This is a genomic window from Pseudomonas sp. BS-2016 (assembly GCF_001806145.1).
GTDB classification, from domain to species: domain Bacteria; phylum Pseudomonadota; class Gammaproteobacteria; order Pseudomonadales; family Pseudomonadaceae; genus Aquipseudomonas; species Aquipseudomonas lundensis.
Window position 1 is genome coordinate 1 of sequence record NZ_MLCT01000032.1, and the last position, 114,086, is coordinate 114,086.

Here is a 114,086-nt window from a genome sequence, read left to right on the forward strand (position 1 = left end):
AATTCAGCGGAAAAGATACGGCGTTGTTTGGTCATCTGACACCTCGATATGGCGAGCATTCTCGCTTAAATGGGTGTCCGGTTTCATTAGACCACTACACCCCCAACCTATACCCCAATGGCAAATACTGGCGGTACCGCAACCCCATCACCGGCCTGATGACCAGCATCAACCGCCCCCTTGAAGACGCGATCAAGCTGGCCAGGGCTGCAAACGCAAAGCTGGCTCCTGTAATGGCAGGTGACGGTGAACTGCTCATGATCCTGACAGGCGATCGCCCGCCCACAATACGCAACCTGGTGGAGCGCTTTGAGGCTGAATGGCTGAAAGATCGCGGTTATGCTGCCCGCACTCTTGTAGAGATCCAATTCAAGCTTGAGCGCTACCGGCAGGACTTGGGAGATCAACTGATCGGCCAGCTCGATGTGCTTACCGTCGCGGAGTACCTGGACGGGTTTAGCAATAACGCCTACACCAAGCACCGCAGTTTGTTGATCCAGATTTTTGCCTTCGCCGTGGCCAAGGTTTGGCTGAGCGCAATGTGGCCGAGCTGACGCTGATCAAAAAGAAAGCAGAGAAGAAGCGCCAACGTCACACACTGGCGGGCCTGATGACGATTGTGGACGCGGGCACCACGCCAATCTGGTTGAAGCGCGCTTTCCGCCTGGCGCTGGCCAGTCTGCAGCGGCGTGACGATATCGTTTCGTGGCTCAAATCTGCGGTAGACCTTGAGAACAACACGATCAAGGTTTCGCCCGGAAAGACCCAGGGCTATGACAAACCCATTCACTTGCAGATCAAAATGGGCCAAGCCCTACGAGAAGTTGTGAGCGAGTGCATGCGCTCCCCTGTGGCTTCGCCCTACCTGATTCATTACAGGCCCAAGTCGAGAAAGCGCGAGCAGATAGCCGCCAAGGATCACTGGACCTCGGTCACTCCCAACTATCTAAGCAACGAGTTCAGCAAGGCCCGGGACGCGGCGCATGCGTATGACCATATTACGGCCACCGAACGACCCACCTCTCACGAGATACGCGCTTTGGGTGCCTGGCTATATGAGCAGCAGAACTTCCCGCAGGAATACATCCAGGCGCTGATGGGTCACGCGCACGCGAAGATGACTAAACACTATCAGGATGGGCATGAAGAAAAGAAAATCGAGTACGTCGAAGTAAGCGTCGGATTAACTTTGTAGTAACACCCCCCTACTTCAGGGGGGTACCGTTACGGTCAGCTTCCATTTTTTTCAAACTTTTTTCATCGAGATGATCGAACATTGTCCCAAGATTTTTTTTAATCAAAAACAGTGACAACATCAAGAAGCAAACTGCAACAACGACAAGAAAGAAACATATCATCACTGCAGGTATATTCTTAAATAGTCCTATTGTAAGCTGCGCTATTGAAGCAATAAAGCAAAATGCAATTGTGTAAAAAATAATATTGCTTAATCGACGAAGAGGATAAAACAAGGTGTCATACTTAGCAGCACCGTTCAGCATAAGGCCATCGAGCCATTTCTCCTCATACGCCGCAGAGTCGTACACTTCCTTTTTCATATTGACTATAATGAAAGTCTTGGCTGACATTAAAAACCCGCCTAACGCTAGAAAGCCGGTAAAAAAACTTCCTCGCAGATTACTAGCATAAAACTCATATATTCTTCGAGTAGTTCCGGGCGACAACCAAATAAAGTCAGCCAAACTAGTGGGCCTAGTAGCCAGCAAGACAACAGCCACATATAAAACTATTGTTATAACAAAAGCCGTAGGTATAACCCACCGCTCCTTCAGGTTAATTCGCAACTTCTTTTGAGAAGACATGAGCGTACTCCTTTTCGCACTTATCCATAAGTGCTTTAATCAGATCACATTTCTTCACGTCAGTCGAATCAAACGTGGCTAGCCCTTTCATGAAAATGTCGTATGGCATTTCGCCGAAATTAACGGGGACATCCATGAGCTTTACGGAAAAAGACTCATCTTCATCATCAAGAACCTCGACTCTTCCGCTCCTATCCTTGACCGCCGACATCATGTCCTGAATCCCTTTGATGATCAAATGGGAGTCTACCGTACTGTCAAAACTAACGTGATGACGAACCTTGGATACCATACCAAGAAGTGGAAAATCGTCACTAGCAAGAGCTTCAACCGATGCGACCTCATACTTAAACGAGCGGATTTCTTTATATTTGGCCAGTACCTCTTCGATATCCCTAGCCTGTACTAACATCTCAAAAGCTAAGCCGTGAAAAAAGCGACTATTAACTGCTTTCTCTTGCTTCGCAGGAGCCTTTTCAGGCAATTTCGCAAGCTCAACTTTTCTTTTAGCCTCAAGATCTCTCCGATATTGGGATGTAATCATTGAGGCGAAATTTGGGAGCGTACAAGCACCATAATGATACTGGTACATACCAAATCCATTAAGTTTATTTATAACCCAAAAATTAAACTCTGCAATTTTCTCAAGGTCCGCCAAATCCGAGATTTTAACTTTAACCTGACCTTGATCGTCAACTAGCGAAGCATAGCTTCTCTGATCCTTTAGAGTAATAACGACACCGCAAAAAAAATCATCACTTTGGTCTATGATAATACGGCGAACGTTCCCGGACTTCATGGAAAATTCTATACTCTTACCAATCAGTGCACTCAGGAAATTAGAAAGCGGTATATCACTTTTCGAGGTAGAAAAAGAAAATCCAAAGTTTTTTGATACGTACATCCGAATTCACTTCCTTATGACACTAATGTGACTGACAAACGCTAGGTGTTGGCAGCGATAAAGTAATATTGCAGCACGTTTGAGATCAAATACCAAAATGCCATTATAGCCATCTTGCGAAAGAAACTGAACTGGATGTACCCACAGCAGCACCAGTTATCCACCATCTTTTGCAAATCGCAGACAACAAAAAAGGGCCCACCTTTCGGTGAGCCCTTCTAGACCGCCCAGCAGAGCGGATTTTGTTTGGTAGGCGCGATTGGACTCGAACCAACGACCCCCACCATGTCAAGGTGGTGCTCTAACCAACTGAGCTACGTGCCTGCTGTGGGGTCGCATTCTATAGATTTACGGAGGTGTGTCAACACCTTTTTTGCAGGTAACTCTATGAATTGTCGAATTTTTTATTTGAAGCGCAAAAATACGCGCCTCCGGGTAGCTGGCGGGGGGATTTCAACTCAGGTAGCATCGACCGCACTCGTAAAAAATATAAAACAGAGGTTGCAGAATGGCGAACACTCCTTATCCCCAGTCGTATTACGCGGCGTCGGCCAACCCGGCACCTGAACGCCCTGCCCTGCAAGGCGAGGTCGAAACGGATGTTTGTGTGATTGGTGCCGGGTATACCGGGTTATCGAGTGCGCTGTTTTTGCTGGAGAACGGTTTCAAGGTCACGGTGCTGGAGGCAGCCAAAGTGGGGTTTGGCGCTTCCGGTCGTAATGGCGGGCAAATCGTTAACAGTTATAGCCGCGATATTGATGTGATTGAGCGCTCAGTCGGCGCCAAGCAAGCCCAGTTGTTAGGTCAGATGGCATTTGAAGGCGGCAAAATTATTCGTGATCGCGTCGCCACGTATCAGATTCAATGCGACCTCAAAGACGGCGGGGTCTTCGCTGCGATTACCAGTAAGCAAATGGGTCATCTAGAAGCCCAGAAGAAACTCTGGGAGCGCTATGGCAATAATCAGCTGGAACTCCTGGATCAGCGCCGGATACGCGAAGTCGTCGCGTGCGACCAATATCAGGGCGGCTTACTGGACATGAGCGGTGGCCATATCCACCCGCTCAATCTGGCACTGGGTGAAGCAGCAGCGGTTGAATCACTGGGCGGCATTGTCTATGAGCAATCGCCTGCCGTGCGCATTGAGCGCGGCGCCAACCCGGTGGTGCATACCCCGCAAGGCAAAGTCAGGGCCAAGTTCATCATCGTGGCCGGTAATGCCTACCTGGGCAATCTGGTGCCAGAACTGGCTGCCAAGTCGATGCCGTGCGGCACTCAAGTCATTACCACAGAACCCCTTGTGGACGATGTGGCCAAGACGCTGTTGCCTCAGGATTACTGCGTCGAAGATTGCAATTATTTGCTGGACTACTATCGCTTGTCCGGTGACAAGCGCCTGATCTTCGGCGGCGGCGTGGTGTATGGGGCTCGTGACCCGGCGAATATTGAAGCGATCATCCGGCCAAAAATGCTCAAGGCATTCCCGCAATTAAAAGACGTCAAGATTGACTACGCCTGGACCGGTAACTTCCTGCTGACGCTGTCCCGCCTCCCGCAGGTAGGACGCATTGGTGACAACATTTATTACTCGCAGGGCTGCAGCGGTCATGGCGTGACCTACACCCACCTTGCGGGAAAAGTGCTGGCCGAAGCCTTGCGCGGTCAGGCCGAGCGCTTCGATGCGTTCGCCGGTCTGCCCCACTACCCGTTCCCGGGCGGTCAATTGCTACGCACTCCGCTGACAGCGCTAGGTGCCTGGTACTACAGCCTGCGCGACAAATTGGGCTTCTGATCGGACGCTTAATCGAAAACGGCGCTCTCGGCGCCGTTTTTTTATTCCTGACTACTGTTGCGCTTCCAGCGTTTGTATCGCTTTGGCGCTTGCCTGCTCTTGTCCGGCACGTGCCAGCGCCTCGGCAGCCTTTAGCCAACGCGCTTTGTCGACCTGGGCAGGCAACTGACCAGGTGAAAGTATCAGCACCGCCCAGCTCCCCTCCTCCTTCCAGGCCGACTCAAAGGCGTTGAAGCTCATCGGGCGCCGCCTTTCCATGCCGGCACGCAACAGTACAGTCTGTTTGTGACGGTCATACCCCACCACCATGGCGTAGCGAGGCGTGGACCAGACAACCCCATCGGCGATGCGGACCATGACCGGATAGCCCGCCGCCACCTGCGTCAGCACAGCTGACAGCAAGGGGACCAGCGGATATACCATCAACCCGTACTGCTCGGCCAATGCTTGCATATTGCCTTGCAAGGCCTGCTCTGCTTGCGGCAACTTCAGAGGCTTGGTCAACAGGCCAGGCGTGGTGCCGATCCGCTGTTCATTGAACATGCTGGCCAAGACGTGCGGCCCGCTTTGATGCGCATTGCCGCGGAAAAATGGCACGCCGTTGAGTTCAACCCGCTCTGGCAGCTGGCGAACCTCAGGTCGCTGAACGCTGGCACAACTCGCCACAGACAAGAACATAACCGCCGCCCAGACAATTCGCGCCACTCTCATACCCTTCATTCCCTGCATGCACCCTCGCCTTGAATGGTTCCAGACTGTCAGCCCGGCATGGGTGCCGATCTTAAGGCTCGCGCGAGATCAGGTATAGCCTTAGTACCCAGTAAACCGCGTGATTTAGAGCCAATCAGTTGAACATCCACGACCTTTGGTCAATAGCTTGAAACACACCAGCGGCTAGACTGTCACTTGTCATGTGTGTATGCCCCATTGAGGCAAAGGAGGCACTGATGAGCCCGGCATTAACTCTTTTTCTACTGTTCAGTGGCTGGTTGGCGGTCGCCGCCGCCATGCTGTGGGGTGTGATGCGTATCAGCCGTCGTCACCATCATCCGCAACCCCGCGTTGAGCCCAAAAAAGTACTGGGCGCCAAGCCCGCCATCAAAGCAGCAAGCGTCCATTAACAAAAAACCGCTCACCCTGTGAAAGTGAACGGTTTTTTTGCGCATCGTCAGCGATTACTTCTGCAACGCCGCCTGGCGTTTTTCCCGGACTCTTCGAGCCAGTATATTGAGTGTTTCAACTGTGGCCGAGAACGCCATGGCCGCATACACGTAGCCTTTAGGCACATGGGCGCCAAAGCCTTCTGCAATCAGCGTCATACCAATCATGATCAAGAAGGCCAGCGCCAGCATGACCACGGTCGGATTTTCGTTGATGAACTTGGCCAAAGGCTCCGATGCCAGCAACATCACCAACACCGCCACCACGACGGCAATGACCATGATCGGCAAATGCTCGGTCATCCCCACGGCGGTAATGATGCTGTCAATCGAGAACACCAGGTCCAGCATTAAAATCTGCCCGATCGCGGCAGCGAACCCCAATGAGACGCCCGATGGCGTGCTCTGGGTCTCACCTTGGGCGTGCGGACTCATGCTGTGATGGATCTCACTGGTGGCTTTCCACACCAGGAACAGGCCGCCCGCAATCAGGATCATGTCCTTCCACGAGAAGGCCTTGCCTAAAACCTCGAACACCGGCGTGGTCAGTTGCACGATGTAAGCAATGGTGCCCAGCAAGCCCAGGCGCAGGATCAACGCCATGCCGATACCGATTCGGCGGGCCTTGGTGCGATATTGCTCAGGCAATTTGTTGGTGAGGATCGAGATGAAGATCAAATTATCGATCCCCAGCACGATCTCCATCACGATCAGCGTGGCCAGTGCGATCCAGGCAGTTGGGCTGGCAGCCAGTTGTAAAAGGTAATCCATAGGTGCGTTCGGACTCAGATGTAGGGCGAATTAAATGGCTTGCGAGGAATCTTTATTGTCTTTGGGTGCTGCGTCCGGCTCAGCGGGCTTATACCCGGTCGCCTCATTGAGCGCCTGTTCTGCGGCTTTATGCGTATCGTCGATGGCCTGCTTGGCGCTCTCGGCCGTTTTACTGAGCATCTGCTGCGCGGCTTTCTCGGCCTGATCGCAACCGCTCATCAATAAAACCGCTGTCGCAAGCAGTGTAGCAACGCCCCGTTTTCTCATCGTCATCTTGCCTTTCCTCTCTCAATCATTGGTCACGGCCAGCGCACGCGAATAACGCGAGAGTCTAGACAGACCAACAGTTCAGTAAAATTCGTTTTTTTAAGGCGTATACTTCGCTTTTTACGAAGTGTTACTGGGCTAATGCTGAATTATCGACAGCTGCACTACTTTTGGGTGGTTGCTAAAACCGGCAGCATTGTGCGCGCCTGTGAGCAACTCAACCTCACCCCTCAGACCATCAGCGGCCAAATCAGCCTGCTTGAGCAAACTTATGGCCTGCCTTTGTTTAGACGGGTCGGCCGACAACTGGAATTGACCGAAACCGGCCGACAGGTACTGCCCTATGCTGAACAGATGTTTCAGCTGGGCAGTGAGTTGGAATGCATGCTGCGCATGTCACCCAAGGAGCAACAGATTTTGTTCCGCGTGGGGGTGGCGGATGTCGTGCCCAAATCGATTGTGTACCGGCTGATTGCGCCAACCATGGCGCTGGAGGCGCCGATCCGCATCACGTGTCGCGAAGACAAACTGGATCGTTTGCTCGCGGACCTGGCGATTCAGCGGCTGGATCTGGTGATTTCCGACAGCCCCATGCCTTCACACCTCGACATTAAAGGCTTGAGTCAGAAGCTGGGTGAATGTGGCATCAGTTTTTTTGCCACAGCCCTGCTGGCCAAAGACTATTCGCACAATTTCCCCCACTGCCTGCAGGGCGCCCCGCTGCTGATTCCGGGCCCCGAAACCGTGTTGCGCAGCCGGCTGTTGCGCTGGCTGGCTGAACAACACATTCAGCCGCGCATCGTCGGCGAATTTGACGACAGCGCCCTGATGCAAGCCTTCGGACAGTCGGGTACGGGCGTGTTTATCGCCCCCAGCGTGATCGCGGATGAAGTGATCCGCCAGTTTGACGTGGAACTGATCGGCCAGACCCACGCCGTGACCGAATCGTTTTACGCCATCACTGTGGAACGCAAGATCAAGCACCCCGGTATCGTTGCGATTACCGAAGGTGCGCGACGCGAGCTATTCACCGATCTTGGCGATTAGGGTCTGTACGCACTGTTTTCAACGCTGCATCAGCGATGCGCACATCCATTTTGTACAGCGCCTAGGCGCAAATCTCGCGCTTTTTAGAGGTCATGAGCATCAAAGCGAGCAGGATCGACACCACAATAAAGCCCGCGGCCGCGAAACCAAGGCTGCCCAGGCCGTAGTGGTCGATAACCCGGCCGCCAACCATGGCGCCCAGCCCGATGCCCAGGTTCGCCCCTGCGATGTTCAGCGAGGCCGCAAAGGCCGGGGCATGGGGCGCCACTTTCATCAGGCGCACATGGCTGACCAGAAACAGCGCAGCTTGCGTCACGCCCCAGACACCCATGGCCGCCGCCAGCCCCAGCGTGGAATGAATGCTCGGCACCAGCGCCACCATGCCGCCAATCATGAAGGCACAGAACACCATCGAGGCGATCAGCGGATGACGATCCACCATGCGACCGCCCAACGAATTGCCAATCAGCCCGACCGCACCGAACCCCATGAGACACCAGCCCACCAACGTGCCATCAAAGCCTGCCAGGCGCTCGAGAATATCCGCCAGATAGGTGTAGGCGGTGAACATGCCGCTGAACACCAGGACCGACAAGACAACGTGACCGATCATCAATGGGCTGCGCAGCATGGCGAATTGAGAGCGCAACGTGACGGCGGCTTTAACCACCCGCGTTGAAGGCAGGTAAATCCACAACAGCAAAGCCTTGGCCAGCGCCACCACCGCAAGGATGCCGAACGCACTGCGCCATCCCCACGCATCCGATATCAACGTGCCTACCGGAATGCCGAACACCGTCGCGCACACAATACCGAAACCGATTTTAGCGATCGCACGCCCCGCATAGTCAGGGCCCACGATGTCTACCGCCGTTTCACTGGCCAGCGCCCAAAACACCGGCAAACCCAAGGCAGGCAACAGACGCGCAAATGCCATCACCCAAATAGTCGGCGCCAATGCGGCCACCGTGTTGGCAAAGGCGAACATCAACAAAATGCCTATAAACAGACGTTTACGCTCGAACCTGGCGAAATAGGCGGTCAAAAAAGGGCCGAGCGCCGCCACCGTAAAGGCGAACAACGTCACCAGCAGCCCGGCCTGGGACACGCTGACATCAAGGTCCCGCGCAATAGAGGGCAGCAAGCCGACGATGATGAACTCGGTCGTAAGCACGGTAAAACCGGCCGCAGACAGCAGCAGGATGGGCAACAGCATGGATAACTCCAGAGACGGCAAGGCCAGCGAAAGCCAAGTGGCCCGCTGATTTGAATAAGAGTGGATGGCGCAATGGTAACAGAATGATTCGCAGCACGCGTCGGCCGAATCCACGGCCCTGACACAGGTTCAGCTGTGACAGATTGCCCTTGAGCAGGAAAGTTCCCGCAGCCCTATGATAAAGTCCGCGCCCCGCCATGGTTTTAGTCACACAGACGTATCCAATAGACACGGCTATTATCTGCTGCGCACTTTTAGCCCCCTGAGATCTGTGGGAAACATCTGACATTTTTGTTCGCACACGATCATTGATTGCGGCACCCACAACAACTAGAGAGTCCCCTATGACTGACGCTTCACCTTCCCTGCTGCACCGGCTCAAACGCACCAGCCTGGTGACCCAGATCGTGATCGGCCTGATTGCCGGGATTCTGCTGGCCTGGCTCGCCCCGTCGGCGGCGCTGACCGTAGGCTTTATCGGCAAGATTTTTGTCAGCGCCTTGAAAGCGGTAGCCCCCATTCTGGTGTTTGTGCTGGTCATGGCTTCGATTGCCAACCACAAGCATGGTCAGGAAACCCACATCCGCCCCATCCTTGTGCTGTATCTGTTTGGCACGTTTGCAGCTGCGGTCGTCGCTGTGGTCGCCAGCATGCTGTTCCCGTCCAATCTGGTGCTATCTACCCACGACGTGGCTATTTCTGCACCTGGCGGCATCAACGAAGTCTTGCAAAGCTTGTTGTTGAGTGTCGTAGACAACCCGGTCAGTGCCCTGATGAACGCCAACTTCATCGGTATCCTGGCGTGGGCCATTGGCATGGGGATTGCGATTCGTCATGCCGGCGAAACCACCCGCACCGTGCTCAATGACCTGTCCAACGGTGTCACCCTGATCGTGCGCGTGGTGATCCGTTTCGCACCGCTGGGCATCTTCGGGCTGGTGGCCTCAACCCTGGCTTCTTCGGGGTTTAATGCCCTGCTGGGCTATTTGCACCTGCTCGTCGTGCTGATCGGCTGCATGCTGTTTGTGGCGTTGGTGGTCAATCCGCTGATCGTGTTCTGGAAGCTGCGCCGCAACCCGTTCCCACTGGTGTTTCTGTGCCTGCGTGAAAGCGGTATCACTGCCTTTTTCACCCGCAGTTCGGCCGCCAATATCCCGGTCAACATGGCCTTGAGCGAGAAACTGGGCCTGCACGAAGACACCTATTCCGTGTCGATCCCGCTGGGCGCCACCATCAACATGGCCGGTGCGGCCATCACCATTACCGTGTTGAGCCTGGCCGCCGTGCACACACTGGGCATCCAAGTCGACCTGCCTACAGCCATATTGCTGAGTGTGGTAGCGGCTGTTTGCGCCTGTGGCGCATCGGGCGTAGCAGGCGGTTCGTTGTTGCTGATCCCGCTGGCGTGCAGCCTGTTTGGCATTCCCAGTGAAATCGCCATGCAGGTCGTCGCCGTGGGCTTCATCATCGGCATCCTGCAGGATTCAGCCGAAACCGCCCTCAACTCGTCCACCGATGTGCTGTTTACCGCCGCCGCCTGCATGGCGAAAGAAGACAAGGCCGGCTGACGCCACGCCTTTGGACACTCGTCAAGCGCTGCCCGCAGGCGGCGCTTGAACACTGTCGCTGCACGTTTCAGTGCGCATTCATCGCTGAATCAGAACGCACCCATGTAATCGCGCTTGCCGATTTCAACGCCGTTATGGCGCAAAATCGCGTAGGTGGTGGTGACGTGGAAGAAAAACTGCGGCAAACCGTAAGTGAGCAAATAGGCCTGGCCGGTGAAGCGCTTCTCTTTGGGCGTTCCCGGGCGGGTCACGATTTCAATCCCTTCCTTGCCATCCACCTGCTCCGGCTTGAGGGTGTCCACAAATGCCAGCACCTTGCTGATCAGCGCTTGCAGTTCGGCAAAGGTGGCTTCGTTGTCGTCATATTTGGGCAGTTCAACTTCGGCCAGACGTCCCGAAACGCCTTTGGCAAAATCCACTGCAATTTGCACCTGACGCACCAACGGGAACATGTCCGGCGCCAGACGCGCTTGCAGGAACACACTGGGGTCAATGTTCTTGGCCGTGGCGTGCGCTTCTGCTTTGGTCAGCACACCGCTCATGGCGTTGAGCATTTGTTTGAACACGGGAATGGACGCTGCGTAGAGAGAGATAGTCATGAGGGTCTCGACAGTCGGTGGGCACAATGAATGAGCGCCGATTATAGACACGTCGCTGCGCTAAAGCGGCTTGTCTTTCCACAGCCATTGGTTTTAGGGGCTGTTCCCGTTGCATCGCCGCTGCGACGCGGCTTGCAATGGAACGGGGACAGCCCCTAGGCTAGCCGCCTTCCAACGCACAGGGAAAACGTGATGAACAGCGAACACGAGACCGACGTCGAAGCCCGTCTCAACAGCACGGAAATTCGCATCCTCGGCGCCTTGATCGAAAAACAGGCCACCCACCCCGACACGTACCCGCTGACGCTGAATGCGCTGGTGTTGGCTTGCAATCAAAAGACCAGCCGCGAGCCGGTAATGAACCTCAGCCCCGGCCAGGTCGGGCAAAGCCTGCGGGCACTTGAGGGGCGAGGCTTTACGCGCTTGGTCATGGGCAGTCGCGCAGATCGCTGGGAGCACCGGGTCGATAAAGTGCTGGAGCTGGTGCCGGCGCAGGTGGTGTTGATGGGGTTGTTGTTCCTGCGTGGCCCGCAAACCCTCAATGAGCTGCTGACCCGCAGCGCGCGCATGCACGACTTTGAAGACACCGATCAAGTGCAGCATCTACTGGAACGCCTGATCGCCCGTGATCTGGCATTGTTGCTGCCCCGTCAGAGCGGTCAGCGTGAAGACCGCTACATGCATGCGCTGGGTGACCCGGACGACATGGACGCCATCCTGGCTGCGCGCCAGCAGCCATCTGAGCGAGGCAGCGCTTCAGGCCTGTCCGTGGAACGCTTTGAAGCACTGGAAGCTCGGGTTGCAGCACTGGAAGCGCGGCTGGCCGCACTCGAATAACCTGATCGCCGGGCACCATCAATCGCCCGGCTTTGCACTCAACCCCGAGCAAACGCCACGGCGGCCCGGAACTGCTCGGGGGTCGGGCGTACGCCGGTGTAGAGCACGAATTGCTCAAGGGCCTGGATGGCGATGACCTCAAGCCCGGTAATGACCTGCTTGCCCAAGGCGCGACCGCGAACAATCAGCGGCGTCTCTGAGGGGATTGCCACCACATCGAAAATGACCGTTGCCTGATTGATCGCATCCTCTTCAAACGCCAGATCATCGGCTTCTGCCCCGCCGCTCATGCCGATGGGGGTGACATTGATCAGCATTTGAGGCCGGGCGGACCCCAACTGCGCTTGCCATTCATAGCCACAATGCCGGGCCAAAGCCGAGCCGGACGCTTGATTGCGGGCCACGATCACACCGTGTTTGTAGCCACCGTCCCGCAGGGCAGATGCCACGGCTTTGGCCATGCCGCCACTGCCATGCAAGGCGAATGTTGTGTCTTGGCTGATGTTATGGCGCTCCAGCAACTGCGCGATAGCAATGTAGTCCGTGTTATAGGCCTTCAAATGGCCGTCGGTGTTGACCAGGGTGTTGATCGAGTCAATGGCCTTGGCCGATGCGTCCATCTCATCCACCAACGCAATGCACGCCTCTTTGAATGGCATTGAAACGCCACATCCGCGTATGCCCAATGCCCGTATGCCGGTCACCGCGCCCGGCAGATCCTGTGTGGTGAAGGCTTTGTAGTAGAAGTTAAGCCCCAATTGCTCATAGAGATGATTATGAAACCGCAGTCCAAAATTGCCGGGGCGGCCCGACAGTGAAATGCACAACCGGGTGTCTTTGTTCGGGTTCATCTGCATGTTCATCTCCTGAGAAAAGCGTTCAGATAGACGGCTGCGGCCGCTTCAAGGGGGATTGATCGTGTCCGGGCCGGCCACGCTGAAACGAGTCAGCCGCCGACGACCTTACACAACATTTACCAAGAGGCGCCGCAGTTTTTTTGAAAAACGCGGTCTGAGTGTTATCCCCGCACCCTTTTTGTGGCCTGTGTCAGGCTGAACTGCCGGGGCTGCTATTCGAGGAACGTCATGATGCGCAACATCCCTAAAGTCGCGTTGCTGATTAGTGCACTGGCCGTCGCGGGCCAGGCATCTGCCCACGGTGGCTGGGGCGCGGGACCGGCCGTGTTCGGTGCGGTGGTGGGTGGGGCGATCATCGGTTCAGTGATCGCCCATCACGATCGGAGCCCGGTCTATGTGCAACAACCGCTCTATGCTCAGCCGCAACCGGTCTATGTGCAGGCCCCGCCCGTGTACTATCAGCCGCAACCGGTCTACATGCCGGCGCCCCAGCCGGTTTACTACCAAGGCTATTACGGTCGACCACACCCTGTGCAATACGGACCGCCCCGGGGGTATTACGGGCCACCACGCTGGTAAAGGCTGGTCTGAATAGATGATGTGAATGTCGCAGGTGAAACACAAAATGTAACGTGTTTGCGGCATGATTGGACACGGATGCGCCCGGCAGCCTGTCAGGACTCGCCGGGCGCAGCGCGTTTCAATTGCCGCACACCTATAAAAACAAGGACGACCTTCATGCCGACTCAACACCCTCATCGCCGGGCTGACCTCTGCACCTCCAGCAAGGTTTACGAAGCCCTCACAGAACTCAAGCAGCTTGAAGGGCACCGCTCTGCCAAGCTGGTTTCACTGCTGGCCCAGCACCTGGTCGACAAAGGCATGCTCAATGAGCAAGAGGTCATGCATATGCTGGACCTGGTAGTGGATTAACCTGGCGCACGCACTAACCTAATCCCTGTCGATGGCGACTATCACGCGCAATGATTTTTTGTGCTGCGGCGCACGCCGTAAGGTGGCTTCATTGATTGAAGGAGGTGTGTATGTCCAAGGTTCATGTCATGTCGATGGTGGGCAGCGCAGTGCCTGCTCCACTGCGCGCTGACGGCTTGTTAGCCTGCTGGTATGTGGTGATCGACGGGGTGCCGGTCAGCGGCCCGTTTACTTCTCGGGCCGCCGCTCAAGTCAAAGCCACCAGCGAAACAGATAAAACAACGCCACACTGGACACGACACTGAGCAACACGTTGCGACTCCAGACCATCAGCCCGATCGCACACAACCCGGCCAGCAGGTACGGGTTGTCGAGGCTGAGATTCAGCGCTCGGTCCTTGACGAAAATAATCGGCCCGCAAATGGCCGTCAGCATCCCCGGCACAGCGAAGCCCAAAAACTCCTTCACACCTCTATTCAGACGGATAGGCAGCCGCGGCTCCAGAAACAGATAGCGGTTGAAAAACAAAATCAGCGCCATCCCGACAATAATCACCCACATCATTCGAAAAACACCCCTGCTCGCTTGCTCAAGTAACCGGCCGCCATCCCGGCCAGCCCCGCCAGCACGATCGCCGACTCCCACTGCCAATAACTGAACAGCACCACGCTCACCAGTGAAACGGCCACGCAAATGATCGTCGGGACATTGCGCACCACGGGCGTAATCAGGGCAATGAACGTCGCGGCAATCGAGAACTCCAGCCCCAACTGGTCCAGGCCCGGAATGCTTTTGCCGAGGACCACGCCCATCAGGGTGAACAGGTTCCAGCCGATGTACATGCACAGCCCGACACCCAACGCATACCAGCGGTTAAACGTCTGGCGATCCTGACTGCTGACCAATGCAAAAAACTCATCGGTGAGTAAAAAGCCCAGACCGAACCGCCATCTGGCGGGCAGCGGTGAAACCACGGGGCGCAAATGCATGGCGTACAGCAGGTGTTGAGACGTCAGCAATAAAGTCGTCAGCAGGATCGACAACACGCTGGCACCGCCCTTGATCATGCCAATGGCCACCAGTTGCGCGGCGCCGGCGAACACCAGCACCGACAGCCCCTGGCTTTGGGCGGGGGTCAGTTGGGCATCGATGGCGGTTGACCCCGCCAGCAGCCCCCACGGCGCACAGGCAAGCGTCAATGGCAGACAAGCAATCACACCGCGTATGAAGGCGGCTCTTGGAAGCGAATGGGGCATTTAAAACATCCTGATGGTCAGCAGCGGCAAAGGGTCGCAACAACGCCACGCAAAGTCTTGAACAATCTTGCTCAATGCGCGCCCGGACCGCTCAAACGACGTAGCGGTACGGCCACGACAGTTTGACGAAAGGTCAATCCTGGTCTTTAGTCAGCCGGAATCGTTATCCGTTATCTCCCGCCCACAGCTTCCACGAGGAACCATCATGAAAGACCTGAAATCCGCCAAGGAAACCAGAAAGGCCGATCTGCGGACACCTTCGGCGCTGAGCGATGAAGCCTGCATCAACATTGCAGCCGAAGTGAACGCGCTGCTGGCCGATACCTTCGCCATTTACATGAAAACCAAGAATTTCCATTGGCACATGTCGGGTCCGCACTTCCGCGATTTCCACCTGCTGCTGGATGAGCAATCCGATCAGATTTTTGCCACCACCGATGCGATCGCCGAGCGTGTGCGCAAGCTGGGTCGCACCACACTTCGTTCGATCGGCCACATCAAGAAGCTGCAACGCCTGCTCGATAACGACGCCGATTTCGTGACCCCGGAAGACATGCTGGCCGAGTTGCGTGAAGACAATATCCAACTGGCGGCTTACATGCGTGAAACCCACAGCATGTGTTCGGAGCTGGGCGACGTCGCGACGACCAGCCTGCTGGAAAACTGGATCGATGAAGCGGAACGCCGTGTGTGGTTCCTGTTCGAATCGTCGCGTACCAAATAAAACACAACGCCGGTTTGATCCCGATCAAACCGGCGCTGCAGATGAATTATGTTTCACTCAGCCCGCGAACCGCAGCTTGTATAGTGGCCCTTGCTCATTCAATGAACCCTTGCCCGCCTACCCCTGCGGGCTTTTTTTTGCCTTTCAAACGCCCTGCCTGAACACCAGCGCTTTCAATCCGCATTCGGGGTCGGCATCCGGAAATTCGGGCGGGTTGGCCAGTCGCTGGTCAAAGCGCAACCCCGGCGCATGCTCGGTCACGCCGCCTATCAAAAAGTCCGAACCCAGCGACGGGTCATTCATGCACGCCAGCACTAAACCGTTTTCACTCAACAACTCTGGCAAACGGCGCACCACCCGCTGGTAATCCTTGGTCAGCAGAAAACTGCCTTTCTGGAAGGATGGCGGGTCAATGATGACCAGGTCATAAGGGCCGGTACTTTTGACCTTGCCCCATGACTTGAACAACTCATGCCCCAGAAACGTGACCTTGCTCATGTCGTGGCCATTGAGGCGATGGTTATCTCGGCCCCGGCTCAACGCCGCGCGCGACATGTCGAGGTTGACCACATGCTCGGCTCCGCCCTCGATGGCAGCCACCGAAAACCCGCAGGTGTAGGCAAACAAATTCAGCACCCGCTTGCCTTGGGCGTGGGCTTTGACCCACTCGCGACCGTAACGCATGTCGAGAAACAGGCCATTGTTCTGCTTACGACCCAAATCCACACGGTAGCGCAGCCCACCTTCAGTCAGCGTCCACTCGTCAATGGCTTCGCCCACCAGCCATTCGGTGTCGCTTTGCAGGGTATAGCGATGCTGCAACACGAGGGTGTGCGCCCCGCTGGCTTGCCATACCGGCGTCTGCGCCAGGTTGATCAACAGGGCTTTTAGGGCTTGCAGCGCAGCGGCTTCAGGCTCCTTGAACAGCGAGACCAGTACCACGCCTTGCAGCCAATCCACAGTCAATTGCTCCAGCCCCGGCCAGCAGCGACCTCGCCCGTGAAACAAACGGCGGGTCTCTTCGGGGGGGCTTTGCAGGGCGGTCAACAGATGCGAGTCGAGGATGGAAAACGCTTCAGAGGTCATCGGTGGGGCCGGTTATTTCAAAGGGCGGGCATTTTACACAATTACCTCGGCCTCCACGCCAGCCTCGCACCCTAAGACGGCTCCTTCGGCCTGGGGTCAGAGGTGAGTCTGTGCCCCTTGGTACATCGCCCCGGCCTAACGGATCGCCTTTGTCGCTGCCGAGGCTTAATCAGACGAATTACGTGAAAAAGACGCTGTAACTGCCTGCGACCTCAGGCATTTCTACGGTTATTGATACATACTCAACAAATGTAACTCGATGTGTAATGCATCGCGATGCAGCCAGTCACCTCCCACTTCTTTTCGAGTCAATCTGCGTGAAAAGTCATCTTTCGATTCTTGGCCTGTTTTTAGTCCTCACAGGCGCCGCCGCTCCCTCAATCGCCGCAGCGACTGAAAGCACCTCTGCACCGCGCGACACCTCACAACTGCATATCGCGTCAGGCAGCGCGATGCTGGTTGATCTGCAAACCAACAAAATCATTTACGCCAGCAACCCTGACGTCGTGGTGCCGATCGCCTCGGTGTCCAAATTGATGACCGCCATGGTAGTGCTGGATGCCAAGTTGCCGATGAATGAATACATCGCGGTCAACATCAGCGACACCCCCGAGATGAAAGGCGTATTTTCCCGCGTCAAACTCGGCAGCGAACTGACGCGCCACGACATGATGCTGATTACCCTCATGTCCTCAGAAAACCGCGCCGCGGCCACCCTTGCACACCATTACCCCGGCGGTTACGTGGCGTTTATTGCCGCCATGAATGCCAAAGCCAAAAGCCTGGGGATGATGCACACCCGCTATGTGGAACCGACCGGCTTGTCGATGCATAACGTCTCGACGGCCCGTGACTTGAGCAAGTTGCTGGCAGCCGCCCGTCAATACCCGATGCTGAGCCAATTGAGTACCACCAAAGAAAAAACCGTCGCCTTTCGCAAACCCAACTACACCTTGGGCTTTCGCAACACCGACCATCTGGTCAACAAAGACAAGTGGAATATCAAGATCACCAAGACGGGCTTCACCAATCAGGCGGGGCACTGTCTGGTGCTGGTGACAGAAATGGGCAACCGCCCGGTTTCGCTGGTGATTCTGGATGCATTCGGCAAATACACCCACTTTGCCGATGCCAGCCGGATCCGCAGCTGGATTGAGACCGGCAAAAGTGGCAGCGTGCCGGATGTGGCATTGCGCTATAAAGCCGACAAGAACCTGAAGGCCCGCCCGGCGGCCCAGCCTCACCCCTCAAAGTAATCAGTGTGACCCGGGCCCGGAATGCCGGGCCGGGCTCAACCTCGCTTCAATGTCTGCTTATGGATGTACATCGCACGGTCGGCGTCGAGCAACAGGCTTGCGACCGAGTCATGGTGTTGAGGGTCATATTCAATCTGCCCGACACTGAAACGAATCGCATAACCCCGTGACGCGCTTGCATTGCGCTCATCGAGCAACGCTTGCAAGCGAGCCATGATGGCGGCGATGTACACGCAGTCCGAGCCGGTCAGCAACACGACAAATTCATCCCCGCCCAATCGCCCGATCACATCGCTTTCACGAAACGCGATGCGCAGCACGTCGGCAAAGGCCTTGAGGGCCAGATCACCTTCGGCGTGGCCGTAGGTGTCATTGATCTGCTTGAACTCATTGAGATCGAAAAACAATAACGTCGCCGGCCTGCCCCATTGCCTGCAATACGCCAGGCCATGACGCGCCAAGGCTTCGAAGCCGCGCCGGTTGGAAAGCAGGGTTAGCTCATCCATGGTCGCCAATTGCACAGCCACCAGCTCTTGCTCGGCCATCGCTGCCAAATCCCGCAACAACTCACGCTCATCGTCGCTAAGCACACGGGGCAAAGTATCGATCAGGCACAGCGTGCCCACTTTATCGCCGTTAGCAACTTTGAGCGGACAGCCCGCGTAAAAACGGATGCCCGGATCGCCCAATACCAAGGGATTGTCATAAAAGCGCTCGTCCAGCACGGCGTCGCAGATCATCAAAATCTGGTCGCCCAAAATCGCGTGCCCACAAAAGGACACGTCGCGGGGCGTTTCAATGACATCAAGGCCAGCCGCCGATTTGAACCACTGACGCTCGGTATCCACCAGGCTGACCACGGCAATCGGCACATTGAACACGCGCCGCGCCAGACGGGTCAGGCGGTCAAATCGCTCTTCCGGCTCGGTGTCGAGGACATTCAACCTGTGCAAGGCTTCTAAACGAGCCGCCTCGTCGACAGGTTTGTCTGGAACCCGCATGCGTCACTCCTTTGTGCACGAACAGGCACAAGCGTAGTTCACAGCGTCTTTGAACGAGAGATGGCCGACCAAACGCCGAAGGGAGGGATTAAAGAAAGTGCAGGCACTTGTCTCGGGGAGAGGTCGAAAACAAATGCCTGCGTACTGCTCGTCAATGCCTGGGTTGCTTTTTTTTCGGTTTTTTAATGGTTTCTACGGTGGTTTCCCGAGGTCGACGCCTGGCCTCTTCCAGAGGAATAAAGAGACCGGTTGCGGAGTCGCGGGCACGTTTGTTTTTCATGTCAATCACCTGTGAATGGCGCCGGACACGTGGTGCGCCCGGTCGGCTATCTTCAGGCTAGTCGACGAAAAACCTCTGAAAGCCATCCGGAAACAAGCGCTTGCAGTTCCGTGCCTACCCCCGAATACAAAGAACCCCGCCTGAAAAGACGGGGTTCCGGACACGCCACTGCGGGATCAGTTTTGCAGGGCTGGCTGTTCCCCATTGATCGGGATGCGTTTGGCTTTTGCCTCTTCAGGCACTACCCGTTGCAGATCAATGCTCAGCAAGCCATTGCTCAGGTTTGCACCTTTGATCTCGATGTGGTCATCGAGGCGGAAGGACAGTTTGAACGCCCGTTGTGCAATACCCTGATGCAAAAAGGTCACGCTGTCGTCGGTGCTGGTTTCACGTTTGCTGCCGCTCACGCTCAACACACCTTTCTCCACTTGCAGGTCCAGGTCTTCCTGCTGGAAACCCGCTGCCGCTACGACAATGCGATAGCTGTCTTCACCGCGTTTTTCAACGTTGTAGGGTGGGTAGCCACCGCTGGTGTCATTGCGAAGCGCGGTTTCGAACAAATCACTAAAACGGTCAAAGCCGACAGAATTACGGAACAGTGGCGCCAGAGAAAATGCAGTGCTCATAATTTAGCCTCCTGATTTCAGCGAGATTTTGTCTCCGCGACCCGGTTTCGGCATCGCGTACTCCCTAAATAGGGACCGACCTAATCATTTCAAGAGGTTTTTTTAAAAAAAATTTCAGGCGCTTGAAGCCGCATCCATGGGTGGGTTGTTGACCAGATGACGGACTTTTTCACAATCGGTTTCGCGGCGCATCGCATTGAACAGCACGGTGGCCTCGGGATAATTGCGCGTCAGCATCGCCAGCCACTGCTTCAGACGCCCGGGGGCTGAGCGCGGGGTCAGTTGAGCCTGAGCCTGGGCCCAGAAATCACGAATCATGGGCTGCAGGTCAGCCCAGGTCATTTCGACGACCTCTTCCCCGGCCCGCGCTGCGGCGATCTGCCGGGCAAGGTCTGGCCTGGAAACCAGACCCCGGCCGAGCATGATGTCTTCAGCACCGCTGATTTCGCGGCAACGGCGCCAATCTTCAACGGACCAGATATCCCCATTGGCAAACACCGGCACCTTGACGACCTCTTGCACCTGGGCAATGTATTCCCAATGCGCAGGTGGCTTGTAGCCATCCATTTTGGTCCGGGCATGCACGACGATCTGGCTTGCGCCGCCTTCTGCCAGCGCAATGGCGCATTCGTTGGCGCTGTCAGGGGTATCGAAGCCCAGACGCATCTTGGCCGTGACCGGGATATGAGCCGGTACGGTACGACGCACTTGCAACAGGATCGCATGCAGCAGTTCCGGTTCTTTGAGCAGCACGGCACCGCCACGGGACTTATTAACCGTCTTGGCCGGACAGCCAAAATTCAGATCGATCACTTCAGCGCCCAACTGGCAGGCCAGCGCTGCGTTGTCTGCCAGGCACGCAGGATCGGAACCCAGCAATTGCACACGCAGCGGTACGCCTGCACGGGTCTTCGCGCCGTGCTGAAGCTCAGGGGCAAACTTGTGGAAGTAGGCTTCGGGTAGCAGACGCTCGGTGACCCGAATGAATTCGGTGACACACCAATCAATACCGCCGGTGCGGGTCAGGACATCACGCAGGATGTTGTCGACCAGCCCTTCCATCGGCGCCAAGGCAATTTGCATGGGTGACTCTCATAAAAAAACGTGCGGCAGTTTACGCGCTAACGCAGGCAATCGGTATCGCGTTGCACGCCCTATCAGGCTGGCACGACCGCCGGACCATAGCCATCGAGGAATTCGGGCGGCAGGCGTTTGGCTTTGCCGCTGGACAGTTCGATACACACAAACGTGGTGTTAGCCCGCAGCAACGTCAGCCCGTCGCGCGGCCTGATCAACTGGAACTGACGCGTCATGCGCAAGCGTTTGTCGCAATCGATGATCCACGTCGCCAGTTGCAACTCGTCACCTTCATAGGCGCTGGCCAGGTAATCGATTTCATGCCTGGCCACGGCCATGGCGCGGTCAAGACGACGGTATTCAGTGAGGTCCAGCCCGAGGCGCTGAGAGTGACGCCAGGCGCATCGTTCCAGCCAGACAACATAGGCAGCGTTATTGGCATGGCCAAAACCGTCGATGTCTTCAGCCTGCACCTGCAGATCAATGATGAACGGCGTTGCCAAATCCCAGCTCATGCCCAGCCTCCACGCTTAAATAAAGGGCGCAGTGTAACGCAGCAGGTCTGTTTAAGGTGGGGAGCGGCACAGGGCCAAACGAGGGTGATGGCGAGGATGACAAAAGCTTCAGACAAACAAAAGGGCCATTCAATAATTGAATGACCCTTAAAAATCCCGCAGAGCGGGTAATCGTGGCGTCCCCTAGGGGACTCGAACCCCTGTTACCGCCGTGAAAGGGCGGTGTCCTAGGCCACTAGACGAAGGGGACACAAACCCTTCTAACAGTGATCAGGCATTTGCCTGATCGATTCAACGCCAGTGTGGCCCGACGTTGAACTGTAAATTGGTGGAGCTAAACGGGATCGAACCGTTGACCTCTTGCATGCCATGCAAGCGCTCTCCCAGCTGAGCTATAGCCCCGATTTATCGCCTGGCGGCGGAGCAACACCGAAGTGCTGCTTCTGTAAAACTGGCGTCCCCTAGGGGACTCGAACCCCTGTTACCGCCGTGAAAGGGCGGTGTCCTAGGCCACTAGACGAAGGGGACACAAACCTTCTAACAATGATCAGCGCTGAGAGCTGATCGATTCAATGCCGGTGTGGCCAAGCATTGAACTGTAAATTTGGTGGAGCTAAACGGGATCGAACCGTTGACCTCTTGCATGCCATGCAAGCGCTCTCCCAGCTGAGCTATAGCCCCAAACAGTCAGTGTTGCGTGTTGCTGTGTGGACGGGGCGCATATTAAGACTGGATCGGTAGGCTGTCAAACTTATTTTCAAAGTTTTTTAAAAAAAATGGTCGAGAGAACAACCACTTACCCTTACCACCCCGTAAATACGGGCCCCGCATACAAAACGTGCCGTCGCTGCCAAAGGCCTAAAAGGGCCGCGCAGCGGTCCTGACCCCAGCCTGCGGCAGCGACGGCACCTCAAAACCGATCAACCGATTGCGTTGAACAGCTTTTCCCACTCTTTGTTTTCTTTCTTCGAGACACCGCCCAGCAGCTCCAGCGCCTGACGCAAGCGGAAACGCGTCAGGTCCGGGCCCAGAATCTCCATGGCGTCCAGCACCGACACCGAGCTGGCCTGCCCCGTGATCGACGCAAACATCAGCGGCATCGCATCGCGCAGCTTCAGCTCAAGGGCATCCACCACCGTTTGTATGCAACCGGTGATGGCGTCTTTTTCCCACTGACGCAGGCTTTCGAGCTTCCACAGGATCAGTTGCATCAGTTGACGCACTTGATCGCCGGACAACTTTTTGTGCTCAAACAGCTTGGCATCCAGTTGCAAGCCTCCCGAGAAGAAGAACCCGGCCAGCGGCGCGATCTGACTGAACGTCTCGACCCGCCCTTGTACCAGCGGCGCGATCTTCATCATGTACTCGGGGTTCAGCGCCCATTGCTGGACACGGCTGGCAAATTCATCCAGCGGCAAGTCACGCAACCATTGGCCATTGAGCCAGGAGAGTTTTTCAATATCGAAAATCGGACCGCCCAGCGAGACACGGGACAGGTCAAAGTTGTCGACCATCTCTTGCAGCGAGAACTTCTCGCGCTCGTCAGGCATCGACCAACCCATGCGACCCAAGTAGTTGAGCATCGCTTCGGGCATGAAGCCCATGCGCTCGTAGAACGTGACCGAGGTCGGGTTCTTGCGCTTGGACAGCTTGCTCTTGTCCGGGTTACGCAGCAGTGGCATGTAGCACAACTGCGGTTGTTCCCAGCCAAAGTACTCGTAGAGCAGGATCAGTTTCGGCGCCGACGGCAGCCATTCTTCACCGCGCAATACGTGGGTAATGCCCATCAAATGATCGTCGACCACGTTGGCCAGGAAGTACGTCGGCAGGCCGTCGGTCTTCATCAGCACTTGCATGTCCATGCGGTCCCACGGGATCTCGACGTCGCCACGCAGCAGGTCTGGCACCACGCACACGCCTTCGGTCGGCACTTTCATGCGGATCACGTGCGGCTCGCCAGCGGCCAGGCGCCGGGCCACTTCTTCCTTGGACAGCAACAGCGCGCGACCGTCGTAGCGCGGGGTCTCGCCCTTGGCCATTTGCTCGGCGCGCATCTGGTCCAGCTCTTCTGCGGTGCAGAAACAAGGGAACGCATGCCCCATGTCGACCAGTTGCTGGGTGTACTGCTTATAAATATCGCTGCGCTCGCTCTGACGATACGGGCCATGCGGGCCGCCAACGTCGGGGCCTTCGCTCCAGGTGATGCCGAGCCAGCGCAGGGCATCGTAAATCTGCTGTTCGGACTCACGGGTCGAACGCAATTGGTCGGTGTCTTCGATCCGCAGGATGAACTCGCCGCCATGCTGCTTGGCGAAGCAGTAGTTGAACAAAGCGATGTAAGCGGTGCCGACGTGGGGGTCGCCGGTAGGCGATGGCGCAATGCGCGTGCGAACGGTGGTCATGGGCGGTCTCGAAGTGGAGATAAAACAAAGGGCCGAATGGTAACAGGCCGACCCCGCTTGGCTCCAGCTCAGGACTGACCGTCGAGACAGATCGCTGCCCCCGTGACTGTAAAAACAGCAATAGCCCGGCTGTATCGACCCTATCGGCGGAAAAAACCCCACGACCGATGTAACCTCACACCCATAGCCCCTGCCCGCCTCCCGCACAAAAACAACCGGAGCCTGCACTTGACATTCAGCCTGCCGAAAATCCCCACTGCGCCCTTCTGCCCGCCTGAAGTCAGCGGCAGCGTAGCGGTGGACCCCCGCGCACCGTTCTGGAAGCGCGCCTTGCGTTTTGCCGGGCCGGGCCTGCTGATCAGTATTGGCTACATGGACCCCGGCAACTGGGCCACCGCCATCGAAGCCGGGTCGCGCTACGGCTATAACCTGTTATTCGTCGTGTTGCTGGCCAGCCTCGCGGGCATGGCGGTGCAATGCCTGTGCTCGCGACTCGGCATCGCAACCGGCCGCGATCTGGCGCAACTGTGCCGCCAGCGCTACAGCACGCGTTCAGCCAGGGTGCAGTGGCTGCTGGCCGAAGTCTCGATCATTGCCACCGACCTCGCCGAAGTCCTTGGCTGCGCCCTGGCGTTCCACTTGTTGCTGGGCTGCTCGCTGACCTTCGGCATCGCGCTGACGGCCTTCGACACCCTGCTGATCCTGGCCCTTCAAGGCAAAGGCTTCCGTCGGCTGGAAGCCATCATGCTGGTGCTGGTGATGACGATTGGCGTGTGCTTTTTTGTCGAGCTGGTGCTGATCAAACCCTATTGGCCTGACGTCTTCGACGGATTCAAACCGTCCCTTTCGGCGATCAGCGAAGCGGCGCCGCTGTACCTGGCCATCGGCATCCTCGGCGCCACCGTGATGCCGCACAACCTGTACTTGCACAGCTCCGTGGTGCAAACCCGGCGGGTGGGCAACGACTACGCCAGCAAGCTCGACGCCGTGCGGCTGGCGCGGATCGACACCATCGGCTCGCTGGCGCTGGCGCTGATGGTCAACGGCGCGATCCTGATTCTGGCGGCGGCCGCGTTTCACACAACCGGCCACACCGACGTGGTGCAAATCCAGGACGCCTACCGCCTGCTCGACCCGCTGGTGGGTGGCGCGATGGCCAGCGTGCTGTTTGGCGTGGCGCTGCTGGCCTCCGGGCAAAGCTCGACGTTCACCGGCACCATCGCCGGTCAAGTCATCATGGAAGGCTACCTCGACCTGCGCATCCCGTGCTGGCAGCGGCGCCTGATTACCCGCGGGCTGGCCTTGATCCCGGCATTTGCGGGCGTTTGGTTGATGGGCGACAACGCCGTCGGCAAGCTGTTGATCCTCAGTCAGGTGGTGCTCAGCCTGCAATTGCCGTTTGCGCTCTACCCCCTGATCCGCATGACCAGCGACGTCAAACTGATGGGCCCCTTCGTCAACCGCCTGCCGACGCGCTTGCTGGCGTGGTTTCTGTTCGCGGTCATCAGCGGGGCCAATATCTGGTTGATTGCGCAACTCAGCGTGGGTGACTGAGGGCGCGCCCTCACCCGGCCAGCCGCTCATCCAGCCAGCCCGCCACCCGCTCATGAATCCCGGCCACTTCTTCGAGCAAGCCGCTCATGCGCATGAAGTCATGGGTCATCCCCGGTTCTTCCCACCTCACCACCTCATTACCCGCCTGTTCCAGTTTGACGGCATAGGCCAGTCCCTCGTCATGCAACGGATCAAACCCGGCCAGGTACACCAACGCAGGGGCCACGCCGCTGACATCCGGGGCCAGTAACGGTGACAGACGCCAATCCTGCACATCCGCCGTGGTTCGGGTGTAGTGCCCGTAGAACCAGTCCATGGTGGCGGTTTCGAGCAGATACCCATGGGCGAAACGCTGGTGGGATTCACGTTTGCAACTGCCGTCGGTGACCGGGTACAGCAACACCTGCGCGCGCGGCACGATGGCCACCTCCTGCGGGTCGCGCACCGCCAGAATCGCGAGCACCGTGCTCAATGTGCCGCCCGCACTGTCACCGGCAAACGCCACGCGGGTAGCGTCCAGCCCATGACGGGCGCCCTCGCGCAGCAACCAGTTCACTGCGTCGCAGGCATCTTGCACCGCCGTGGGGAATACCCACTCCGGGGCCAGCCGGTAATCCACGGCCAGCACGGCGAATTGCCCGGCATGGGCCAACCGGCGACACAGCCCGTCGTGGCTGTCCAGACTGCCAATCACATAACCGCCGCCGTGGAAGTAGACCACCACCGGCAGCGGTTGTGGCGTTAGCTGCGGGGCGCGATACAGGCGCGCTGGCAAGCTGAAACCATCCCGGGCCGGGAGGCGCAGGTCGTAACTGTCGACGCCCGACAACGGCTCGTCCAGCACCCCGGCACTCATTTCAAACTCCAGCCGGGCCTGTGCCGGGCTCAGGTCATGCAGGGCCTGGCTTTTGCCGGTCATACGGCTGAACTCGGCCAGTTCCAAAAAGGCTTCCAGCTCCGGTACTACTGACATACGTGTGTCCTTGCAAATAGCCTTCGGCACGGGTTGCCGAAGGCGGTGATGGTTAGCGCTGAACCTCAACGCACCTGCATAAGGTGCCGTCACACCCGCTCGGCCTGCCCTGCCAATAATTGCTCCAGTCGGTTCAGCAATGGCGCCTGACGCAACACCTCGTAATGCCCGCCCTTGAGCACGCTGTGACTGGCGCCCGGCCCCACTTGCGCCCCATGCACGCGGCGCTCGTCGTCGCGCCCGGCCACCCACCAGTGGTGCGCCTGAACCCGGGTTGCAGGCAGCATCGGCTGCTGCAAAGCCAACTGTTTGAGGCGCGCGCCCACGGCAAAGATGTGACTCAGCTCCGCCGACCCGAGCAGCCCGTGCTCGCCCAACCCGGCACGCGGCTCGGCCATGGCGGCGGCAATCACCTGCTCGGCGCTGCGCCCCTGATCCTCCATCAATGCGCACGCGTCGTGCTCGGACAGCCCCAGCACAAAGCGCAAGAAATCCTGCAAGTCTTCACGCCCGTCACTGGCCTCGGCCGTCCCCGCCACGTAGGTGTCCACCAGCCCGGCAAACGCCACCTGCTGACCTTGCGCCTCCAGCGCCTGGGCCACCAGCAAGGTCAACGCCCCGCCCAATGACCAGCCCAGCAGGTGGTACGGGCCGTCAGCCTGTTGCTGGCGGATACGCCCGGCATACGCCTGCGCCATGCTATGCAACGAGGTGTCTTGCCATTCAGGGTCGAGCAACATGCGGCACTGCACACCATAAACGCTGCGGCGCCCGTCCAATTTACGGGCCAGCGGCTCGTAGTCGAACACCGTGCCGAACCCCGCGTGCAAACAGAACAACGGCGGCACGTCACCGACGCGGCTATTTAGCGCCAGCAGCGGGTCGGGGGCCTGAGCGAGCGCCACAGGTTCAAAGCCGCTGAGCTCGGCAATGCACGGTTTCTGCATCAGGTCGCGCAGCTTGAGGCTGAAACCCAACTGCGGCTGATTACGCACCCGTGAAATCACTTTCAGCACTTGCAGCGAGTCGCCGCCCAGCTCAAAGAAATTGTCGTCGATCCCCACCTGCTCCAGCCCCAACACCTCTTGCCAGATCAGCGCCAATGCCTGTTCCAGCTCATTGCGCGGCGCCCGGTACGTACCTTGGGCAAGCTGCGGCTCGGGCAGTGCGCGACGGTCCAGCTTGCCGTTGGCGGACAGCGGGAAACGCGCCATCGGCACGATGTGGCTCGGCACCATGTAATCCGGCAGGTGCGCCTGCAATTGCTCTTTGAGTGTGCGTTCCAGCAGGGTGCCGGACGCGACCACGTACCCTGCCAACTGCTTGCCGGTCGGCCCTTCGATCACCTTGACCGCCGCATCCTGCACCCCTTCGCACTGACGCAGACGCGCTTCGATTTCCCCCAGTTCAATGCGGAAGCCGCGGATTTTTACCTGTTGGTCCAGGCGCCCCAGGTAGTCGATCAGGCCGCATTCGCGCTGACGAACCCGGTCCCCGGTGCGGTACATGCGACCGCCCTTGGCATCGAACGGGTCCGGCACAAAGCGCTCGGCACTCAACCCCGGTTGCCCGTGATAGCCACGGGCCAGGCATTCCCCGCCCAAGTACAACTCGCCACTCACACCGGCGGGCAACGGGTTCAAGTCCGCGTCCAGCACATACAGACCGCGCCCGGCGACACCCCGTCCAATCGGCGCATAGGCCGCTTCACAGCAGTCCGTCATCTCGGCCCGCCACAACAGCGGCGTGACCACGGTTTCGGTCGGCCCGTAGCCGTTGACCAGCCGTTGCGGGCGCAGGGCTCGCTTGACCAGCTCAAAGCTGGCATCCGGCACCGCGTCGCCACCAAAACAATAGGTGTGCACCGGCGGTGGGTTGCCTTGGGCCAGCGCGACTTCTGCCAGCTGTTGCAGGTAAGCGGGCGGGAAGCACGCCACCGTCACGTGTTGTTGGTGCAGCACGTGTAAGGTCTGCTCCGGGGTCCACAGCTGATCGTCGCGGATCACCAGGCTGCCACCGGCCAGCAAGACGCTGAGCCAGCGCTCCTGCGCACCGTCAAACGCGAAGGACATAAAGTGCAGCTCGCGGCTGGCCGGGTTGAGCGCGTACAGCTCGATGATGCCCTGACAGTGCCGCGCAATCGGCTGGCGGGCCACGGCCACGCCTTTGGGCTGGCCGGTCGAACCCGAGGTGTAAATCAGGTACGCCAGATGCTCGCCCAGCGACTCAACCGCCCGTGGCAACGCCACCTGATCGCTCAATTGGTCGAGCAACAGACGCGGGGTGGCGGCATCGAAGGTCACCCGCTGGTCCACATCGCTGTTGCACAGCAACAGGCTGGCCGCTGAATCGGCCAGCATGAAGGTCAGTCGCTCAGCCGGGTAGTCGAGGTCCAGCGGCACGTACGCGGCGCCTGCCTTGAGCACGGCCAGGAACGCCACAATCGTCTGCTCCGAACGCGGCAACGCCACCGCCACCCGTGTCTCGGGGCCAATGCCGCGCCCTTGCAAGTGAGCCGCCAGCACGTCGGCCTGCCGGTCCAGCGCGGCATACGTCAGTTCACGGCCGTCGCAGATCAAGGCCACGGCATCGGGCTGGCGCCGCACCTGCGCCATGAAGCCTTGCACCAAGTCCGTCGCAGGGGCCTGCACCTGTGCCTGTTCAATGCGCGCCTGTGGCAAGCCAATGTCGCCAATCCGGCACTGTGCATCCTGCGGTAACTGCGCCAGCAACCCTTCCAACTGGGCGCGAATGGCCTCGACCTGCGGCGCCGTGAAGCGTTCGCGCAAGTACAGGTATTCCACCTCCAGCCCTTGGTCGGTGGCACTGACCATCAAATCCATCGGGAAGTTGGTGACCCCGCCGCTGCCGACTTCGGCAAACCTCAATTCGCCGTCCTGTTCGCCGCGCAGGGCGCGGTCCACCGGGTGGTTTTCAAACACGATGATGCTGTCGAACAGCCCTTGGCCGCCCTGCCCGGCCCAGCGCTGAATATCGGCCAGCGGCGTGTGCTCAACCTCACGGATCGACAGGTTGTAGTCCTGCAACTCGCGCAGCCAGTCGCCCAGCGCCTGTTGCGGATCGAGGGTCTGAATCACCGGCAAGGTGTTGATGAACAGGCCCAGCATGTCCTGCGCGCCTGGCAGTTGGGTCGGGCGCCCTGCCACGGTGGCGCCGAAAGCCACGCTGCGCTGCCCGGTATGACGCTGCAACAGCAGCAGCCAGGCCGCTTGCACCAGCGTGTTCAACGTCACCCGTTGTTGCGTGGCAAACGTGTACAAACGGCGGGTCGCCTCGCTGTCCAGATAGCTGTAAAGCACGCCGTGGCCGCTGCCGCCGGTGTTGGCCGCATTGGCCAGCATCGTCGGCGCTTGCAGCGTCTCCAGGCGTGCGCGCCAGAACCCTTCGGCCAGCGTCACGTCCTGCTGCGCCAGCCAGTGGATGTAATCGGCATAGCGCCCGGTCAGCGCTGGCAAGGTCTGGTGCGCGTACAGGCGCAGCATCTCGCCGAGCAGACGTGACGCGCTCCAGCCGTCCAGCAGCAAGTGATGGTAGGTCCAGATCATCTGGTGCCGGTTATCGCCCAGACGCACCAGGGTGAAACGCATCAAGGGCGGGCAACTGAGGTCGAAGCCACGCGCCTGATCGTCCGCCGCCAAGGCCAACAACGCCGCCTGCGGGTCGGCGTGTTCACGCCAGTCCAGTTCCACAATCGGCACTTGCGCCTGCTGATACACCGCTTGCAGCGGGTCCGCCAGACCGTCGCGCCAGAGGAAGGCCGCACGCAGCACTTCATGGCGCTGCAACAAGGTGTCCCAAGCGGCGCGGAAACGGTCGACCTGCAACCCTTCAACCGCCACGCTGAGCTGGTTGACGTACAGGTTCAGCTCGGGCGACTCAATGCAGTGGAACAGCATGCCCTGTTGCATCGGCGACAGCGGGTACAGGTCGTCCAGCCCCTCGCGCTCCACCTGCACGGTGGTCGGCACTTGGGCAAAAGGCACGGTGTCGGGAGCGTGCGCGACACGGGGTGCTGCCGCCACGGCCCGTTGCGCCAGCGCACGAATGGTTTGCGCCTCGAACAGTTGTTTCGGGGTGAACGCCAAGCCCAGCGCCCCCGCACGGCTCACGGCCTGCAACGAGATGATCGAATCGCCGCCCAGCTCGAAGAAGTTTTCAGTCACCCCCACGGTTTCCAGCCCCAGCACGTCTTGCCAGACCGCCGCCAGCAGGGCTTCTGCCGGGGTGCCCGGCAAGACCCGTTCCGCCACCTGACGGCTGGCCTCGGGCGCCGGCAGCGCCTGACGGTCCAGTTTGCCGTTGGGGGTCAACGGCAACGCGGCCAGGCACATTAAATGCGCCGGCAGCATGTGCGACGGCAGACGGCTGCGCAGGTGCGCTATCAATGCCTCGCGCAGCGCGCTGTCATCGGCCAGCGGGTCGCGGGGCACGATGTAACCCACCAACTGACGGCTGACCGGACCTTCGCGGTCGACCACAAAGGCTTCGCGCACGCCGTCGTGCTCCAGCAGACAGGCTTCGATTTCCCCCAGCTCAATGCGGAACCCACGGATTTTCACCTGCTGGTCGATACGGCCCAGGTACTCGACCACCCCGTCCTCGCGCAGCCGCGCCAGATCGCCACTGCGGTACAGGCGCGCGCCTGCCACGAACGGGTCCGGTACAAACCGTTCCGCCGTCAGGTCGGGCCGCTGATGGTAGCCACGCGCAATGCCCTCGCCGCCCATGTACAGCTCGCCCGCCACGCCCACCGGCAAGGGTTGCAACTGACTGTCGAGCACGTAAGCGCTGCGCTGCCCCACCGGACGGCCAATGGGCAAAAACGGCGAGTCAAACTGCGTGCCCGGATACGCGCACCAGATCAACGGTGTAATCACGGTTTCAGTCGGGCCGTAACCGTTGATAATGCGCGGCGGCTGCAACACCCGCTGCACTTCATCGAAGGCATGTTTGGGCATGCCTTCACCGCCCACGGTGTAGGAACGGATCGGTAAGGCACGCCCGGCTTCGCCCAGGTAGTCGGCCATTTGCAGCAAGTAGCTGGGGGTGAAACAGGCAATGGTGATGCCGTGCCGCTCGATCTCTTCACAGGTGCGTTGCACGCTCCAAAGCTCGTCGTCACGCGGCATCAGCGCCGAGCCGAAGACCAGCGGGGTCAACCAGCGCTCGTGGGCACCGTCGAAACTGATGGAGGCAAATTGCAACTCGCGGTCGTGCGGGGTCATGCCGTACAGCGCGCCGATGGACAGGCAATGCATGGCCAGCGGGCCATGGGCGACACTGACGCCTTTCGGACGCCCGGTGGAACCCGAGGTGTAAATCAGGTAAGCGAGGTTCTGCGCGTCGGTCAGGTTGCGCAGGTCGTTGCCCGGCAAATGCGCCACGGCCTCACGGTCCAGTTCCAGCACCGGCACCCCTGCCACCTGTGGCAATGACGGGCGCAGCCACGATTGGGTCAACAGCAGCGCAATGCCGCTGTCCTGCATCAAATACCCCAAACGTTCGGCCGGGTACGCCGGGTCCAGCGGCACGTAAGCGCCCCCGGCCTTGAGGATCGCCAGCAGGCCGATAATCATCTGCGGCGAGCGCTCGACGGCCAGCCCCACGCGCACCTCGGGGCCGATACCCAACTCACGCAAGCGATGAGCCAAGCGGTTGGCACGTTGATTGAGGTCGTGATAGCTGAAGGTGGTGTCGGCAAAGATCAGCGCCACCGCCTCGGGGCGAATCGCCGCCTGCGCTTCGATCAACTGATGCACGCATTGCGTGGTCGCTGGCCCCGGTGCCGGGTTCCAGTCATGCAGCAACTGCTGGCGTTCACCTTCGCTCAACCAGGGCAACTCGCCCAGGCGGGCCTGCGGGGCGGCCACCATGGCGTTCAGCAGGCACGCCAAATGCTGGCTCATGCGCGCAATCACCGGGGGCGAGAAGTGGCTGAGCTGGTAACTCCAGGTCAGGCTCAAATGCCCTTCACTCACCGCCGCCAGCGTCAGCGGGTAGTTGGTGCGCTCGTGGTTGTCCGGCAGCGAAAAGCGCAAGCCGTCCGGGGCACCCTGTTGCAAGGCCTCGGCAATCGGGAAGTTTTCAAACACCAGCAAGCTGTCGAACAGCGGCTCACCCGCCCGCCCGGCCCAGCGCTGCACGTCACTCAACGCGGTGAATTCGTGCTCCCGCAGCTCAAGGTTATGTGCCTGCAAGCGGCCCAGCCACTGCGCCACGCTTTCAGCGGCCTGCGGCTGGCTGATCACCGGCAAGGTATTGATGAACAGCCCGAGCTGATGCTCGGCACCCGGTAAGTCCACCGGGCGCCCCGAGACCGTGGCGCCGAACGCGACCGTTTGCTGGCCGCTGTACCGCTGTAACAGCAGCGCCCACGCGCCTTGAACCAGCGTGTTGAGGGTCATGGCGTGCTGGCGGGCAAATGCGGTAAACGCCGCACTGCTGGCCGCGTCGAAGACCTGACGATGGTCGGCGTATTCATCCGCCTGTGGCGAAGCCGTGTACGCCACGCTCTGGGCCAACAGGGTCGGGTTTCCCAGACCGGCCAGCTGGGTGCGCCAGAACGCCTCATCGGCTGCTGCATCCTGCCTGTGCAGCCAACCGATGTAGTCGGCAAAACGCCCTGAATGGCTCGCCACAGTGTCCCCGGCATAGCGCTGCAACACTTCGCCCAACAACAGCGCGTTGCTCCAGCCATCCAGCAGCAGGTGATGATGGGTGTAAATCAGTTGCTGACGCTGTTCATCCAGCCGCACCAGCGCCAGACGCAGCAAGGGCGGGTGCGCCGGGTCAAACTGCAACCGCTCGCTGCGCGCCAGCAGTTGCAATTGGCCAGCCTGATCGGCCCGCCCGCGCCAGTCCAGCACGGTCAACGGCAACTCCAGTGTGCGCTGCACCACTTGCACCGGTTGCGCGGCGCCCGGCGGCCAATGGAAGCCGCTGCGCAGAATCGGGTGTGCGTCCAGAGTCGCCTGCCACGCCTGCGCCAGACGCGTCGCGTCCAGCCCGGTGGCTTCCACGCTGAGCTGGTTGACATACGCGCCCGCCAGCGGCTCGTACACACTGTGGAACAACAGCCCGCGCTGCATCGGTGACAGCGGATACAGATCCTCGATCTGCCGCGCCGTCACCGGCACGTCATCAAGTTGCGCCTGGGTCAGGTCGGCCAGCGGGAAATCGGCCGGGGTCACACCGCCGTGGCGCGGGTCGATGCAATGCGCCACCACGGCCTGCAGGTTCGATTCGATGGCCGCTGCCAACGCCTGAATATCGGCCTTGTCGAAGCATGCCTGACTGAAGCTCAGGTCCAGTTTCAGCTCCCCGCCAAACACCTGGCCGTCCACCGACAACCAGTTGGCCAAGGGTGAATCCGGGCTTTGCGCTGCGCCGCTGGCTTGACGCGCAGGCACGAACAGGGCGTCGTCGCTGAAGCTCTGGTCGAACTGCCCCAGGTAGTTGAACGTGACCCGCGCGCTCGGCAATGCCGCCAGGCAAGCTTGCACCTCGACGGGACCCTGGTAGCGCAGCAGGCCAAACCCCAGCCCTTTGCCGGGAATGTCGCGCAGTTGTTGCTTGATGGCTTTGATCGACGTCGCCAGATCGGTGGCCGGGGTCAACTTGACCGGGAACAGGCTGGTGAACCAGCCCACGGTGCGGGTCAGGTCGATGGCGTCAAACAGGTCTTCACGGCCGTGACCTTCCAGTTGAATCAACGCATGGGCGTCGCCGGTCCAGTCGCACAGGGCGCGCGCCAGCGCAGTGAGCAACAGGTCATTGACCTGGGTGCGGTACGCCGCCGGGGCCTGTTGCAGCAGTTGGCGCGTGCGCTCGCGGTCCAGCCCCAGGCTGACCACCTGACGGTGACGCACGGCCTGGCTGGCGTTCGGGCGAGCGTTGGGCAGCGCAGCGCTGGCGTCTTGCAGGTGCTGTTGCCACCAGTTGCATTCAGCTACCACGGCGTCGCTGTTGGCGTAGGCACCGAGCTGGTTCGCCCAATCTTGCAAGGCGCTGGTTTTTTCCGGCAACGGCTGGTCGGCATACGCTGCTTGCAAGTCTTCAAGCACAATCCGCCACGACACACCGTCCACCACCAGGTGATGAATCACCAACAGCACGCGTTGCCCGCCGTCTGCGTGGTCGATCAACACCGCACGCAACAGCGGGCCCTCTTGCAGCGACAGGCTACGCTGGGCTTCATCGCACAACCCCTGCAATGCCTCATCGCTCTGCACTTGCGCGGTCCACAGCACGTCAGTGGCCGCCGCGCTGTCAAGCGGCACATACCGCGCCGTCCATTGCCCCTCGACCTGACGAAATTGCAGGCGCAGCGCATCGTGGCGGGCCAACACCCGTTGCAGGGCAGTCTGCAACCGCAGCAGGTCCAGCGGCTCGCGCACCTCCAGCAACACGGCCTGGTTCCAGTGCTGTGGCTGCACGGTCTGGTTGTCGAAGAACCAACGTTGCACCGGGGTCAGGGCTTGTGTGCCGAGCACCGGCCCTTGGGCGATCTGCGGCACTGCCTGCTGACTGGCCACGGCCGCCAACGCCTGCAAGGTCGGCTGTTGAAACAGGTCGCGCGGCTGTAAACGCAGCCCGGCACGCCGGGCCCGGCTCACGACCTGAATCGAGATGATCGAGTCGCCACCCAGCTCAAAGAAGTTGTCCTGCCGGCCGACCTGTTCGACCCCCAGCACCTGCTGCCAGATCGCTGCCAGCTGCCGTTCGTGGTCACTGCGTGGCGCTTCAAACACGCGCTGACTGACGCTCACCCCAGGCGCAGGCAGCAATTTGCGCTCCAGTTTGCCGTTAGGGCTTAACGGCATCCGCTCAATCACCATCAGGTGCGTCGGCACCATGTAATCGGGCAGGCTCTGCAACAAACGCGCTTTCAAGGCGTCTCGCCACGGGCCTTGCGCTTGAACGTCGTGGGCCAATTGCGCGTCGGTCGGCACCAGGTACGCCACCAATTGATTATCCAGCGCCAGCACCACGGCTTCCTGCACCTGCGGGTGTTCGTGCAGGCGCGCTTCGATTTCCCCCAGCTCAATGCGCAAGCCGCGAATTTTCACCTGATGGTCGATGCGGCCGCAGTACTCAATGGCCCCATCGGCGCGATAGCGGGCCAGGTCGCCGGTGCGGTACAAGCGCTCGCCCGTGCCGAACGGATCGACCACAAAGCGCTCGGCCGTCATCCCCGGCCGGGCATGGTAGCCCCGGGCCAGACCGCTGCCAGCCAGGTACAACTCACCGATTGCACCACAGGGCAACGCCTGCAATTCGGGGCTCAGGATATACGTGCGCAGGTTGGCAATCGGGCGACCGATGGGCACGCTGTCGCGGCCTTCTTCGACACAGGTCCAGTGGGTGACGTCGATCGCGGCTTCGGTCGGGCCGTACAGGTTGTACAACGCCGCCTTCGGCAAGCTGCGCAGGGTCTGGCGCTGCAATTCGATCGGCAGCGCTTCACCGCTGCACACAATGCGCCGCAACGAGCTGCACTGGCGGGCATGATCGACACTGATAAACGCTTGCAGCATCGACGGCACAAAGTGCAGCGTGGTGATCGCCTGCTCCACGATCAGCGCCGCCAGCTGTTGCGGGTCGCGGTGGACGCCGGGCGCTGCCACCACCAGCGTGGCGCCGTGCATCAGCGGCCAGAAAAACTCCCACACCGACACGTCGAAGCTGAACGGTGTCTTCTGCAACACCCGGTCGGCCGCGCTCAGGCCATAGGCCTGCTGCATCCATGCCAGACGGTTATAAAGCGCGCCATGGCTGTTGCCCGCGCCTTTGGGGCGCCCGGTGGAGCCGGAGGTGTAAATCACGTACGCCAGGTGCTGGGCACAAGCGAGGTTGGGCAGATTGTCGCTGTCGTACCCGGCCAGCCAGGTGTCGCCCGCTTCCAGGCAGATGACCGGTAACGCGTCAGGCAACGGCAAGTCGGCCTGCACATGGGGTTGGGTCAGCAACAGGCTGATAGCACTGTCTTCAAACAGATAGGCCAGACGCTCAGCCGGGTATTCCGGGTCCAGCGGCACATAGGCGCCGCCGGCCTTGAGAATCGCCAGCAGCCCGATGACCAGTTCCAGCGAGCGTTCGCAGGCCACCCCGACACGCACTTCAGGCCCCACCCCTGCGTCGCGCAGACGCCGGGCCAAACGGTTGGCGCGCTGATTCAACGCGCGGTAGCTCAGGTGCTCATCAGCAAATATCAGCGCACAGGCTTCGGGGGTGGCGGCCGCTTGCGCTTCGATGTGCTCCTGCACGCACGCAGGGCCGGGATAGCGGTGTTCGGTGGCATTGAGTTGATAAAGGGTGGATTCAACCTCGGCCGCCGACAGCATCGGCAATTGGCCAATCGCGCACTCGGGATTGGCCACAATGGCCGCCAGCAGGTTGCGCCAATGGGCCGCCATCTGCTCGATACGCGGTGCGTCAAACAGGTCGGTGGCGTAGGTCAGGCTGGCCATCAGGCGCTCGCCTTCCTCATGGGTGTCCAGTTGCAGATCGAATTGAGTGGTGCGGCCTTGCCACTCCACGCTTTCGACCTGCAACCCGGCCAGCATCCCGCTCAGCGCACCGGGTCGGCTTTGCTGGTGGTTGAACATCACTTGAAACAACGGGCTGTGGCTCAGGCTGCGCTCGCCCTGTAGCGCCTGCACCAGACGCTCGAACGGCACCTCCTGATAGGCCTGTGCATCGAGCGAACGGTCGCGGGTCTGCTTCAGCAAGCGGGCAAAGGGCATGCGCCCGTCCAGTTCGGCGCGCAGCACCTGGGTGTTGACGAAAAAACCGATCAACCCACGGGTCTCGGCGCGCGTGCGATTGGCCACCGGCACGCCGATGCGCAGGTCCGGCTGGCCGCTGTAGCGATGCAGCAACGCCTGAAAGCTGGCCAGCAACAGCATGAAGGGGGTCACGCCGCGCTGACGGGCCAATGCCATGAGGTTTTTGGCCAGCAGCGGCTCGAGGGTGAAGTCCAGCCGCGCGCCCTGTTGCGTCGGGTGAGCGGGACGCGGGCGATCAGCGGGCAGCTCCAGCACCGGCTGCTCGTCACCCAATTGCGCGCGCCACCAGCCCAGTTGGCGCTCCAGTTCGCCCGCCTCCATCCAGCGCCGCTGCCACCGCGCGTAGTCGGCGTATTGAATCGGCAAGGGTGGCAGGGTCACGGACTGGCCCTGGGCATGGGCGGCGTACAGCTGCGAAAACTCATCGACCAACACGCCCATCGACCAACCATCGGCCACGATGTGGTGCAGGGTCAGCACCAGCACGTGATCGTCGGTGTCGAGCTGCAACAGGCTGACCCTCAGCAAGGGGCCATGTTGCAGGTCGAACGGCCGGGCGATGTCGTCCTCCAGCAGCGTCAGCGCCTGGTCGAGGCGCTGGTGGTGGGGCAGATCGCGCAGGTCGTGGCGCGCAAGCGTCAGCCAAGGGCCGCTGGCCGCGAGCGGTTGCACCGACGCGGCCACCTTGAAGGTCCGTGACGGGGGTTGGCTGTCGTCGCCAGCGGCCTGTGGGTCTGGCTCGACAAAGACGCTGCGCAAACTGTGATGGCGCTCCAGCAAGGCGTCGAAGCTGCGTTGCAGAGCCTCGATATTCAGCGCGCCGCGCAGGCGCAAGGCCGCGGGAATATGGTAGGCCGCGCTTTGCGGGTCCAGTTGCCACAAAAACCATTGCCGTTGTTGCGCGTACGACAGTTCGCACGGCGCGTCGGCGTTGGCGGTGGCCGGAATCGGCAACTGGCCGAAACTGACGCCCTGCTCCTGCATTTTTTGCAGGAATTCACGGCGCTGGTGCGGCGCCAGGCTGGCAAAACGGTTGGCAATACGCCACGCGGTAGAATTTTCCATCAGTTGATCTCCATCTCGTCGAGCAGCGACTCAAGTGCGCTCAGACGACCATCGTTATCCGCAGGCGTGTGTGCTTGTGCCACGGCGGCATAGGCTTGCAGGTCGGGCGCTTCGAACAGCGCACGCAGCGCCAGCTCGATGCCCAGCTCCAGCTCGACCCGGGCACTGGCCTGGGCCGCCAGCAATGAGTGCCCGCCCAATTCAAAGAAGTTGTCATGTCGACCCACACGCTCCACGTCCAGCACGCTGGCCCAGATCGCCGCAAGCTGCGTTTCCAGCGTCCCGACCGGGGCGCTGTAAGGGCGCTGCCAGCCTTCGGCATCGGCATCCGGCTGCGGCAAGGCCTTGCGGTCCAGCTTGCCGTTGCCGGTCAGGGGCAGCGCATCCAGCAGCCGCCAGTGGCTGGGCACCATGTAGTCCGGCAGGTCGACCTTGAGCGCCGCGCGCAAATGTTCGCGCCAGGCCAGCGGATCGGTCGGGGTGTCGATTGCCACCACGTACGCGCACAGTTGTGGGCCTTGGGCGCTCGCATGCACCGTCAGCACGGCCTCCGCGACCCCCGGTTGCTGCTTGAGGCAGGCCTCGATTTCCCCCAGCTCGATGCGGAAACCGCGAATCTTCACTTGCTGGTCGATGCGGCCCAGGTAGTCGATGTTGCCGTCTGCCCGCTGACGCGCCAGGTCGCCGCTGCGGTAAAGGCGTTCCCCCGGCGCAAACGGGCTGGGCACAAAGCGTTCGGCGCTGAGCCCGGCGCGGCCGTGATAGCCCCGCGCCAGCCCTTGACCGGCGATGTACAGCTCGCCCGCGCACCCCGGCGCCACGGGCTGCAACTGGCTGTCGAGCAAGTACCAGCTCAGGTCACTGAGCGGGCGGCCAATCGGGCTCTGCACGTTGGCCTGCAAATCGGCCGGGCTGAGCGCGCGGAAGGTCACATGCACCGTGGTCTCGGTGATGCCGTACATATTGACCAGCGTCGTGGCGCGGTCGCCAAAGCGCTCGTACCACGGCCGCAGACTCGCCACCTCCAGCGCTTCGCCGCCGAAGATCACCCAGCGCAATGCCAGCGCTTGCGGGCTTTGGCACGCCACCGGCATCAATTGCCGGAAAGCGGTCGGGGTCTGGTTGAGCACCGTGACGCCTTCATCACACAGCAGTTGATGGAACGCGTGCGGCTCGCGGCTGATGAAATACGGCACGATCACCAGGCGCCCCCCGCTGCACAGGGCGCCAAACAGCTCCCACACCGAGAAGTCGAACGCGTAGGAATGGAACAGCGTCCACACGTCGTGCTGATCGAAACCGAACGACTGTTGCGTGGCACTCAACAAGCGGGTGACGTTGGCATGGCTGAGCAAGGCGCCCTTTGGCCGCCCGGTGGAGCCCGAGGTGTAAATCACATAGGCCAGGTTGTCCGGTCGGGTCAGGTTCGCCAGGTTCTCGGCACTGAATGTGTCCAGCGTCAGGTGCTCCAAGCACAGGGTTTGAACCCCGACGTGGGGCGGCAGACTTTCCAGCAAGTGCTCTTGGGTCAGCAGAAGGCGGATGCCGCTGTCCCCGATCATGTAGCTCAAGCGTTCGGCCGGGTAGTGCGGGTCCAGTGGCACATAAGCGCCCCCCGCCTTGAGGATGGCCAGCACGCCCACCACCAGCGGTATCGCACGTTCCGTGGCAATCCCTACCCGCACTTCCGGGCCGACGCCCAGTTCGCGCAGCTTGTGCGCCAGTCGATTGGCGCGTGCATTGAGCTCGCCGTAATCCAGCGATTGCTCGCCACAGCGCACTGCCACCGCCTGCGGCTGCGCCGCGGCCTGTGCTTCAAACAGCTGATGCAAGGCAGGTGCTACGGGCTGAACCTCGACCTGCGGGTTCCACTGCCGGATCAGCGCCTGTTGCTCGGCGGGGGCCATCAGCTCAAGCGCCGCAATCCGTTGTTGTGGTTCACGCACCACGGCGCGCAGCAGGTTCAACCAGTGCTGCGCCAGGCGTTCGACGGTGGCGGCGTCGTACACGTCGCTGGCGTAGGTCAGGCTGGCGTGCAAGTGCTCGCCCTGCTCTTCGGTGTCCAGCGCCAGATCGAACTGCGCCGTGTGCTGTTGCCACGCCATGCGCCGGATGACCAGCCCCGGCAGGCTGCGCTCGACGCTCTCGCCGATCGGCCGCTGGTGGTTGAACAGCACTTGGAACAACGGGCTGTGGCTCAGACTGCGCTCAGGTTGCAGCGCTTCCACCAGTTGCTCGAACGGCAATTCTTGATGAGCCTGCGCCCACAACGCGGTGTTCTTGACCTGTTGCAGCAGGCTGGCAAATGTCTGCTGGCCGTCAATCTCGGCGCGCAACACGTGGGTGTTGATGAAGAAACCGATCAGGCCTTCCGTTTCGAGGTGGCTACGCCCGGCACTGGGCACACCGACGTTGATCGCCGACTGACCGCTGTAGCGGTGCAGCACGGTCTGGAAACTGGCCAGCAGCACCATGAACAGGGTCACGTGGTGTTGCTGCGCCAACTGCCGCAAACCGGCCGCCAGTTCGGGCTCGACTACCAGCTCCAGGCGCGCCCCGCGTTCGCTGCGTATCGCCGGGCGAGTCAATTCGCTGGGCAGTTCAAGCGGCGGATGCTGTTGGCCCAAATGGGCCTTCCAGGCACTCAACTGACGCTCGCCCTCACCGGCCTGCAACCTGTCCCGTTGCCAGACCGCAAAATCGGCGTAACTGACGGCCAGGGCCGGCAGCTCGGGCGCCTGCCCCAGCACATGAGCCTGATACAGGGCGCTGAACTCATCGACCATGATTTGCATCGACCAGCCGTCGGCCGCGATGTGGTGCACCGTCAGCACCAACACGTGCTCATCGGCCCCGACGGTGAGCAGCAATACACGCAGCAGCGGGCCGTGACGCAGGTCGAAGGGTTGACGCATCGCCTCGGCGACCCGTGCTTGAATTTCGGCCTGCGTCGGTGCCGCCAGCGTCAGCTCGCGCAGGTCCAACGGCAGGCTGGCGTGCACAACGCCACGCGCCTGTTCGCCGTCCTGAACAAAGGTGGTGCGCAAAGTGGCGTGCCGCGCTTGCAGGTCATTGAAACTGCGCACCAAGGCATCGCGATTGAGCGTGCCCGTGAGCCGCAGCGCAGCCGGGATGGTGTACGCGGCGCTGTCCGGGTCCAGTTGCCAGAGAATCCACTGCCGTTGCTGTGCGTACGACAGCACCTCCGCCTGCCCTTGCGCCATCGGCCGCAAGGCCGGGGCACTGAGCGTTGGCGGCTGCGCCTGGCAACGGGCGGCAAACTCGCTGAGCACGCTGGTTTCAAACAGGCTGCTGAGGGGCAGTTCAATCATCAACTGCTGACGCACGCGGGACACCACTTGCGCCACCAGCAGCGAATGGCCGCCCAATTCGAAGAAGTTGTCGTCGCGACTGACGGCGTCCAGTTTGAGGACTTCCTGCCAGATCGCCGCAATTCGCGACTCAATGCCTGCATGGGGCGCCACCAGCTCCCGCTGCCAGTCGGCCGCTTGCGCCTGCGGCAAGGCCTTGCGGTCCACCTTGCCGTTGGCATTGAGCGGCAAGTGGTCCAGAGGCAGCCATTGCAACGGCACCATGTAGTCGGGCAACTGCGCCTTGAGCGCGGTTTTCAGTTGTTCACGCAGCGTTGACCACTGCGGCGCCGACGGTTGCGCCACGATAAACGCCACCAGTGCCTTGCCGGTCGGGCCGTCCTGCACCACCACGGCCACTTCACGCACACCGCTCACGTCGCGCAAGCGTGATTCAATTTCCCCCAGCTCAATGCGGAACCCGCGCACTTTCACCTGCTGGTCGATCCGGCCCACGTATTCCAGCTGACCGTCAGCGCGGCGGCGCGCCAGATCGCCGGTGCGGTACAAGCGCTCCCCCGCTTGCCGGGCGTAAGGATTGGGCAGGAACACACTGGCGGTGCGCAACGGATCACCAAAATACCCGCGCCCCACGCCGGTGCCGGCCACGTACAGTTCGCCCACCACTCCGGTGGGCACAGGCTGCAAGCCGCCGTCGAGGACGTACAGGCGATTGTTATCGGTGGCCAGGCCAATCGGCAGATACGCGCTGTCGGCCGACGCTGCGTCGACCCGGAACAGCGCCACGTCGTCCGAGCACTCTGCCGGGCCGTAAGCATTGACCAGACCGATGTCGGGGTATCGCTGCAACCAGCGCCGCGCCAGTTCGGGCGGCATGGCTTCACCGGTCGGCAGCATCCAGCGCAGGCCGGACAGTTGACCAAGGGGTTCATCCAGCAGGCTCTGGATCAGCGACGGCACGCTCTCTAGCACGCTGATGCCGCGTGCAGCGACGTGACCCAACAACGCGGCCGGATCATGGGCGATGGCGCTCGGCACGATGTCCACCTGTGCGCCAAACAACGGCGCCGCGAGGAATTGCCACACTGAAATATCGAAACTCTGGGACGCGGTCTGGGCAATCACCGCGTCACGGCCCAGGTCGAGGTAAGGCCGTTTGCTCAACTGGTTGTTGAGCATCCCGGCCTGCGCGACCATGACCCCTTTTGGCGTCCCGGTGGAGCCCGAGGTGAAGATCACGTAGGCCAAATGGTCAGGCCCGGTGTAGACCCCCGGCCGCGCGCTGGAGAAGTCCTGGGCCTGCACGTCCTCCCACACCACCAGGCGCGGCCGTTGCGCCGGGGCTAATTGCGCCAGCAAGGCACGGGCCTGATCGCCACACGCCGCGCTGGCCACCAGCACGGGCACTTGCCCCAGTTGCAGCAAATCGAGCAAACGCCGGGCGGGCAATTGCGGGTCCAGCGGCAAATAGGCTGCACCGGCCTTGAAGCTGCCGAGCATCATGCCCAGCAGCGCCAGGCTGCGCTCGGCCAGCAGCGCCACCGGCTGATCGACCCCTACACCCGCCGCCCTCAAGGCATGGCCGAGGCGGTTGGCGCGGGTTTCCAGCTCGCGGTACGTCCAGCGCTGATCGAGGCATGTCGCCACCACCTGCTCCGGGTGCGCGTCGTGCTGCGCTTCAAACAGGCGTACATAACCGTCGGCCAGCGGGTAGTCGCGGTCGGTGTGATTGCCCGCCTGCAACAGGTGCTCGCGCTCGGCAGCGTCGACCACCGGCAACTCCGCGAACGGCCCGTCTGCATGCTCGCCAATGGCCAGCAGCAGGCGTTTGAAATCGGCCAGCAAACGCTCGGCGGTGGCGTCGTCGAAGAAGCGCGTGTCGTAAGACAAGTGCAGGCCGAGCGCGTCGCCGGGGTACACCACCACCGTCATCGGGTAGTTGGTGTGGGTGCGCGCGCTGTCGGATCGGGCGCTGATGTGCTCGGCCCCCGTGACCACGGCACTTTCCACCGGCGCGTTTTCGTAGACAAACAGGCTGTCGAAAATCGACTGGCCTTTGTCCAGCGCACTGCACGCCTGAATCTTCAACAGCGGCAGGTGCTCGTGCTCACGCAGCGCCAGGTTGTGCTCGAACAAGCGTTGCAGCCACGCCTTGACGCTGACGTCCTGCCCGGCACGCGGCAGTTGCAGGCGCAACGGAATGCTGTTGATGAACAGGCCCACGGTGTCCTGCATCTCGGGGCGATTGACCGGGCGACCGGCGACGGTCACGCCAAACAGCACCTCATCGAGGCCACTGTAGCGCTGCAAGACCAACGCCCAGGCCGCTTGGGTCAGGGTGTTGACGGTGAGCTGGAAACGCTGCGCCAACTCGCGCAAGGCACGGCCCTGACTGACCTGCAGATCGGCATACACATCGCCGATCACCGAGAAGCCGCCCTGACGCCGCAAGGCGCGGTCAAACGGCAACGGGGTGGGTTGCTCAAAGCCCGCCAGCTCCCGGGTCCAGGCGGCTAGCGCCTCGCGCTCGCCCTGTTCTTGCAGCCACTGGATAAAGTCGCGGTAACGGGCCGCGGGCGGCAGGCTGCGTTGACCGCTGTAAAGGGCGAAGAAATCTTGCAGCAACAGCGAACGGCACCAGGCATCGATCAGGATGTGGTGGTTACTGAGGATGAACCAGTAATGCCCGGCGCTGCGACGAATCAGGCGCAGGCTGAAAGGCGGTGTGTTGAGCAGGTCAAACCCTTCGGCGCGGTCTTGCGCCAGCAACGCTTGCAACGCCGCTTCGTGTTCAGCCTCGGGGCGATCGCTCCAGTCATGCACCTGCACCTTGGGCGCTGCGTCGCGGTGGATGATTTGCAGCATGTTGCCGTCATCGTCGAGGCTGAACGACGCCCGTAATGCATCGTGACGCTGTACCACGGCGTGCCAGGCCGCCGTAAAGCGTGGCAGGTCGATGTCACTGTCGATGATGTAACGGTCTTGCATGAAATAAATGCCCGACCCCGGTTCCAGCAAGGTGTGCACCAGCAACCCCTGCTGCATCGGCGACAGCGGGTAGATGTCTTCAATGGCGCCGGGCGCCACCTTGAGGGTATCCAGTTGCTGCTGGGTAAGGCGCGCCAACGGGAAGTCCGACGGCGTCATGCCGCCGGTTTCGTGGGTCACGCAGTGCTCGATCAACGCCGACAGTTCGCGCTGGTAGTCGTCCATCAAGGCGTGAATGGTTGCCGGTTCGAACATCTCGGTGCTGAAGGTCCATTGCAGGTTCAGCTCGCCGCCATACACCTGCCCTTCGATGCTCAGCCAGTTGGCCAGCGGCGCCTGTTCATCCTGCGCCTGACCGGCGCTTTCGGCCGCCGGGACGAACAGCGCCTGATCGTCGAACTGGCGATCGAACTGGCCCAGGTAGTTGAAGGTGATACGCGGGGTGGCCAGCGCGGCCAGTTGCGCACCCGCCTCGCTGCCGGCCAGATAGCGCAGCAGTCCATAACCGACGCCTTTGTCCGGGACGCTGCGCAATTGTTCCTTGATGGCCTTGATCGACTCGCCCATGCCCACGGCTGGCGTCAGTTTCACCGGGAACAGGCTGGTGAACCAGCCCACGGTGCGCGACAGGTCGAGACCGTCGAACAGCTCTTCGCGACCGTGGCCTTCAAGCTGAATCAGGCTGCTGGTGTGGCCGCTCCAGCGGCAGATCACCCGCGCCAGCGCCGTGAGCAACAGGTCATTGACCTGCGTGCGGTAGGTCGCGGGCGCCACTTGCAGCAATTGCCGGGTACGCTCGGCGTCCAGGCTGAACGCGCGTGTTTGCCCGTGACGGTTCTGCAACCCGCCCCCGGCACGGTCGCAAGGCAATTCACTGCTGGCCCCGCTCAGGTGAGCGTGCCAGTACGCCAATTCCGGCAAACGCGCCTGCGCGGCGGCCTGCAAGTGCGCGGTCCAGGCCTGATAGGCACTGGTTTTGGCCTGCGGCGCCTGCGTCGGCTGCGCATAGAACTGTTGCAAGTCCTCCAGCAGCACCCGCCACGACACGCCATCCACGGCCAGATGGTGCACCACCAGCAGCACGCGCTGGCTGTGGTCGGCCATGTCGATCAGCACCGCACGCAACAGCGGCCCTGCTTGTAGATCAAGGCTGCGCTGGGCGAGTTGGCACACGCGGTTGAGTTCATCCTCCGACGCCGCCTGTTGCTGCCACAACACCGGCTCGGCCGACAGTTCGCCATAGGCCTGCTGCCACTGGCCATCGCGCTGTTCAAAACGCAGGCGCAGGGCATCGTGATGGGTCAGCAGTTGCCGCAGCGCCTGCTCCAGCGGCGCGGCCTCGACCGGCTGACGCGGGTGCAACAGCAATGACTGATTCCAGTGATGGCGTGACGGCATCGGCTGCTCGAAGAATCCGTGCTGCACGGGCGCCAAGGCCACCGGGCCGTGGGCAATGCCCTGATCGAGGGCGATGTGTGTGCTCAGTTCGGCCACCCGCGCCAGGCTGCGGATGGTCTGATGCTGGAACAGGTCACGGGGACTGAAGGCGATGCCTGCCTGGCGCGCCCGGCTGACCACTTGAATGGAGATGATCGAGTCGCCGCCCAGCGCGAAGAAATTGTCGTCCACGCCGATGTGCGCCACGCCCAGCACCGCCTGCCAGATCTCAGCCAGACGCTGTTCCCGTTCCGTGGCAGGCGCGCTGTAAACCTGCTGCGCTGACGCCGGGTCGGGGCGCGGCAAGGCCTTGCGCTCCAGCTTGCCGTTGGGCGACAGCGGCAGGTGCTCAAGGCTGATCCAGTGGCCAGGCACCATGTACTCCGGCAAGCCGCGCAGCAGGTGGGCCGTCAGCGCAGCCTGCCAGTCGCCAGCGCTGGCCGGGTCTTGCAGGACCACGTAGGCCACCAGTTGCTTGCCGTCGAGCACCAGCACCACGGCTTCACGCACGTCCGCGTGTTCGGCCAGGCGCGCTTCGATTTCCCCCAGTTCAATGCGCAGCCCGCGCAGTTTGACCTGATGGTCGAGACGGCCCAGGTATTCGATCACCCCGTCCACGCGCTGGCGTACCCGGTCGCCGGTGCGGTACAGGCGCTGGCCGTCATGGAACGGGCACGGCACAAAGCGTTCGGCGGTCAGCCCCGGACGTCGATGGTAGTGACGGGCCAGACCGGCGCCTCCCAGATACAGCTCGCCTGCCACACCCACTGCCACCGGCGACAGGTCAGCGTCGAGCACCACGGTGCGCAGGTTGGCAATGGGCAGGCCAATGGGCACGCTGGCTGCGCCTTCATCGACACAGGTCCAGTGCGTGACGTCGATGGCGGCTTCAGTCGGGCCATACAAGTTGTACAGCTCGGCACCCGGCAGCTTGGCAAACACCTGCTGCTGAGCATCCACCGGCAAGGCTTCACCGCTGCACACAATGCGGCGCAGGCTGGTGCAGTGCTGCACACCGGTTTCGTGGATAAAGGCTTGCAGCATCGACGGCACGAAATGCAGGGTGCTGACCTGATGCTGGCGGATGGTGTCGATCAGGCGCAGCGGCTCGCGGTGTTCACCGGGCTGCGCCACCACCAGCCGTGCCCCGGCGAGCAGTGGCCAGAAAAACTCCCACACTGACACGTCAAAGCTGAACGGGGTTTTTTGCAGCACCGTGTCGTGGGCATCCAGGCCATACGCCTGCTGCATCCAGCACAACCGGTTGACCAGCGCCGCATGGGTGTTGCCCGCGCCTTTCGGGCGGCCGGTCGAACCCGAGGTGTAAATCACATAGGCCAGTTGCTGCGCGTCATGGCTGAGGTTCAGGTTGCTGTCGTCATAGCCATGCAGCGCTTGGGCGGGGTCATCGAGGGCGATGATCCGGATGTCGGCCGCGGGCAGACCGGCCACAAGCGCCTGCTGGGTGAGCAACAGGTCGATGCCGCTGTCCTCGATCATGTAGGCCAACCGTTCTTGCGGGTATTCAGGGTCCAGCGGCACGTAGGCGCCGCCCGCCTTGAGGATCGCCAGCAGGCCGATCACCATCTCCAGCGAACGTTCGAGCGCGATGCCCACCAGCACATCCGGGCCCACGCCCTGTTCGCGCAGGTGCCGTGCCAACTGATTGGCGCGGGCATTGAGCTGCGCATAACTGAGCGCCTGCTCCCCGAACACCAGTGCGCAGGCTTGCGGGGTGCGCGCCACCTGCGCTTGGAGCAAATGATGCACGCTGCGATCGGACGGGTACGCGGCGGCCGTGTGGTTCCATTCGTAAACCTGCGTGTGCAATTCGCTGGCATCGAGCATCGGCAACTCGCCGATCCGGCACTCGGTATTGGCCACCAGCGCCCGCAGCAGGTTGCTCCAGTGGCGCGCCATGCGGGTGATGGTCGCGGCGTCGAACAGATCGTTGGCATAGGTCAGCGCTGCGTTGAGGCGCCCGCCTTTTTCCCAGGTGTCCAGGCTCAGGTCGAACTGAGTGGTGCGCGCTTCCCATTCGATCAGGCCCAGTTCCAGGCCCGAGGCCGTCTTGACCGTTTCAAGGTCCGCCACCTGCGACTGGTGGTTGTACATCACCTGGAACAGCGGGTTATGGCTCAGGTTGCGTTCCAGCTTGAACGCCTCGACCAATTGCTCGAATGGCAGCTCCTGATGGGCCTGGGCGCCGAGGGCGGTTTCCTTGACCGTACGCAGCAGGTCCGCCACCGGGGTCTGGGCATTCAGTTCGCAGCGCAACACCTGGGTGTTCACGAAAAAGCCGATCAGCCCTTCGACCTCACGCCGGTTGCGGTTGGCGATCGGCACGCCGACACGCACATCGGTCTGGCCGCTGTAGCGGTGCAACAGAATGTTGAACGCCGCCAGCAACAGCATGAACAGCGTGACCGAGTGGCGTTGCGCCAATGTGCGCAACTGCTCCACCAGTGCAGGATCGAGCGCGAATTCATGGCGGGTGCCGCGATAGCTTGGCATCGCCGGGCGCGGGTAATCGGTGGGCAACGCGATGACCGGGTGTTCGTCGCCCAGCCTGTCACGCCAATACGTCAGCTGCCGCGCCTGCTCGCCAGCCTCCAGCCATCGGCGCTGCCACAGCGCATAGTCGCGGTATTGAATCGGCAGTTCGGGCAGTTGTGGCGACTGACCGCGCTCAAAGGCGTCATAACCGCGCATGAATTCGTCGATCAGCACATTCATCGACCAGCCGTCAGACACGATGTGGTGCAAGGTCAGCAGCAGGACGTGTTCATCGTCAGCCAGTTTCAGCAACAGGATGCGCAACAGGGGGCCATTGGCCAGATCGAAGGGCAACAGCGACTGGCGCTGCGCTTGGGCAGCCACCGCCTGATCGCGCGCCACGGCAGGCAGCAGGGTGAAATCCATCGACTCGACCGCCAACGGCTGGCTCAAGGCCACTTGCTCGAGGCTGTCATCGGCGTTCTGGCGAAACACCGTGCGCAGGGTTTCGTGGCGCTGCACCACATGGGCGAACGCCTGCTCCAGCGCCGCGACGTTCAACTCACCCTTGAGGCGCACCGCGCCCGGCAAGTTGTACGCGCCGCTGTGCGGATCCAGTTGCCACAAAAACCACATGCGCCGCTGTGCGTAGGACAGTGCGTGGCGGTCGTCTTGCGCCACCTCTTTCGGAATCGGGAACTGAGAAAAGTCGATCCCTTCCCCGCGCAACCCGTCGAGGAATAACCGGCGCTTTTCCAGCGGCAATTCGATGAACCGGCGGGCAAGTTTGAGGGACTTCTCAGCATTCATCTGGCTTCTTCCGTACGTATTGGCTATCGAGCATTGGCTCGGCTATCCCTACGGAACGGATGAACGCGGCACAAAATTAACCTGCGCCCGCAGGCCGGGGGTCGCAGGTTTCGGGGTGGCCGTACCGGGGTAAATACCGGCGGCACTCACTCGTTATCCAGCATGACTCCCACTGACCGAGGTGCTGTTTATGTCTGTCGCTGCCACGCTGGTGCACACCCTGCGCAAACGCCTGAGCAAACCTGGCGGTTATGAACTGTTCGACATCCACCTCCAGCAGCGCATTGCCCTGAGCCCTTCGCTGATGCGTTTCGTGTTCACCGGCGCAGATGTGGGACTGATGCAAACCCTGGCCCCGGATCAGCGGGTCAAGCTGTTCTTCCCCAGTAACGACGGGACCTTGCCCTGCCTGCCGAAAAGCGGTGACTGGCAGGCAGCGCGGCGCGCCTTAAGCGCTGACAAAATCCCGCCCATGCGCACCTACACCGTTCGCGACCTGCGGCCGGACGCCCACGAGCTGGACATCGACTTCGTCCTGCATGGGGAAACCGGCCCGGCCTCGCGCTGGGCCGTGCACAGCCAGCCGGGCGACCGCCTGCAAATCGTCGCGCCGCAGGCGGCGTATCGAGGCGACCCCGGAGGCTATGAATGGCAGCCGCCCCAAGGGGTGCGGCAGGTGTTGTTGATTGGCGACGAAACCGCGTTACCGGCGCTGGCCGGGATTCTGGAACAACTGGCCGACCACCCCGATGCGCCACGGGTACAAGCCTTTATCGAAGTGCCCGAAGAAGCTGACTGCCTGCCCCTGCTCTGCGGCTTGAATGCCAAGGTCCACTGGTTGCCCCGCGCCAGTCTGGGCAAGCGCCACGGCGAAGGCATGACCCTGGCGGCCCGGGAGCTGGCGAGCTTGCCGCCGGTGAACACGCGCATGGCCAACACTGCGGCCGCTGAAGAGCTGGACCTCAACACCCAGCGCCCCTGGGAGCGCGCCAGCGCCAAACAGGGCGACTTTTATGCCTGGGTTGCCGGTGAGTCCGCTGCGGTGATGGCGATTCGACGGTTTTTAATCAACGAACAAGGGCTGGCACGCCAGCAACTGACATTGATGGGTTACTGGAAACTGGGGCGGTCACTGGAATAATGACTCAGCGTGCAGGCGATTGAACCTAATAAAGTTCAATCGCGCACACTTGATTCGCTTCCCCTGTCAGAACATTCCACAAGTACAGGTTATGAGTCATACATCAACATCGGATTTGCGAAATATTTAACCCTGAACAACCACAACCTTATCAGTCGATGCAGGCACAGGGCATTTGTCGAGAGAGGACTGTTTCTTCAATTTTTTATACAGGGATTGCACGCCAGGCAGTTGTAACGCCTCAGGCTTGTAGTCAGGCACATCAGAACGAACTAACACCAGTTCATTACACGGCATAAAAAAAATAATAATGGACTTGTCCGTTACATCATCAACAGGCGCCAGCTTTGCTTCCTTAATTTTGGTTGTGTTTCGATAGCGCTCACCCTCCACCCCCTGATACTCCCGACCCAATTTGTGAAAGCTGTAGGTGGTCTCTGAATTGTAGGGATAACGTGAAAACAGTCGTGCCGGATTGATCACCCCGGCCACGGGCTTTACAGGCCCGCCGGGGCTGGGGGCTGACACCGCGCGTGCCGTGTAGCTGTCGGGCTGTTGGAGCGCGGTCACTCTTGTAAAGTCAGTGTTGTTTCGAGGCGCATCATAATATGTCCATATCGCATAATCGAAGTCACCACCGCCGGTTAAATTAATGCTGTACAGCGGGGCCGAATAACCCACGGGGCGAGGTGTATCTTTGACCCGCAAACTATTTTTTAGCCAAACATCGAACGGATACAAAACAATATCCACTGCCAAATCCACCGGCATCGAGACAATGGCTGCCATCGGGATCAGCCCTAAAGTCAACGACCAGTAAAAGGGCTCCTTGACTACTCTTACATCTTCTTCAATCCCGCTAAACCCCCCGACTCGGTCACTTAAAAACGTCCCACATCCGGACATCAGCGTAATACATGCAACCCACAAAAACCCCTGTAGCTTTTTAGGAAATCTGGTTTTCATTGCAACGCCTCGCTTCTTCTTTTTTGCAAGTTTTTAACTGATGCACCTCAATAAATCTACAAATTAACGACTCGCAAGGGTTATATTTTTGCCCACACTTCTTACTGTCAGCAAAACTGAATTCCCCCTCAGATAAGCCCTACGAAAACGCGCTGTAATAATTCTTTACATCTCAAGGTTCGGGTTTCGGCCTGCTCATCCGTCCTACATGGATAAGCAATCGCTTCTCAATGGCGATTAACACCCGCTCAACCGCGAGTTTGCCGTTACCCATGTCCAAAAAATCCCGTTCCAAGCTCTGGTTTCTGGTTCACAGCTGGCTCACTTTGCCGATCTGGTTCTTCGTGCTGATCGTGTGCGTGACGGGCACCCTGGCCGTGGTGAGCCAGGAAATTGTGTGGCTGGCGACCCCTGAAGCCCGTGCCAGCCAGCCCTCGGACGATGCGCCGCTACTCAGCTATGAACAGGTGCTCACTGCCATTCATCAGGCCGAACCCACCCTGGCCGTGCAGTCGATCAGCCGCCCCGATGAGGCCCACTTCGCGCTAGTGGCCGATGTGGTGTACCCCGACGGGCGCTCACCATCGCTGTACATCAACCCCTACACCGGCGCCATTCAGGGCGAGAGCCCGAGTTTCAATTTCAAGGCGTTCACCCGCGCCCTGCACGGCTGGTGGCTGGTGCCGTTCACCAATGGTTACAGCTGGGGCTGGTATTTGGTGTCGTTCCTCGGCCTGCCGTTGCTGGGCTCGCTGATTACCGGGCTGGTGGTCTACAAGAAATTCTGGAAAGGCTTTTTCAAACCCAACTTGCGCTTCAAGCACGGCGCGCGAATTTTCTGGGGCGACTTCCATCGCCTGTGCGGGATCTGGTCGATCTGGTTTATCGCGGTGATTTCCATCACCGGCCTGTGGTTCCTGATTCAGGCGTTCATGTTCGATAACCAGATTTCCATTTCAACGGCCGGCAACCCGCCGGTGGTGGCACGTCAGGACGTGCCGATCATGCCCGACGGCAAACCGGCGCCGCAGATCAGTCTGGACAAGGCCGTGTCGATTGCCGCCGAGAAAATTCCCGGCCTTGAAGCCAGCTTCATCAGCCTGCCGAGCAATGCCTACGGCCATATCGAAGTCGGCGGCCCGGGCTGGTACCCGCTGTTGTTTCAGACTGCCGAGATCAACCCGTACAACGGCCTGATTGAAGGCTCGCGCATGATTGCCGACCGCTCCGGCCTGGAGCTGGTCACCGAGTCGATGCGGCCGCTGCACACCGGCGACTTTGGCGGCATTTGGGTCAAGCTGATCTGGTTCTTCTTCGGCCTGATCCTGAGCATGATGGTGCTCAGCGGTTTGCTGATCTGGACCAAGCGCACCGCACTGGCCACCGCCCACGCCCTCAAGCGCAGCAATACGCCTGCGCGCGCGCCTGCCGCTCAGGCCGCCACAACAACCACCGATAACCACACGCAGGTCAACGCATGAGCAAGGCAACCACGGCGCAGCCCGCCTCGCCCTTGAGCCGCTGGTGGCACCAATGGCGCTTTCACCTGAACATTTTGCTGTTGCTGGTGCCGCTGGGGTTCATGCCCAAGTACTTCGCCGATGCATCGCTGTTTCGCGGCGACAGCGGTCTGGGCGAGCGCGACATCGGCACCCTGCAGGTCGGGCCCTGGAGCCTGCAACTGGCCGAGCTGCGCGACGAAGCGCCACGCCCGGACGGGCCTGCGGGCTACATGAAAAACTTTAACGCGGCCTTGTGCGACGCCTGCATCGAACCGGTCAAGGCGGTCTACCTGCGCATCGGCAAACCCCGCAGCCTGCGCACCGCCGGGGTGATTTTCTTCGGCACGCCCTATCGCCTGGGCGCCACTGTTCCCGTGCCGCTGCGCACCCAAGAGAATGCCGAGCTGTGGATCACCCTCGAAGGCTGGGACGGCTCGGTGCATCAGGCATCCATCCCCCTGAAAACGGCATCACCGGCCACGGTGGCCTGGCTAAAACAACAAGGAGGCAAACCATGAACATGCGACTGTCCAGACTCCCTGCGCGGCGCCTGATGACCGCAGGCTTTGCCGCCTGCATGGCCATGAGCACCCCGGTGTTTGCGCACAACCCGATGTGCGAATGCAAAGAACTCGATGGCGAACAGATCCGCTGCACCGGCGGATTCTCGGACGGCAGTGGCGCGCCAGGCGTCACCCTGGACGTCATCGGTTACGACGAAACCATTCTGGTGCCCGGCAAGTTGGGTCAGGACTCCAGCCTGACGTTCAAAAAACCCGATGGCGAGTTTTACGTGCTGTTTGACGCGGGCCCCGGGCACATCGTTGAAATCGACCAAGCCGACATCGAGGCCCCATGAATACGCACGTGGTACGCCCCGCCGGGGCCGGGCATGAAACCCTGTATGTCCTGCTGTTATGCCTGTTGATCCTGAGCGTTGCCGGTTCGGTGGTGGCGTGGCGCCATGAATCGCTGAGCGAAACCACCGTGGCGGCCCACCAACTGGATGCGCGACGGGACTTGAACGCCGCCGAGCAAGGGATCTACGCCGACCTGCGGGTCACACTCGACGAAATCCAGTTGCTGCGCGAAGACTCGAATGCGCTGGCCGAGCCCTCAGAACTGGCCGCTGAAGGGTTTGCCCCTTTTACGACCGACGCCAGCTCAATCAGCCGCGGCGGCCACGTGTGGCAGTTGCTGGGCGACCAGGCGTACCTGGGCGTGAGCCCCCACCCTGAGGTTGCCGGCTCGTTTTTGTTGCGTATCGGTGCTGAGCCGGATGTCTGGCTTAACCGCAACAGCACGGTCAGCGTACCCGCCGACGTCAGCGATGCGGCCTTGCGCAGCAACGGCTGGCAGCAAGTGATCGCGCAATTCGATGCCGGGGTGACTCGCCAGCATCGGCACTGAACCCACCGCCTGACCTGAGAGAAGCCTGCTCGCCATGTCCATTTCATCTGTTCTGCGTCGCCGCACCCTGTTGCTGGCCGGGCTGATTGCCTGCTGCCTTGCCCCGCTCGCTTGGGCCGACAGCCCAACAGCGCTGGCCAAACCGTTGCGCATCGGCATCACCTTGCACCCCTATTACAGCTACGTGAGCAACATCGTCGGCGACAAGGCCGAGGTGGTGCCGCTGATTCCCGCCGGTTTTAACCCCCACGCCTACGAACCCCGGGCCGAAGACATCAAACGCATCGGCACGCTGGATGTGATCGTGCTCAACGGCGTGGGCCACGACGACTTCGCTGACCGCATGATCGAAGCCAGCGAAACGCCCGACATCCCGGTGATCGAGGCCAATCAGAACGTGCCGTTGCTAGCCGCCACCGGCAATGCCGCCCGCGGTGCAGGCAAAGTGGTCAACCCTCATACCTTCCTGTCCATCAGCGCCTCGATTGCCCAGGTCAACAACATTGCCCGCGAACTGGGCAAGCTGGACCCGGCCAATGCCAAAACCTACACCGCCAATGCCCGCGCCTATGGCAAACGCCTGCGCCAGATGCGGGCCGATGCGCTGGCCAAATTGACCGAAGCCCCCAATGCCGATCTGCGGGTGGCCACCGTACATGCCGCCTATGACTACCTATTGCGCGAGTTTGGCCTTGAAGTCACGGCCGTCGTCGAACCTGCCCACGGCATCGAGCCCAGCCCGAGCCAGTTGAAAAAGACCATCGACCAATTGCGCGCACTGGACGTAAAGGTGATTTTCTCAGAGATGGACTTCCCCTCCACCTACGTCGACACCATCCAGCGCGAGTCGGGGGTCAAGCTCTATCCGCTGTCGCACATTTCCTATGGCGACTACAGCGCTGACAAATACGAAAAAGAAATGACCGGCAACCTCAACACCGTGGTCAAGGCCATACAGGAGGCCGGAGCATGAGCGCTGCCGAACCGCTGGTCACCCTCGCCACCGGCCCCGGGGTTGAGTTCGATCAGGTCTCGCTGACCCTGGGCCAGACGCCGATTCTCGATCACGTCAGTTTCAACATCCGCCCCGGCAGTGTGCATGCGCTGGTCGGCCCGAACGGCGGTGGTAAAAGCTCGCTGATCAAGACCCTGCTGGGGCAGATGCCGCACCAGGGCCGCCTGTGCCTGAACTGGCCGGGCGCAACCGGTCCGATCGGCTACGTGCCGCAGGCGCTGGAATTCGACCGGGGCCTGCCCATGACGGTGGACGACTTCATGGCCGCCATGTGCCAACGGCGACCGGCCTTTCTAGGCCTGTCGCGCAAGGTAGCGCCCGCCATTGGTGAAGCACTGGAGCGGGTCGGCATGCAGGACAAACGCAAGCGCCGCATGGGCGCATTGTCCGGCGGTGAACGCCAGCGTGTGCTGCTGGCTCAGGGCCTGATCCCGGCCCCGCAGTTGCTGGTACTGGACGAACCCATGTCCGCACTGGACGAAGCTGGCGCCCGCGTGTTTGAACGCTTGCTCAAGGACTGGCGTCAGGCGGGCGTGACCGTGGTGTGGATCGAACACGACCTGGCGGCCGTCAAGCGTTTGGCTGAACGCGTGACGGGGCTCAACCGTCGGGTGCTGTTCGACGGCCCACCCGAACAGACCTTGAGCCCCGAACGCCTGCTGAACCTGTTTGCGACTCACCCCACCGGCCACGGGAGCACTGATTCATGAGTTACGAAGCCTTTCGGCTGATGGTTCAAGGCTGGGCCTCGGCGGGTTATCTGCCCGGGGTGCTGGCCTACGGTTTTGTGGTCAACGCGTTGCTGGCCGGTCTGTTGATCGGCCCGGTCCTTGGCGGTCTGGGAACGCTGGTGGTGGTCAAGCGCTTTGCGTTTTTCTCCGAGGCGGTGGGCCACGCGGCACTGACGGGGGTCGCCATCGGCATTTTGCTCGGCGAACCCTATACCGGGCCCTATGGCAGCCTGTTCGGCTACTGCCTGCTGTTTGGCGTGTCACTCAATTACCTGCGCAATCGCACCGGTCTGGCACCCGACACACTGATTGGCGTTTTCCTCTCGGTGTCACTGGCGTTGGGCGCCAGCCTGCTGCTGATTCTGGCGGGCAAGATCAACGTTCACATTCTCGAAAACGTGCTGTTCGGCTCCGTCCTCACCGTCAACGGCAACGACTTGCTGGTGCTGGCGATTGTCGGTGCGCTGGTGCTCGGGCTAAGCCTGCCACTGTACAACCGCATCATGCTGGCCAGTTTCAATCCGCAACTGGCCGCCGTGCGCGGTGTGGCCGTGAAGTCGCTGGATTACCTGTTCGTGATTCTGGTGACGCTGATCACGGTCGCGGCGGTCAAGGTCATCGGTGCCATTCTGGTAGGCGCCCTGCTAGTGATTCCAGCAGCCGCGGCACGGCTGCTGAGCCAGTCGCTGAAGGGTTTCTTCTGGATCTCGGTAGTGATTGCCACGTTCAGCACGTTGTGCGGGATTCTGTTGCCCATCGTGTTCGACCTGCCCATCCCCTCCGGCGCCGCAATCATTCTGGTGGCCGGTATCGCCTTTGCCCTCGCCGCCATCGCGCGCGGTGTGGTCCCCAGCCTGAAAGGGAATATTGGATAAATGCCTACTCTGCGCACACTCACCCTCGCGCTGGCCCTGACCGGCCTGCTCAGCACCCCGCTCATGGCCGCCGACCCGGCGGCACAATCGGTGCGCATTCTGGCCAGTTTGCCCATCACCTATGGCCTGGGCCAGTTGCTGCTCAAGGACACTGACGTGACCCTGGAGCGCGCAGCGGCCGCCAATCTACCGGGCAGCCGCCAAAGCGCTTACTTCAGTGGGCGCGGTGCGCCCGCCCTGCACAAACTGGCCGAACACGCTGATGCCGTCATCGGCCTGCGTTCGGTATGGAGCGACGACCCGCTCTACCCCATGGCACGCCGCAGCAACCTGCGCATCGTCGAAATCGACGCCGCACGCCCGGTCGATGGCAGCCTGCCGGGTATCGCCTTGCAACCGGGCGCCCCGCGCGATGGCCTGAACACTCAGCCGTGGCTGGTCAGCAACAACATGGGGCGCATGGCCGACGTTATGGCCGCTGACCTGGTACGCCTGGCCCCCCACGCCAAACCGCAGATCGAAGCCAATCTGGCCGCCCTCAAGCAACGCCTGCTCAAGCTCAGCGCCGACACTGAACAGCAACTGGCCAACGTCGACAACCTGAGCGTGGTGAGTTTGTCCGACCGACTGGATTACCTGATGGCAGGGTTAAACCTGGAACCGGTGACGGTCGACCACCCATCTGACCAGCCCTGGACACCCGAAGCCCTTGAAGCCCTGACCCGCACCCTGAAAGACAACGACGTGGCGCTGGTGTTGGACCATCGTGCCCCCAGCGACGCGTTAACAGCGGCCGTGGCACAAAGCGGCAGCCAACTGCTGGTGGTCAACGCCGACGGTGCAGATCCGGTGGCGGAACTGCAGGCCACGATCGAAGCAATCATCAAGGCACTGAACAAGGCGTAACACGGTATCGGGCGGGAGGTTGGCGCGGCCGTGTTTGCGTCCCCCCCTCGAAGCCGGAGGGCTCCACCCTCCCTGCCACTGGAATGCACCAAACGGTTGCGAAATGTCGCGCAGTTAAATACTGTATGCACATACAGCTAACCAAGGACCGCATCATGGCTAAAAAAGCAGCGAAAGCACCGACGCCTCCAACACCCTACGAATTGTTCGGGCTTCGCATACAAAAAGAAATCAGTTCTCCCAAGGCACAAAAGGCCAAAATGGCGGTCCTTTTGCGTCAGGAAGGCGATAACCCGGAATTCTGGGAGCGCCTGCTGGAAGAAATCTCCGAAAACGACAACGTCACCGTTGCCCATCGCGATGATGGCGGCGTGAACGTTTTCTGGACTGTGCCTGAGGAAGACTGAGTCAATGAGGGTTTGTTTACTGGCATTTGCCAGCCTCTTCACTGCTTTAAGCGTTCACGCGGCTGCGCCGCAAACCTTTAGTGAAGCGAAAAAGGTTGCCTGGAAACTCTACGCACCTCAATCCACCGAGTTTTACTGTGGCTGCAAATACACAGGCAACCGCGTCAATCTCAAAGCCTGTGGCTATGTGCCGCGCAAAAATGCCAACCGCGCAGCACGCATTGAATGGGAACACATCGTGCCAGCCTGGCAGATTGGCCATCAACGCCAGTGCTGGCAAAAAGGAGGACGCAAAAACTGCACCCGCAACGACCCGGTCTACAAAGTGGCCGAGGCCGACCTGCACAACCTGGTGCCGAGCATCGGCGAGGTCAACGGTGACCGCAACAACTTCAGTTTCGGCTGGCTCCCGCAGCAGCCGGGGCAATACGGTTCGTGTTTGACCCAGGTGGACTTCAAAGCAAAGAAGGTCATGCCCCGACCTTCTATCCGGGGGATGATCGCACGAACCTATTTCTACATGAGCAAACGCTACAATTTGCGCTTGTCCAAACAAGACCGACAGTTATACGAAGCGTGGGATAAAACCTACCCGGTGCAAGCCTGGGAACGCCAGCGTAACCAGACCGTGGCCTGTGTCATGGGCCGGGGTAATGAGTTCGTCGGCCCGGTTAATCTCAAGGCCTGCGGTTAGAGCCACCCGCAAGCCCGTACCCCTTGAGTCTTGCTGCCCTGAGGCTCAAGGGGCTCTTCACATCAGCACCGCTGTAACCCTCCCTGCATGCCCTCGATTCAGAGGCCCTTTTATTGCCGAAGTGCCATTATTGAGCTATTACTCTGCACATGATTAGACAAGCTCGATTCAATAAGAAACAACACGTGGTAGATGAACTGGTTCACCGAATAGAAAGTGGACGTTTAGTCGATGGCTTACCCCTGCCCGAAGAAGACAAGTTGGCACAAGAACTGGGTGTCACCCGCCATACGTTGCGTCAGGCCTTGACCGAACTCGAACGCCGACGTTATATCGCGACCCGGGCCGGGGGCGGCTCTGTCGTGACCTACGACGGCATCACGCTGGATCAAAACAATGGCTGGACCCAAGCGCTGGCCGATACTGGCGCGCGCATCCATACCGAACTGTTGCGTTTTGAAGCCATTGAGCGGCCCGAGCTGCTTCATCAGTTTGGTGTCAGCCAGTTCATTACCCTGGACCGTCGACGCCGTCGCGCCGATGGCACCGCGGTGTCGCTGGAGCGCTCATTGATGCCGGCCACCAACGGCCTCGAAAGTTTGCCACGGGTGGGGCTGATCGACGATTCACTCACCATCACCCTCGCCGCTTATGGCTTTGTCGGTGAGCGTGGCGATCAATGGATCGGTGCCGAACCGTTGACCGTCGACGACGCGCAACTGCTGGGGCGAACCCCCGGCACGGTATTTCTAAAGGCACTGCGCACCACCTATGACCGACAAGGTCGTTTCATGGAGCAGGTCGAAAGCTGGCTGGACCCGCAGCACTTCCGCATGCACCAGTCATTCGGGACGCCCCTATGACACAACGTGATCGGGCGCTGGGCGCGTTTTACGGACTGGCACTGGGGGATGCGCTGGGCATGCCCACCCAGTCGTTCAGCCGTGCCGAAATCGCTGCCCGTTTCGGCCGCATCACCACCCTTGAATCGGCGCCCGCCGATCAGCCCGTCGCCCCGAACATGGCCAAGGGCTCAGTCACCGACGACACCGAGCAAGCCATTCTCGTCGCTCAACTGCTGATCGAAAATCAGGGCTGCATCCCCGCCGCCCTGTTGGCACAGCGGCTGATTGACTGGGAGGCCGGGATGCAGGCCAAGGGCTCACAAGACTTGCTGGGGCCCTCCACCAAACGGGCCATCAGCCTGATTTTGGCGGGCCACAGCCCCGAAGAAGCAGGCCGTTATGGCACCACCAACGGTGCGGCCATGCGCATTACGCCCGTCGGCATCGTCAGCGACATCGCGCACCCCGAATGCTTCATACAGGCGGTCGTCCAGGCGTGTCAGGTGACCCACAACACCAGTTTGGGAATCGCCAGCGCTGCCGCCGTCGCGGCCGTGGTGTCCAGCGGGATCAACGGTAAAAAACTCGAACACGCCTTGAATGCCGGCACTGAAATGGCCTACATAGCCGAGCATCACGGCCACTGGGTGGCAGGCGCGCGCATCGGGCCACGCCTGCGTTGGGCACGCGATGCCAGCGCGCATTGCAACAACGATAACGTCGGGGATCTGCTGTACGACGTGATAGGCACCTCAGTCGCCTCTCAAGAATCCGTGGTCGCAGCCTTTGCGCTGGCTCAGCGGGTGGCCAGTGGCCAGATGAACAGCGTTGATGCGGTGTGCGCGGCGGCCAGTATTGGCGGCGACACAGACACCATCGCCGCGGTGCTCGGGGCCATGCTGGGCGCCTGTGAGGGGCTCGACGCCTGGCCCACGGCACTGATTGAGCAGGTGCGGGACGTCAATCACTTGCAACTCGAGCCGCTGGTCGAGGCGTTATTGGCCCTGCGCAACGCTTAGCTGCCCCCCTCGCAATGGACTGCACACCGGCTTGCTGCCCGACGCCGGCGCGACACTTTGCTTAAAAACGCTACATAAGCATCAGGAGCGACACCCATGAGCAACCGCCCCGTCGGCCACAGCGCCGGACAACTGGAAACCCGTGGCATCGAACCCGTCCCGGAAATAGAGTGCAATGGCAACCCGCTGCAACTGTTTTGGGTCTGGTTTGCCGCCAACATCAGCATTTTGGGGCTGCCTTTGGGCGCCACGCTGGTGGCCTTTCACCACTTGGCGATCTGGCAAGTCATTCTCGTCGCGCTGATCGGCGCCGCAGGCTCGTTCGCCGTGGTCGGGGTCATTTCCATTGCGGGGCGACGCGGCCGCGCGCCAAGCCTGACACTCTCCAGAGCCATTTTCGGCGTGCGTGGCAATATCGGGCCGACACTGGTGTCGCTGATTTCGCGGGTCGGCTGGGAAACCGTGAATACCACCACGGCAGCGTTTGTCTTGCTGGCCCTGAGTGCCATCGTGTTTGGCACCCCGACCGACGCTAAAAGCGCCCCGCTCCTGACCCTGCTGTGCATTGCCATTTTTGCCCTGCTCACCTTGTCAGTGTCCGGGCTTGGCCATGCCACGTTACTGGTCATCCAGCGATGGGCCACCTACGTGTTCGGCGCCCTCAACGTACTGGTCGGCGGATTTCTCTGCGCCACCATCGACTGGCAAGGTGTGTTTGCAGCGCCTTCGGCCCCCATGAGCGCTGTGATTATCGGCATCGGCATCATGGCGGCAGGCACGGGTATCGGCTGGGCGAACGCCGGGGCCGACATGTCGCGCTATCAAAAACGCAGCGTCAGTGGCCCGCAACTGGTGGCGTCTGCTGCCTGGGGCGCTGGCATACCGTTGGTGCTGCTGATTACCCTCGGCGGTTTGCTGACCGTGGGCAATCATGAACTGGCTTCGGCCACCGACCCGATTGCCGCCATCCGCAACCTGCTGCCCGCCTGGATGGCCGTGCCCTATTTACTCAGCGCCTTTGGCGGCCTGTTGCTGTCCAATCACCTGTCGGTGTACTCCGCGGGCCTGACCACCTTGACCCTCGGGGTTAGGATCAAGCGCGTCCAGGCGGTGGTCGTGGATATCGTCGCGATTTTTTGTGGCTCGATTTACTTCATGTTGTACGCAGACAGCTTTTATGGCCCGTTCATTACCTTTATCTCCCTGACGGCCATTCCGATTACCGCGTGGGTCGCCATCTTTGTGGTCGACCTGATCCACCGTCAGTACTACAGCGCCCAGGACTTGATGGACGTCAGCCCTTCCAGTGCCTATTGGTACACCGGCGGCATCGAATGGCGGGCCTTGAGTGCCTGGGCCGTGGCGCTGATCCTGGGGTTCTGTTTTACCCGGGTGGGCAGCAGCGAGGCCGACTGGTTTGTCGGCCCGCTGGCAGATGCCTGGCTGGGGCATAACGGGATGGGCTGGGTGGTGACCTTCGTGGTGGCAGGCGGCCTGTATGCCCTGCTGGGCGGCGCCCGTGACCGGCGTCTCAGTGGCACGGAGCCTGTCCATGCCTAGGTTGCTGCACACAGGCCAAATCATCATCGACCTGGTGATGGCACTCGATACCCTGCCACCCTCGGGCGGTGATGCGCTGGCCAGCAGCGCCAGCTTCCACGCCGGGGGCGGTTTTAACGTGATGGCCGCCGCCCGGCGTAACGGCCTGCCCGCCCTGTACCTGGGGCGACACGGCCAAGGCCGGTTCGGTGAACTGGCGCGTCAGGCCATGCGCGACGAAGGCATCACCCCGACCCTGCCACCCGATCCGCACACAGACACCGGCCTGTGTGTGGCCCTGACGGAAGCCAGCGCAGAACGCACGTTCATCTCGTACATCGGCGCCGAGGGCGTGCTGAGCACCGATGATCTGCAACAGGTGCAGGTGGCCCATGACGACTACGTGTATGTCAGCGGTTACAGCCTGCTGCAGGCGGGCAAAGCGCAACCCTTGCTGGACTGGCTGCTGGCCTTGCCGGGGGATGTGCACATCAGCCTCGATCCCGGCCCGTTGCTCAACGACATCGCCCCCCACTTGCTGGACGCTCTGTTGCCACGCCTGAACCTGTGGACCAGCAATCGCCATGAAGCGCAGGCCCTCACAGGTACGTACACGCTGGAGGATGCCCTGACGGCGCTGGATGCACGCTTGCCTCGCACCTGCCTGAACGTGGTACGTGATGGCGCGCGCGGCTGCCGGGTCAGCGATACCCATGGCCACCACCGCATTGCCGGGTTCAAGGTGCACGCGCTGGACAGCAACGGCGCGGGTGATGCTCACACAGGCGTGTTGCTCGCGGCGTTGGCCCATGGGGCTACGCCGGTTGAAGCCGCGCGACGGGCCAACGCCGGGGCGGCCATTGCCGTGACCCGGCGAGGCCCCGCCACAGCGCCCCGTGCAGAGGAGATCGATGGGTTCATGGCACAGCAAAACGCCCGGACTTCCGAGGTGTGAACGCAATTTCTGAACATCTTCAGGGTTAATTCCCACAATCAACACGACCAAAGAATGTAAGCAAAAGTGTATAAAACCTTCACAAAAGCTGGAAAATGCCTAAAGGGCTGATTTAACCTTGCCCTTTAACATCCCTCCTGTTGCACCTGTGCGCGGTAATTCTTACGTTTCCCGAGCCATTTGCGTGCTAACAGGGCGGCGTTTTCTCTCGACTTGTGACGATACTCTTGAAACTCATCATTATTGCTGTCTACGTTTTGTCCATCGCATATGTCCACTTGCGGGGCAAGGTTCGGCATAAGCTGAGCCGTCAATTAAGCGACCATTCAACCTTTCTGGCACCGATCAACTGCTTTTTGTACCTGTTCTCCAAAGTCCCCAGCCAGCCTTACTTCAAGCCTGAGGACTTCCCGGAACTGCAACCGTTGCAAGCGCACTGGGAAGAGATCCGCGAAGAAGCCCGCAAGCTGATGCACGCGGGCGAGATCAAGCGCTCAGAGCAACCGAATGACGTGGGTTTCAACTCGTTTTTCAAAACCGGTTGGAAGCGCTTCTACCTCAAATGGTACGGAGACAATCACCCCTCGGCCGTGGAGCTGTGCCCACGCACCATCGAACTGCTCAATGGCATTGGCACGATCAAAGCCGCCATGTTCGCCGAGCTGCCGCCCGGCTCTAAGCTGGTGCGCCACCGCGATCCGTACGCAGGTTCGTTGCGTTACCACTTGGGCCTGGACACGCCGGACGATCCGGGGTGCTACATCAACGTGGACGGTCAGCATTACGCGTGGCGTGACGGTGAAGCCGTGATGTTCGACGAAACCTTCATCCACTATGCCGAAAACAAGACAGACAAAAACCGCATTATTTTGTTCTGCGATGTCGAGCGGCCGATGCAGTACCGCTGGGCGGCGGCGTTCAACCAATGGTTCAGTCGTACCGTGATGGCCTCTGCCAGCTCGCCGAACGACGCCAATGACAAGGTCGGCGGCCTGAACCGTGCGTTCACCAAACTGTACAAAATCCGCCTGCGCGGCAAGGAACTGAAAAAGCGCAACCGCACACGTTACTACCTCGAAAAGTGGGCCATTTTCGGCGGCTTGCTGGCGCTGTTCCTGCTGATCTGAACCGCTGCCCCTTGACCCTGACACCCGCAGTCGCTCACCTGTGTAGCGGCTGCGCGGCGCTTCCCGCCCTCTTGCCCCACGTCTCACGTCTCACGTCTCACGTCTCACGTCATTTCCCGCGCCTTGTGTTAATCAGCCATCATGGCAATGCGCCTTGAGTTGCGAAAGCGCGCCCATATACTGGCTGGCGTGTGCTTGTTGAACCGCCCTGGCAGGCGATTGTGTGACAGGACTCTGGAGGTCTGCACCATGCCCATTCGTCTCAGTTTTATTTGCCATGCCCGTACCGAAGCCCAGCGTCTGGGCCGGTTCCCGCAAGATGAGCCAGCCGAAAGCAAAAGCCTGGAAAAAGCCGGGCAACTGGCCACAGTGCTGAAAAAACCGGTGCGGATTCTCTGCGCCCCTGAGACCCGAACCTTGCAAACCGCCCATGCCTTGGGCAGCGAAATCGAAATCGTGCCCGCGCTGGAAGAATACGATTTTGGCGACTGGAGAGGCCAAAGCCTGTCTGACCTGCAAGAGAGCACCCCGCAGGCCCTGGCGGACTGGCTCAGCAACCCCTATGCCGCGCCCCACCATGGCGAGTCGGTGCAGGACCTGTGCCTGCGGGTGGGCGCCTGGCTCGATGAATTCCGCGAGGAAGGCCATTTTGCCGTGGTCACGCATCCGTTCGTGATCCGTGCCGCCATTTTGCATGCCCTGGCGGCCAGCACCGCTTCGTTCAACCTGATTGACATCGAGCCGTTAGCGGTCGTGGATTTGCGTTTTAACGAACGCTGGCGGCTGCGGTTCTGAGCTGAGACAACTCGAGGCGGGTCCCCGCATCCGGTTTAGCGTTCTTCGAGCACCAACCCGCCCGGCGGCAACGGCAGCGCGGTTTTATAGCGCACTTGCTTAAGGGCGAAACTGGAGCGGATGTTGGCAACGCCGGGGACTTTGGTCAGGAAGTCCATCATGAAGCGCTCCAGCGCCTGAATACTCGGCACCAGTACGCGAATCAGGTAGTCGGGGTCACCCGCCATCAGGTAGCACTCCATCACCTCGGGCCGGTCCGAGATGGCCGCCTCGAAATGTTGCAGCGCCTCTTCCACCTGCTTTTCCAGGCTCACGTGAATAAACACATTGACGTGCAGGCCGAGCATGTCGGCATCGAGCAAGGTCACTTGCTCGCGAATCAACCCGCGCTCTTCCATCGCTTTGACCCGGTTGAAACACGGGGTGGGCGACAGGTTGACCGAGCGCGCAAGGTCCGCATTGGTGATGCGCGCGTTCTCCTGAAGGCTGTTGAGAATCCCGATATCCGTTCGATCCAGCTTGCGCATGAGACAAAACCACCTGTTTTTTATGTTTATGCAGAATTCTTATCCTTATTCGCCGTAAAGCACAACGAACTACAGATAAATATTCTTCACTGTCCGGAATATGATTGTTGTAGGACAAGATCTGCCGGTTGAACTGACATTTCTTGCATGCAGTACCTAGCTCCCGCGCCCTAATAAAACACGACAAGATCGAGCGTAGAGAAAGCCATGAATCAAGACTATGCACCACTGCGCCTGCACGTTCCCGAACCTTCCGGCCGTCCCGGCTGCAAGACCGATTTCAGCTACCTGCGTCTGACCGACGCCGGTTTGGTACGCAAGCCGCCCATTGATGTAGAACCGGCAGACACCGCAGACCTGGCCAAGGGCCTGATCCGTGTACTCGACGATCAAGGCCGGGCCTTGGGGCCGTGGGCCGAAGGCGTCCCGACCGACGTGCTGCGCGCCGGGATGCGCGCCATGCTCAAAACCCGCATCTTTGACACCCGCATGGTGGTTGCCCAACGCCAGAAAAAGATGTCGTTCTACATGCAAAGCCTGGGCGAAGAAGCCATCGGCAGTGCCCAGGCGCTGGCACTGAACCTTGACGACATGTGCTTCCCGACCTATCGCCAGCAAAGCATTCTCATGGCCCGCGACGTACCGCTGGTGGACCTGATCTGCCAGCTACTGTCCAACGAGCGCGACCCGCTCAAAGGCCGCCAGTTGCCGATCATGTATTCGGTACGCGACTACGGCTTCTTCAGTATTTCCGGCAACCTCGCCACCCAATTCGTCCAGGCCGTGGGCTGGGGCATGGCGTCGGCCATCAAGGGCGATACCAAAATTGCGTCCGCCTGGATCGGTGACGGCGCCACCGCCGAGTCCGACTTCCACACCGCCCTCACCTTCGCTCACGTGTACCGCGCCCCGGTCATCCTCAACGTGGTGAATAACCAGTGGGCCATCTCCACGTTCCAGGCCATTGCCGGGGGCGAATCCACAACATTCGCCGGGCGTGGCGTGGGGTGCGGCATCGCCTCCCTGCGGGTCGACGGCAACGACTTCATCGCCGTTTACGCCGCCTCGGTATGGGCCGCAGAACGTGCGCGCCGCAATCTGGGCCCGACGCTGATCGAATGGGTCACTTATCGCGCCGGCCCGCACTCAACATCTGACGACCCTTCCAAGTACCGTCCTGCAGATGACTGGAGCCACTTCCCGCTGGGTGATCCGATCATTCGCCTCAAACAGCACCTGATTGCCACCGGCAACTGGTCCGAAGACGAACACGCCGCCGTCAGCGCAGAACTCGAAGCCGAAATCATCGGGGCACAAAAGGAAGCCGAACGCTTCGGCACCCTGGCGGGCGGGCAAATGCCGAGCGCCGCAACGATTTTCGAGGACGTCTACAAAGACATGCCCGAGCACTTGCGTCGGCAACGTCAGCAATTGGGGTTATAACCAGATGAACGACAACAATAAAATTCAGATGGAGAACGCCGTGAGCACCAGCACCATGACGATGATCCAGGCCTTGCGCTCGGCCATGGACGTGATGCTTGAGCGCGACGACAACGTGGTGGTATTCGGCCAGGACGTGGGCTACTTCGGCGGCGTGTTCCGCTGCACCGAGGGCTTGCAGGCCAAATACGGCAAGTCGCGGGTGTTTGACGCGCCCATCTCTGAAAGCGGCATCGTGGGCGCCGCGGTCGGCATGGGCGCGTATGGCCTGCGCCCGGTGGCCGAGATTCAGTTTGCCGACTACTTCTACCCCGCCTCCGACCAGATCGTGTCCGAAGCCGCCCGTTTGCGTTACCGCTCAGCCGGGGAATTCATCGCCCCGATGACCCTGCGCATGCCCTGCGGCGGCGGGATTTACGGCGGCCAGACCCACAGCCAGAGCCCCGAAGCGATGTTCACCCAGGTCTGCGGCCTGCGCACCGTGATGCCGTCCAACCCTTACGACGCCAAGGGCTTGCTGATCGCCTCCATCGAAAACGATGACCCGGTGATTTTTCTCGAACCCAAGCGCCTGTACAACGGCCCGTTCGACGGTCACCACGAACGCCCCGTGACCCCGTGGTCCAAACACGCCGCCAGCCTGGTGCCGGACGGCTACTACACCGTACCGTTGGACTGCGCCGCCATCGTGCGCCCCGGCACAGAAGTCACCATCCTGACCTACGGCACCACGGTGTACGTGTCACAAGTGGCGGCCGAAGAAACCGGCATCGACGCTGAAGTCATCGACCTGCGCAGCCTGTGGCCGCTGGATCTGGACGCCATCGTCAACTCCGTGAAAAAGACCCGCCGCTGCGTCGTCGTGCACGAAGCCACCCGCACCTGCGGTTTTGGCGCCGAGCTGATCGCACTGGTTCAAGAGCACTGCTTCCACTACCTGGAAGCGCCGATCGAGCGTGTCACGGGCTGGGACACCCCTTACCCGCATGCTCAGGAGTGGGCCTATTTCCCCGGCCCGGCGCGAGTGGGAGCGGCTTTGCAACGGGTTATGGAGGTCTGAATGGGTACGCACGTTATCAAGATGCCGGACATTGGCGAAGGCATTGCGCAAGTGGAACTGGTGGAATGGTTCGTCAAAGTCGGTGACATGGTCAGCGAAGACCAGGTGGTCGCCGATGTGATGACCGACAAGGCCACGGTGGACATTCCTTCGCCAGTGGCGGGCAAGGTGTTGGCTCTGGGCGGCCAGCCCGGTGAAGTGATGGCCGTGGGCAGCGAACTGATTCGCATCGAAGTCGAGGGGGCCGGCAACCTGCGCGAAAGCGCAGCCGCCCCCGCCGAACCTGCTCCTGCTGCGGCGGCAGCGCCAAAAGCCGCACCCCAGGCCCGGGTCGAAGTGGCCGCCGTGACCGCACCGCCCGCCAAACCGGCGGTGGCTCCGGCCCCACGCCCGGCGCCGGTGGCCCGTGAAGCCAATGAGCGCCCGCTGGCCTCGCCGGCCGTGCGTAAACGCGCGTGGGACGCGGGTATAGAGCTGCGCTTTGTGATCGGCACCGGCCCGGCTGGCCGCGTACTGCATGACGACCTCGATGCCTATTTGGCCCAGGACACGCAAACCAGCCCTGCGCCGGTCGGCGGTTACGCCAAACGCAACGACGAACAACAGATTCCGGTGATCGGCCTGCGCCGCAAGATCGCTGAGCGCATGCAAGATGCCAAGCGCCGGGCCGCGCATTTCAGCTATGTCGAAGAAGTCGACGTGACCGCCCTCGAAGAGCTGCGCGCCCAGCTCAACCAGAAATGGGGCGACAGCCGCGGCAAGCTGACCCTGCTGCCATTCCTGGTTCGGGCCATGGTTGTGGCGCTGCGTGACTTCCCGCAGATCAACGTGCGCTACGACGATCAGGCACAGGTCATCACCCGTTTTGGCGCCGTGCACGTGGGCGTCGCAGCGCAAAGCGACAACGGCCTGATGGTGCCGGTGGTCAAGCATGCCGAAAGCCTGACGCTGTGGGGCGCGTCCGAGGAGATCGCCCGCCTGGCCAATGCCGTGCGCACCGGCAAGGCCGCCCGTGAAGAGTTGTCGGGCTCGACCATTACCCTGACCAGCCTCGGAGCGCTGGGCGGGATCGTCAGCACGCCGGTGGTCAACCTGCCGGAAGTGGCGATCATTGGTGTCAACCGCATCGTCGAGCGCCCGGTGGTGGTCAAAGGCCAGATCGTGGTGCGCAAAATGATGAACCTCTCCAGCTCGTTCGACCACCGGGTGGTGGACGGTATGGACGCGGCACTCTTTATCCAGGCCATGCGTGGCTTGCTCGAACAACCTGCCACCCTGTTTGTGGAGTGAACATGCAGCCAACTCAACACACCACGCTGCTGATTATCGGCGGCGGCCCCGGCGGTTACGTGGCGGCCATCCGCGCTGGCCAGCTGGGCATCCCCACGGTCCTGATCGAAGGCCAGTCGCTGGGCGGAACCTGCCTGAATGTCGGCTGCATTCCGTCCAAAGCCCTGATTCACGTGGCCGAGCAGTTTCACACCACGCACCGCTACAGCGCGGGCGGTTCGCCCTTGGGGATCAAGACCACGGCCCCGACCCTGGACATCGGGCAAAGCGTGAACTGGAAGAACGGCATCGTCGATCGCCTGACCACGGGCGTCGGCGCGTTGCTGAAAAAGAATGGCGTCAAGGTCATCCATGGCTGGGCGAAGATTCTGGATGGCAAGGCCGTTGAGGTCGACGGCCAGCGCATCGAGTGCGAACACCTGCTGCTGGCCACCGGCTCAGAAACGGTCAATCTGTCGATACTGCCACTGGGCGGCGCCATTATTTCGTCCACCGAAGCACTGAACCCCACGCACATTCCCAAACGCCTGACCGTAGTGGGCGCCGGTTACATCGGGCTTGAGCTGGGGATCGCCTACCGCAAGCTGGGCGCGGAAGTCACGGTGGTCGAAGCCCGCGAGCGCATCCTGCCCACCTATGACATGGAGCTGACGCAGCCGGTTGCCGAATCCCTCAAAGCGCTGGGCATCACGCTGTACTTGGAACACAGCGTCGAAGGGTTCCAGGCCAGCACCGGCACCTTGTCGATGCGCAATCGTATGGGGGAAAGCCAGACGCTGGAAACCGATCAGGTGCTGGTGGCGGTCGGCCGTCGCCCGCGCACGCAGGGTTTCAATCTGGAAACCCTCGCCTTGACCATGAACGGCCCGGCGATCCGTGTCGACAACCGCTGCCAGACCAGCATGCGCAACGTCTGGGCGATTGGCGACCTGACCGGCGAGCCGATGCTGGCCCATCGCGCCATGGCGCAGGGAGAAATGGTGGCCGAGATCATTGCTGGCCAACAACGTGAATTCAGCCCGACGGCGATCGCGGCCGTGTGCTTCACCGACCCTGAAATCGTCGTGGTCGGCAAGACCCCGGCCGAGGCTGAGGCCGCAGGGCTGGATTGCCTGAGCGCCAGCTTCCCGTTTGCGGCCAATGGGCGAGCCATGACCCTGGAGTCCAAAAGCGGCTTCGTGCGGGTGGTGGCGCGGCGTGACAATCACCTGATTGTGGGTTGGCAGGCCGTCGGTGCGGGTGTGTCGGAATTGTCCACGGCCTTTGGCCAATCACTGGAAATGGGTGCGTGCCTGGAGGACATTGCCGGCACCATCCACGCCCACCCGACCCTGGGCGAGGCAGTGCAGGAAGCCGCGCTGCGCGCACTGGGGCATGCGCTGCATATGTAACACCGTGCCGTGCACGAGGCGGCGTCCGGCCTGACCGGCGCCGCTTCGTTTTTCGTCAGGAACCTTTGAACAGGCTCCACAAGAACGCCAACAACCCGCCCAGCGTGGCAATCCCCGCTAGCCAGCCGATGGCCGAGAGCCCTTGCCATACGGGCCCCGCCGCAGCGATCTGGGGGCCAAAGGCGATCAACAGCGCACTGATCAACAGCGCCAGCGACAAGCGCGTTGAAGCCAGGCGCAGTGAGCGCTCCAGCTTTTCGATCCCCGGCACGTCGACTTTCAGATCCAGCACGCCGTGCTTGAGGCGATGCACCATCAACCGGGTCAATTTCGGCAAATCTTCCAACACACCGCGCCCCAACTGCAGCCCGTCCATTGCGAGGCGTTGGGCAACCTTCCAGCTCAACTGCTCGCGGAGCATCTTCTGCACCGCAGGTTGGGCGGTTGCGACCAAATCCAGTTCCGGGTCCAGCCGGGTCAACACGCCATCGGCTGTTATCAGCGCCTTGAACAGCACCAGCAGGTCCGGGGGCAACAGCAAGCGGTATTCACGCATCACCGTCAGAAAATCACGAATCAGCGCACTCATGTTCAACGGCTGGCGGGTGTGCTGTGCCATGTATTGACGCGCCGCACGTTCGATCTGGGTCACGTCCTGCACCCGCTCGCCCTGCCAGTCGATCAAGACCGAGCTCAGGGTTTCAGTACTGCCTTCGGTCAGCGCACGCATAAATGTCATGACCTCCAGACGCCGCCGCTCATCCAGGCGCCCGACCATGCCGAAGTCGATAAATCCGACGCGGTTTTCACTCATGGCCCGCAGATTGCCTGGGTGCGGGTCGCCATGGAACAGGCCGTCTTCCAGCAACATCTTGATGAAGGCTTTGGCCCCGCGTTGCGCCAACAGGCTTGGGTCCAGGCCTTGGACAATCAACGCCTCGCGCTCCAACGGCGTGAAGCTGGGGAGAAATTCCTGCACCAGCAGCCGCTGGCTGCTGTAGGCCCAATGAATACGCGGGATCACGATGGAGGGGTCGTGTTCAAAATGCTGCGCCACGCTGTCGCAATGCTGGCCCTCCTGGGTGAAATCCAGCTCTTGCAGCATCGCCCGCGCCAGTTGGCGCACCATCTGGCGGGGCTGATACACCGCCAGCGCCTCGTTTTGCTCAATCAACTGGGCGACGCTTTCCAGCAGTTGCAAGTCCGCCGTCATTTTGCCCCTGAGCCCGGGACGCTGAACCTTGACCACCACCTCCTCGCCCGTGTGCAAACGTGCGCGGTACACCTGCGCCATAGAGGCCGCGGCCAGCGGCTGGGTGTCAAACACCGCGAAAACCTCTTCCAGCGGGCAGCCCAAGTCTTCAAGCACCTGCACGTGCAGCGCCTCCCACGGCACGGTCGAGGCCTGACTGTGCAGCGCCTGCAGTTCTTCGACCCAGTGCGGCGGCAGGATGTCGCTGCGGCTGGACAGAATCTGCCCGCACTTGATAAAGGTCGGGCCCAGGGCTTCTAACGCCATGCGCACCCGCTGCGCGCTGCTGGCTGGCAGTGACTCACCCGGTTCTGCGCTGACCTGGGCGAGCAAACGCCCCAGCCCCAGGCGCACCACCACGTCCTGCGCGCCAAAACGCACCAGGGTGGCGATGATCTGATGAAGGCGGCGGTGATGTTTGACGGCGGTCCAGGTGGGTTCGAGCATGGGCACGGGTCCTTGTTGCTGGGGGGCTGACAGCCGGGGCGGCTCTATCTCGGACCGTCGGCGGGCCTAAACATTCGACTGATTAAAGCCTGCGACCGGTTCAATGGCACGCTTGCGTACGCAAACGCTGGGCGTGCTGGCCTAACACCAGTAGAATCGCGCTCTTTTTTCCAAGGGCGCTCGCCATGACCTCTCCCAAAACGCCGCTAGAAGCCGAGTCCCAGAACAGCGATCTGGTCTTTGGTCTTGAGGACCGCCCCAAGCCGTGGATCGGCTTTCTGGCGGCCCTGCAACACTTGCTAGCGATCATTGTTCCGATCGTGACCCCCGGCCTGCTGATCTGTCAGGCGTTGGGCGTGTCCAGTCGCGACACCAACCTGATTGTCTCGATGTCGTTGGTGATTTCGGGGATCGCCACATTTGTGCAGTGCAAACGCTTCGGCCCGTTCGGTGCTGGCTTGCTGATTGTGCAAGGGACCAGTTTTAACTTCGTCGGCCCGTTGATCGCGGGCGGCGCGTTGATGGTCAAGCAAGGCACGCCCGTCGAAAGCGTGATGGCGGCGATCTTTGGCGTGGTGATTGCCGGTTCGTTCGTTGAAATGGGCATCTCGCGGGTGCTGCCTTTCGTCAAGCGCATGATTACCCCGCTGGTGACCGGCATCGTGGTGTTAATGATCGGCCTGACGCTGATCAAGGTCGGCCTGATCAGCATGGGCGGCGGCTTCACCGCCATGGGCAATGGCACGTTCGCCAATGGCGAAAACCTGATGCTGTCAGGCGTGGTGCTGGCGATCATCGTGATCCTCAACCGCATCCCGCTGGTGTGGATGCGCAGCTGCGCCATCGTCATCGCACTGGCGGTGGGCTATGCGCTGGCAGGCTATCTGGGGCGTCTGGATTTTACCGGCATGCACCAGGCCGAGCTGTTTCAAGTGCCGGTGCCACTGCACTTTGGCCTTGGGTTCTCGTGGGCACTGTTCATTCCGATGCTGGTGATTTACCTCGTCACTTCGCTGGAAGCGATTGGCGATGTGACGGCCACCAGTAAAGTGTCACGCCAGCCCGTCGAAGGCCCGGTGTGGATGCAACGTATCAAGGGCGGCGTACTGGTCAACGGGGCCAACTCGCTGCTGGCCGGTATTTTCAACACCTTCCCCAGCTCGATCTTTGCCCAGAACAATGGTGTGATTCAGCTGACCGGCATTGCCAGCCGCCACATCGGCGTCTGGATTGCCGCCATGCTGATCCTGCTCGGCCTGTTCCCGAGCGTGGCCGGGGCGATTCAGGCGGTGCCCGAGCCGGTACTGGGCGGTGCAGCCATGGTGATGTTTGGCGCGGTGGCCGCATCGGGCATTAACATTCTGGCCAGCATCACCCTGGACCGTCGTGCGCTGCTGATCATTGCCGTGTCGCTGGCGCTGGGCCTGGGCGTGTCGCAAGTGCCTGAGTTCCTCGCCCACATGCCGGCGGCGTTACGCAACGTATTGGAGTCGGGCGTGGCGACCGGCGGTATCTGTGCGCTGCTGCTGAACTGGTTCTTGCCGGAAGCCGAGCAAAAACCAGGCATTTAAGTTGATAACCGGGCAGGCTCCCCGCTGATCCTGCCCGGTTATGAAACTCACCCCACACGCTGGCGACATGCCACATTCCAGGCTTTTCCTCTTCCGGCGCTTCCAGTACTCTTTTTCCATCCCCCAGCCTGGAACAGGCGTCGATATGAATACCTACGGAAAACGACTGCAGCAGGAACGCATGCGCCTGGGCCTGACGCAACAGCAACTGGCGCAGGCCGGTGGAGTCGGTCGGCACGCGCAAAGCCTGTATGAGCGTGACATCACCCTGCCCCGCGCCAACTACCTGGCGGCCATCACGCTGGTCGGAATCGACGTGTTGTTCGTCCTGACCGGCCGCCATACCCCGCACCCGCCTCACCCGCACACCGAAACACCCGGTAATGGCCAGCTCAGCGAGCGCTGAGTGTCAGGCCGCGTGTACCCAGCGTCGATGCAGGCCACGGGCCAGTGCATCCAGCGCAAACCCCAGCACACCGATCAACAGCACCATGGCCATCAGTTCTGAATAGGCCAGCCGGTCGCGGGTGTCGAGAATGAAATAGCCCAGCCCCGCACTCACGCCGAGCATTTCGCAAGGCACCAGCACGATCCACAAAATCCCGATGGAAAGCCGGACCCCGGTCAGCACATGCCCCAACACACCGGGCAGGATCACCCGGCGCAAGGTTTCCCAACGGGTAGCACTCAAGCTGCGGCTCAGTTGCAGCCAGCGCGGGTCCAGTTGGCGTACCCCCGCAATGGTATTGAGCAAAATCGGCCACACGGCGGCAAAGGTCAGCAAGAAGTAGATGGGCTGATCGCCCACGCCCATCAGCATCACCACCACCGGCATCCAGGACAGCGGCGAAATCATGCGCAGGAATTGAAAGGCGGGCGTGGTGGCGGCCTCCAGATTGCGCGAGCCGCCTATCAGCAGCCCTAATGGCACGCCGATCAATAACGCCATCACCAGGCTGACCACGATGCGCTTTAGGCTCACCCCAACGTTCTCGTACAACTGGGCGCTGCCCAGTAATTCGTACAGGCTGACAAATGTGGCTTGCGGCGAAAAGCGGGCCGCCAGCCCCTGTTCACTGCCCAGCCACTCGACACCCAGCCACCAGGCCAGCAACAGGCTCAACAGCCCTGCGCCACCCAGTAGCCATTGCCGCGCGGTGGAAGGTGCCGGGCCAGTCAAAAGCCAAACTCCTCGGTGCGTTCAAAGCTGTCTGGCAAACCGAATGCCTTGAGCCCGCCCACGGCGGCGATGCTGTTTTTGACGAAGCGGTCATCGACCAGATCGGTCGCCACATGCGCGGGGTCCAGGCCCGCCAAAAACTGATTGTCGCCCTGAATCAGCGTGTGCTTGAGCCGCGTGACCAGCTCTTCGGTATAGCTGGCAAAGGGATAAGGCTGAAAATCAATGCGCTGTTCATCCCAGTCGCCATGCTGAATCGCCCCCGCCGCTTCATAGCGCGCGCGATCGCTGGCGGCAGGCGCCAGGACTTTTTGCAGCACGGCACTGCTGTGCGGCGTGTACCGGTTTTCTCCGTCCTTGGCCAGCAACTGGGCGGCGGCCTGTCGGTTATCGCGGGTCCAGAGCTGCGCCTTGACGATGGCGTTGACCACTTTTTGCGACCATTCAGGCCGGTTGTTCAGGTCATGCTCGTGCATGAACACCACGCAGCACGCGTGATTGCGCCACAGGTCGCCGGTGAAACGCTGTACGCGGCCGACGTTCAAGTCTTCGGCCAAGGCATTGAACGGCTCGGCCACGATGTACCCGGCGATGCGCTTGGTCGCCAAAGCGGGCGGCATGTCGGAAGGCGGCATGACCACCAGGTTCACTTCATTGGCGGCCAGCGGGCTGCCTACCGGGCGTGTGACCGGTTGCAAGCCGTTGTCGCGAAACAGCTGTTGCACCACCACGTTGTGGATCGAGTACCAGAACGGAATCGCGATGGATTGCCCGCCCAGTTGCCGGACTTCTTGGATGTCGGGGGCTACGGTCAGCCCGGAGCCGCCCACGTGATTCCAGGCCACGACTTTGGCGGGCACTTTGCTGCCGTACCGCGCCCACACTGTCATCGGCGAGAGCAAGTGAATCACGTTGACCTGCCCGGAGATAAAGGCTTCGATCACCTGCGCCCAGCTGCGCAGCAACACAGGGCGCTCAGCCTTGATGCCCTCGGCCTCGAACAGGCCATTGTTGTGCGCCACCAGCAACGGCGTGGCGTCGGTGATCGGCAGGTAACCGATGCGCACCGGCGCATCCGGCTCGGCCGCCGCACGGGCCTGCAGGCTGCTGAGCATCGGCAAGGCGCCCGCCGCGGTGAGCATGGCGCTGAGTTTTAAAATGTCACGCCGAGTGTGTGTGAAGTCGTCCAGGCACATGTGCTAGCTCCAGCGAGTCGCGTAAAGGTTCAAGGTCAGGGGTGCGGCTCGCCCGCCGAAGGGTTTTGAGAATGTCGATGCGCAAAGCGCCCAGCTCATCGACCCGGTCTTCACGCGGTTGCGCAAGGTCAATGCGCCACTCACCGACGGTCCGCGCCGGGCTGTGGCCCAGTAGCAGAATCCGGTCGCTGAGCAGCAGGGCTTCGTCAATATCGTGGGTAATCAATAGCGCCGCCGTGTTGTGCCGCGCAATCACGCTGAGCAACAACTGCTGCATGTCGGCGCGGGTGACTTCGTCCAGCGCGCCAAACGGTTCGTCGAGTAGCAGCACTTGGGGCTGACGCGCCAGGCAGCGGGCCAGCGCCACCCGCTGCGCCATGCCGCCGGACAACTGCGCCGGGTACTGCCCCCTTGCGTGTTGCAAGCCTACTTCCGTAATGGCCTGATCGACCCGCGCCTTGCGCGCTGCGACGGCCACTTTGGGCTGGCGGGCGAAATCCAGCCCGAAGGCGACGTTATGTTCAAGGTTCAACCAGGGCAACAGGCTCGGGTCCTGAAACGCCACCGCGACCCGGGGGTGCGGCGCGGTGACCGCTTCGCCCAACAGGCTCACCGTGCCTGAGTGCGGGGTTTGCAACCCTGCCAGCACCCGCAGCAGGCTGGATTTGCCCACCCCGCTTGGGCCCAGCACTGACACGATTTCTCCGGGTGCCAGTTGCAGGTCGAACCCCTCCAGTACCGATTGCCATCCCTGGCCCCGGGCATAGCCCAGGGTGATGTCACGCGCATCCAGCAAGACCGTGCTCATCACGCGCTGACCTTGGCCTGACGCAGCAACTCGGCCCGCAGTTGCACCAGGCTCGGGGTCACGATCGGCACAAAGGCCGACTCGCGCCAGCGTCGGGCGAACGCGCTGCCATGGGCGCACAGGTAGGCTTTGCCGCCGCTGGCTTGCAGTTCGAACTGCACCGCGCTGGCCGTGGCTTCTGCCAAGGCAATGCGGATGTTAAACAGGGCCGCCGGGTTCGTCAGGAACCGACCCTCCAGCAGGCCGGTTTTCAAGGCGTCCACCTGAGCTTCCAGGTGCGTCTTTTGTTCATTCAACAGTTCGAGCAAACCGGAGCGCGGACCTTGCAAGTGCGCTTCGGCCTCCTGCAACGAACGTCGTGCCAGGCCGATCGACAGCCCGCATTGCAGGCCTAAAAACGCCGGGCGCACGGCAGGTAGAAAGACTTTGGCGTTGTCGTGCAACAACCATTCTTGGGCGACCTGCACCGCCTGGAAGTCGAGTGCGGCCGTGTTGCTTGACTGCAACCCCATCAATTCAAGGTCATCGGAACGCTGCAGGCCCGGCAAGCCGTCAGGGATTGCCAGCACAAAAGGCGCGCCGCCCTCTTCACGCTCAATGGCCGCCGCGACCACGAACCCGCTTTTGCGCAAATTAGTGACCCAGTGCAACCGACCGTCCAGCGCCCAACCATTGGCGTGGGCACGGGCGCGCACTTGCAACGATTCAATCCCGGACAAAAATTTCATGGCGTTGGACAGCCCGGTGGCGCCCGCCAATTGGCCACTCAGCAAGTCAGGCAGCAAGCGTTCGCGCAGCCCGGTGTTTGGACTGTGCAACAGGTATTCGATAAAAGCGCGCTGGCCCCAAAACACAAAAGCCGAAGCCAGGGAATGGCTGGCAACGCTGGCCATTACTTCCAGTGCATCGGCCAGATTGCCGCCGGTGCCCCCCAGCTGTGGGCTGATGCCGACCCGTAGCACATTGGCCGATGCCAGTTGCGACAAGACGTGTTGCGGGTCACTGTGGCCGAGGTCCAGCGCCTCGGCTTCGGCATCCAGCCAATGACTCAGTACAGGGTCTAGCATGTCGATTTCTCCTTTAAATCGGGACCGCCGGATTACTCAGGACGGGTCCAGCTATAGCGCGCCAGTTCAGGGTTCAACGGCGTGCGGGCGAACACGTTAGCAAAATTGCACAAGGTTGCCAGGCTTACGCCCAGAATCACTTCCAGCGCCTGCCCTTCGGTGAAACCGGCGGCCTTGAATTCGCTGTACGTGGCGTCGCTGACGTCCCCGCGCTTGGCAATGACTTCGCGGGTAAACGCGGCCAGCGCTTCGAGGCGCTCTTCAGGCAGCTCAGTTTGCCCGCGCAGGGCGGTGACGACTTCGTCGGGCAGTTTGGCCTTGTTCTGCGCCACAGCGGTATGACCTGCGACACAGAAGTCGCACCCATGGCGCGTTGCTGCGATCAATTGCACCACTTCCCTTTCCGGCAGGGTTAGCTCAGCCTTGCCGTTGATGCCCGAAACCGTGACATAAGTCTCCAGTGCCGCCGGCGCATTGGCTAGAATCCCCAACAGGTTGGGAATGAACCCGGCATTTTTCTGTGCGGTTTCCAGATATGGCTTCGCGGCTTCAGGAGCCGAATCGAGGGTATGAAGCGTGACACGAGACATGAAGTGACTCCTGCAAAAGGTGTCGGAACAGTCTGTTGGTTATAAAAATTTGATTCCATATTCTAAAGTAGCGATTACTTGCTTCTGAGTGTTTCCATTAGATGAATTCGTCCAGTCCCCTGATTGATTGGTTATTAGAAAGCCTTGAGCTAGACGCCAGCCTGTTCCATGTCGGGCGCTATTGCGGCGGATGGCACAGCAGCACTCACGGGCTGGCCCGCGCCAGTTTTCACGTCGTGGTACAGGGCCATTGCTGGCTACACGTGGAGGGGCAGGCTCACGGCGTGCAATTGAACGCCGGGGATGCGCTGTTTTTGCTGCAAGACCTGAACTACCGGCTTTCCAGCGCCAATGACGCCGGGCTGGCCGCGCAGTTGCCGCGTCAGGCCATGCAAGCACTCGATCCGCACGCCGACGAGGGCGTCGGATTGGTGTGCGGCTTTTTTCACTTTCAGCCGGGGCTGTCTGACCTGATCCTTGAAGCCCTGCCCGCCTGGTTGATCCTGCGTGCCAACGACCCGTCCTCCAGCGCGGCGCGCACTGTTTTCCAGTTGATTCTGGATGAGTGCGAGCGTGTGCCAGCCCCTTCATCGGCCTTGCTGGAGCGGCTGAGTCATTTGTTGTTTCTGTACGTGCTGCGCCAGCAAGTCAGCCACAACCCCGACCTCGGCGGCCTGGTAGCCCTGGCGCGGCAACCGGCATTTTCTACCCTGTTGCAACAATTGATCGAACACCCCGAGCAGCCGTGGACCCTGGAAAGCATGGCAGCGTGTACTGGCCTGTCGCGTTCGGCGTTTTTCAAGCGCTTCAGTGAACATGCCGGGCAATCCCCCGGTCATGTATTACTGGCCTTGCGCATGCGCCACGCCTGTCAGTTGCTACAGACAGACCACACCGTCGAACAAGCCTGCGCAGCGGTGGGCTATCACTCCATTGCTGCGTTTACCCGGGCGTTCACCAAGTCCATCGGTGTGCAACCGGGCGCGTATCGCAAGCAGCATGAACGCCGCTGACCTCCCCCTTCGTTAACAGGAGACACCCGTGACAGAACCCGGCCCTACCCACCAGCAAGCCCTCGACCGTTTTCTTGCCGAACGCCCCGACCTGCGCGAGCAACTTGATCGCCTGAACCCCCTTGAAGCCCGCGCCGTCGGGCAGCCGCCAGAGGTGTATCGTCAGGAGCGACTGAACGAAGCGTTCGAAGCCGAAGCGGAGCGACTGGGCTTGTTCGCGTGGGAATTGACCCTGAAATTGACCAGTGACAGCGAGGCCGCCTTTGAAGCTCAACGGCTGGAAGTACACCGCGAAGTGGCACAAATGGCTGGCATGGCGTGGGCCGATTATTGTGAGCTGTACGGGATCGTTGCCAGTCCGCACTGAGGGCCCTGCCCCTGCGGGTACCAGATACTTGAACAGACTTTTTCCAGCAACGCCTTGTTGTGGCTGAACACAATCAACCCCAGATCACGGCGCCGGACCTCGTCAAGCAGCACGTGCCACACCTGCGCCTGAATGTGCGCATCCAGCTGCGCGGTGACTTCATCGGCAATGAGAAAACGCGTGCGCGGGTCCAGCGCCCTGAGCAACGCTATACGCGCCAGTTCGCCACCGGACAACTCGTCAGGACGTCGTTTCAGCCACGCCGGGCTGATCGCCAGCCGGTCCAGCCACGCGGCCGTCGGAGACCAGGCGTCGCGCAAGCTATCGCCCGTGCTGCGATAGGGGTTGAACGTCAGCTCCGGATGCTGGGGCACCAGCTGGATCGGGCAGTAGCCCTGCTTCGCCAGCGGTTTTGCGTCCACGGTGATCCGACCCGACGTCGCCCCCTGCCATTGCGCCAGCACCCGGCCCAGGGTGGTTTTGCCATAGCCACTGGGGGCCGAAATGCCCTGACGCTCCCCGGCGCTGACGTGAAACGATACCGAGTCCCACAGCCGCTGGCCGTTTTGCTCAATGGTCAGTTGTTGGACTTCAAGCATGGGGCGGGCACTCCGGTTGCGGCACTCGCCGGTGAATGAATTGCTGCTCGGGTAACGCCGCCCACAGCGACTGCAACCAGGGGCTGCCGCCGTGCTCGCGCAGCGCCTGCGCACTCACGGTTTCGTGCAATTGGCCGTGGTGCAACACCGCGATGGTGTCGGCAAACCGGGCGGCCAGTGCCAGATCATGGGTCACCCATAAAACCCCACGTCCTTGCTGGCAAAGGCGCTTGAAGTGATGCAGCAGTTGGCAGGCGTGTTCGTCATCGAGCCAGGCGGTGATTTCATCGGCAAGCAGGTAGCGGGCGCGGGTCAATGCGGCACCACTGGCCAGCACCCGTTTGGCCATCCCGCCGGACAACCTGCGCGGATACGTGTCCACCAGCTCAGGTTGCAGGTTGTACTGCTGTAACTGTCGGGCTACGTCATCCAGGCCCAGGGCGACACCACTCAACCGCGCAGCCCTTTGTAACTGCGGGCCCACTTTAAGCAAGGGATTGAGGGCACTCACCCCTTGCGGGACGTAACACAGGGTTTTGCCCCGCTGATGGATTTTGTCGGTGTCACTCAGGCATTGCCCGTCCAGCCGGATCTCCCCGCGGCAGCGCATGTTGTCAGGCAGCAAACCCAGTGCACTTTGCAGCAACAGGCTTTTGCCTTCACCACTTGAACCCACCAGCGCGACCAGCTCACCGGGGCGCACGTCAAGGGTAATGTTGCTCAGCAACGGCTGCCAGGTGGTGTGGCCCAACCAGCGGTAGTGGGCAATGTCGATGGCCAGGCGGTTGAATGTCAGCATCAGGTGACCCTTATCCATAACTGCTGCAAAGCCCGCGCGAACTGGTCGAACACCAGCACCAGACTCACCAGAATCAAACCGGGGAAAAACGCCAGCCACCACGCGCCACTGCTCAGGTAACGCAGGGCGTCAGCCAGCAATAAACCCAGCGACGGGTCATGGGGCGCCAGCCCGAAACCCAGAAAACTCAGGGCCGCCGAGTGCAGCACCGCATGGGGGAACATCAGCAAGGTGCCGACGATCCATTGCGGCAGCAGTAACGGTAGCAAATGGTGACGCCAGCGATAAAAACTGCTGTTGCCCAACCGGTGCGACAGCATGACGAAATCACTTTCGCGGATTCGCAACAGCTCCCCGCGAAGAATCAAGGCCAGACGCGGCCAATGGGTCAGCGCAACCGCCAGAATCACCCCGTGTTTGCCGCCGCCGAGGGTGAAGCAGATCAACACCAGCAACAACAGATGTGGCAAGGACAACAGGCTGTCGATCAACCCGCGAATCAGAAAATCCAGGGTTTTGTTCACTGCACACAGGCTGGCGGCAAGCATGGCCAACACGCCACTGCTGAAGGCAGCAACGAGGCCGATGTGCAAACTGGTGGTCATGCCCTGAAAGCAGCGCAACCACAGGTCGCGGCCGAGGCTGTCGGTGCCGAACCAAAACTGCGTCGAGGGCGCCTGACGCCGCGCCAGCAAGTCCATGGAGACCTCGACACCCGACACCGAAATACCGTAGGCGACCAGCAGGATCAGCAGTAACAGTGAGGCACTGAGGCGTAACAGGGCGCGCTGAGGATTAAACGTCATGAATGGCGCGCCGCCCCGCGGTTAAGGCGCAGTAATAGCGCGTTGGCAATGCTGTTGCCCGTGAACACCAGTACGGCGCAAAACATCACAATGCCCATCAGCAGCGGGATGTCGCCCCGTAAACCTGCGTCGATCGTGGCCTGCCCCAAACCCGGATACGCGAAAACTTTTTCGGCCAGCAAAGATCCACCAATCAATTCGCCCACCGACGCAAATTGCAGGCACACGGCAGGCGTCAGCGCGTGACGCAGCACATGAAACCTGATCAGCGGCCAGCCGTTGTCCCCTTGAGCGCGGGCATAACGAATGAACTCGCTGCCCATGACTTCAGCAACCCGCGAGCGAGTGTGCAATGCAATGTTGCCCACCCCCAATAATCCCAGCGCCAGCATGGGCAAAATCAGGTGATGCAATTTGTCACGCCAGGTCGCGGTCGCAGCGTCGCTGCCGGGCGTCCATGCACAACAAATCGGTGCCCAATTGAGGGTCACGGCAAACAGTGACAGCAGCAACAAACCGATCCAGAACGTGGGCAAAGACGACAGGACGTAAGACAACGTGGACAGCAGCCGATCAGGCCAACGATGTAAATAACGGCCGGCCGTGAGCCCCATTGCCAACCCGACGATTCCTGAGAACAGCCACGCCGAAAACAGCAACGCAAACGAGGTGGCAAAACGCTCGCCAATCACCTGTGAGACCGGTGCGTTGTACAGCATCGAATAGCCGAAATCGCCGTGCAGCATTTGCGTAAACCAATGCCAGAAGCGTTCCCACAACGGCAGGTCTAGCCCCCATCTCGCCGCGATCAAGGGGTATTGTTCGGGCGGCACGTGCAACAAATCGTTACCGATGTAAGCGCGGATCGGGTCGACCGGAGAAAAACTGAGCAATGTGAACGTGCCAGCAGCCGTCACCAGCAACAAGCCCAGTAAGCGCACCACAAACCACGCGGCCTCACGGATCACTGGCAGGTCCATTTCCAGCCATCAAGGCTATTGAGCAATGACCAGGAGCCGTGAATTTCAGGGGCGCCTTTGCCTAAATCGATGCATTCATCGGCCAGATACGTGTGTTGCACATTAAGCAACCACGCCCAGGCAGCATCCCCTTTGACCCCGACGCCGGTTTTGCCGTCCCACTCCACCTGTTGCCAGAACGGCACCGCCTGCTGCCAGTTGGGCGCATCCAGTGCTTGCTGCAAGTGTTGATCGACCACCGGATTGCGGTAATAGCCGGGGTTGTAGTACTCCACGCCTGCGGCCTTGCTGCTGTAGTGGTGGTAAAGCTCCATCGGGTCGAGGCTGCCCCAGCCAAACAGCGTCGGGTTGGCGTGCATGTTGCGTTCAACGGTTTCCCAACTGCCAGATTGCAAATCCACAGCAATACCGACCAGCTTGAGCATGGCGCGCACGGCCTGGGCCAGATCACGCCGCGTGGCATCACCGCTGGCATACCAGAGGGTCACTTTGGCTGGCAGACCGTTTTTTTCGCGCACACCCGTGAGGGTTTCGACCCATCCGGCGTCTTCGAGGATCTGCTTGGCTTTCGCGCTGTCGCCATCTTTGAAGGCGGCGTCGGGGTTATTCCACGGCAGGCCTTCAACGCCTGTAAAAGCGGGGATTGCGTGCCCTTCCAGCACCTGATCGGCCAGCAACTGACGATTGATCGCGTAGTTGATGGCTTTGCGAATGGCCACGTCGGCAGTCACGTCATTGCCGATCGGGTAGCCCTGCGCGTCTTTTTTGCCAGAAGCCGTGGTCGGCAACACAATGCCGCGGTTCTCGACACTGGGCCGAACCCAGAGCTTCATGCCCTGGGCAGGCGTGACCGCCAATGCCGGTGCAATCCGCACAATCCCCAACTGTTTGCTTTGTGCCGCGGCAAAGGCGCTGTCTTCATCCAGAAACACAAACACCAGCCGGGGGAAATCATTCTTGTGCCCGGCGTAATAGGGGTTGGCTTCAACAATCAATTGCTGACCCGGCTGATAGCTGACCAGCCGATAAGGCCCGGCACCAATCGGTTTTTGCGCATAGGTTTTGGCGTCGTACTGGTCAGCGGACACGATGCCCAATGAACCGAGCACATTGACGAAGGTGCTTTGCGCTGCCTTGAGCGCAATCCGCACAGTCAAGGGATCCACCGCTTCAGCCTTCAGAAAATTGCCCATGTCCACTTTGCCGCCGCTGGCCGCTGCATTGTTGTACGTGTAGGCAACGTCTTTGGCCTCAAGCGCCGAGCCATCGGAAAATTTCAGGCCCGGCTTGAGCGTCAGGGTCAAGGTTTTCCCGTCCTCACCCGTTTGATAATCACTGAGCAGAAAGCTGCTCCAGGACAGGTCTTTATTCTGTTTGAGCAAGGGGCTGTGCAGCAGCAAATAACTGCCATGACTCCACCCCAGCATGGGATCAAAACCTTCGGTGGGCTCATCGCCAATGGCCAGCTTCAATGTGCGCGCCTGCGCTGAATAAACTGGCGCAGCCAGTATTCCGAGCAAGGCCACTGTGATCCCTAGTGAGCGCATCCATGCGGGCCTGGACATTCATCCTCCAAAAAGAAATATCAACGTGGCTAACGCGCAACAGTTAAGCAGTGCTGCTTCAAATAGCCAGCCAGGCGGTAGATTGTTTGGGCGCCTCCTAACATCCAGTCACACTTGCGCGTCCCGGCAGAAACTGACCCTGCCCCCTCATTCAGGCGTTGAAAAAACAGCGCACACGGGTGTGTGCTATACCCATGGGTATGCATTTGCAGCGTTCAACGACTTCACTGACAGAGGTTCGCATGTTCAACGTACTCGCCAGTCACTTGAAAGATAAAAACGTCCATTCCATCAACGCCTTGCCCTCGAACAATATCGAACTGTTCGATTGCTACACCGGCATGGTCTTCGGCAAGCTATACCGCAGCTTCCCGCTGCCTGTCAGCATCAGCGCAGAAGACTTTATCGACTACAAAACCTTGCGCGCCGGCACCCGTGAAGCACTTGAAAAAGAAGAAAGCCTTTTCCTCGCCACCATCAAGTGGCTGGCTGATGTCGGTTACATCCACTTCGATGGCATGTCAGGGGTATCGTTTTTTGAGGTGATTTTGACCAACAACGGTTTGCTGATCCTGCGGGCCTTGCCACAAGCGGCCGAAGAAGGGTCTACCCTCGGTGAAAAAATGACCCAGAGCATCAATGAGGAAAACACCGACAGCCTGCGCGGACTGGTAACAGAGGCCCTAAGCCTGGGCAGCCGCTTGATCAGCCCCATGATCCGTTCGGGGATTTGAACCACGTGCATTGATCGGCGTGCCGTCGGAGAAACTCCCTGCCTGACCTGCGCAGGGAGTGAGGCGCTGAGATGACTGCCAATGGTCAACCAAGCGCCTGCACCACCCGCCTCACTTTCAGCAACGCTTCGCGTAACGCAATCATGTCAACTGACCCCAGCGCCAGCCTGATTGCATGCGGAATATGGGCCGTGATCGCAAATGGCTCTGCGGTAGAAACAGAGACATGTTCGCTCATCAACATCATGGCTACCTGGTCGGCACGCACGTCCTCGGACAACGGTAACCAGATAAAGTAAGACGAGGGGTGGCGAAGGTACGGCAACCCTGACAACACTTCGTCAGCCAGATGTTGGCGTGCTTGAGCATCCTCCCTTTTTTGCGACTCCAGCAGACTGACGGTTCCATCATCCAGCCAGGCGGTTGCAATAGCGGTCATTACGCCCGGCACGTTCCAGACCGTCGCCCGGATCGCGCGCTCCAGCGCGCTAATGTGCTGTATCGGAGCGACAACAAACCCCACACGCAGCCCGGTCGCCACGCTTTTGGATAAGCCTGACACGTAGACCGTGCGTTCAGGCGCCAAGCTCACCATCGGCAACGGCGCTTTTTCGATCAAAAACGCGTAAGCCGCATCTTCAATGATGGTCAGGTCGTATTGCCGCGCAATGGATACCAAGTGGGCCCGTTGTTCGGTTCCCATGACCCAGCCCAGTGGGTTGTGCAAGGTCGGCATGCAGTAAACAGCACGCACAGGACGGCCGCGGCACAGTCGTTCAAACGCATCCAGATCAGGCCCGTGAGCGGTGACAGGAATGGGCAAAACTTCTAAATGAAGACTTTGAGCCAACACTTTGAAACCGGAATACGTCAAGGCATCCGCCGCGATGACGTCCCCCGGTTTCAACAGCGCCATCAGCGCTACGGCCAAGCCGTGCTGAGCCCCATTGACCATCAATACCTGCTCGGCCGGTGCGTCGATGCCGCGGGTCGCCAAGTGCCTGGCGACACTTGCCCGTTCATGCAGACGCCCGCCATGGGGCTGATAACGCAGAAGGGTTTGCAGATCTCCGCTGAGCGCCAATTGGCGCAGTGCCTGTCGCAAAAGGTCCGTCTGGCCTGGTAATGAGGGGTAATTGAAATTCAAGTCCAGCATCCCCGACTCAAGGGGTGGCTGGTCTATGCCCTGCCCGGGCGGCAAAGCGGTTTCCCTGACGAAAGTCCCGCGCCCGGTCTCTCCGCTGACCAGCCCCATGGCCGCCAGTTCTGCGTACACGCGACTGGCCGTTGCCAAGGCCAGGCCATTGGCAGCCGCCAGTTGACGGTGCGTGGGTAAACGGGTGCCAGGGCCAAGACTGCCAGAACGTATGGCTGCGGCCAGGCGGTCGACCAGGTATTTGTAACGGGAGCGCGTCATTTCACTTTGTATCCATGACAATTTTTTGATTGTTTTGAATCATCAACCCTAGGATGCAACGCACGCAATTGAAACTTCCTGGACGCATCTTCGTCCTGGCGATGCACTCCACCTGTCACTCATCAGCTCAGGATTTCACAGCATGGACAGCACCTGCGGGTCTACCAAACCGAACGATGACCGTATCAAACGCGGATGGATCAATGGATTCATCGGCGTTGTGATCTTTAGTGGCTCTTTGCCCGCAACCCGTGTCGCGGTAATGGAGTTTGACCCCGTATTCCTGACGGTTGCCCGCGCAACCCTGGCAGGTCTGTTGGCAGTGTGCGCACTCGTGCTATTCAGAGAGCGGCGCCCTGTAAGAAATCAACTTCTCCCCCTGCTGATAGTCGCTATGGGCGTTGTCGTCGGATTCCCCTTGTTAACGGCATTGGCGCTCCAGCATGTGACCTCGGCACACTCGATTGTCTTCCTCGGAATGCTGCCTTTGGCCACTGCTGTATTCGGGGTCTTGCGCGGCGGAGAAAGGCCCCGACCGGCCTTCTGGCTGTTTTCGGTGCTGGGCTGTTCATTGGTGGTGGTCTACGCAATAGCGCAAGGCCTGAGGGCGTCGTTGCAAGGAGATGCGCTGATGCTGTGTGCTGTGTTGGTGTGCGGCCTGGGTTACGCAGAAGGCGCGAAACTCTCGCGAACCTTGGGGGGGTGGCAAGTCATCTCATGGGCGCTGGTGTTGTCATTACCGCTGATGGCCACGCTCAGTGGTTTCTATGCTCCACCTTCGTTCGCCGGCATCAGCCCGCAGGCATGGTTAAGCCTGGCCTACGTCTCGGTGTTCAGCATGCTGATCGGTTTCGTATTTTGGTACCGCGGGCTTGCTCAGGGAGGCATTGCGGCGGTAGGTCAACTCCAGTTATTGCAACCCTTTTTCGGTTTGGCGCTCGCCGCCTCGTTGCTGCAAGAGACCGTTAGCCCGGGCATGCTTGGGGTAACGGTCGCGGTGATCGCCTGTGTGATCGGGGCAAAACGGTGTGCGAAATAGCGCGCCACTTATCTTGCAGGTAGACCGTGCAAGATCAACAGCGTCACTCAATCCGTGACGCTTCCGGTCTTTGCGGCCCCCGCTAAAGCTGGCACCCAGGCGTAACCTTTGAATGCGCGCTTTAGGCCTGGATAGTTTTTTGGAAGAAAGCTGCTCACGAACCATGCAACTTATTCTTACTACCATTTTTAAATTAACGCCCTATCCCATTGATATCTCCTACAACTCCTGCCCAGAAGTCGGAAGGAAGACTCCTGCAAAGCCAAGTAACCTTGGCGAACTGTAATTTCTGACAGGTTACAACGCTCAAATCAGCGCGTTATAAATCCCTCACATCGACACCCGTTTATTGCTGCCAAAAAGCGTCCGGCAGTGTGGCGGTGTCGATTCCGCATCCAGGCATGAGGGAGAAAACAACATGATCCGTCAACGTCCGCTCCAACCAGAGCAGCGCAGTCAGGCTTTTCATTCATACGATGAAGAGGCTACGGAGAACGTCAAATTGACCCCAAGGGAAAAGGAAGTTTTACAGTGGAGTTTGCTTGGAAAGTCCTCATGGGACATCGCTCGAATCGTCGGTTGTACAGAGGCCGGTGTGAATTTTCATTTTTACAACCTGAGACGAAAATTCGGTGTGTCGTCACGTCACACTGCCGCCCTCAAAGCGGTGCAACTCGGGCTGATCACGTTTTCTTAAATGCCTCATGGCAATACGGAGCGCGTCAGTGCTGAGCCTCATTGTGGCGGATGATCATCCCGTGGTTGTGCAAGGGGCGATGATGGCGTTATCGGGGCAGTTGGACGCCTCATACAGCATTACTGGCCATGCCTTCGGCACAGACGACCTGATCGAGAAACTTCAACGCTACCCGTGCCAGGTGCTGATTACTGATTATTCGATGCCACGGGGTAGCCAGCCGGACGGTCTGGCACTCATCAGCTACATTCGTCGGCATTTCGAACCGGTAAAAATTATCGTTATGACCATGCTGAACAATCCTGCGGCGTTGAAAGCGTTGTTGGGATTGGGCGTCGTCGGTCTGTTTGACAAACACAATGATTTATCCGAGTTGGTCCATGCCGTACGCGCTGTGAGCAAAGGCAAACGTTACATTAGCCCTACCTTTGTAAAAGCGCTTGATGGGCAGTCTTCTTCCACAAAGCACTTGCCTAATGGCTCGTTAGTGACTCTCTCACCCAAAGAAATTGAAGTTGTAAGACTATTCATCTTGGGGCATTCCGGCCGCCAGATTGCTACGCGACTCAGCCGTAGCGAAAAGACCATCAGCCGCCAAAAGCGCATGGCAATGAATAAACTTGGACTCGCGCGTGACAGCGCACTGGTGGAGTGGGCAGCAGGGATGGGGCTCAAATTTTGAAAACCCCCGCAAGCGCTTATTAGTGCGTCGCTGATCGCGGACATCTGCCCTTGCATCCACTTGCCAACCCTTGGTCATACCGCTACTGTCAGGCCCATGGATCACCTACGCATTGCCTTGACTACGACAACCACGACCGCCAAAGGCGGGTCGTGAGAGGTGACGTGAGTCCATAACGCACGAACTTCAAAGGCCCGCCAGTGATGGTAAGGGCCTTTTCTTTTGCCCTTGTGTCTCTGGCCACAACGCAAGGAAAGCACCATGCATGCCCTGTTAATTCTCGATATGCAGGTTGGATTACTGCATGGCCCGGACAAACCACTGGCCAGCGAAGCACTGATTACAACGTTGAACGCGCTCATGAGCAAAGCTCGGATTGCGGGCGCACCTATTTTCCTGGCGCGCCACATTGGTCCACCTGGTTCACCGATCGAACCTGCAAGCCCGCTGACGCAACTGGTGCCGGAGTTGGTGTTAAAGGGTGAGGAAGTCATCTTCGAGAAAACACGCCCTGACGCCTTTACCAAAACAGAGCTGGCTGATCAGCTACAGGCGTTTGGCGTTGAAGGCGTGGTCATCACGGGTATGAAAACCCAATATTGCGTTGACAGCACCTGCCGTGCTGCAAGAGACCTTGGATTCGACGCCGTGTTGATAGCCGATGGTCATACATGCAGTGACACGCCCACCCTTAAAGCAGAGCAGATTATCGCCCATCACAATGCGACCCTTGCGGGGCCATTCTGCCGTGTCGTAACCGCTCAGGAATGGGTGTTCTAACACCTGTAGACAGATCGGCCCTGAATAGGGCTGATCTGGGGACTTGTGACGCACCCGGTTCATACCCATTTTCGTTCCACACTAAACGTTAAACGGGCCTTCACCTCCACGTCCTTCAGACCGCTACTTTTTACCCGCTTCCCACTTAACTGCTACGGTCTGCCCACACGCCCCCACCTGCGGCACCAGGTGAATATCAACACGCCGGTTGGCTATTCGACCCGGCTCACTATCGTTACCGGCGATGGGTCGGCTGGCCGCGAGTCCTTGAACAGCAATGCAATTGTCGGCAATACCTTTCATACGCTGCATCCAGTCACGCACGGCTGAGGCTTGAGCGTGAGACCAGCGCAGATTGTGTTCAGCATCGCCGGATGCATCGGTGGGCAAAGCCTATGGCTCGGAAACCATGACCAGAAGACACATCACTGTTTAAGCACGTATTGCCTGCCTTTGTAAGGTGTGCCTTATGGAAAATATTTGTGTGAGAGTAATTTTCCAGACATGAAAAAGCCCAACTCGCGAAAGTTGGGCTAAGTCATTGAATAATATGGTCGGGACGGAGTGATTCGAACACTCGACCCCTAGCACCCCATGCTAGTGCGCTACCGGACTGCGCTACGCCCCGACTAGGCGTTAGAACTAATTGAAATAACGCGGCAAATATACCCCAAGTTTTGAAAAAGAGGAAGTAGTATTAGCCAAGTTATTTGCGAAGGATCAGCAAAACATCTTCAAGCTCTGAAATGGTTTGGCGGATCAATTGCTTGTACTGGGTTGTATCATCTTTAGCCTCATCGCCTGAAAGGCGCAGTCGTGCGCCTCCAATTGTGAAGCCTTGGTCATACAACAAGGCGCGAATTTGCCGGATCATCAACACGTCCTGGCGTTGATAATACCGGCGATTTCCGCGCCGTTTTACGGGATTCAGTTGAGGAAACTCTTGCTCCCAATATCGCAGCACATGCGGTTTGACCGCACACAATTCGCTAACTTCGCCTATGGCGAAGTAGCGTTTGCCTGGAATGGGCGGGAGCTCGTCGTTATGACTTGGTTCCAGCATAAGCCTCTACTCGGGCCTTCAACTTCTGCCCTGGACGAAAGGTGACCACACGGCGTGCCGTGATCGGGATTTCCTCTCCCGTTTTCGGATTGCGGCCAGGCCGCTGTCGCTTGTCACGCAAGTCAAAGTTGCCAAAACCGGACAACTTGACTTGTTCGTTGTCTTCAAGAGCGTGCCTGATCTCTTCGAAAAAAAGCTCCACCAATTCTTTGGCTTCACGTTTATTCAGGCCCAGCTCTTCATAAAGACGTTCCGCCATTTCAGCTTTCGTCAGAGCCCCCATACGTCACTTCCTTAACGTGGCGTTCAACCTTTGTTCGAGCGAGGTGAGGATGTTCTGCGTCGTGGTATTCACCTCATCGTCATTAAGAGTGCGCGATGGATGCTGCCAGGTCAAGCCGACTGCAAGGCTTTTTCTATTGGGATCAATACCTTTACCTTGGTAAACGTCGAAAAGCCTCAAGTCTGTCAACCATTCGCCCGCATTTTCACGGATGACACTCAACACATCACGGGCAGCGACGTCTTTATCGGCAATCAAAGCCAAATCGCGACGGACTTCCGGAAAGCGCGAAAGCTCCGAGAATTTCGGCATTTTGCCCAATGCCACTTCAGCCAACACCAGCTCAAAAACAAAAACCGGCCTGTCCAGACCCAGTTTTTTGTTTAGTTCCGGGTGAAGCGCGCCTACAAAACCTACCAGACGACCATCTCGCTCAATGCGCGCAGTCTGTCCTGGATGGAGCGCCGGATGCTGGCCAGGGACAAATTCAAAAGAATCCAAAGCACCCGCAAAGCCCAGCACAGCTTCTACATCAGCTTTTATGTCAAAAAAGTCGACTGTTTCACGACCCTGCGCCCAACCTTCAGGCAAGCGAGTGCCGCACACTACGCCCGCCAGCATGGACTCTTGCTTGAGACCTTCAAGCTGCCCGACAAAGCGCAGTCCGCTTTCAAAAAGACGAACGCGATCTTGTTGACGGTTCAAGTTGTGCTGCAATGCTTTGACCAGACCAGGCCACAAGGAGGCACGCATTGCAGCCATATCATTGGATATAGGATTGGCTAACAGCAAAGGCTCGAGGTCAGGACTGAAAAGCTCAAACTGTTTAGGGTCAATGAAACTGTAGGTGATAGCTTCTTGATATCCGCGCGCTACCAGCAAACGGCGCAGTTCTGGCAAATCACTGCGAGCTTCGGCCTTGGCCTGAGGCGCCAGGCGAGCTTGCGGATAACGGACTGGAAGACGGTTATAGCCATACAAGCGAGCCAGCTCTTCTATCAGATCCACTTCCAGACTGATATCGAAACGATGACTTGGGACCTCTACGCGCCACTGCCCTTCGCCAATTGCAGTGACTGTCAGTCCCAAGGCGCAGAGCAAACGCTCGACCTCGCTGCCGTCCATCTCCATTCCCAGCATCTGACTGATACGCGCAGCACGCAAGGTGATGGGCGCAATCGAAGGCAGGAATTGCTGGGCAACAGTTTCAATAATCGGACCTGCTTCCCCGCCTGTAATCTCCAGCAACAAGCCAGTGGCGCGCTCCATGGCTTCGCGGGCCAGGTTCCAGTCCACTCCACGCTCATAGCGGTGCGAGGCATCCGTGTGCAAGCCGTAAGAACGTGCCTTGCCTGCTACGGCAATCTGATCGAAAAAGGCGCTCTCAAGAAATACATCTCGCGTGGTCGCCGATACGCCGCTGTGCTCCCCCCCCATCACACCCGCAATAGCCAGCGCACGGTGATGATCTGCAATCACCAATGTGTCACTGCGCAAGGTCACTTCCTGGCCATCAAGCAAGACCAGCTTTTCGCCCTCTTCCGCCATACGTACACGAATACCGCCGTTGATTTCGGCGAGATCAAATGCATGAAGAGGCTGCCCCAGCTCCAGCATCACATAATTGGTGATGTCGACCGCAGCGTCGATGCTGCGCACATCGGCGCGGCGCAAGCGCTCCACCATCCACAAGGGTGTAGGGCGGGTTAAGTCCACATTGCGAATGATACGTCCCAGATAACGAGGGCAGGCCGATGGCGCCAACACCTCTACAGAGCGGACTTCGTCATGTACGGCAGGGACAGGCTCAATCACCGGGCGTGTCACTTCTGCTGCGTACAAAGCCCCCACTTCACGAGCCAGACCGGCCAATGACAAGCAATCGCCACGGTTCGGGGTCAAATCGACCTCAATACTCGCGTCTTCCAGGTTCAGATAAACGCGAATATCTTCGCCTACCGGAGCATCCGCAGGAAGCTCCATCAGACCGTCATTACCCTCGCCAATGTGCAGTTCGGCTTGAGAGCACAACATGCCATTGGACTCAACACCGCGCAGCTTAGCCTTTTTGATCTTGAAGTCGCCCGGCAACTGAGCACCGATCATCGCAAACGGAATCTTCAGACCCGGACGCACATTCGGTGCCCCGCAGACAACTTGAAAAGTTTCGATACCATTGGTTACTTGGCAAACACGAAGCTTGTCAGCGTCCGGGTGTTGCTCAGTGGCCAATACCTCGCCCACAACAACACCGCTAAATGCACCGGCAACCGGTGCAACACTGTCCACTTCCAGGCCAGCCATCGACAGACGAGCAACCAGCTCATCGCGTTCTACCTGCGGGTTAACCCAACCACGCAGCCACTGTTCACTGAATTTCATCCTGCTCTCCTAAAAATGCGTTACGACTAGCGAAATTGTCCGAGGAACCGCAAGTCGTTATCGAAGAACAGACGCAAGTCGTTCACACCGTAACGCAGCATGGCCAAACGCTCTACGCCCATGCCGAAAGCAAAACCCGAGAACTCTTCAGGGTCGATGCCGGACATACGCAGAACATTAGGATGGACCATTCCGCACCCCATCACCTCGAGCCAGCCCGTCTGTTTGCAGACGCGACAACCCTTGCCGCTGCACATCACGCACTCCATGTCCACTTCTGCCGAGGGTTCGGTGAAGGGGAAGTAAGAAGGGCGAAAACGAACGGCCAATTCTTTTTCAAAGAACACCCGAAGGAATTCTTCGATCGTGCCTTTGAGATCAGCAAAGTTGATATCGCGATCAATCAGCAGGCCTTCAACCTGATGAAACATAGGCGAATGGGTAATATCCGAGTCACTGCGATAAACACGCCCCGGGCAGACAATGCGGATCGGCGGTTGTTTTGACTCCATGGTGCGAACCTGGACCGGCGAGGTATGGGTACGCAGCAGCATGTTCGCATTGAAATAAAAGGTGTCGTGCATAGAGCGCGCCGGGTGGTGACCCGGAATGTTGAGCGCCTCGAAATTGTGGTAATCGTCTTCAACCTCAGGGCCTTCGGCAATGCCGTAGCCAATGTGGGTGAAGAACTGCTCAATACGTTCCAGAGTCCGGGTTACCGGATGCAGACCGCCGGAGGTCTGGCCGCGACCAGGCAGGGTCACATCAATGGATTCGGCAGACAGTTTGGCGGCCAGCTCGGCCTCCTCAAACTGAGCCTTGCGCGCATTGAGAACCACTGTGACACGCTCCTTGGCATCATTGATGAGCGCGCCTACTTGTGGGCGCTCCTCTGCCGGCAAATTTCCCAAGGTCTTCATCACCTGAGTCAATTCGCCTTTTTTACCAAGGTAAAGAACCCGGATCTGCTCCAGGGCATTGATATCTTCAGCGCTCTCAACAGCCTCTAGTGCTTTAGAGACCAGCGCATCCAGGTTTTCCATGTACAGACTCCAGATACAAAACAGGGGAAGAGCTTGAAGGCTCTTCCCCTGTTTATGACGTTTAACACCCGAGCTTACATAGGCAAGCCCAAGTGACTGTCGGGGGTACTTAAGCCAGAGTGGCTTTAGCTTTCTCGACAATCGCAGCAAACGCCGCTTTTTCGTTCACTGCCAGATCAGCCAGAACCTTACGGTCGATCTCGATGGACGCTTTTTTCAGGCCGGCGATGAAACGGCTGTAAGACAGACCGTTGATACGTGCACCAGCGTTGATACGAGCGATCCACAGAGCGCGGAACTGACGTTTTTTCTGACGACGGTCACGGTAGGCGTATTGGCCTGCCTTGATTACCGCTTGCTTGGCAACACGGAATACGCGCGAGCGTGCACCGTAGTAGCCTTTAGCCAGTTTCAGAATTTTTTTGTGACGTTTACGGGCGACAACGCCACGCTTTACACGAGCCATGAGTTACTTCCTCTAGTCTTAACCAAAAATTAACGAAGGCGCAGCATGCGCTCGACTTTTGCCACGTCAGACGGATGCAGCAAGCTGCTACCGCGCAATTGACGCTTACGCTTGGTCGACATTTTGGTCAGGATGTGGCTCTTGAAAGCGTGTTTGTGCTTGATACCGTTAGCAGTTTTCAGAAACCGCTTAGCAGCACCACTTTTAGTCTTCATCTTTGGCATGTTCGGATACTCCGCATTCAGTTGATAAACATAACCGCAAGGCCTGCCGTGCCCTGGTGGTTACTTCTTCTTTTTCGGGGCGATGACCATGATCAGCTGGCGTCCTTCCATCTTAGGATGCTGTTCGACGGTCCCGTATTCGACGAGGTCAGCTTCAACCCGCTTCAACAGTTCCATACCCAGCTCCTGGTGGGCCATCTCACGACCACGGAATCTTAACGACACCTTGGCCCTGTCCCCATCACTCAGGAAACGTACCAGGTTGCGCAGTTTTACCTGGTAATCCCCTTCCTCCGTCCCTGGACGAAACTTGATTTCTTTAACCTGGATTTGTTTCTGGTTTTTCTTCGCTGCGGCAATCTGCTTCTTCTTTTCGAAGATCGACTTGCCGTAATCCATCAGCTTGCAAACAGGTGGTACTGCATCAGCGGAAATTTCCACCAAATCCAGTTTGGCTTCTTCAGCCTTAAGAAGCGCTTCTTCGATCGGGACAATGCCAAGTTGCTCGCCCTCAGCTCCGATTAACCGAACCTCGCGTGCCGAGATATTCTCGTTGATCGGGGCTTTCGGTGCAGCTCGTTTATCTTGTCTCATTTCACGCTTAATAATAATTACTCCGAATCATGGCGACCACGCCGGGAAACCGCTTGTGCGAGGAATTCAGCGAATTGCGCGACGGGCATCGAGCCCAGGTCAGCACCTTCACGTGTACGCACAGCGACAGTCTGCATCTCGACTTCCCGATCTCCGATAACCAAGAGATAAGGAACCTTGAGCAAAGTATGCTCGCGGATTTTAAAGCCGATCTTTTCATTTCTCAAGTCTGACTTGGCACGAAATCCGCTCTGATTAAGAGTTTTTTCAACTTCAGCAGCAAAATCGGCCTGTTTATCAGTGATATTCATGATCACTGCCTGGGTTGGCGCCAACCACGCAGGGAACGCACCTTCGTAGTGTTCAATCAGAATACCGACGAAACGCTCGAACGATCCAAGGATCGCGCGGTGCAGCATAACCGGATGCTTGCGGCTGTTGTCTTCGGAGACATATTCAGCACCAAGACGAATCGGCAGATTGAAATCGAGCTGCAAGGTACCACACTGCCAGACACGACCCAGACAATCTTTCAAAGAAAACTCAATCTTCGGACCGTAAAAGGCGCCTTCACCCGGCTGCAGATCGTACGCCAGGCCAGCACTGTCAAGCGCCGAGGCCAATGCGCTTTCGGCGCGATCCCACAACTCATCCGAACCCACGCGCTTTTCAGGGCGAGTAGACAGTTTCAGTTCGATATCCTTGAAACCGAAGTCAGCATAGACATCAAGGGTGAGCTTGATGAATGCCGCCGATTCGGCCTGCATCTGCTCTTCAGTACAAAAGATATGCGCATCGTCTTGAGTGAATGCACGAACCCGCATGATGCCGTGCAGAGCACCCGACGGCTCGTTACGGTGGCAAGCACCGAATTCGGCCAGACGCATTGGCAACTCACGGTAGCTTTTCAAACCCTGATTAAAGACCTGCACGTGGCATGGGCAGTTCATTGGCTTGATCGCGTAATCGCGGTTTTCCGACTCAGTCGTGAACATGTTTTCAGCGTAGTTGGCCCAGTGACCGGACTTTTCCCACAAGCTGCGGTCCACGACCTGAGGTGTCTTGATCTCAAGATACCCATTCTCACGCTGCACCTTGCGCATGTACTGCTCAAGAACCTGGTAAAGGGTCCAGCCGTTTGGATGCCAGAACACCATCCCGGGCGCTTCTTCCTGAGTATGGAAAAGCCCCAGACGCTTACCGATTTTGCGGTGATCGCGCTTCTCGGCTTCTTCGATGCGCTGAATGTAGGCAGCCAATTGCTTCTTGTCAGCCCACGCAGTGCCGTAAATACGCTGCAACTGCTCATTCTTAGCATCGCCACGCCAGTAGGCGCCCGACAATTTTGTCAGCTTGAACGATTTCAAGAAACGCGTGTTAGGCACGTGAGGACCACGGCACATGTCGACGTATTCTTCATGGAAGTACAGACCCATGGCCTGCTCGTCAGGCATATCTTCAATCAGGCGCAACTTGTAATCTTCGCCGCGCTCGGAAAACAGCTGGATCACTTCGGCACGCGGCGTGACTTTCTTGATGACGTCGTAATCTTTCTCGATCAACTGCTGCATGCGCTGCTCAATAGCAGCCATGTCCTCAGGAGTAAAAGGACGATCGTAGAAAATGTCATAGTAGAAGCCTTCCTGAATGACAGGACCAATGACCATTTTGGCCGTTGGATACAACTGCTTCACTGCATGGCCAACGAGGTGGGCGCAAGAGTGACGAATGATCTCCAGCCCCTCTTCATCCTTGGGCGTGATGATTTGCAGCGTGGCGTCATTTTCAATCAGGTCACAGGCATCAACCAGCTTGCCGTTGACTTTACCGGCCACAGTGGCTTTCGCCAGACCTGCGCCAATCGAAGCGGCAACTTCGGCGACTGAAACTGCATGATCGAAAGAACGTTGACTGCCGTCGGGAAGAGTAATAGTTGGCATGGCGCCTCCTCTCCTAGTGGTGACCCCTACCAAAGGTCACGTGGGTTGGGATGAGCCAGTACGCGATTCGGTGGTGAGCCTGCCTCACAGTGGCAGGAGCCTTGCGGCCAACCGTTAACCGAACCAGAGTGACTGGAGTTCAAATCAAAAGTGTATGGCTCTGTTTCGCGGGATGCAGAACATCACCACGACAAACCAAGGGCGGCATGCTAACACACATGACGGCATGATGGAGGGCTCAGCTTGAGGCAGCCAAAATACTGCCCGCGTTGCAAAATGGTGAACTTGAGCTGCACTTGGCCCCTCAAATACTGCGTGAATCACATTTAGCCTCACATTCTGTAAGGAACATCATATGTCCATGAAACGTTTTTTGGCTCTCGCAACCCCATTGGCACTGCTTCTGCCACTGAGCGCTCACGCGGGCAATTGGCCTGCAGCCCTTAAAAAAGACTACATGAAGGACTGCGTCGCTGCTGCCAGCCAAAACATCGACAAAAAAAAGGCTGAAGAATATTGCGCATGCGGCGCTGATAAATTGTCTGCCAATTTTTCAACAGCACAGATCAAGCAGTTGATGAGCAAAAAAGTACAACCTAGTGCTGAACTGCGCACACAGGCTCTGGATGCGATCCAGTCATGCCGCGCCACAGCGGCCGCCCCCGCTAAACCCATGAAATAAACATGCTGGAGTTGCGGCTGCCTATGCCTTGACCGAGCAGAAAAGGCATGAAAATTGGCCATCCATATAAAAAAAGCGTAAGAAATAATGCTTTTTTTAAGCGCCACTTTAATGGTCAAAGCCCCATAAGACGGGGCTTTCAGGCTTTCATCGCAGCTCGAACACGCTGACAAAGCATCAAACTGTGACGCAGGGGGGCTCCCAAATCCCACATTTCGACTATGATAGCCAAGTGTGCCCAGTTGGCCTGAGCAGCACAGTACTACTGAAAATATAAGTTTCTTGGAGATACACCATGTCTAATCGCCAAACCGGCACCGTAAAATGGTTCAACGATGAAAAAGGCTTCGGCTTCATCACTCCTCAAGGTGGCGGTGACGACCTGTTCGTACACTTCAAAGCTATCGAAAGCGACGGTTTCAAAAGCCTGAAAGAAGGCCAAACCGTTTCCTTCGTGGCTGAGAAAGGCCAAAAGGGTATGCAAGCTGCACAGGTTCGTCCGGAGTAAATCTCCTTCGAACAAAAAAACCCCGTCCAGGTGACGGGGTTTTTTGTGCCTACTACAAACGCGAACGGCTTACCCGCAGTTCACGCGTGTAATGACGGCATTGCCATCGGCATTGAGGTTCAGGCGATCGGAGCGGTACTCAAGCGTCATGACATCGTTAGGCCCGAGGATACGGGCGGTCTGCGCACCCGCTTTGACGCGGGCTTGCTCCAGGAGCTGCGCCGACGCTTTTTGGCCGACCGCAAAGGCTGCGGCTTGAGCGTCACAACGCGTGTGTGCGGTGGCGGTGGTCGCAGGTTCCTGGTCAGAACTCGGCGTACTGCACCCAGACAGCGCCAGCACGGCCAGCAATGAACCCAATGACACTAGCTTCCAGGACATGGAGCCTCCTTAACATTAAATAGTCGAGACCTTTGCGACAGCTTTTGCGCAAAGAGGTTGCACAGCGCCAGGCAAGAATTACGCGTGACCGCAGGCGCGTGATTTTGGACGAGAAGCAGTGTATCGCCTTTACTTAATCGTCACGGAATGTGTGCTGCATCAATACACATCGATGTAATCGAACGGGGGATTGGGCCAATTCTCCTTCAAGGCATTGAAGATTTGCATGACCCAAACCTCATCGCTGGCTGCAACGTTACCCACATACCCGGAACCCGCTGCCCAGGTTTCCAGCCTGAACAGCAGCCCGTCAATGTCTGTACCGCCCACCACGCCTGAAGACAGGTACGCGCGCCCGTCTTTGGATACGCGCAACTGCGTGTGCACATCATCACTGGCCGAAGCTAATAGCTGCCTGACAGCCTCCGGCGTCAACCCCTCTGGGTTATTCAAATCGATATGCATCGTAATGCTCACTCCCTCAAATGGTCAGTGTGACACGCCAACGGGCTGTCTGGCGCGCATGGGGGCTGCCACACTGATGGCATCTCAGTGGCATTTTGCTAAGATCCAGCGTTTTAACGCAACGAGTCCAACCATGAGCAACGTCAGTATTGACGCCGACATCAAGGCGAAATGGCAACAGGGACAGTGTTCTTACAGCCCAGGCAGCCCCGAAGAGTTGGCCATTATCGGCATAGACCTGCTGGTAAAAGAACTCGGCACGGAAGCGGCCAAGGCCTTTACCGATCAGGTCTTCGAGAAATATGGCCTGCCTGTAAAGGCGACCTGAGGGCACAGCGACTCCCCACTCTCCTTTTGCATCAGTCTCCATGCCGCGCGCTCACTCACTTAACCGCTGAACCCGAGCGACCAAGCTCGTCACGCTGCCGAAGACACTCGATGCGCGAACCGCAACGCGTTAAAACGTAACGCCAGCGATGAGCGCAATATTGCAGTACGGATGGCACTCCCCCGTGCGCACAATCGCCTTTGCGCTCAGGCACAACGTTTTGAATGCATCGTGGGCCAGCAGCCGCCTGCTCCCCAGTAGCCCAAACTCGGTGTGAGCCTCAATGGCAGTGAGCGCAGCGCACGGGTGCAGGAATAACTCATTGGCCAGAATATGGCTTTCGACCTGCATTTCACTCAAGACAATGCGCAAGGTGGTGGCCAGGTCCGGCACCCCCTGGGTCAAGGCCAAATCAATCAGCTCCACCCCTTTGGGCACCGGCAAACCTGCGTCGGCAATCACGACAACGTCGCCATGCCCCAACGAAGCAATCAACCGTGAGAGCTGGATATTGAGCAGTGGTGTCTTTTTCATGACTGTGCAAAGGCTGAAACATCAGCCAGGCCCGGAATTGACGGTTGAGCACCCGGACGCGTAACAGACAAGGCTGCCGCAATTTGTGCAAAACGGATTGCTTGATCTTCGTTTTTGCCCTGCGCAAGCGCTGCAGAAAACGCACCGACAAAGGTGTCACCCGCGGCTGTAGCATCGACCGCTTCCACGCTCGGTGCCGCAAAGTGCACGGCCTTCTGCCCGCTGACGAACAGCGCGCCTTTGGCCCCTAGCGTCACAATCACGTTGCGCGCGCCCGCTTCAATCAGCTTGAAAGCAGCGCGCTGTGCAGACGCCAACGAATCAACCACCACGCCACTGAGGGCCTGCGCCTCACTTTCATTGGGGATCAAGTAATCAATCGCCTCAAGCCACTGCGAGGGCAACGGCCCGTTGACCGGCGCCGGGTTGAGGATAACGGTCTTATTGAGCGCCCGACCCCGCTTCAGCGTATGGGCGACAGTGTCATAGGGCACTTCGAGTTGGCAGACGATCACCTCAGCCCCCTGCAACATCGCGTCACAGGACTCGATATCGCCAGGGGTCAGAGCAGCATTGGCGCCCGGGACTACCACGATGGTGTTTTGACTGTGGGCATCCACAACAATCAAGGCAACGCCACTGACACCGCCCGGCACACTGCACACCCCCGAGCACTCAATCTGCTCGTCCAGCAGGCCCGCTCGCAGTTGCGCGCCATAGGCGTCACTGCCAACGCGCCCCAGCATCGCAACGCGCGCGCCCAGCCGTGCAGCGGCCACCGCCTGATTAGCGCCTTTACCGCCATGCACCGTTTGCAGCGCATCCCCAAACAGCGTCTCACCTGGCTGCGGTAACCGCTGCGTGCGCGTCACCAAATCCATATTCAAACTGCCCACCACGACCACATTTGCTTGCATGCTCGACACTCAACCGACGGATTGCTGGAGACGTTGCAGGGCGATAGCCCCGTGCGGCCCGGTGGATTCTCGCAGCACGAGACTGGGAGCGACGATCAACTGCTCGACAGATCGCCCGGGTGTTGCGATGCGCCGTAACAAAACCTGAGCGGCAGTTTCACCCAATTGCAGGATTGACTGCCCGACTGTCGTCAACGCCGGGTACACATACCGACTCATCTGCACATCATCAAAGCCGATCACCGACAGTTGCTCGGGCACTCGAATCTGGCGTTCGGCGGCCGCGCGCAACACACCGATGCCCATCATGTCGTTACACGCGAACACGGCTGAAGGCGGATCGGCAGCCAACAACCGGTTAGCGGCCTCATAGCCCCCTGTACAACTGAAATCACTTTCAACCATCCAGTGCGCTTGCGGCGCTATCCCGGCCTCACTCAGGGCACGCAGATAACCCGCCAGCCGCAGCTGCGCCACGCTGGTAATGGCCGGCCCCCCGATGCAAGCAACCGCACGATGGCCCAGATCAAGCAAATGCCGGGTCGCCAGATAGGCCCCCTGCTCATGATCGATTCGTACCAGATCGGCGTCGATGCCCTCCAGGCTTCGGTCAACAATCACCATCGGGGTGCGCACCCCCGTCAAACCGCTGGCCAGCCCCAAATCACCGCCCGCCGAAGCCACCACCAGGCCGTCCACCCGTTTTTCCAGCAGCACCCGCACGTAGTTGCGCTGCTTGTCCGGATCGTCGTCGCAATTGCAGAGGATCACGCAGTAGTTGTTACGCTCACAGTAATCCTCGATGCCCCGTGCCAACTCAGCGAAATAAGGGTTGAGGCTATTAGCCACCAGCAAACCGATGGTCGCCGTGCTCTTGGCTTTGAGAGAGCGCGCCACCGCGCTCGGTACGTAATCCAGGCGCGCAATGGCCTCTTCCACTTTCAACCGCACCGGCTCGCTCACCGGGCGGGTTTTGTTCACGACATGGGACACCGTTGTGTAGGAAATCCCCGCCATTGCCGCAACATCTTTGATCGTTGCCATTGCTTAGTTCCGTCGCCGTGCCCGTTGACTGCGATAAGTATCCAAAATCACTGCCATCACAATGACAGCACCGGTGATGATACGCTTGGTCGGATCTGTCGCGCCGATCTGCGCTAACCCGGCGGCCAATACCGAAATAATCAGCACCCCGAAAAACGTGCTGATCACTGAACCGCGGCCCCCCATCAGACTCGTCCCGCCAATCACCACGGCGGCGATCACTTGCAGCTCCAGACCCGCCCCGGCATTAGGGTCTGCGGCCTCCAGACGCGATATCTGGAACAAGGCCGCCACCCCGGCGAGCAGGCCCATCAGGCTGAATACCAGCACCTTGTAAGGTTTGGGGTTGATGCCCGCCAGACGGACTGCCTCTTCATTGGTGCCGATCCCGATCAGATAGCGTCCGAAAACCGTACGGGTCAATATCACCTGCGCAACCAGAATCACCAGCAACGCAATAATGAAAGACGGTGCGATACCAAAGGCAATCGGATCGGACAACCACGCGAACTCATCGCCAATGTAAGCGGTACGCGACCCGGTCATTTGGTACGCTGCGCCGCGGGCCATTTCAAGCACCCCTAGCGACACGATGAATGAAGGAATGCGCCAGGCAACGGTGATCGAACCCGTAAAGGTACCCACCGCCGCCGCACAGCCCATGCCCAGCAATGCGGCGGGCAATACGCTCCAGCCCCATCCCAGGATCGCGACGCTCACCACCGAAGCCGCCAGCGCCAGCACGGAGCCAACTGACAAATCAATGCCGCCGATGATCAAGACAAACGTCATGCCCACCGCGAGCACCATCAGGTCTGGAATCTGATTGGCCAAGGTGCTCAACGTGTCATAGGAAAAAAAGTGATCACTCAAACTTGAAAAGAGCACGATCATGGCAAGCAACGCGCCAGCCAATCCCACATAGGTGCCCATGCCGTAGAAATTGTGCGCAGCGTTGCGCGGCGAGGAACTGGCGTTCATGCAATGTCCTTGGGCGCCACTGACGCCAGTGGTGCATCGTGTGTGTGATAACCGGCAAACGCAGCCGCCAGCAGTTGTTCCTGACGCCAGCTGTCGCGCTTGAAGGTATCGGTCAGGCGCCCTGCCGACATCACCCCAATGCGGTCACAAATCAGCATCAATTCGCGCAAGTCGCTGGACACCACGACCAATGCCTTGCCCTCTCGGGTCAAGTCGGCAAGCAGGCGATAGATATCGAATTTGGCCCCGATATCAATGCCGCGAGTAGGCTCATCAAACAGCAATACGCCGCAGTCGCGCTCAAGCCAGCGGCCGATCACGACTTTCTGCTGATTGCCACCCGACAGTTGCGAGACGACCTGCTCGGGCCCGCAACAGCGAATGCCCATTGCGTCAATCTGGCGCCGGGCCAGCGCCCGCTCTTGCTCACCCTTGATGAAACCTGCCCGCGACAACTGTTCCATATTGCCCAGGCCGATATTGCTGCTGATGGATTGGCTCATCAGCAAACCTTCGCCCTTGCGGTCCTCGGTAATCAAGGCGATACCGTGCCTGACAGCGTCCATCGGGCTGCGAATCGACACGGTCTTCAGAGGGTTGCCCACGGCGACCGTGCCACTGTCAGCGTGGTCTGCACCATAAATCAGACGCAACAATTCTGTGCGCCCTGCCCCGATCAGGCCGGATATACCGAAAATTTCACCCCGGCGGACCTCAAACGAAACATCCATCACTTTAGTGCCACGGCCTAGCCCTGAAACCCTCAGCACAGGCTCGCCCAGAGGACGCTCGCCCATCGGCAAGTGATCGCCCAGCTCGCGCCCGACCATCAGGTTGACCCATTGCTGGCTGTCATGATTGGCAATGGGTTCAACACACACCAGATGCCCGTCCCGCAGGACCGCAATGCGCCGGGCTACCCGCGCCAGCTCTTCGAGTCGGTGAGAGATGTAAACAATCGCGACGCCCCGCGCCTGTAACCGGGTGATCTGGATAAACAGCAACTCGACTTCGCGGGCCGTGAGCATGGCCGTCGGCTCGTCGAGAATCAGCACCTGGCAGTCGCCAATCAGGTTGCGGGCGATTTCCACCATCTGCTGGTGGCCTACCCCCAACTCGCCTACCAGCGTGTCGGGGTCAATGGCCTCAAGGCCGACTTGCGCCATGGCGTCGATCGCTGCCTGACGCAAGCGCTTGCGATTGATCCACCCGACGCGGGCGGGCAGATGGTCGAGAAACAGATTTTCCGCCACGGTCAGCGTCGGTAACAGATTGAGTTCTTGCATCACCATGCGCACCCCCAACCGCTCGGCCTCTGCGCGGCTACCGGGCGCATAAGGCAGACCGTTGTAGTGCATCTGACCGGTGGAAGGGGCTTCCAGCCCGCCGATGATTTTCGACAAAGTGCTTTTGCCGGCCCCGTTTTCACCCGTCAGCGCCAACACCTCGCCGCGATAAAGGGTCAGGTCAATCGCGCTCAAGACGGGTTGCGCATAGGTTTTACCTACGCCGCACACTGAAAGCACCACGTCAGCCTCTGAAGTTGGCATCAAATGTCTCCAGGCACCCGGTCAAACACGCAGGTGCCAAGGGTATGGACGGATCAGGGGGTGGTGATCAGCTCAACCGGCGTCGCGATAACCCCGTCTTTCAGTGCGTCGACCGGCTCGTTCTTGATCAGCTTGAGCGCGGTCTGAATACCGAAAACAGCCTGCTGGGCGGCGGCCTGGTCTGCGGTAGCCAGCACACGGCCGTTCTTCAGCATCGGCTTGATGGCATCGATGTTGTCGTAGCCGACCACCTGCACCTTACCGGCCTTACCGGCGGCACGAATGGCCGATACAGCGCCAATCGCCATGCTGTCGTTGCCCGCCAACAGAGCCTTCACATTGGGGTACTCGCTCAGAATCGCAGCGGCCTGCTTGTTGCCGCCTTCAATTTCCCAATTACCGGACTGCACGGACACCACCTTGATGTGCGCCGCTTTCATGGCGTCTTTGAAGCCCGCCGTGCGTTGCTGTGCGTTGGTGGTGGTCGACACGCCTTCAATGATGGCCACCTCGTCGCCGGCGTTCAGCTTGCGCGCCAGGTACTCACCCACTTTGCGCGCGCCAGCCCGGTTATCAGGCCCTACAAACGGGACATCCAGCTGCTTTTTTTTCAGCACTTTCGGGTCGAGCTGGTTATCGATGTTCACCACGACAATCCCGGCATCCCGAGCCTTTTCAATGGCGCGGATCAATGCCTTGGAGTCAGCCGGGGCGATCACCAGACCATCGACTTTGGCAATGATCATCTGGTTGATGATGTCTATCTGCCCCTGAGTATCGGTTTCGTTCTTGATGCCGTTGGAAATCAACTCGAAATCAGCCGGGTGCTGTTTTTGATAGTCCTCGGCCCCCTGGGTCATGGTGACAAAAAACTCATTGGCCAATGACTTCATCACCAGACCGACTTTGGGTGTGGAGGCGTCGGCATGGGCAAGAGGAAGGGAAAACGAGGCCGCTGTGAACAAGGCGACGGCGAGCAAGCGTCCAGCAAAGGGCAGCTTCATGGGAGTACTCCGATCTTATGATTATTGTGAGCGACATCCTGTTTGCGCGGGCTGGCAGCCATTGCAAAAGCGCCCGGTCTGAAGCGCCGAAAGGCACTCATAAAGAACGGGACACCACCGCGCAAACGTTTGCTTGAACCTCACTATGGAAACCCGACTTGTATTTGTCAACGACAAAAAATGGCGCCATTAAACCGACGAACGGACGCCTTTCCGTACGAAAAGTTACAGCCAAATTCGGATAACCGTCTCTTTTTGATTTGATTAAACACTCTAAATTTATTTTTTATCCTTAAAAATCATATAGTTAGGTAAATAATAAACATCCTGAAAAGAATGGCACAAAACATGCCTTTATATGGCCAGCACGCGGCCAGTGGATGGCACGTGCCGTGCTAGGTGTATGTGCATCAGCACTCTCATCATTAAGAGAGAACATAATGAAAAAAGCTGTCTTGAAATCGATTGTTCCGGGCGCATTGGCCCTTCTGCTGGTCATGCCAAGCGTTCAGGCACAAGAAGCCCCTGCCAAACCGAACGTCATTATTCTGGCAACCGGCGGCACCATCGCCGGTGCCGGTGCGAGCGCTGCCAACAGCGCTACCTACACCGCCGCCAAAGTGGGTATCGATCAACTGATCGCCGGTGTACCCGAGTTGAGCCAATTGGCCAATGTGCGTGGCGAACAAGTGATGCAGATCGCCTCTGAAAGCATCACCAACGACAACCTGCTGCAATTGGGCCGCCGCGTTGCCGAGTTGGCCGACAGCAAAGACGTCGACGGTATCGTGATCACCCACGGCACCGACACGCTGGAAGAGACCGCGTACTTCCTGGATCTGGTTGAAAAAACCGACAAGCCAATCGTGGTGGTCGGCTCGATGCGTCCGGGCACAGCCATGTCGGCTGACGGCATGCTGAACCTGTACAACGCCGTCGCCGTTGCAGGCAGCAAGGAGGCACGCGGTAAAGGCGTTCTGGTCACCATGAACGACGAAATCCAGTCGGGCCGCGATGTCAGCAAAATGATGAACATCAAGACCGAAGCGTTCAAAAGCCCTTGGGGCCCACTGGGCATGGTCGTTGAAGGCAAGTCCTACTGGTTCCGTTTGCCTGCCAAGCGTCACACCATGGACTCTGAGTTCGACATCAAAAACATCAAGAGCCTGCCAAACGTAGGCATCGCCTACTCGTACGGCAACGTTGATGACACCGCCTACAAGGCACTGGCTCAATCTGGCGCCAAAGCCATCATCCACGTCGGCACCGGCAACGGCTCGGTTTCATCCCGCGTGGTGCCGACCCTGCAAGCCCTGCGTAAAGACGGCGTACAGATCATCCGTTCTTCCCACGTGAATGCCGGTGGTTTCGTACTGCGTAACGCAGAACAACCTGACGACAAAAACGACTGGGTCGTTGCACACGACCTGAACCCACAAAAAGCCCGCATTCTGGCCATGGTCGCCCTGACCAAAACCCAGGACAGCAAAGAGCTGCAGCGGATTTTCTGGGAATACTGAGTCAAGCGGACGCCCTGGCGTCTGAGCATTAAAAAAGCCAACTGACACATTCATGTCAGTTGGCTTTTTTGTGAGTGCGCGATTCAGTGCGTTGCCACGGCATCCATCTTTTGGCGCAGGCTCAGCGGGCGCATGTCCGTCCACACCTCCTCGATGTAGGCCAGGCATTCGGGCTTCAAGCCGCTCTTGCCCACCGCACGCCAGCCGTTCGGAATGGCTTTGTAATCAGGCCAGATCGAGTACTGGTCTTCGTGGTTCACCACCACCTGAAAAAGAATATCGTCGCGGTCAAATACTGAACTCATGTGCGGGTCTCCATCGCATTAAGCCGCTGCGCCAACACGCGCAGCCGGGGTCATAGAACAAACGAGCGATCAACGCCGGGAATTAGAGCCGGGCGATGGCCGCCGCCAGGGCATTGCCGAACATGGCCGCCACGTGATCGATCTCGGCGCCGGTGATGATCAGCGGTGGCAGGAACCGCACCACACTGCCGTGCCGCCCCCCCAGTTCCAGAATCAATCCGCGCTTGAGGCATTCGCGCTGTACCAACGGCGCCAGTCGGCCAAAGGCTGGTGGGTGGCCCAGCGCGTCAGGCAGGCCAGACGGGTCAACCAATTCCACGCCCAGCATCAGCCCGCGCCCCCGGATATCACCCAATTGCGGGAAGTCGCGCTGCAGGATGTGCAAGTGCTCACTCAAACGCTCACCCATGGCTGCCGCGTGCGCCGCAACATTGTGCTCCTTGAGGTAGCGCATCACGGCACTGCCCGCGGCCATAGCCATCTGATTACCGCGGAAAGTACCGGCATGGGCACCGGGTAGCCACGTGTCGAGCCACTCGCGATAGACCACCACCGCCAACGGCAAACTGCCACCAATGGCTTTGGACAGCACCACCACATCAGGCACGATGCCCGCGTGTTCAAAGGCGAACATCTTGCCGGTGCGGGCGAAACCGCTCTGGATTTCATCAACGATCAACGCCACCCCGGCCTGCTCCGTGAGGCGCCGCAGCCCTCGCAGCCAGTCCAGGTCCGCCGGGATCACACCGCCTTCGCCCTGCACCACCTCAACGATCACGGCGGCAGGTAATTGCACGCCGGCTTCCGGATCACTGAACAGCGTGTGCAGGTAATGCAAGTTGGCCTTCACCCCTTGCTCCCCGCCGAGGCCAAACGGGCAACGGTAATCGTACGGGTACGGCATAAATTGCACCCCATTGCCCAGCAAGGCGGCCATGGGTTTTTTCGGGCCAAGGCTTCCCATCAGGCTCAACGCCCCTTGGCTCATGCCGTGATAACCGCCCTGGAACGAAATCACTGTGTTGCGCCCGGTGGCCGTGCGCACCAGCTTCAACGCCGCTTCTACCGCGTCGGTGCCGGTGGGGCCACAAAACTGGATTTTCGCTTCTTGGGCCAAGGCGTCTGGCAACAGGCCAAACAGGTCCTGCACAAACTGATCCTTGACCGGCGTGGTCAGGTCCAGCGTATGCAAAGGCAAACCGTCGTCCAGCACCTTGCGGATCGCCTCAATCACTACCGGGTGGTTATGCCCGAGCGCCAAGGTACCCGCGCCTGCCAGGCAGTCGATAAAGCGCCGGCCTTCCACGTCTTCGACGTACAGCCCCTTGGCGCGTTTCAACGCCAGCGGAATGCGCCGCGGGTAACTGCGCGCGTTGGATTCTTGGCGGCTCTGACGGGCCAACAAGGGAGATTCTTCAAATTCATACAGCGTTTCGGTCGTACAGACCCGACCCGGCTGATCGTCGACAAGACTGGTAGCGACTGACATTTCTGGGACCCTCAATGCGCTGATGAGATTGACCAAAACCGCAGACCTGCGAGGACTTTCGATGCACGAAAGAGCGCTGCAGGTTTTCCTGCTTTGGAAACGCATTGGCGGGGCCCGGATTTAGAGGCGAATCACACAATCCACGCGCCACGGATCGCCAGAACGACAAAGGGGATGGCACCTTGCAGGCCATCCCCTTGTAATACATCACGTCAATACACGCTTTATTGCAGTCCTTTGGCCGCCTGCAGCTTGTTGCGCACAATGGACCGGTAGGCCAGTCCCAACAGCAGGAACCAGCCCGGCACCACGTACAACGCCTGCCGCGTGTCGTCCTCCAGCGCCAGCAACACCAGAATGAAGGCAAAGAACGCCAGACACACCCAGACCATCACTTTGCCGCCCGGCATCTTGTAACGCGATGCCTGATGCAAGTGCGCGCGCTGCTTGCGGTAGGCCAGGTAGGACAACAGAATCATCGACCAGACAAACATGAACAGGGTCGCAGACACCGTGGTAATCAGGGTGAAGGCGTGCATCAGGTTGGGGATCAGGTAAATCACCAGCGCCCCGGCCAGCAGGCAAATGCACGAGAAGATCAGCCCGTTGGAAGGCACGGCGCGCTGCGACAGGTGCTTGAATTTCTGCGGCGCATCCCCTTCCAGCGCCAGGCCGTAGAGCATGCGACTGGTAGAGAAAACGCCGCTGTTGGCCGATGAAGCGGCCGAGGTCAGCACCACGAAGTTGATGATGCCTGCCGCCGCCGGAAGCCCCGCCAGCATGAACAACTCAACAAAAGGGCTTTTGTCCGCGACCACGTCGCGCCATGGCGTGACGGCCAGAATCGCCATCAGCGCGAACACGTAGAACATGATGATGCGCAGCGGAATCGAGTTGATCGCGCGGGGCAAATTACGCTCCGGGTCTTTGGTCTCGGCGGCGGTGGTGCCAGCCAGCTCGATCCCGACAAAGGCAAATACAGCGATCTGGAACCCGGCAAAAAAGCCCATCAGCCCATGGGGGAACATCCCGCCGTCATTCCACAGGTTGCTCAGCGTTGCAGCGTGCCCCGCGGGGGACTGATAGGCCGTGACCACCATGTACAACCCGGTGCAAACCAACGCACAAATGGCGACGATCTTGATCATGGCAAACCAGAACTCCAGCTCACCGAACATCTTCACGGTGATCAGGTTCAGCGACAGCAACAGCGCCACGCACCCGACCGCCGGCATCCATAAGGGGACGTCCGGAAACCAGAACTGCGTGTACCCAGAAATCGCGATCACATCCGCAATCCCGGTGACGATCCAGCAAAACCAGTAGGTCCAGCCCATGAAGTAACCGGCCATCGGCCCCAGCAAGTCGGCCGAGAAATCAATGAACGACTTGTACTTGAGGTTGGATAACAGCAACTCACCCATGGCGCGCATGACAAAAAACAGCATGAAGCCAATGATCATGTACACAAAAATGATCGAGGGGCCCGCCAGGCTGATGGTCTTGCCCGAGCCCATGAACAGGCCGGTGCCGATGGCGCCGCCAATGGCAATCAGTTGAATGTGACGGTTGGACAAACTGCGCTGGAGTTCGTGAGGTTCACCGACAGGCGGCTGATCAAACGCTGAATCCTTCAATGTTCTTTTACCTTGCAAGTGGATTTTTCTTATCGGTGGAGTTGACTTAACCCCCTTATAAATCGAGGGGTACTTTAAAGGCGACGCGCACGCAAAACACTGAGCTGCATCAGTGCTTGCCGGACTGTCCTACAGACAGGAAGGATCATGAAAAAGCGGCCTTATTGGCCGCTCTCAGCTTGCAAGGGCATGCGCAGCTCAACCCGCAACCCGTCGGGCTGACTGTCAAAGCTCAACCCACCGGCGCAGCGCTCGACAATGGCCTGCACAATGGCCAGCCCCAACCCGCAGCCGTTGCTGTTGTCGTTGCGCCAAAAACGCTGGGTCATGTGCTGCAAGGTGTCAGGCGCGATGCCGGGGCCGTGATCGCGGACGACAAAATACACATCTGCGGCCACGACGCGAAGTGTCAATTCGACGCGGGTATCGGCCGATGTATGGCGCAAGGCGTTTTCCAGCAAGTTGCGCAAGGCCGCAATGGCCAGTACAGACGGGACTTTCAGCGAGGTGTCGGGCAGATTCGCCGGCACATTCAGCACAATGCGATCGGCCGCCCCGCTGGCGGCATCATGAATGGCCAGGCGCGCCACCTGCTCGGGCGAGCACTGCACACCGTCGTCAAACGACAAACTGCCTTCGACCCGGGCCAGCAGCAACAATTGCTCAAGCGTGCGGTGCAAGCGGTCGGCACCGGCTTCAGCGTGAGCCAGCGATTGCTCGCGGGCCGCGCCCTCGGTCATGCGCGCCACTTGCAGGTGAGTCTTGATGGCCGTCAGCGGGCTGCGCAGCTCGTGGGCAGCATCGCCGGTCAAGCGCCGCTCGCGCTCAATGGCCTTGGCGATACGGGCCAGTAACTGGTTCTGTGAATCGAGCAACGGTTGCAATTCGCTGGGCAGCGGGCTGATCTGCAAAGGCTGCAACGAATCGGCATCGCGGCGCATCAGGGCGTCGCGCATGCGTTTGAGCGGCGCCAAACCCTGCCCGATGCCCAGCCAGAGCAACAATAAACAGCCCACCAGCGCCATGCCCACCGGCACCGAAGCCGCCAGCAGCACCGACAGGTTCAACGCTTCCCGCTCCACCTGACGGTCGGCCGTGGTGATGCGCAGGTCGCCACGGTCCAGGGTGAAGGTGCGCCAGGCGGCACCGTCAATGATCTGATCGCGAAAGCCGGTGGATTCAGACTGCATGGGCTGATCCGGGTTGTTATGGCTGCGTGCCAGAATTTCGCCCCGCAGCGAACTGACCTGGCAGGCCATCCCACCGGGGATGGTCAGTTGTTCCGCGCTGAAATGGGTGCCCTCGCCTTTTACCGGCAATTGCGGCAATTGCTCCAACAGCCCGGCGACCATCCGCGCAGAGGCCACCAGCCGCTGGTCGAGGGAAAACATCATCTGCTGGCGCAGGTCACTGAGCATCCAGGCCGCCGCCAGCATCCAGATCACAATGAACGCCGAACCGATGGTCAGGCTCAACCGCAGACGCAGGCTCATCATGCCTCGGGCTCGTTGCCATCCGCCGGGCCCAGGCGATAGCCAAGGCCGCGCACGGTTTCAACGATGCCATTGCCCAATTTGCGGCGCAGGTGGTGGATATGAACGTTCAAGGCGTTGCTCTCCAGTTCGTCACTGAAACCGTAAATGCTGTCTTTGAGCTGCTCGGTCGACAGCACCCGGCCCCGGTTATGCAGCAGGGCCTGCAACAAGGCCTGCTCGCGGCGGGACAGGTCCACGGGCTTGCCCCCCAACAATGTGGCGCGGCTGCTGGGGTCGTAAGTCAGGCGCCCGTGCTCGATGAGATTGACGCTGCGCCCGGCCACTCGGCGCAACAGTGTGTGCAGGCGCGCTGCCAACTCGCGCAGGTCAAACGGCTTGAGCAGGTAGTCATCGGCGCCCGCTTGCAGGCCGTCCACGCGGTCAGTCACCGCATCCCGCGCAGTCAAAACCAGTACCGGCAGATCAAAGCCCTGCTGGCGTAGTTGCTGCAGCAGCTTGAGCCCGTCTTCATCCGGTAACCCGAGGTCCAGCACCATGGCATCGAACGTGGCGGCCTTGAGCAT

Annotated in this window: 103 protein-coding genes and 6 tRNA genes (1 of these 109 running past the window's edge); 47 read left to right on the top strand and 62 right to left on the bottom strand. The window is 59.7% G+C overall.

What is annotated here, in order from left to right:
• Together BKD70_RS25420 and BKD70_RS25425 are read left to right on the top strand one after the other, a co-directional pair.
• Window positions 1-554: phage integrase Arm DNA-binding domain-containing protein (locus BKD70_RS25420; protein WP_240478021.1), on the top strand; the 554-nt coding region annotated here is incomplete at its 5' end.
• Window positions 542-1,195 carry a tyrosine-type recombinase/integrase gene (locus BKD70_RS25425; protein ID WP_240478022.1) on the top strand — a complete coding sequence of 218 codons (654 nt, stop codon included), beginning with the start codon at window positions 542-544 and terminating at the stop codon, window positions 1,193-1,195. The genes BKD70_RS25420 and BKD70_RS25425, both read left to right, overlap by 13 nt.
• Window positions 1,196-1,205: 10 nt before the next feature.
• On the opposite strand, the gene BKD70_RS16385 is transcribed toward BKD70_RS25425, so the two are convergent.
• The 3 genes from BKD70_RS16385 to BKD70_RS16395 all read right to left on the bottom strand — a co-directional run bounded on the left by BKD70_RS16385 (window position 1,206) and on the right by BKD70_RS16395 (window position 3,051).
• Complete coding sequence (locus BKD70_RS16385) at window positions 1,206-1,823, bottom strand: hypothetical protein (RefSeq protein ID WP_047274992.1); 618 nt, start codon at window positions 1,821-1,823, stop codon at window positions 1,206-1,208.
• Window positions 1,795-2,727, bottom strand: a complete 933-nt coding sequence (locus BKD70_RS16390; protein WP_047274995.1) for a hypothetical protein — start codon at window positions 2,725-2,727, stop codon at window positions 1,795-1,797. Before BKD70_RS16390 ends, BKD70_RS16385 begins: the two co-directional genes overlap by 29 nt.
• A gap of 247 nt (window positions 2,728-2,974) precedes the next feature.
• Window positions 2,975-3,051 (bottom strand) — tRNA-Val (locus tag BKD70_RS16395).
• A gap of 184 nt (window positions 3,052-3,235) precedes the next feature.
• Here BKD70_RS16395 and BKD70_RS16400 point away from each other — a divergent pair.
• Window positions 3,236-4,519, top strand: a complete 1,284-nt coding sequence (locus tag BKD70_RS16400; RefSeq protein WP_047274997.1) for an FAD-binding oxidoreductase — start codon at window positions 3,236-3,238, stop codon at window positions 4,517-4,519.
• Window positions 4,520-4,570: 51 nt separating this feature from the next.
• Here the strand turns inward: BKD70_RS16400 and BKD70_RS16405 are convergent, their stop codons facing one another.
• Window positions 4,571-5,239 (bottom strand): peptidase C39 family protein, encoded by a 669-nt coding sequence (locus BKD70_RS16405; protein ID WP_371914005.1) that lies wholly within the window; start codon window positions 5,237-5,239, stop codon window positions 4,571-4,573.
• A 227-nt stretch (window positions 5,240-5,466) separates the two neighbouring features.
• Between BKD70_RS16405 and BKD70_RS25075 the strand changes: the two genes are divergently transcribed.
• Complete coding sequence (locus BKD70_RS25075; protein WP_162841629.1) at window positions 5,467-5,640, top strand: hypothetical protein; 174 nt, start codon at window positions 5,467-5,469, stop codon at window positions 5,638-5,640.
• Between the two features lie 54 nt (window positions 5,641-5,694).
• On the opposite strand, the gene BKD70_RS16410 is transcribed toward BKD70_RS25075, so the two are convergent.
• Window positions 5,695-6,450: a TerC family protein gene (locus tag BKD70_RS16410; protein WP_047275001.1), complete on the bottom strand. Its 756-nt coding sequence runs from the start codon at window positions 6,448-6,450 to the stop codon at window positions 5,695-5,697.
• Window positions 6,451-6,480: 30 nt separating this feature from the next.
• Window positions 6,481-6,723, bottom strand: coding sequence for a hypothetical protein (locus tag BKD70_RS16415; RefSeq protein ID WP_047275004.1), 243 nt, complete (start codon window positions 6,721-6,723; stop codon window positions 6,481-6,483).
• Window positions 6,724-6,858: 135 nt separating this feature from the next.
• Here BKD70_RS16415 and nhaR point away from each other — a divergent pair, with 135 nt between their 5' ends.
• On the top strand, window positions 6,859-7,764 hold the full coding sequence (gene nhaR, locus BKD70_RS16420) for a transcriptional activator NhaR (RefSeq protein WP_047275006.1): 906 nt from the start codon (window positions 6,859-6,861) through the stop codon (window positions 7,762-7,764).
• A 61-nt stretch (window positions 7,765-7,825) separates the two neighbouring features.
• Here nhaR and BKD70_RS16425 read toward each other — a convergent pair whose 3' ends face one another.
• The gene (locus BKD70_RS16425; protein ID WP_047275008.1) at window positions 7,826-8,980 is read right to left on the bottom strand and encodes an MFS transporter; all 1,155 of its coding nucleotides are present in this window, start codon (window positions 8,978-8,980) and stop codon (window positions 7,826-7,828) included.
• Between the two features lie 344 nt (window positions 8,981-9,324).
• On the opposite strand from BKD70_RS16425, the gene sstT reads away from it, so the two are divergent.
• The gene (sstT, locus tag BKD70_RS16430; RefSeq protein ID WP_047275010.1) at window positions 9,325-10,548 is read left to right on the top strand and encodes a serine/threonine transporter SstT; all 1,224 of its coding nucleotides are present in this window, start codon (window positions 9,325-9,327) and stop codon (window positions 10,546-10,548) included.
• Between the two features lie 89 nt (window positions 10,549-10,637).
• Here sstT and BKD70_RS16435 read toward each other — a convergent pair whose 3' ends face one another.
• Window positions 10,638-11,147 (bottom strand): DUF1993 family protein, encoded by a 510-nt coding sequence (locus tag BKD70_RS16435; RefSeq protein WP_047275013.1) that lies wholly within the window; start codon window positions 11,145-11,147, stop codon window positions 10,638-10,640.
• 192 nt (window positions 11,148-11,339) lie between these two features.
• Here BKD70_RS16435 and BKD70_RS16440 point away from each other — a divergent pair, with 192 nt between their 5' ends.
• Window positions 11,340-11,984 (top strand): YceH family protein, encoded by a 645-nt coding sequence (locus BKD70_RS16440; RefSeq protein WP_047275015.1) that lies wholly within the window; start codon window positions 11,340-11,342, stop codon window positions 11,982-11,984.
• Between the two features lie 38 nt (window positions 11,985-12,022).
• Here BKD70_RS16440 and BKD70_RS16445 read toward each other — a convergent pair whose 3' ends face one another.
• Window positions 12,023-12,841 (bottom strand): shikimate 5-dehydrogenase, encoded by an 819-nt coding sequence (locus BKD70_RS16445; protein ID WP_047275017.1) that lies wholly within the window; start codon window positions 12,839-12,841, stop codon window positions 12,023-12,025.
• Between the two features lie 228 nt (window positions 12,842-13,069).
• Between BKD70_RS16445 and BKD70_RS16450 the strand changes: the two genes are divergently transcribed.
• From BKD70_RS16450 to BKD70_RS24395, 3 genes are all read left to right on the top strand, one after another.
• Window positions 13,070-13,420, top strand: a complete 351-nt coding sequence (locus BKD70_RS16450; RefSeq protein ID WP_047275019.1) for a hypothetical protein — start codon at window positions 13,070-13,072, stop codon at window positions 13,418-13,420.
• Window positions 13,421-13,579: 159 nt separating this feature from the next.
• Window positions 13,580-13,774 (top strand): hypothetical protein, encoded by a 195-nt coding sequence (locus tag BKD70_RS16455; RefSeq protein ID WP_047275021.1) that lies wholly within the window; start codon window positions 13,580-13,582, stop codon window positions 13,772-13,774.
• 110 nt (window positions 13,775-13,884) lie between these two features.
• Window positions 13,885-14,079: a hypothetical protein gene (locus BKD70_RS24395; protein WP_080960211.1), complete on the top strand. Its 195-nt coding sequence runs from the start codon at window positions 13,885-13,887 to the stop codon at window positions 14,077-14,079.
• Here the strand turns inward: BKD70_RS24395 and BKD70_RS16460 are convergent.
• Entirely contained in the window at window positions 14,027-14,338 is a 312-nt protein-coding gene (locus tag BKD70_RS16460) for an AzlD domain-containing protein (protein WP_047275023.1), read from the bottom strand. The genes BKD70_RS24395 and BKD70_RS16460 overlap by 53 nt on opposite strands.
• The gene (locus tag BKD70_RS16465; RefSeq protein WP_047275025.1) at window positions 14,335-15,030 is read right to left on the bottom strand and encodes an AzlC family ABC transporter permease; all 696 of its coding nucleotides are present in this window, start codon (window positions 15,028-15,030) and stop codon (window positions 14,335-14,337) included. Before BKD70_RS16465 ends, BKD70_RS16460 begins: the two co-directional genes overlap by 4 nt.
• Window positions 15,031-15,235: 205 nt before the next feature.
• On the opposite strand from BKD70_RS16465, the gene BKD70_RS16470 reads away from it, so the two are divergent.
• Window positions 15,236-15,754, top strand: a complete 519-nt coding sequence (locus tag BKD70_RS16470) for a Dps family protein (protein WP_047275027.1) — start codon at window positions 15,236-15,238, stop codon at window positions 15,752-15,754.
• A gap of 144 nt (window positions 15,755-15,898) precedes the next feature.
• Here BKD70_RS16470 and BKD70_RS16475 read toward each other — a convergent pair whose 3' ends face one another.
• Window positions 15,899-16,840, bottom strand: coding sequence for a class I SAM-dependent methyltransferase (locus tag BKD70_RS16475; protein ID WP_047275029.1), 942 nt, complete (start codon window positions 16,838-16,840; stop codon window positions 15,899-15,901).
• A gap of 317 nt (window positions 16,841-17,157) precedes the next feature.
• On the opposite strand from BKD70_RS16475, the gene pbpG reads away from it, so the two are divergent.
• Entirely contained in the window at window positions 17,158-18,096 is a 939-nt protein-coding gene (gene pbpG / locus BKD70_RS16480; RefSeq protein WP_047275370.1) for a D-alanyl-D-alanine endopeptidase, read from the top strand.
• A gap of 35 nt (window positions 18,097-18,131) precedes the next feature.
• Here pbpG and BKD70_RS16485 read toward each other — a convergent pair whose 3' ends face one another.
• The 10 genes from BKD70_RS16485 to gltX all read right to left on the bottom strand — a co-directional run bounded on the left by BKD70_RS16485 (window position 18,132) and on the right by gltX (window position 23,997).
• A complete protein-coding gene (locus BKD70_RS16485; RefSeq protein ID WP_047275031.1) occupies window positions 18,132-19,097 on the bottom strand; it encodes a diguanylate cyclase in 966 nt (321 codons plus the stop codon).
• A 151-nt stretch (window positions 19,098-19,248) separates the two neighbouring features.
• The gene (locus BKD70_RS25430; RefSeq protein ID WP_256542860.1) at window positions 19,249-19,377 is read right to left on the bottom strand and encodes a hypothetical protein; all 129 of its coding nucleotides are present in this window, start codon (window positions 19,375-19,377) and stop codon (window positions 19,249-19,251) included.
• A 176-nt stretch (window positions 19,378-19,553) separates the two neighbouring features.
• On the bottom strand, window positions 19,554-20,003 hold the full coding sequence (locus BKD70_RS16490) for an Hsp20 family protein (RefSeq protein ID WP_047275033.1): 450 nt from the start codon (window positions 20,001-20,003) through the stop codon (window positions 19,554-19,556).
• Between the two features lie 114 nt (window positions 20,004-20,117).
• Complete coding sequence (locus BKD70_RS16495) at window positions 20,118-21,086, bottom strand: tRNA-dihydrouridine synthase (protein ID WP_047275036.1); 969 nt, start codon at window positions 21,084-21,086, stop codon at window positions 20,118-20,120.
• A 74-nt stretch (window positions 21,087-21,160) separates the two neighbouring features.
• Window positions 21,161-21,595, bottom strand: a complete 435-nt coding sequence (locus BKD70_RS16500) for a thioesterase family protein (protein WP_047275038.1) — start codon at window positions 21,593-21,595, stop codon at window positions 21,161-21,163.
• 174 nt (window positions 21,596-21,769) lie between these two features.
• Window positions 21,770-21,845: transfer RNA gene (locus BKD70_RS16505), tRNA-Glu, on the bottom strand.
• A gap of 76 nt (window positions 21,846-21,921) precedes the next feature.
• Window positions 21,922-21,997, bottom strand: a tRNA-Ala gene (locus tag BKD70_RS16510).
• A gap of 50 nt (window positions 21,998-22,047) precedes the next feature.
• A tRNA-Glu gene (locus BKD70_RS16515) sits at window positions 22,048-22,123 on the bottom strand.
• Window positions 22,124-22,200: 77 nt separating this feature from the next.
• Window positions 22,201-22,276: transfer RNA gene (locus BKD70_RS16520), tRNA-Ala, on the bottom strand.
• Window positions 22,277-22,515: 239 nt separating this feature from the next.
• On the bottom strand, window positions 22,516-23,997 hold the full coding sequence (gene gltX, locus BKD70_RS16525; protein WP_047275040.1) for a glutamate--tRNA ligase: 1,482 nt from the start codon (window positions 23,995-23,997) through the stop codon (window positions 22,516-22,518).
• Window positions 23,998-24,225: 228 nt separating this feature from the next.
• On the opposite strand from gltX, the gene BKD70_RS16530 reads away from it, so the two are divergent.
• Window positions 24,226-25,551, top strand: a complete 1,326-nt coding sequence (locus BKD70_RS16530; RefSeq protein WP_047275042.1) for an Nramp family divalent metal transporter — start codon at window positions 24,226-24,228, stop codon at window positions 25,549-25,551.
• Window positions 25,552-25,561: 10 nt separating this feature from the next.
• Here the strand turns inward: BKD70_RS16530 and BKD70_RS16535 are convergent, their stop codons facing one another.
• From BKD70_RS16535 to BKD70_RS16545, 3 genes are all read right to left on the bottom strand, one after another.
• A complete protein-coding gene (locus BKD70_RS16535) occupies window positions 25,562-26,524 on the bottom strand; it encodes an alpha/beta hydrolase fold domain-containing protein (protein ID WP_047275044.1) in 963 nt (320 codons plus the stop codon).
• Between the two features lie 89 nt (window positions 26,525-26,613).
• Window positions 26,614-38,397, bottom strand: coding sequence for a non-ribosomal peptide synthase/polyketide synthase (locus tag BKD70_RS16540; RefSeq protein WP_047275046.1), 11,784 nt, complete (start codon window positions 38,395-38,397; stop codon window positions 26,614-26,616).
• Complete coding sequence (locus BKD70_RS16545) at window positions 38,397-49,460, bottom strand: non-ribosomal peptide synthase/polyketide synthase (RefSeq protein ID WP_047275048.1); 11,064 nt, start codon at window positions 49,458-49,460, stop codon at window positions 38,397-38,399. Before BKD70_RS16545 ends, BKD70_RS16540 begins: the two co-directional genes overlap by 1 nt.
• Before the next feature lie 190 nt (window positions 49,461-49,650).
• On the opposite strand from BKD70_RS16545, the gene BKD70_RS16550 reads away from it, so the two are divergent.
• On the top strand, window positions 49,651-50,601 hold the full coding sequence (locus BKD70_RS16550) for a siderophore-interacting protein (RefSeq protein ID WP_047275050.1): 951 nt from the start codon (window positions 49,651-49,653) through the stop codon (window positions 50,599-50,601).
• Window positions 50,602-50,727: 126 nt separating this feature from the next.
• On the opposite strand, the gene BKD70_RS16555 is transcribed toward BKD70_RS16550, so the two are convergent.
• Complete coding sequence (locus BKD70_RS16555; RefSeq protein ID WP_047275052.1) at window positions 50,728-51,567, bottom strand: YceK/YidQ family lipoprotein; 840 nt, start codon at window positions 51,565-51,567, stop codon at window positions 50,728-50,730.
• 272 nt (window positions 51,568-51,839) lie between these two features.
• Here BKD70_RS16555 and BKD70_RS16560 point away from each other — a divergent pair, with 272 nt between their 5' ends.
• The 16 genes from BKD70_RS16560 to BKD70_RS16635 all read left to right on the top strand — a co-directional run bounded on the left by BKD70_RS16560 (window position 51,840) and on the right by BKD70_RS16635 (window position 65,387).
• Window positions 51,840-53,048 carry a PepSY domain-containing protein gene (locus tag BKD70_RS16560; protein ID WP_047275372.1) on the top strand — a complete coding sequence of 403 codons (1,209 nt, stop codon included), beginning with the start codon at window positions 51,840-51,842 and terminating at the stop codon, window positions 53,046-53,048.
• Entirely contained in the window at window positions 53,045-53,587 is a 543-nt protein-coding gene (locus BKD70_RS16565) for a hypothetical protein (protein ID WP_047275055.1), read from the top strand. Before BKD70_RS16560 ends, BKD70_RS16565 begins: the two co-directional genes overlap by 4 nt.
• Before the next feature lie 35 nt (window positions 53,588-53,622).
• On the top strand, window positions 53,623-53,928 hold the full coding sequence (locus BKD70_RS16570) for a hypothetical protein (RefSeq protein WP_047275374.1): 306 nt from the start codon (window positions 53,623-53,625) through the stop codon (window positions 53,926-53,928).
• Entirely contained in the window at window positions 53,925-54,479 is a 555-nt protein-coding gene (locus tag BKD70_RS16575) for a DUF6162 family protein (RefSeq protein ID WP_047275057.1), read from the top strand. Before BKD70_RS16570 ends, BKD70_RS16575 begins: the two co-directional genes overlap by 4 nt.
• A gap of 34 nt (window positions 54,480-54,513) precedes the next feature.
• Entirely contained in the window at window positions 54,514-55,452 is a 939-nt protein-coding gene (locus BKD70_RS16580; protein WP_047275058.1) for a metal ABC transporter substrate-binding protein, read from the top strand.
• The gene (locus BKD70_RS16585) at window positions 55,449-56,204 is read left to right on the top strand and encodes a metal ABC transporter ATP-binding protein (RefSeq protein WP_047275060.1); all 756 of its coding nucleotides are present in this window, start codon (window positions 55,449-55,451) and stop codon (window positions 56,202-56,204) included. The genes BKD70_RS16580 and BKD70_RS16585 overlap by 4 nt, the downstream gene beginning before the upstream one ends.
• Complete coding sequence (locus BKD70_RS16590) at window positions 56,201-57,100, top strand: metal ABC transporter permease (RefSeq protein ID WP_047275062.1); 900 nt, start codon at window positions 56,201-56,203, stop codon at window positions 57,098-57,100. Before BKD70_RS16585 ends, BKD70_RS16590 begins: the two co-directional genes overlap by 4 nt.
• On the top strand, window positions 57,101-58,006 hold the full coding sequence (locus BKD70_RS16595; RefSeq protein ID WP_047275064.1) for a metal ABC transporter solute-binding protein, Zn/Mn family: 906 nt from the start codon (window positions 57,101-57,103) through the stop codon (window positions 58,004-58,006).
• 155 nt (window positions 58,007-58,161) lie between these two features.
• Window positions 58,162-58,413 (top strand): DUF1654 domain-containing protein, encoded by a 252-nt coding sequence (locus BKD70_RS16600; protein ID WP_047275066.1) that lies wholly within the window; start codon window positions 58,162-58,164, stop codon window positions 58,411-58,413.
• A gap of 4 nt (window positions 58,414-58,417) precedes the next feature.
• Window positions 58,418-59,107, top strand: a complete 690-nt coding sequence (locus BKD70_RS16605) for an endonuclease (protein ID WP_047275068.1) — start codon at window positions 58,418-58,420, stop codon at window positions 59,105-59,107.
• A 149-nt stretch (window positions 59,108-59,256) separates the two neighbouring features.
• Window positions 59,257-59,970, top strand: coding sequence for a GntR family transcriptional regulator (locus BKD70_RS16610; protein WP_047275070.1), 714 nt, complete (start codon window positions 59,257-59,259; stop codon window positions 59,968-59,970).
• Window positions 59,967-60,971 carry an ADP-ribosylglycohydrolase family protein gene (locus tag BKD70_RS16615; protein ID WP_047275072.1) on the top strand — a complete coding sequence of 335 codons (1,005 nt, stop codon included), beginning with the start codon at window positions 59,967-59,969 and terminating at the stop codon, window positions 60,969-60,971. The genes BKD70_RS16610 and BKD70_RS16615 overlap by 4 nt, the downstream gene beginning before the upstream one ends.
• 96 nt (window positions 60,972-61,067) lie before the next feature.
• Window positions 61,068-62,531, top strand: coding sequence for a cytosine permease (locus BKD70_RS16620; RefSeq protein ID WP_047275074.1), 1,464 nt, complete (start codon window positions 61,068-61,070; stop codon window positions 62,529-62,531).
• Window positions 62,524-63,465: a PfkB family carbohydrate kinase gene (locus BKD70_RS16625; protein ID WP_047275076.1), complete on the top strand. Its 942-nt coding sequence runs from the start codon at window positions 62,524-62,526 to the stop codon at window positions 63,463-63,465. Before BKD70_RS16620 ends, BKD70_RS16625 begins: the two co-directional genes overlap by 8 nt.
• A gap of 227 nt (window positions 63,466-63,692) precedes the next feature.
• Window positions 63,693-64,592, top strand: a complete 900-nt coding sequence (gene lpxO / locus BKD70_RS16630) for a lipid A hydroxylase LpxO (RefSeq protein WP_047275079.1) — start codon at window positions 63,693-63,695, stop codon at window positions 64,590-64,592.
• Window positions 64,593-64,841: 249 nt separating this feature from the next.
• Entirely contained in the window at window positions 64,842-65,387 is a 546-nt protein-coding gene (locus BKD70_RS16635) for a histidine phosphatase family protein (RefSeq protein WP_047275081.1), read from the top strand.
• A gap of 35 nt (window positions 65,388-65,422) precedes the next feature.
• On the opposite strand, the gene bkdR is transcribed toward BKD70_RS16635, so the two are convergent.
• Window positions 65,423-65,914 carry a Bkd operon transcriptional regulator BkdR gene (gene bkdR / locus BKD70_RS16640; RefSeq protein ID WP_047275082.1) on the bottom strand — a complete coding sequence of 164 codons (492 nt, stop codon included), beginning with the start codon at window positions 65,912-65,914 and terminating at the stop codon, window positions 65,423-65,425.
• Between the two features lie 207 nt (window positions 65,915-66,121).
• Between bkdR and BKD70_RS16645 the strand changes: the two genes are divergently transcribed.
• The 4 genes from BKD70_RS16645 to lpdA are packed head-to-tail and all read left to right on the top strand — an operon-like array spanning window position 66,122 to window position 71,098.
• Window positions 66,122-67,357, top strand: a complete 1,236-nt coding sequence (locus tag BKD70_RS16645) for a 3-methyl-2-oxobutanoate dehydrogenase (2-methylpropanoyl-transferring) subunit alpha (protein ID WP_047275084.1) — start codon at window positions 66,122-66,124, stop codon at window positions 67,355-67,357.
• Between the two features lie 4 nt (window positions 67,358-67,361).
• Window positions 67,362-68,417, top strand: coding sequence for an alpha-ketoacid dehydrogenase subunit beta (locus BKD70_RS16650; protein WP_047275086.1), 1,056 nt, complete (start codon window positions 67,362-67,364; stop codon window positions 68,415-68,417).
• A complete protein-coding gene (locus BKD70_RS16655) occupies window positions 68,418-69,707 on the top strand; it encodes a dihydrolipoamide acetyltransferase family protein (protein ID WP_047275088.1) in 1,290 nt (429 codons plus the stop codon).
• Between the two features lie 2 nt (window positions 69,708-69,709).
• A complete protein-coding gene (lpdA, locus tag BKD70_RS16660; protein ID WP_047275090.1) occupies window positions 69,710-71,098 on the top strand; it encodes a dihydrolipoyl dehydrogenase in 1,389 nt (462 codons plus the stop codon).
• A 55-nt stretch (window positions 71,099-71,153) separates the two neighbouring features.
• Here the strand turns inward: lpdA and BKD70_RS16665 are convergent, their stop codons facing one another.
• The gene (locus tag BKD70_RS16665; protein ID WP_047275092.1) at window positions 71,154-72,797 is read right to left on the bottom strand and encodes an AarF/ABC1/UbiB kinase family protein; all 1,644 of its coding nucleotides are present in this window, start codon (window positions 72,795-72,797) and stop codon (window positions 71,154-71,156) included.
• A gap of 185 nt (window positions 72,798-72,982) precedes the next feature.
• Between BKD70_RS16665 and BKD70_RS16670 the strand changes: the two genes are divergently transcribed.
• A complete protein-coding gene (locus BKD70_RS16670) occupies window positions 72,983-74,368 on the top strand; it encodes a nucleobase:cation symporter-2 family protein (protein WP_047275093.1) in 1,386 nt (461 codons plus the stop codon).
• 145 nt (window positions 74,369-74,513) lie between these two features.
• On the top strand, window positions 74,514-74,774 hold the full coding sequence (locus tag BKD70_RS16675; protein ID WP_047275095.1) for a helix-turn-helix domain-containing protein: 261 nt from the start codon (window positions 74,514-74,516) through the stop codon (window positions 74,772-74,774).
• A 3-nt stretch (window positions 74,775-74,777) separates the two neighbouring features.
• Here BKD70_RS16675 and BKD70_RS16680 read toward each other — a convergent pair whose 3' ends face one another.
• From BKD70_RS16680 to BKD70_RS16700, 5 genes are read right to left on the bottom strand one after another with little or no spacing between them, the layout of a single operon-like run.
• Window positions 74,778-75,548, bottom strand: a complete 771-nt coding sequence (locus BKD70_RS16680; protein WP_047275097.1) for an ABC transporter permease — start codon at window positions 75,546-75,548, stop codon at window positions 74,778-74,780.
• Window positions 75,545-76,744: an ABC transporter substrate-binding protein gene (locus BKD70_RS16685; protein ID WP_047275098.1), complete on the bottom strand. Its 1,200-nt coding sequence runs from the start codon at window positions 76,742-76,744 to the stop codon at window positions 75,545-75,547. The genes BKD70_RS16680 and BKD70_RS16685 overlap by 4 nt, the downstream gene beginning before the upstream one ends.
• Window positions 76,710-77,552, bottom strand: coding sequence for an ABC transporter ATP-binding protein (locus BKD70_RS16690; protein ID WP_047275101.1), 843 nt, complete (start codon window positions 77,550-77,552; stop codon window positions 76,710-76,712). Before BKD70_RS16690 ends, BKD70_RS16685 begins: the two co-directional genes overlap by 35 nt.
• The gene (locus BKD70_RS16695) at window positions 77,552-78,619 is read right to left on the bottom strand and encodes an acyl-CoA dehydrogenase family protein (RefSeq protein WP_047275103.1); all 1,068 of its coding nucleotides are present in this window, start codon (window positions 78,617-78,619) and stop codon (window positions 77,552-77,554) included. Before BKD70_RS16695 ends, BKD70_RS16690 begins: the two co-directional genes overlap by 1 nt.
• Before the next feature lie 32 nt (window positions 78,620-78,651).
• Window positions 78,652-79,209 (bottom strand): carboxymuconolactone decarboxylase family protein, encoded by a 558-nt coding sequence (locus tag BKD70_RS16700; protein WP_047275105.1) that lies wholly within the window; start codon window positions 79,207-79,209, stop codon window positions 78,652-78,654.
• A 101-nt stretch (window positions 79,210-79,310) separates the two neighbouring features.
• Here BKD70_RS16700 and BKD70_RS16705 point away from each other — a divergent pair, with 101 nt between their 5' ends.
• Window positions 79,311-80,222 (top strand): AraC family transcriptional regulator, encoded by a 912-nt coding sequence (locus tag BKD70_RS16705; RefSeq protein WP_047275107.1) that lies wholly within the window; start codon window positions 79,311-79,313, stop codon window positions 80,220-80,222.
• Window positions 80,223-80,250: 28 nt separating this feature from the next.
• The gene (locus BKD70_RS16710; protein WP_047275109.1) at window positions 80,251-80,589 is read left to right on the top strand and encodes a DUF6388 family protein; all 339 of its coding nucleotides are present in this window, start codon (window positions 80,251-80,253) and stop codon (window positions 80,587-80,589) included.
• Here BKD70_RS16710 and BKD70_RS16715 read toward each other — a convergent pair.
• The 5 genes from BKD70_RS16715 to BKD70_RS16735 are packed head-to-tail and all read right to left on the bottom strand — an operon-like array spanning window position 80,550 to window position 85,338.
• The gene (locus tag BKD70_RS16715) at window positions 80,550-81,188 is read right to left on the bottom strand and encodes an ATP-binding cassette domain-containing protein (protein ID WP_047275112.1); all 639 of its coding nucleotides are present in this window, start codon (window positions 81,186-81,188) and stop codon (window positions 80,550-80,552) included. The two genes, BKD70_RS16710 and BKD70_RS16715, sit on opposite strands and share 40 nt — an antisense overlap.
• A complete protein-coding gene (locus tag BKD70_RS16720; protein ID WP_047275114.1) occupies window positions 81,181-81,987 on the bottom strand; it encodes an ATP-binding cassette domain-containing protein in 807 nt (268 codons plus the stop codon). Before BKD70_RS16720 ends, BKD70_RS16715 begins: the two co-directional genes overlap by 8 nt.
• A complete protein-coding gene (locus BKD70_RS16725; protein ID WP_047275115.1) occupies window positions 81,987-82,793 on the bottom strand; it encodes an ABC transporter permease in 807 nt (268 codons plus the stop codon). The genes BKD70_RS16720 and BKD70_RS16725 overlap by 1 nt, the downstream gene beginning before the upstream one ends.
• Complete coding sequence (locus BKD70_RS16730) at window positions 82,790-83,773, bottom strand: ABC transporter permease (RefSeq protein ID WP_047275117.1); 984 nt, start codon at window positions 83,771-83,773, stop codon at window positions 82,790-82,792. Before BKD70_RS16730 ends, BKD70_RS16725 begins: the two co-directional genes overlap by 4 nt.
• Window positions 83,758-85,338, bottom strand: a complete 1,581-nt coding sequence (locus BKD70_RS16735) for an ABC transporter substrate-binding protein (RefSeq protein WP_047275120.1) — start codon at window positions 85,336-85,338, stop codon at window positions 83,758-83,760. Before BKD70_RS16735 ends, BKD70_RS16730 begins: the two co-directional genes overlap by 16 nt.
• Before the next feature lie 242 nt (window positions 85,339-85,580).
• Here BKD70_RS16735 and BKD70_RS16740 point away from each other — a divergent pair, with 242 nt between their 5' ends.
• Window positions 85,581-86,072, top strand: a complete 492-nt coding sequence (locus tag BKD70_RS16740) for a hypothetical protein (protein ID WP_047275122.1) — start codon at window positions 85,581-85,583, stop codon at window positions 86,070-86,072.
• An 85-nt stretch (window positions 86,073-86,157) separates the two neighbouring features.
• Here the strand turns inward: BKD70_RS16740 and BKD70_RS16745 are convergent, their stop codons facing one another.
• The gene (locus BKD70_RS16745; protein WP_047275124.1) at window positions 86,158-87,489 is read right to left on the bottom strand and encodes a PLP-dependent aminotransferase family protein; all 1,332 of its coding nucleotides are present in this window, start codon (window positions 87,487-87,489) and stop codon (window positions 86,158-86,160) included.
• Between the two features lie 142 nt (window positions 87,490-87,631).
• Between BKD70_RS16745 and BKD70_RS16750 the strand changes: the two genes are divergently transcribed.
• The 4 genes from BKD70_RS16750 (at window position 87,632) to BKD70_RS16765 (ending at window position 90,687) form a co-directional block, all read left to right on the top strand.
• Window positions 87,632-88,528, top strand: coding sequence for a DMT family transporter (locus tag BKD70_RS16750; RefSeq protein WP_047275126.1), 897 nt, complete (start codon window positions 87,632-87,634; stop codon window positions 88,526-88,528).
• Between the two features lie 418 nt (window positions 88,529-88,946).
• Window positions 88,947-89,225 (top strand): response regulator transcription factor, encoded by a 279-nt coding sequence (locus tag BKD70_RS16755; RefSeq protein ID WP_047275128.1) that lies wholly within the window; start codon window positions 88,947-88,949, stop codon window positions 89,223-89,225.
• Between the two features lie 28 nt (window positions 89,226-89,253).
• Window positions 89,254-89,907 carry a response regulator gene (locus BKD70_RS16760; protein WP_052892172.1) on the top strand — a complete coding sequence of 218 codons (654 nt, stop codon included), beginning with the start codon at window positions 89,254-89,256 and terminating at the stop codon, window positions 89,905-89,907.
• A 261-nt stretch (window positions 89,908-90,168) separates the two neighbouring features.
• Window positions 90,169-90,687: a cysteine hydrolase family protein gene (locus tag BKD70_RS16765; RefSeq protein WP_047275132.1), complete on the top strand. Its 519-nt coding sequence runs from the start codon at window positions 90,169-90,171 to the stop codon at window positions 90,685-90,687.
• A gap of 123 nt (window positions 90,688-90,810) precedes the next feature.
• On the opposite strand, the gene BKD70_RS16770 is transcribed toward BKD70_RS16765, so the two are convergent.
• The 10 genes from BKD70_RS16770 to thrS form a co-directional block, all read right to left on the bottom strand.
• Window positions 90,811-91,077 carry an OmpA family protein gene (locus tag BKD70_RS16770; protein ID WP_080960350.1) on the bottom strand — a complete coding sequence of 89 codons (267 nt, stop codon included), beginning with the start codon at window positions 91,075-91,077 and terminating at the stop codon, window positions 90,811-90,813.
• A gap of 161 nt (window positions 91,078-91,238) precedes the next feature.
• Window positions 91,239-91,315 (bottom strand) — tRNA-Pro (locus tag BKD70_RS16775).
• 78 nt (window positions 91,316-91,393) lie between these two features.
• A complete protein-coding gene (locus BKD70_RS16780) occupies window positions 91,394-91,750 on the bottom strand; it encodes a MerR family transcriptional regulator (RefSeq protein ID WP_047275136.1) in 357 nt (118 codons plus the stop codon).
• Complete coding sequence (ihfA, locus tag BKD70_RS16785) at window positions 91,731-92,033, bottom strand: integration host factor subunit alpha (protein WP_002553164.1); 303 nt, start codon at window positions 92,031-92,033, stop codon at window positions 91,731-91,733. The genes BKD70_RS16780 and ihfA overlap by 20 nt, the downstream gene beginning before the upstream one ends.
• Window positions 92,034-92,036: 3 nt before the next feature.
• Window positions 92,037-94,415, bottom strand: a complete 2,379-nt coding sequence (gene pheT, locus BKD70_RS16790; RefSeq protein WP_047275139.1) for a phenylalanine--tRNA ligase subunit beta — start codon at window positions 94,413-94,415, stop codon at window positions 92,037-92,039.
• Window positions 94,416-94,441: 26 nt separating this feature from the next.
• On the bottom strand, window positions 94,442-95,458 hold the full coding sequence (gene pheS / locus BKD70_RS16795; RefSeq protein WP_047275141.1) for a phenylalanine--tRNA ligase subunit alpha: 1,017 nt from the start codon (window positions 95,456-95,458) through the stop codon (window positions 94,442-94,444).
• A 109-nt stretch (window positions 95,459-95,567) separates the two neighbouring features.
• Window positions 95,568-95,924: a 50S ribosomal protein L20 gene (rplT, locus tag BKD70_RS16800; RefSeq protein ID WP_047275143.1), complete on the bottom strand. Its 357-nt coding sequence runs from the start codon at window positions 95,922-95,924 to the stop codon at window positions 95,568-95,570.
• A gap of 29 nt (window positions 95,925-95,953) precedes the next feature.
• The gene (gene rpmI, locus BKD70_RS16805; RefSeq protein WP_002553160.1) at window positions 95,954-96,148 is read right to left on the bottom strand and encodes a 50S ribosomal protein L35; all 195 of its coding nucleotides are present in this window, start codon (window positions 96,146-96,148) and stop codon (window positions 95,954-95,956) included.
• Window positions 96,149-96,208: 60 nt separating this feature from the next.
• Window positions 96,209-96,760 (bottom strand): translation initiation factor IF-3, encoded by a 552-nt coding sequence (gene infC, locus BKD70_RS16810; protein WP_169835808.1) that lies wholly within the window; start codon window positions 96,758-96,760, stop codon window positions 96,209-96,211.
• Entirely contained in the window at window positions 96,760-98,682 is a 1,923-nt protein-coding gene (gene thrS, locus BKD70_RS16815) for a threonine--tRNA ligase (protein WP_047275146.1), read from the bottom strand. Before thrS ends, infC begins: the two co-directional genes overlap by 1 nt.
• A 355-nt stretch (window positions 98,683-99,037) precedes the next feature.
• Between thrS and BKD70_RS16820 the strand changes: the two genes are divergently transcribed.
• Entirely contained in the window at window positions 99,038-99,364 is a 327-nt protein-coding gene (locus BKD70_RS16820; RefSeq protein WP_047275148.1) for a hypothetical protein, read from the top strand.
• Between the two features lie 295 nt (window positions 99,365-99,659).
• On the top strand, window positions 99,660-99,872 hold the full coding sequence (locus tag BKD70_RS16825; protein ID WP_003179963.1) for a cold-shock protein: 213 nt from the start codon (window positions 99,660-99,662) through the stop codon (window positions 99,870-99,872).
• 69 nt (window positions 99,873-99,941) lie between these two features.
• Here BKD70_RS16825 and BKD70_RS16830 read toward each other — a convergent pair whose 3' ends face one another.
• Window positions 99,942-100,253 (bottom strand): I78 family peptidase inhibitor, encoded by a 312-nt coding sequence (locus BKD70_RS16830; protein WP_047275153.1) that lies wholly within the window; start codon window positions 100,251-100,253, stop codon window positions 99,942-99,944.
• A gap of 159 nt (window positions 100,254-100,412) precedes the next feature.
• Entirely contained in the window at window positions 100,413-100,718 is a 306-nt protein-coding gene (locus BKD70_RS16835; protein ID WP_047275155.1) for a hypothetical protein, read from the bottom strand.
• A gap of 133 nt (window positions 100,719-100,851) precedes the next feature.
• On the opposite strand from BKD70_RS16835, the gene BKD70_RS16840 reads away from it, so the two are divergent.
• Complete coding sequence (locus BKD70_RS16840) at window positions 100,852-101,046, top strand: hypothetical protein (protein WP_047275157.1); 195 nt, start codon at window positions 100,852-100,854, stop codon at window positions 101,044-101,046.
• A 129-nt stretch (window positions 101,047-101,175) separates the two neighbouring features.
• Here BKD70_RS16840 and rbsD read toward each other — a convergent pair whose 3' ends face one another.
• Genes rbsD through BKD70_RS16870 form a run of 6 tightly spaced genes read right to left on the bottom strand, consistent with a single transcriptional unit; the run spans window position 101,176 to window position 107,076 of the window.
• On the bottom strand, window positions 101,176-101,580 hold the full coding sequence (gene rbsD / locus BKD70_RS16845; RefSeq protein ID WP_047275158.1) for a D-ribose pyranase: 405 nt from the start codon (window positions 101,578-101,580) through the stop codon (window positions 101,176-101,178).
• On the bottom strand, window positions 101,577-102,497 hold the full coding sequence (gene rbsK, locus BKD70_RS16850) for a ribokinase (protein WP_047275160.1): 921 nt from the start codon (window positions 102,495-102,497) through the stop codon (window positions 101,577-101,579). The genes rbsD and rbsK overlap by 4 nt, the downstream gene beginning before the upstream one ends.
• 9 nt (window positions 102,498-102,506) lie before the next feature.
• Window positions 102,507-103,541, bottom strand: a complete 1,035-nt coding sequence (locus BKD70_RS16855) for a LacI family DNA-binding transcriptional regulator (RefSeq protein ID WP_047275162.1) — start codon at window positions 103,539-103,541, stop codon at window positions 102,507-102,509.
• Window positions 103,542-103,544: 3 nt separating this feature from the next.
• A complete protein-coding gene (locus BKD70_RS16860) occupies window positions 103,545-104,522 on the bottom strand; it encodes an ABC transporter permease (protein WP_047275164.1) in 978 nt (325 codons plus the stop codon).
• Window positions 104,519-106,072 carry a sugar ABC transporter ATP-binding protein gene (locus BKD70_RS16865; RefSeq protein ID WP_047275166.1) on the bottom strand — a complete coding sequence of 518 codons (1,554 nt, stop codon included), beginning with the start codon at window positions 106,070-106,072 and terminating at the stop codon, window positions 104,519-104,521. The genes BKD70_RS16860 and BKD70_RS16865 overlap by 4 nt, the downstream gene beginning before the upstream one ends.
• A 53-nt stretch (window positions 106,073-106,125) precedes the next feature.
• On the bottom strand, window positions 106,126-107,076 hold the full coding sequence (locus BKD70_RS16870; RefSeq protein WP_047275168.1) for a sugar ABC transporter substrate-binding protein: 951 nt from the start codon (window positions 107,074-107,076) through the stop codon (window positions 106,126-106,128).
• 440 nt (window positions 107,077-107,516) lie between these two features.
• On the opposite strand from BKD70_RS16870, the gene BKD70_RS16875 reads away from it, so the two are divergent.
• Window positions 107,517-108,596 (top strand): asparaginase, encoded by a 1,080-nt coding sequence (locus BKD70_RS16875; protein ID WP_047275170.1) that lies wholly within the window; start codon window positions 107,517-107,519, stop codon window positions 108,594-108,596.
• 83 nt (window positions 108,597-108,679) lie between these two features.
• Here BKD70_RS16875 and BKD70_RS16880 read toward each other — a convergent pair whose 3' ends face one another.
• The 5 genes from BKD70_RS16880 to BKD70_RS16900 form a co-directional block, all read right to left on the bottom strand.
• The gene (locus tag BKD70_RS16880; protein ID WP_047275172.1) at window positions 108,680-108,901 is read right to left on the bottom strand and encodes an MbtH family protein; all 222 of its coding nucleotides are present in this window, start codon (window positions 108,899-108,901) and stop codon (window positions 108,680-108,682) included.
• Between the two features lie 82 nt (window positions 108,902-108,983).
• Complete coding sequence (locus BKD70_RS16885; protein ID WP_047275174.1) at window positions 108,984-110,390, bottom strand: aspartate aminotransferase family protein; 1,407 nt, start codon at window positions 110,388-110,390, stop codon at window positions 108,984-108,986.
• Between the two features lie 224 nt (window positions 110,391-110,614).
• A complete protein-coding gene (gene cycA / locus BKD70_RS16890) occupies window positions 110,615-112,027 on the bottom strand; it encodes a D-serine/D-alanine/glycine transporter (RefSeq protein WP_047275176.1) in 1,413 nt (470 codons plus the stop codon).
• A gap of 161 nt (window positions 112,028-112,188) precedes the next feature.
• Window positions 112,189-113,523: an ATP-binding protein gene (locus tag BKD70_RS16895; protein ID WP_047275177.1), complete on the bottom strand. Its 1,335-nt coding sequence runs from the start codon at window positions 113,521-113,523 to the stop codon at window positions 112,189-112,191.
• Window positions 113,520-114,086, bottom strand: partial view of a response regulator gene (locus BKD70_RS16900; RefSeq protein WP_047275179.1) — the 3' portion only. Its footprint extends 114 nt past the window's final position; only the last 567 of its 681 coding nucleotides appear in the window; the start codon falls outside the window, past its right edge; it ends in the stop codon at window positions 113,520-113,522. The genes BKD70_RS16895 and BKD70_RS16900 overlap by 4 nt, the downstream gene beginning before the upstream one ends.

What these genes read in the sequence shown, in the direction of transcription:
- BKD70_RS16385 (WP_047274992.1), bottom strand. Translation starts at nt 1,823, where the DNA reads ATGTCTTCTCAAAAGAAGTTGCGAATTAACCTGAAGGAGCGGTGGGTT.
- BKD70_RS16390 (WP_047274995.1), bottom strand. Translation starts at nt 2,727, where the DNA reads ATGTACGTATCAAAAAACTTTGGATTTTCTTTTTCTACCTCGAAAAGT.
- BKD70_RS16400 (WP_047274997.1), top strand. Translation starts at nt 3,236, where the DNA reads ATGGCGAACACTCCTTATCCCCAGTCGTATTACGCGGCGTCGGCCAAC.
- BKD70_RS16405 (WP_371914005.1), bottom strand. Translation starts at nt 5,239, where the DNA reads ATGAAGGGTATGAGAGTGGCGCGAATTGTCTGGGCGGCGGTTATGTTC.
- BKD70_RS25075 (WP_162841629.1), top strand. Translation starts at nt 5,467, where the DNA reads ATGAGCCCGGCATTAACTCTTTTTCTACTGTTCAGTGGCTGGTTGGCG.
- BKD70_RS16410 (WP_047275001.1), bottom strand. Translation starts at nt 6,450, where the DNA reads ATGGATTACCTTTTACAACTGGCTGCCAGCCCAACTGCCTGGATCGCA.
- BKD70_RS16415 (WP_047275004.1), bottom strand. Translation starts at nt 6,723, where the DNA reads ATGACGATGAGAAAACGGGGCGTTGCTACACTGCTTGCGACAGCGGTT.
- nhaR (WP_047275006.1), top strand. Translation starts at nt 6,859, where the DNA reads ATGCTGAATTATCGACAGCTGCACTACTTTTGGGTGGTTGCTAAAACC.
- BKD70_RS16425 (WP_047275008.1), bottom strand. Translation starts at nt 8,980, where the DNA reads ATGCTGTTGCCCATCCTGCTGCTGTCTGCGGCCGGTTTTACCGTGCTT.
- sstT (WP_047275010.1), top strand. Translation starts at nt 9,325, where the DNA reads ATGACTGACGCTTCACCTTCCCTGCTGCACCGGCTCAAACGCACCAGC.
- BKD70_RS16435 (WP_047275013.1), bottom strand. Translation starts at nt 11,147, where the DNA reads ATGACTATCTCTCTCTACGCAGCGTCCATTCCCGTGTTCAAACAAATG.
- BKD70_RS16440 (WP_047275015.1), top strand. Translation starts at nt 11,340, where the DNA reads ATGAACAGCGAACACGAGACCGACGTCGAAGCCCGTCTCAACAGCACG.
- BKD70_RS16445 (WP_047275017.1), bottom strand. Translation starts at nt 12,841, where the DNA reads ATGCAGATGAACCCGAACAAAGACACCCGGTTGTGCATTTCACTGTCG.
- BKD70_RS16450 (WP_047275019.1), top strand. Translation starts at nt 13,070, where the DNA reads ATGATGCGCAACATCCCTAAAGTCGCGTTGCTGATTAGTGCACTGGCC.
- BKD70_RS16455 (WP_047275021.1), top strand. Translation starts at nt 13,580, where the DNA reads ATGCCGACTCAACACCCTCATCGCCGGGCTGACCTCTGCACCTCCAGC.
- BKD70_RS24395 (WP_080960211.1), top strand. Translation starts at nt 13,885, where the DNA reads ATGTCCAAGGTTCATGTCATGTCGATGGTGGGCAGCGCAGTGCCTGCT.
- BKD70_RS16460 (WP_047275023.1), bottom strand. Translation starts at nt 14,338, where the DNA reads ATGATGTGGGTGATTATTGTCGGGATGGCGCTGATTTTGTTTTTCAAC.
- BKD70_RS16465 (WP_047275025.1), bottom strand. Translation starts at nt 15,030, where the DNA reads ATGCCCCATTCGCTTCCAAGAGCCGCCTTCATACGCGGTGTGATTGCT.
- BKD70_RS16470 (WP_047275027.1), top strand. Translation starts at nt 15,236, where the DNA reads ATGAAAGACCTGAAATCCGCCAAGGAAACCAGAAAGGCCGATCTGCGG.
- BKD70_RS16475 (WP_047275029.1), bottom strand. Translation starts at nt 16,840, where the DNA reads ATGACCTCTGAAGCGTTTTCCATCCTCGACTCGCATCTGTTGACCGCC.
- BKD70_RS16485 (WP_047275031.1), bottom strand. Translation starts at nt 19,097, where the DNA reads ATGCGGGTTCCAGACAAACCTGTCGACGAGGCGGCTCGTTTAGAAGCC.
- BKD70_RS25430 (WP_256542860.1), bottom strand. Translation starts at nt 19,377, where the DNA reads ATGAAAAACAAACGTGCCCGCGACTCCGCAACCGGTCTCTTTATTCCT.
- BKD70_RS16490 (WP_047275033.1), bottom strand. Translation starts at nt 20,003, where the DNA reads ATGAGCACTGCATTTTCTCTGGCGCCACTGTTCCGTAATTCTGTCGGC.
- BKD70_RS16495 (WP_047275036.1), bottom strand. Translation starts at nt 21,086, where the DNA reads ATGCAAATTGCCTTGGCGCCGATGGAAGGGCTGGTCGACAACATCCTG.
- BKD70_RS16500 (WP_047275038.1), bottom strand. Translation starts at nt 21,595, where the DNA reads ATGAGCTGGGATTTGGCAACGCCGTTCATCATTGATCTGCAGGTGCAG.
- gltX (WP_047275040.1), bottom strand. Translation starts at nt 23,997, where the DNA reads ATGACCACCGTTCGCACGCGCATTGCGCCATCGCCTACCGGCGACCCC.
- BKD70_RS16535 (WP_047275044.1), bottom strand. Translation starts at nt 26,524, where the DNA reads ATGTCAGTAGTACCGGAGCTGGAAGCCTTTTTGGAACTGGCCGAGTTC.
- BKD70_RS16540 (WP_047275046.1), bottom strand. Translation starts at nt 38,397, where the DNA reads ATGGAAAATTCTACCGCGTGGCGTATTGCCAACCGTTTTGCCAGCCTG.
- BKD70_RS16545 (WP_047275048.1), bottom strand. Translation starts at nt 49,460, where the DNA reads ATGAATGCTGAGAAGTCCCTCAAACTTGCCCGCCGGTTCATCGAATTG.
- BKD70_RS16550 (WP_047275050.1), top strand. Translation starts at nt 49,651, where the DNA reads ATGTCTGTCGCTGCCACGCTGGTGCACACCCTGCGCAAACGCCTGAGC.
- BKD70_RS16555 (WP_047275052.1), bottom strand. Translation starts at nt 51,567, where the DNA reads ATGAAAACCAGATTTCCTAAAAAGCTACAGGGGTTTTTGTGGGTTGCA.
- BKD70_RS16560 (WP_047275372.1), top strand. Translation starts at nt 51,840, where the DNA reads ATGTCCAAAAAATCCCGTTCCAAGCTCTGGTTTCTGGTTCACAGCTGG.
- BKD70_RS16565 (WP_047275055.1), top strand. Translation starts at nt 53,045, where the DNA reads ATGAGCAAGGCAACCACGGCGCAGCCCGCCTCGCCCTTGAGCCGCTGG.
- BKD70_RS16570 (WP_047275374.1), top strand. Translation starts at nt 53,623, where the DNA reads ATGACCGCAGGCTTTGCCGCCTGCATGGCCATGAGCACCCCGGTGTTT.
- BKD70_RS16575 (WP_047275057.1), top strand. Translation starts at nt 53,925, where the DNA reads ATGAATACGCACGTGGTACGCCCCGCCGGGGCCGGGCATGAAACCCTG.
- BKD70_RS16580 (WP_047275058.1), top strand. Translation starts at nt 54,514, where the DNA reads ATGTCCATTTCATCTGTTCTGCGTCGCCGCACCCTGTTGCTGGCCGGG.
- BKD70_RS16585 (WP_047275060.1), top strand. Translation starts at nt 55,449, where the DNA reads ATGAGCGCTGCCGAACCGCTGGTCACCCTCGCCACCGGCCCCGGGGTT.
- BKD70_RS16590 (WP_047275062.1), top strand. Translation starts at nt 56,201, where the DNA reads ATGAGTTACGAAGCCTTTCGGCTGATGGTTCAAGGCTGGGCCTCGGCG.
- BKD70_RS16595 (WP_047275064.1), top strand. Translation starts at nt 57,101, where the DNA reads ATGCCTACTCTGCGCACACTCACCCTCGCGCTGGCCCTGACCGGCCTG.
- BKD70_RS16600 (WP_047275066.1), top strand. Translation starts at nt 58,162, where the DNA reads ATGGCTAAAAAAGCAGCGAAAGCACCGACGCCTCCAACACCCTACGAA.
- BKD70_RS16605 (WP_047275068.1), top strand. Translation starts at nt 58,418, where the DNA reads ATGAGGGTTTGTTTACTGGCATTTGCCAGCCTCTTCACTGCTTTAAGC.
- BKD70_RS16610 (WP_047275070.1), top strand. Translation starts at nt 59,257, where the DNA reads ATGATTAGACAAGCTCGATTCAATAAGAAACAACACGTGGTAGATGAA.
- BKD70_RS16615 (WP_047275072.1), top strand. Translation starts at nt 59,967, where the DNA reads ATGACACAACGTGATCGGGCGCTGGGCGCGTTTTACGGACTGGCACTG.
- BKD70_RS16620 (WP_047275074.1), top strand. Translation starts at nt 61,068, where the DNA reads ATGAGCAACCGCCCCGTCGGCCACAGCGCCGGACAACTGGAAACCCGT.
- BKD70_RS16625 (WP_047275076.1), top strand. Translation starts at nt 62,524, where the DNA reads ATGCCTAGGTTGCTGCACACAGGCCAAATCATCATCGACCTGGTGATG.
- BKD70_RS16635 (WP_047275081.1), top strand. Translation starts at nt 64,842, where the DNA reads ATGCCCATTCGTCTCAGTTTTATTTGCCATGCCCGTACCGAAGCCCAG.
- bkdR (WP_047275082.1), bottom strand. Translation starts at nt 65,914, where the DNA reads ATGCGCAAGCTGGATCGAACGGATATCGGGATTCTCAACAGCCTTCAG.
- BKD70_RS16645 (WP_047275084.1), top strand. Translation starts at nt 66,122, where the DNA reads ATGAATCAAGACTATGCACCACTGCGCCTGCACGTTCCCGAACCTTCC.
- BKD70_RS16650 (WP_047275086.1), top strand. Translation starts at nt 67,362, where the DNA reads ATGAACGACAACAATAAAATTCAGATGGAGAACGCCGTGAGCACCAGC.
- BKD70_RS16655 (WP_047275088.1), top strand. Translation starts at nt 68,418, where the DNA reads ATGGGTACGCACGTTATCAAGATGCCGGACATTGGCGAAGGCATTGCG.
- lpdA (WP_047275090.1), top strand. Translation starts at nt 69,710, where the DNA reads ATGCAGCCAACTCAACACACCACGCTGCTGATTATCGGCGGCGGCCCC.
- BKD70_RS16665 (WP_047275092.1), bottom strand. Translation starts at nt 72,797, where the DNA reads ATGCTCGAACCCACCTGGACCGCCGTCAAACATCACCGCCGCCTTCAT.
- BKD70_RS16670 (WP_047275093.1), top strand. Translation starts at nt 72,983, where the DNA reads ATGACCTCTCCCAAAACGCCGCTAGAAGCCGAGTCCCAGAACAGCGAT.
- BKD70_RS16675 (WP_047275095.1), top strand. Translation starts at nt 74,514, where the DNA reads ATGAATACCTACGGAAAACGACTGCAGCAGGAACGCATGCGCCTGGGC.
- BKD70_RS16685 (WP_047275098.1), bottom strand. Translation starts at nt 76,744, where the DNA reads ATGTGCCTGGACGACTTCACACACACTCGGCGTGACATTTTAAAACTC.
- BKD70_RS16690 (WP_047275101.1), bottom strand. Translation starts at nt 77,552, where the DNA reads ATGAGCACGGTCTTGCTGGATGCGCGTGACATCACCCTGGGCTATGCC.
- BKD70_RS16695 (WP_047275103.1), bottom strand. Translation starts at nt 78,619, where the DNA reads ATGCTAGACCCTGTACTGAGTCATTGGCTGGATGCCGAAGCCGAGGCG.
- BKD70_RS16700 (WP_047275105.1), bottom strand. Translation starts at nt 79,209, where the DNA reads ATGTCTCGTGTCACGCTTCATACCCTCGATTCGGCTCCTGAAGCCGCG.
- BKD70_RS16705 (WP_047275107.1), top strand. Translation starts at nt 79,311, where the DNA reads ATGAATTCGTCCAGTCCCCTGATTGATTGGTTATTAGAAAGCCTTGAG.
- BKD70_RS16715 (WP_047275112.1), bottom strand. Translation starts at nt 81,188, where the DNA reads ATGCTTGAAGTCCAACAACTGACCATTGAGCAAAACGGCCAGCGGCTG.
- BKD70_RS16720 (WP_047275114.1), bottom strand. Translation starts at nt 81,987, where the DNA reads ATGCTGACATTCAACCGCCTGGCCATCGACATTGCCCACTACCGCTGG.
- BKD70_RS16725 (WP_047275115.1), bottom strand. Translation starts at nt 82,793, where the DNA reads ATGACGTTTAATCCTCAGCGCGCCCTGTTACGCCTCAGTGCCTCACTG.
- BKD70_RS16730 (WP_047275117.1), bottom strand. Translation starts at nt 83,773, where the DNA reads ATGGACCTGCCAGTGATCCGTGAGGCCGCGTGGTTTGTGGTGCGCTTA.
- BKD70_RS16735 (WP_047275120.1), bottom strand. Translation starts at nt 85,338, where the DNA reads ATGTCCAGGCCCGCATGGATGCGCTCACTAGGGATCACAGTGGCCTTG.
- BKD70_RS16740 (WP_047275122.1), top strand. Translation starts at nt 85,581, where the DNA reads ATGTTCAACGTACTCGCCAGTCACTTGAAAGATAAAAACGTCCATTCC.
- BKD70_RS16745 (WP_047275124.1), bottom strand. Translation starts at nt 87,489, where the DNA reads ATGACGCGCTCCCGTTACAAATACCTGGTCGACCGCCTGGCCGCAGCC.
- BKD70_RS16750 (WP_047275126.1), top strand. Translation starts at nt 87,632, where the DNA reads ATGGACAGCACCTGCGGGTCTACCAAACCGAACGATGACCGTATCAAA.
- BKD70_RS16755 (WP_047275128.1), top strand. Translation starts at nt 88,947, where the DNA reads ATGATCCGTCAACGTCCGCTCCAACCAGAGCAGCGCAGTCAGGCTTTT.
- BKD70_RS16765 (WP_047275132.1), top strand. Translation starts at nt 90,169, where the DNA reads ATGCATGCCCTGTTAATTCTCGATATGCAGGTTGGATTACTGCATGGC.
- BKD70_RS16780 (WP_047275136.1), bottom strand. Translation starts at nt 91,750, where the DNA reads ATGCTGGAACCAAGTCATAACGACGAGCTCCCGCCCATTCCAGGCAAA.
- ihfA (WP_002553164.1), bottom strand. Translation starts at nt 92,033, where the DNA reads ATGGGGGCTCTGACGAAAGCTGAAATGGCGGAACGTCTTTATGAAGAG.
- pheT (WP_047275139.1), bottom strand. Translation starts at nt 94,415, where the DNA reads ATGAAATTCAGTGAACAGTGGCTGCGTGGTTGGGTTAACCCGCAGGTA.
- pheS (WP_047275141.1), bottom strand. Translation starts at nt 95,458, where the DNA reads ATGGAAAACCTGGATGCGCTGGTCTCTAAAGCACTAGAGGCTGTTGAG.
- rplT (WP_047275143.1), bottom strand. Translation starts at nt 95,924, where the DNA reads ATGGCTCGTGTAAAGCGTGGCGTTGTCGCCCGTAAACGTCACAAAAAA.
- rpmI (WP_002553160.1), bottom strand. Translation starts at nt 96,148, where the DNA reads ATGCCAAAGATGAAGACTAAAAGTGGTGCTGCTAAGCGGTTTCTGAAA.
- thrS (WP_047275146.1), bottom strand. Translation starts at nt 98,682, where the DNA reads ATGCCAACTATTACTCTTCCCGACGGCAGTCAACGTTCTTTCGATCAT.
- BKD70_RS16820 (WP_047275148.1), top strand. Translation starts at nt 99,038, where the DNA reads ATGTCCATGAAACGTTTTTTGGCTCTCGCAACCCCATTGGCACTGCTT.
- BKD70_RS16825 (WP_003179963.1), top strand. Translation starts at nt 99,660, where the DNA reads ATGTCTAATCGCCAAACCGGCACCGTAAAATGGTTCAACGATGAAAAA.
- BKD70_RS16830 (WP_047275153.1), bottom strand. Translation starts at nt 100,253, where the DNA reads ATGTCCTGGAAGCTAGTGTCATTGGGTTCATTGCTGGCCGTGCTGGCG.
- BKD70_RS16835 (WP_047275155.1), bottom strand. Translation starts at nt 100,718, where the DNA reads ATGCATATCGATTTGAATAACCCAGAGGGGTTGACGCCGGAGGCTGTC.
- BKD70_RS16840 (WP_047275157.1), top strand. Translation starts at nt 100,852, where the DNA reads ATGAGCAACGTCAGTATTGACGCCGACATCAAGGCGAAATGGCAACAG.
- rbsD (WP_047275158.1), bottom strand. Translation starts at nt 101,580, where the DNA reads ATGAAAAAGACACCACTGCTCAATATCCAGCTCTCACGGTTGATTGCT.
- rbsK (WP_047275160.1), bottom strand. Translation starts at nt 102,497, where the DNA reads ATGCAAGCAAATGTGGTCGTGGTGGGCAGTTTGAATATGGATTTGGTG.
- BKD70_RS16855 (WP_047275162.1), bottom strand. Translation starts at nt 103,541, where the DNA reads ATGGCAACGATCAAAGATGTTGCGGCAATGGCGGGGATTTCCTACACA.
- BKD70_RS16860 (WP_047275164.1), bottom strand. Translation starts at nt 104,522, where the DNA reads ATGAACGCCAGTTCCTCGCCGCGCAACGCTGCGCACAATTTCTACGGC.
- BKD70_RS16865 (WP_047275166.1), bottom strand. Translation starts at nt 106,072, where the DNA reads ATGCCAACTTCAGAGGCTGACGTGGTGCTTTCAGTGTGCGGCGTAGGT.
- BKD70_RS16870 (WP_047275168.1), bottom strand. Translation starts at nt 107,076, where the DNA reads ATGAAGCTGCCCTTTGCTGGACGCTTGCTCGCCGTCGCCTTGTTCACA.
- BKD70_RS16875 (WP_047275170.1), top strand. Translation starts at nt 107,517, where the DNA reads ATGAAAAAAGCTGTCTTGAAATCGATTGTTCCGGGCGCATTGGCCCTT.
- BKD70_RS16880 (WP_047275172.1), bottom strand. Translation starts at nt 108,901, where the DNA reads ATGAGTTCAGTATTTGACCGCGACGATATTCTTTTTCAGGTGGTGGTG.
- BKD70_RS16885 (WP_047275174.1), bottom strand. Translation starts at nt 110,390, where the DNA reads ATGTCAGTCGCTACCAGTCTTGTCGACGATCAGCCGGGTCGGGTCTGT.
- BKD70_RS16895 (WP_047275177.1), bottom strand. Translation starts at nt 113,523, where the DNA reads ATGATGAGCCTGCGTCTGCGGTTGAGCCTGACCATCGGTTCGGCGTTC.